Source organism: Kitasatospora sp. GAS1066B (assembly GCF_041262605.1).
Lineage (GTDB): Bacteria > Actinomycetota > Actinomycetes > Streptomycetales > Streptomycetaceae > Kitasatospora.
The window spans coordinates 1-109,745 of sequence record NZ_JBGCCO010000012.1 but is presented as its reverse complement, the minus strand read 5'-3'; the positions used below and the strand labels follow the sequence as shown (position 1 = coordinate 109,745).

General features: G+C 72.4%; 105 protein-coding genes and 3 pseudogenes (1 of these 108 running past the window's edge). 34 read left to right on the top strand and 74 right to left on the bottom strand.

Annotated elements, in window-relative coordinates; genetic code table 11:
- The 9 genes from ABH937_RS15830 to ABH937_RS15790 form a co-directional block, all read right to left on the bottom strand.
- Positions 1–1,010, bottom strand: the 5' portion of a protein-coding gene (locus tag ABH937_RS15830) for an AAA family ATPase (protein WP_370218523.1). Its footprint begins 4 nt before the window's first position; the window shows 1,010 of its 1,014 coding nt (coding positions 1–1,010); it begins with the start codon at positions 1,008–1,010; its stop codon lies beyond the left edge, outside the window.
- An 82-nt stretch (positions 1,011–1,092) separates the two neighbouring features.
- Positions 1,093–1,662, bottom strand: coding sequence for a hypothetical protein (locus ABH937_RS15825; RefSeq protein WP_370218522.1), 570 nt, complete (start codon positions 1,660–1,662; stop codon positions 1,093–1,095).
- A complete protein-coding gene (locus tag ABH937_RS15820; protein ID WP_370218520.1) occupies positions 1,662–2,681 on the bottom strand; it encodes a DUF4129 domain-containing protein in 1,020 nt (339 codons plus the stop codon). The genes ABH937_RS15825 and ABH937_RS15820 overlap by 1 nt, the downstream gene beginning before the upstream one ends.
- Positions 2,678–2,881 (bottom strand): hypothetical protein, encoded by a 204-nt coding sequence (locus ABH937_RS15815; protein ID WP_280689998.1) that lies wholly within the window; start codon positions 2,879–2,881, stop codon positions 2,678–2,680. The genes ABH937_RS15820 and ABH937_RS15815 overlap by 4 nt, the downstream gene beginning before the upstream one ends.
- A 187-nt stretch (positions 2,882–3,068) precedes the next feature.
- Complete coding sequence (locus tag ABH937_RS15810; protein ID WP_370218519.1) at positions 3,069–5,621, bottom strand: ABC transporter permease; 2,553 nt, start codon at positions 5,619–5,621, stop codon at positions 3,069–3,071.
- A 57-nt stretch (positions 5,622–5,678) separates the two neighbouring features.
- Positions 5,679–6,440: an ABC transporter ATP-binding protein gene (locus ABH937_RS15805; protein WP_280689996.1), complete on the bottom strand. Its 762-nt coding sequence runs from the start codon at positions 6,438–6,440 to the stop codon at positions 5,679–5,681.
- Positions 6,441–6,695: 255 nt separating this feature from the next.
- Positions 6,696–7,430 (bottom strand): succinate dehydrogenase/fumarate reductase iron-sulfur subunit, encoded by a 735-nt coding sequence (locus tag ABH937_RS15800; protein ID WP_280689995.1) that lies wholly within the window; start codon positions 7,428–7,430, stop codon positions 6,696–6,698.
- Complete coding sequence (locus tag ABH937_RS15795; protein WP_280689994.1) at positions 7,427–9,442, bottom strand: fumarate reductase/succinate dehydrogenase flavoprotein subunit; 2,016 nt, start codon at positions 9,440–9,442, stop codon at positions 7,427–7,429. The genes ABH937_RS15800 and ABH937_RS15795 overlap by 4 nt, the downstream gene beginning before the upstream one ends.
- Positions 9,439–10,176, bottom strand: coding sequence for a succinate dehydrogenase cytochrome b subunit (locus ABH937_RS15790; protein ID WP_280689993.1), 738 nt, complete (start codon positions 10,174–10,176; stop codon positions 9,439–9,441). Before ABH937_RS15790 ends, ABH937_RS15795 begins: the two co-directional genes overlap by 4 nt.
- An 84-nt stretch (positions 10,177–10,260) precedes the next feature.
- Between ABH937_RS15790 and ABH937_RS15785 the strand changes: the two genes are divergently transcribed.
- Together ABH937_RS15785 and ABH937_RS15780 are read left to right on the top strand one after the other, a co-directional pair.
- The gene (locus tag ABH937_RS15785; RefSeq protein WP_280689992.1) at positions 10,261–11,196 is read left to right on the top strand and encodes a LysR family transcriptional regulator; all 936 of its coding nucleotides are present in this window, start codon (positions 10,261–10,263) and stop codon (positions 11,194–11,196) included.
- 248 nt (positions 11,197–11,444) lie between these two features.
- A complete protein-coding gene (locus ABH937_RS15780; protein ID WP_370218517.1) occupies positions 11,445–13,256 on the top strand; it encodes a hypothetical protein in 1,812 nt (603 codons plus the stop codon).
- A gap of 84 nt (positions 13,257–13,340) precedes the next feature.
- Here the strand turns inward: ABH937_RS15780 and ABH937_RS15775 are convergent, their stop codons facing one another.
- On the bottom strand, positions 13,341–13,733 hold the full coding sequence (locus ABH937_RS15775) for an SCO5389 family protein (RefSeq protein WP_280689990.1): 393 nt from the start codon (positions 13,731–13,733) through the stop codon (positions 13,341–13,343).
- Positions 13,734–13,948: 215 nt separating this feature from the next.
- Complete coding sequence (locus ABH937_RS15770) at positions 13,949–16,000, bottom strand: transglycosylase domain-containing protein (protein ID WP_280689989.1); 2,052 nt, start codon at positions 15,998–16,000, stop codon at positions 13,949–13,951.
- A 129-nt stretch (positions 16,001–16,129) separates the two neighbouring features.
- Between ABH937_RS15770 and ABH937_RS15765 the strand changes: the two genes are divergently transcribed.
- Positions 16,130–16,780 (top strand): DedA family protein, encoded by a 651-nt coding sequence (locus tag ABH937_RS15765; protein ID WP_280689988.1) that lies wholly within the window; start codon positions 16,130–16,132, stop codon positions 16,778–16,780.
- A gap of 58 nt (positions 16,781–16,838) precedes the next feature.
- Here the strand turns inward: ABH937_RS15765 and ABH937_RS15760 are convergent, their stop codons facing one another.
- Positions 16,839–17,024 (bottom strand): hypothetical protein, encoded by a 186-nt coding sequence (locus tag ABH937_RS15760; RefSeq protein WP_280689987.1) that lies wholly within the window; start codon positions 17,022–17,024, stop codon positions 16,839–16,841.
- 195 nt (positions 17,025–17,219) lie between these two features.
- Between ABH937_RS15760 and ABH937_RS15755 the strand changes: the two genes are divergently transcribed.
- A complete protein-coding gene (locus tag ABH937_RS15755) occupies positions 17,220–17,570 on the top strand; it encodes a hypothetical protein (RefSeq protein ID WP_280689986.1) in 351 nt (116 codons plus the stop codon).
- Between the two features lie 15 nt (positions 17,571–17,585).
- On the opposite strand, the gene ABH937_RS15750 is transcribed toward ABH937_RS15755, so the two are convergent.
- Positions 17,586–19,682: a prolyl oligopeptidase family serine peptidase gene (locus tag ABH937_RS15750; protein WP_370218514.1), complete on the bottom strand. Its 2,097-nt coding sequence runs from the start codon at positions 19,680–19,682 to the stop codon at positions 17,586–17,588.
- Between the two features lie 71 nt (positions 19,683–19,753).
- Positions 19,754–20,200, bottom strand: coding sequence for a MarR family winged helix-turn-helix transcriptional regulator (locus ABH937_RS15745; protein ID WP_280689984.1), 447 nt, complete (start codon positions 20,198–20,200; stop codon positions 19,754–19,756).
- A 206-nt stretch (positions 20,201–20,406) separates the two neighbouring features.
- Here ABH937_RS15745 and ABH937_RS15740 point away from each other — a divergent pair, with 206 nt between their 5' ends.
- A complete protein-coding gene (locus tag ABH937_RS15740; protein WP_280689983.1) occupies positions 20,407–20,766 on the top strand; it encodes a hypothetical protein in 360 nt (119 codons plus the stop codon).
- Positions 20,767–20,836: 70 nt separating this feature from the next.
- Here the strand turns inward: ABH937_RS15740 and ABH937_RS15735 are convergent, their stop codons facing one another.
- From ABH937_RS15735 to ABH937_RS15720, 4 genes are all read right to left on the bottom strand, one after another.
- Positions 20,837–22,438 (bottom strand): peptidoglycan-binding protein, encoded by a 1,602-nt coding sequence (locus tag ABH937_RS15735; protein ID WP_370218512.1) that lies wholly within the window; start codon positions 22,436–22,438, stop codon positions 20,837–20,839.
- Between the two features lie 218 nt (positions 22,439–22,656).
- A complete protein-coding gene (locus ABH937_RS15730) occupies positions 22,657–24,252 on the bottom strand; it encodes a sigma-70 family RNA polymerase sigma factor (RefSeq protein WP_370218511.1) in 1,596 nt (531 codons plus the stop codon).
- Positions 24,253–24,404: 152 nt separating this feature from the next.
- Positions 24,405–25,757, bottom strand: coding sequence for a sensor histidine kinase (locus ABH937_RS15725; protein ID WP_370218509.1), 1,353 nt, complete (start codon positions 25,755–25,757; stop codon positions 24,405–24,407).
- A gap of 103 nt (positions 25,758–25,860) precedes the next feature.
- Positions 25,861–26,538, bottom strand: coding sequence for a response regulator transcription factor (locus ABH937_RS15720; protein WP_280689975.1), 678 nt, complete (start codon positions 26,536–26,538; stop codon positions 25,861–25,863).
- Positions 26,539–27,031: 493 nt separating this feature from the next.
- Here ABH937_RS15720 and ABH937_RS15715 point away from each other — a divergent pair, with 493 nt between their 5' ends.
- Both ABH937_RS15715 and ABH937_RS15710 read left to right on the top strand, forming a co-directional pair.
- Positions 27,032–28,141, top strand: coding sequence for a glycosyltransferase (locus tag ABH937_RS15715; RefSeq protein WP_280689974.1), 1,110 nt, complete (start codon positions 27,032–27,034; stop codon positions 28,139–28,141).
- Positions 28,138–28,896, top strand: coding sequence for a polysaccharide deacetylase family protein (locus tag ABH937_RS15710; protein WP_280689972.1), 759 nt, complete (start codon positions 28,138–28,140; stop codon positions 28,894–28,896). Before ABH937_RS15715 ends, ABH937_RS15710 begins: the two co-directional genes overlap by 4 nt.
- A gap of 77 nt (positions 28,897–28,973) precedes the next feature.
- On the opposite strand, the gene ABH937_RS15705 is transcribed toward ABH937_RS15710, so the two are convergent.
- The 6 genes from ABH937_RS15705 to ABH937_RS15680 all read right to left on the bottom strand — a co-directional run bounded on the left by ABH937_RS15705 (position 28,974) and on the right by ABH937_RS15680 (position 34,636).
- Positions 28,974–30,086, bottom strand: a complete 1,113-nt coding sequence (locus tag ABH937_RS15705) for a cytochrome P450 (RefSeq protein ID WP_280689971.1) — start codon at positions 30,084–30,086, stop codon at positions 28,974–28,976.
- Positions 30,083–31,621: a cytochrome P450 gene (locus ABH937_RS15700; RefSeq protein ID WP_370218507.1), complete on the bottom strand. Its 1,539-nt coding sequence runs from the start codon at positions 31,619–31,621 to the stop codon at positions 30,083–30,085. The genes ABH937_RS15705 and ABH937_RS15700 overlap by 4 nt, the downstream gene beginning before the upstream one ends.
- The gene (locus tag ABH937_RS15695; protein ID WP_280689969.1) at positions 31,618–32,244 is read right to left on the bottom strand and encodes an ATP/GTP-binding protein; all 627 of its coding nucleotides are present in this window, start codon (positions 32,242–32,244) and stop codon (positions 31,618–31,620) included. The genes ABH937_RS15700 and ABH937_RS15695 overlap by 4 nt, the downstream gene beginning before the upstream one ends.
- Complete coding sequence (locus ABH937_RS15690) at positions 32,222–32,575, bottom strand: DUF742 domain-containing protein (RefSeq protein WP_280689968.1); 354 nt, start codon at positions 32,573–32,575, stop codon at positions 32,222–32,224. Before ABH937_RS15690 ends, ABH937_RS15695 begins: the two co-directional genes overlap by 23 nt.
- Entirely contained in the window at positions 32,572–32,985 is a 414-nt protein-coding gene (locus ABH937_RS15685) for a roadblock/LC7 domain-containing protein (RefSeq protein ID WP_280689966.1), read from the bottom strand. The genes ABH937_RS15690 and ABH937_RS15685 overlap by 4 nt, the downstream gene beginning before the upstream one ends.
- A 73-nt stretch (positions 32,986–33,058) precedes the next feature.
- Positions 33,059–34,636, bottom strand: coding sequence for an ATP-binding protein (locus ABH937_RS15680; RefSeq protein WP_370218504.1), 1,578 nt, complete (start codon positions 34,634–34,636; stop codon positions 33,059–33,061).
- Positions 34,637–34,920: 284 nt separating this feature from the next.
- Here ABH937_RS15680 and ABH937_RS15675 point away from each other — a divergent pair, with 284 nt between their 5' ends.
- A complete protein-coding gene (locus tag ABH937_RS15675; protein ID WP_280689963.1) occupies positions 34,921–36,756 on the top strand; it encodes an NAD-binding protein in 1,836 nt (611 codons plus the stop codon).
- 60 nt (positions 36,757–36,816) lie between these two features.
- Here the strand turns inward: ABH937_RS15675 and ABH937_RS15670 are convergent, their stop codons facing one another.
- The 7 genes from ABH937_RS15670 to egtA form a co-directional block, all read right to left on the bottom strand.
- Entirely contained in the window at positions 36,817–37,722 is a 906-nt protein-coding gene (locus ABH937_RS15670) for a diiron oxygenase (RefSeq protein WP_280689962.1), read from the bottom strand.
- 65 nt (positions 37,723–37,787) lie between these two features.
- Positions 37,788–38,393, bottom strand: coding sequence for a TetR/AcrR family transcriptional regulator (locus ABH937_RS15665; RefSeq protein ID WP_370218502.1), 606 nt, complete (start codon positions 38,391–38,393; stop codon positions 37,788–37,790).
- Positions 38,394–38,566: 173 nt separating this feature from the next.
- The gene (locus ABH937_RS15660) at positions 38,567–40,441 is read right to left on the bottom strand and encodes an alkaline phosphatase family protein (protein WP_370218501.1); all 1,875 of its coding nucleotides are present in this window, start codon (positions 40,439–40,441) and stop codon (positions 38,567–38,569) included.
- Positions 40,442–40,602: 161 nt separating this feature from the next.
- A complete protein-coding gene (egtD, locus tag ABH937_RS15655; RefSeq protein ID WP_370218500.1) occupies positions 40,603–41,577 on the bottom strand; it encodes an L-histidine N(alpha)-methyltransferase in 975 nt (324 codons plus the stop codon).
- On the bottom strand, positions 41,574–42,347 hold the full coding sequence (gene egtC / locus ABH937_RS15650; RefSeq protein WP_280689958.1) for an ergothioneine biosynthesis protein EgtC: 774 nt from the start codon (positions 42,345–42,347) through the stop codon (positions 41,574–41,576). Before egtC ends, egtD begins: the two co-directional genes overlap by 4 nt.
- Positions 42,347–43,669: an ergothioneine biosynthesis protein EgtB gene (gene egtB / locus ABH937_RS15645; RefSeq protein WP_280690197.1), complete on the bottom strand. Its 1,323-nt coding sequence runs from the start codon at positions 43,667–43,669 to the stop codon at positions 42,347–42,349. The genes egtC and egtB overlap by 1 nt, the downstream gene beginning before the upstream one ends.
- 86 nt (positions 43,670–43,755) lie before the next feature.
- Positions 43,756–45,147, bottom strand: a complete 1,392-nt coding sequence (egtA, locus tag ABH937_RS15640) for an ergothioneine biosynthesis glutamate--cysteine ligase EgtA (RefSeq protein ID WP_370218498.1) — start codon at positions 45,145–45,147, stop codon at positions 43,756–43,758.
- A 287-nt stretch (positions 45,148–45,434) separates the two neighbouring features.
- On the opposite strand from egtA, the gene ABH937_RS15635 reads away from it, so the two are divergent.
- The 3 genes from ABH937_RS15635 to ABH937_RS15625 all read left to right on the top strand — a co-directional run bounded on the left by ABH937_RS15635 (position 45,435) and on the right by ABH937_RS15625 (position 48,958).
- The gene (locus tag ABH937_RS15635) at positions 45,435–46,115 is read left to right on the top strand and encodes a TetR/AcrR family transcriptional regulator (protein WP_280689957.1); all 681 of its coding nucleotides are present in this window, start codon (positions 45,435–45,437) and stop codon (positions 46,113–46,115) included.
- 154 nt (positions 46,116–46,269) lie between these two features.
- Positions 46,270–47,775: an MFS transporter gene (locus ABH937_RS15630; protein WP_280689955.1), complete on the top strand. Its 1,506-nt coding sequence runs from the start codon at positions 46,270–46,272 to the stop codon at positions 47,773–47,775.
- Between the two features lie 139 nt (positions 47,776–47,914).
- Positions 47,915–48,958 carry a S66 peptidase family protein gene (locus tag ABH937_RS15625; RefSeq protein WP_370218495.1) on the top strand — a complete coding sequence of 348 codons (1,044 nt, stop codon included), beginning with the start codon at positions 47,915–47,917 and terminating at the stop codon, positions 48,956–48,958.
- Positions 48,959–49,023: 65 nt separating this feature from the next.
- Here the strand turns inward: ABH937_RS15625 and ABH937_RS15620 are convergent, their stop codons facing one another.
- Together ABH937_RS15620 and ABH937_RS15615 are read right to left on the bottom strand one after the other, a co-directional pair.
- A complete protein-coding gene (locus ABH937_RS15620; RefSeq protein ID WP_370218494.1) occupies positions 49,024–50,310 on the bottom strand; it encodes an MFS transporter in 1,287 nt (428 codons plus the stop codon).
- Positions 50,307–51,548 (bottom strand): aminotransferase class V-fold PLP-dependent enzyme, encoded by a 1,242-nt coding sequence (locus ABH937_RS15615; RefSeq protein ID WP_280689951.1) that lies wholly within the window; start codon positions 51,546–51,548, stop codon positions 50,307–50,309. The genes ABH937_RS15620 and ABH937_RS15615 overlap by 4 nt, the downstream gene beginning before the upstream one ends.
- Between ABH937_RS15615 and ABH937_RS15610 the strand changes: the two genes are divergently transcribed.
- Positions 51,547–52,962 carry a PLP-dependent aminotransferase family protein gene (locus ABH937_RS15610; protein ID WP_370218493.1) on the top strand — a complete coding sequence of 472 codons (1,416 nt, stop codon included), beginning with the start codon at positions 51,547–51,549 and terminating at the stop codon, positions 52,960–52,962. The genes ABH937_RS15615 and ABH937_RS15610 overlap by 2 nt on opposite strands.
- Positions 52,963–52,995: 33 nt before the next feature.
- On the opposite strand, the gene ABH937_RS15605 is transcribed toward ABH937_RS15610, so the two are convergent.
- Genes ABH937_RS15605 through ABH937_RS15595 form a run of 3 tightly spaced genes read right to left on the bottom strand, consistent with a single transcriptional unit; the run spans position 52,996 to position 54,661 of the window.
- Positions 52,996–53,445 (bottom strand): GNAT family N-acetyltransferase, encoded by a 450-nt coding sequence (locus ABH937_RS15605; RefSeq protein WP_280689949.1) that lies wholly within the window; start codon positions 53,443–53,445, stop codon positions 52,996–52,998.
- 29 nt (positions 53,446–53,474) lie between these two features.
- Entirely contained in the window at positions 53,475–54,074 is a 600-nt protein-coding gene (locus tag ABH937_RS15600) for an O-methyltransferase (protein ID WP_280689948.1), read from the bottom strand.
- 14 nt (positions 54,075–54,088) lie between these two features.
- Entirely contained in the window at positions 54,089–54,661 is a 573-nt protein-coding gene (locus ABH937_RS15595) for an RBBP9/YdeN family alpha/beta hydrolase (protein WP_370218490.1), read from the bottom strand.
- 192 nt (positions 54,662–54,853) lie between these two features.
- On the opposite strand from ABH937_RS15595, the gene ABH937_RS15590 reads away from it, so the two are divergent.
- Positions 54,854–56,803 carry a phosphocholine-specific phospholipase C gene (locus tag ABH937_RS15590; protein ID WP_370218489.1) on the top strand — a complete coding sequence of 650 codons (1,950 nt, stop codon included), beginning with the start codon at positions 54,854–54,856 and terminating at the stop codon, positions 56,801–56,803.
- A 127-nt stretch (positions 56,804–56,930) separates the two neighbouring features.
- On the opposite strand, the gene ABH937_RS15585 is transcribed toward ABH937_RS15590, so the two are convergent.
- Positions 56,931–57,281, bottom strand: a complete 351-nt coding sequence (locus ABH937_RS15585) for a hypothetical protein (RefSeq protein WP_370218488.1) — start codon at positions 57,279–57,281, stop codon at positions 56,931–56,933.
- Positions 57,282–57,350: 69 nt separating this feature from the next.
- Positions 57,351–58,214 carry an NAD(P)H-binding protein gene (locus ABH937_RS15580; RefSeq protein WP_280690195.1) on the bottom strand — a complete coding sequence of 288 codons (864 nt, stop codon included), beginning with the start codon at positions 58,212–58,214 and terminating at the stop codon, positions 57,351–57,353.
- Between the two features lie 94 nt (positions 58,215–58,308).
- Here ABH937_RS15580 and ABH937_RS15575 point away from each other — a divergent pair, with 94 nt between their 5' ends.
- Positions 58,309–59,025 carry a TetR/AcrR family transcriptional regulator gene (locus ABH937_RS15575; RefSeq protein WP_370218487.1) on the top strand — a complete coding sequence of 239 codons (717 nt, stop codon included), beginning with the start codon at positions 58,309–58,311 and terminating at the stop codon, positions 59,023–59,025.
- A gap of 104 nt (positions 59,026–59,129) precedes the next feature.
- On the opposite strand, the gene ABH937_RS15570 is transcribed toward ABH937_RS15575, so the two are convergent.
- Positions 59,130–60,110, bottom strand: coding sequence for a CehA/McbA family metallohydrolase (locus ABH937_RS15570; RefSeq protein WP_370218486.1), 981 nt, complete (start codon positions 60,108–60,110; stop codon positions 59,130–59,132).
- A gap of 112 nt (positions 60,111–60,222) precedes the next feature.
- Between ABH937_RS15570 and ABH937_RS15565 the strand changes: the two genes are divergently transcribed.
- A complete protein-coding gene (locus tag ABH937_RS15565) occupies positions 60,223–60,573 on the top strand; it encodes a PadR family transcriptional regulator (protein ID WP_280689941.1) in 351 nt (116 codons plus the stop codon).
- Positions 60,570–61,571 (top strand): hypothetical protein, encoded by a 1,002-nt coding sequence (locus ABH937_RS15560; RefSeq protein ID WP_370218485.1) that lies wholly within the window; start codon positions 60,570–60,572, stop codon positions 61,569–61,571. Before ABH937_RS15565 ends, ABH937_RS15560 begins: the two co-directional genes overlap by 4 nt.
- Before the next feature lie 226 nt (positions 61,572–61,797).
- On the opposite strand, the gene ABH937_RS15555 is transcribed toward ABH937_RS15560, so the two are convergent.
- From ABH937_RS15555 to ABH937_RS15545, 3 genes are read right to left on the bottom strand one after another with little or no spacing between them, the layout of a single operon-like run.
- Complete coding sequence (locus ABH937_RS15555) at positions 61,798–62,007, bottom strand: DUF397 domain-containing protein (protein ID WP_280689938.1); 210 nt, start codon at positions 62,005–62,007, stop codon at positions 61,798–61,800.
- A gap of 22 nt (positions 62,008–62,029) precedes the next feature.
- Positions 62,030–62,236, bottom strand: a complete 207-nt coding sequence (locus tag ABH937_RS15550) for a DUF397 domain-containing protein (RefSeq protein WP_280689937.1) — start codon at positions 62,234–62,236, stop codon at positions 62,030–62,032.
- Positions 62,229–63,092, bottom strand: coding sequence for a helix-turn-helix transcriptional regulator (locus ABH937_RS15545; RefSeq protein ID WP_280689936.1), 864 nt, complete (start codon positions 63,090–63,092; stop codon positions 62,229–62,231). The genes ABH937_RS15550 and ABH937_RS15545 overlap by 8 nt, the downstream gene beginning before the upstream one ends.
- Positions 63,093–63,169: 77 nt before the next feature.
- On the opposite strand from ABH937_RS15545, the gene ABH937_RS15540 reads away from it, so the two are divergent.
- The 3 genes from ABH937_RS15540 to ABH937_RS15530 are packed head-to-tail and all read left to right on the top strand — an operon-like array spanning position 63,170 to position 63,863.
- A complete protein-coding gene (locus tag ABH937_RS15540; RefSeq protein WP_280689935.1) occupies positions 63,170–63,421 on the top strand; it encodes a hypothetical protein in 252 nt (83 codons plus the stop codon).
- Positions 63,418–63,663 (top strand): hypothetical protein, encoded by a 246-nt coding sequence (locus ABH937_RS15535; protein ID WP_280689934.1) that lies wholly within the window; start codon positions 63,418–63,420, stop codon positions 63,661–63,663. The genes ABH937_RS15540 and ABH937_RS15535 overlap by 4 nt, the downstream gene beginning before the upstream one ends.
- The gene (locus ABH937_RS15530) at positions 63,660–63,863 is read left to right on the top strand and encodes a hypothetical protein (RefSeq protein WP_280689933.1); all 204 of its coding nucleotides are present in this window, start codon (positions 63,660–63,662) and stop codon (positions 63,861–63,863) included. Before ABH937_RS15535 ends, ABH937_RS15530 begins: the two co-directional genes overlap by 4 nt.
- On the opposite strand, the gene ABH937_RS15525 is transcribed toward ABH937_RS15530, so the two are convergent.
- From ABH937_RS15525 to ABH937_RS15505, 5 genes are all read right to left on the bottom strand, one after another.
- Positions 63,835–64,542, bottom strand: coding sequence for a class I SAM-dependent methyltransferase (locus ABH937_RS15525; RefSeq protein WP_370218482.1), 708 nt, complete (start codon positions 64,540–64,542; stop codon positions 63,835–63,837). The genes ABH937_RS15530 and ABH937_RS15525 overlap by 29 nt on opposite strands.
- A 193-nt stretch (positions 64,543–64,735) precedes the next feature.
- Entirely contained in the window at positions 64,736–65,164 is a 429-nt protein-coding gene (locus ABH937_RS15520) for a hypothetical protein (protein WP_280689930.1), read from the bottom strand.
- A gap of 86 nt (positions 65,165–65,250) precedes the next feature.
- Complete coding sequence (locus ABH937_RS15515; RefSeq protein WP_280689929.1) at positions 65,251–66,120, bottom strand: NAD(P)-dependent oxidoreductase; 870 nt, start codon at positions 66,118–66,120, stop codon at positions 65,251–65,253.
- A 142-nt stretch (positions 66,121–66,262) separates the two neighbouring features.
- Positions 66,263–68,488: a hypothetical protein gene (locus ABH937_RS15510; protein ID WP_370218481.1), complete on the bottom strand. Its 2,226-nt coding sequence runs from the start codon at positions 68,486–68,488 to the stop codon at positions 66,263–66,265.
- Positions 68,489–69,010: 522 nt separating this feature from the next.
- On the bottom strand, positions 69,011–69,628 hold the full coding sequence (locus tag ABH937_RS15505; protein ID WP_370218480.1) for a TetR/AcrR family transcriptional regulator: 618 nt from the start codon (positions 69,626–69,628) through the stop codon (positions 69,011–69,013).
- A 71-nt stretch (positions 69,629–69,699) separates the two neighbouring features.
- On the opposite strand from ABH937_RS15505, the gene ABH937_RS15500 reads away from it, so the two are divergent.
- Positions 69,700–70,347: an NAD(P)-dependent oxidoreductase gene (locus ABH937_RS15500; RefSeq protein WP_370218479.1), complete on the top strand. Its 648-nt coding sequence runs from the start codon at positions 69,700–69,702 to the stop codon at positions 70,345–70,347.
- A gap of 20 nt (positions 70,348–70,367) precedes the next feature.
- On the opposite strand, the gene ABH937_RS15495 is transcribed toward ABH937_RS15500, so the two are convergent.
- Positions 70,368–70,922, bottom strand: coding sequence for a chloramphenicol phosphotransferase CPT family protein (locus ABH937_RS15495; protein WP_280689925.1), 555 nt, complete (start codon positions 70,920–70,922; stop codon positions 70,368–70,370).
- Positions 70,923–71,017: 95 nt separating this feature from the next.
- On the opposite strand from ABH937_RS15495, the gene ABH937_RS15490 reads away from it, so the two are divergent.
- Positions 71,018–71,533 carry a DinB family protein gene (locus ABH937_RS15490; protein ID WP_370218478.1) on the top strand — a complete coding sequence of 172 codons (516 nt, stop codon included), beginning with the start codon at positions 71,018–71,020 and terminating at the stop codon, positions 71,531–71,533.
- Between the two features lie 37 nt (positions 71,534–71,570).
- On the opposite strand, the gene ABH937_RS15485 is transcribed toward ABH937_RS15490, so the two are convergent.
- Positions 71,571–72,239 carry an MSMEG_1061 family FMN-dependent PPOX-type flavoprotein gene (locus ABH937_RS15485; RefSeq protein ID WP_370218477.1) on the bottom strand — a complete coding sequence of 223 codons (669 nt, stop codon included), beginning with the start codon at positions 72,237–72,239 and terminating at the stop codon, positions 71,571–71,573.
- Positions 72,240–72,287: 48 nt separating this feature from the next.
- On the opposite strand from ABH937_RS15485, the gene ABH937_RS15480 reads away from it, so the two are divergent.
- On the top strand, positions 72,288–73,694 hold the full coding sequence (locus ABH937_RS15480) for an FAD-binding oxidoreductase (protein WP_370218475.1): 1,407 nt from the start codon (positions 72,288–72,290) through the stop codon (positions 73,692–73,694).
- 178 nt (positions 73,695–73,872) lie between these two features.
- On the opposite strand, the gene ABH937_RS15475 is transcribed toward ABH937_RS15480, so the two are convergent.
- Positions 73,873–75,618, bottom strand: coding sequence for a carbohydrate binding domain-containing protein (locus ABH937_RS15475; protein WP_370218473.1), 1,746 nt, complete (start codon positions 75,616–75,618; stop codon positions 73,873–73,875).
- A gap of 716 nt (positions 75,619–76,334) precedes the next feature.
- Here ABH937_RS15475 and ABH937_RS15470 point away from each other — a divergent pair.
- Positions 76,335–77,144 (top strand): transglycosylase SLT domain-containing protein, encoded by an 810-nt coding sequence (locus ABH937_RS15470; RefSeq protein WP_370218472.1) that lies wholly within the window; start codon positions 76,335–76,337, stop codon positions 77,142–77,144.
- A gap of 117 nt (positions 77,145–77,261) precedes the next feature.
- Here the strand turns inward: ABH937_RS15470 and ABH937_RS15465 are convergent, their stop codons facing one another.
- From ABH937_RS15465 to ABH937_RS15420, 10 genes are all read right to left on the bottom strand, one after another.
- Positions 77,262–78,176, bottom strand: coding sequence for an ABC transporter substrate-binding protein (locus tag ABH937_RS15465; protein WP_280689918.1), 915 nt, complete (start codon positions 78,174–78,176; stop codon positions 77,262–77,264).
- A 46-nt stretch (positions 78,177–78,222) separates the two neighbouring features.
- Positions 78,223–78,888, bottom strand: coding sequence for an ABC transporter permease (locus ABH937_RS15460; RefSeq protein ID WP_280689917.1), 666 nt, complete (start codon positions 78,886–78,888; stop codon positions 78,223–78,225).
- Entirely contained in the window at positions 78,885–79,553 is a 669-nt protein-coding gene (locus ABH937_RS15455) for an ABC transporter permease (protein ID WP_280689915.1), read from the bottom strand. The genes ABH937_RS15460 and ABH937_RS15455 overlap by 4 nt, the downstream gene beginning before the upstream one ends.
- Complete coding sequence (locus tag ABH937_RS15450) at positions 79,543–80,766, bottom strand: ABC transporter ATP-binding protein (protein WP_370218470.1); 1,224 nt, start codon at positions 80,764–80,766, stop codon at positions 79,543–79,545. Before ABH937_RS15450 ends, ABH937_RS15455 begins: the two co-directional genes overlap by 11 nt.
- A gap of 221 nt (positions 80,767–80,987) precedes the next feature.
- A complete protein-coding gene (locus ABH937_RS15445) occupies positions 80,988–81,386 on the bottom strand; it encodes a rhodanese-like domain-containing protein (RefSeq protein WP_370218469.1) in 399 nt (132 codons plus the stop codon).
- Entirely contained in the window at positions 81,380–81,898 is a 519-nt protein-coding gene (locus ABH937_RS15440) for a cysteine dioxygenase family protein (protein WP_280689912.1), read from the bottom strand. The genes ABH937_RS15445 and ABH937_RS15440 overlap by 7 nt, the downstream gene beginning before the upstream one ends.
- A 526-nt stretch (positions 81,899–82,424) precedes the next feature.
- Positions 82,425–82,670 carry a hypothetical protein gene (locus ABH937_RS15435; protein WP_280689911.1) on the bottom strand — a complete coding sequence of 82 codons (246 nt, stop codon included), beginning with the start codon at positions 82,668–82,670 and terminating at the stop codon, positions 82,425–82,427.
- Positions 82,667–83,080, bottom strand: a complete 414-nt coding sequence (locus ABH937_RS15430) for a hypothetical protein (RefSeq protein ID WP_280689910.1) — start codon at positions 83,078–83,080, stop codon at positions 82,667–82,669. The genes ABH937_RS15435 and ABH937_RS15430 overlap by 4 nt, the downstream gene beginning before the upstream one ends.
- Positions 83,081–83,206: 126 nt before the next feature.
- Positions 83,207–84,670 (bottom strand): HAMP domain-containing sensor histidine kinase, encoded by a 1,464-nt coding sequence (locus ABH937_RS15425; protein ID WP_280689909.1) that lies wholly within the window; start codon positions 84,668–84,670, stop codon positions 83,207–83,209.
- On the bottom strand, positions 84,667–85,404 hold the full coding sequence (locus ABH937_RS15420; RefSeq protein WP_370218467.1) for a response regulator transcription factor: 738 nt from the start codon (positions 85,402–85,404) through the stop codon (positions 84,667–84,669). The genes ABH937_RS15425 and ABH937_RS15420 overlap by 4 nt, the downstream gene beginning before the upstream one ends.
- 241 nt (positions 85,405–85,645) lie before the next feature.
- On the opposite strand from ABH937_RS15420, the gene ABH937_RS15415 reads away from it, so the two are divergent.
- A complete protein-coding gene (locus ABH937_RS15415; RefSeq protein WP_280689907.1) occupies positions 85,646–85,912 on the top strand; it encodes a GlsB/YeaQ/YmgE family stress response membrane protein in 267 nt (88 codons plus the stop codon).
- 125 nt (positions 85,913–86,037) lie between these two features.
- Here the strand turns inward: ABH937_RS15415 and ABH937_RS15410 are convergent, their stop codons facing one another.
- The 5 genes from ABH937_RS15410 to ABH937_RS15390 form a co-directional block, all read right to left on the bottom strand.
- Entirely contained in the window at positions 86,038–86,547 is a 510-nt protein-coding gene (locus ABH937_RS15410; protein WP_280689906.1) for a hypothetical protein, read from the bottom strand.
- Positions 86,544–86,927: a type II toxin-antitoxin system RelE/ParE family toxin gene (locus ABH937_RS15405; RefSeq protein WP_280689904.1), complete on the bottom strand. Its 384-nt coding sequence runs from the start codon at positions 86,925–86,927 to the stop codon at positions 86,544–86,546. The genes ABH937_RS15410 and ABH937_RS15405 overlap by 4 nt, the downstream gene beginning before the upstream one ends.
- Positions 86,928–87,104: 177 nt before the next feature.
- Positions 87,105–89,117 (bottom strand): putative Ig domain-containing protein, encoded by a 2,013-nt coding sequence (locus ABH937_RS15400; protein ID WP_370218465.1) that lies wholly within the window; start codon positions 89,115–89,117, stop codon positions 87,105–87,107.
- A 695-nt stretch (positions 89,118–89,812) separates the two neighbouring features.
- Positions 89,813–90,442: a TetR family transcriptional regulator gene (locus ABH937_RS15395; protein WP_280689902.1), complete on the bottom strand. Its 630-nt coding sequence runs from the start codon at positions 90,440–90,442 to the stop codon at positions 89,813–89,815.
- Positions 90,443–90,573: 131 nt separating this feature from the next.
- Entirely contained in the window at positions 90,574–91,605 is a 1,032-nt protein-coding gene (locus ABH937_RS15390; RefSeq protein WP_370218464.1) for an aldo/keto reductase, read from the bottom strand.
- A 290-nt stretch (positions 91,606–91,895) separates the two neighbouring features.
- Here ABH937_RS15390 and ABH937_RS15385 point away from each other — a divergent pair, with 290 nt between their 5' ends.
- From ABH937_RS15385 to paaE, 7 genes are all read left to right on the top strand, one after another.
- Positions 91,896–94,415, top strand: a complete 2,520-nt coding sequence (locus ABH937_RS15385; protein ID WP_370218463.1) for an RICIN domain-containing protein — start codon at positions 91,896–91,898, stop codon at positions 94,413–94,415.
- A 1,025-nt stretch (positions 94,416–95,440) separates the two neighbouring features.
- Positions 95,441–96,790: a M20 family metallopeptidase gene (locus ABH937_RS15380; RefSeq protein WP_280691643.1), complete on the top strand. Its 1,350-nt coding sequence runs from the start codon at positions 95,441–95,443 to the stop codon at positions 96,788–96,790.
- A gap of 232 nt (positions 96,791–97,022) precedes the next feature.
- Positions 97,023–97,994: a 1,2-phenylacetyl-CoA epoxidase subunit PaaA gene (gene paaA, locus ABH937_RS15375; RefSeq protein WP_280691642.1), complete on the top strand. Its 972-nt coding sequence runs from the start codon at positions 97,023–97,025 to the stop codon at positions 97,992–97,994.
- Complete coding sequence (gene paaB / locus ABH937_RS15370; protein WP_370218462.1) at positions 97,987–98,274, top strand: 1,2-phenylacetyl-CoA epoxidase subunit PaaB; 288 nt, start codon at positions 97,987–97,989, stop codon at positions 98,272–98,274. The genes paaA and paaB overlap by 8 nt, the downstream gene beginning before the upstream one ends.
- A gap of 13 nt (positions 98,275–98,287) precedes the next feature.
- Complete coding sequence (paaC, locus tag ABH937_RS15365) at positions 98,288–99,169, top strand: 1,2-phenylacetyl-CoA epoxidase subunit PaaC (protein WP_280691640.1); 882 nt, start codon at positions 98,288–98,290, stop codon at positions 99,167–99,169.
- Entirely contained in the window at positions 99,163–99,657 is a 495-nt protein-coding gene (paaD, locus tag ABH937_RS15360; RefSeq protein WP_280691639.1) for a 1,2-phenylacetyl-CoA epoxidase subunit PaaD, read from the top strand. Before paaC ends, paaD begins: the two co-directional genes overlap by 7 nt.
- Positions 99,657–100,724 carry a 1,2-phenylacetyl-CoA epoxidase subunit PaaE gene (gene paaE, locus ABH937_RS15355; RefSeq protein WP_370218461.1) on the top strand — a complete coding sequence of 356 codons (1,068 nt, stop codon included), beginning with the start codon at positions 99,657–99,659 and terminating at the stop codon, positions 100,722–100,724. Before paaD ends, paaE begins: the two co-directional genes overlap by 1 nt.
- A 53-nt stretch (positions 100,725–100,777) precedes the next feature.
- On the opposite strand, the gene ABH937_RS15350 is transcribed toward paaE, so the two are convergent.
- Both ABH937_RS15350 and ABH937_RS15345 read right to left on the bottom strand, forming a co-directional pair.
- Complete coding sequence (locus tag ABH937_RS15350) at positions 100,778–101,848, bottom strand: FAD-dependent oxidoreductase (RefSeq protein WP_370218460.1); 1,071 nt, start codon at positions 101,846–101,848, stop codon at positions 100,778–100,780.
- 37 nt (positions 101,849–101,885) lie between these two features.
- Entirely contained in the window at positions 101,886–102,257 is a 372-nt protein-coding gene (locus ABH937_RS15345; RefSeq protein WP_370218459.1) for a YbjQ family protein, read from the bottom strand.
- 101 nt (positions 102,258–102,358) lie between these two features.
- On the opposite strand from ABH937_RS15345, the gene ABH937_RS15340 reads away from it, so the two are divergent.
- Positions 102,359–103,279 (top strand): hypothetical protein, encoded by a 921-nt coding sequence (locus tag ABH937_RS15340; RefSeq protein WP_370218458.1) that lies wholly within the window; start codon positions 102,359–102,361, stop codon positions 103,277–103,279.
- Positions 103,280–103,317: 38 nt separating this feature from the next.
- Entirely contained in the window at positions 103,318–104,067 is a 750-nt protein-coding gene (locus ABH937_RS15335; protein WP_370218456.1) for a peptidyl-tRNA hydrolase, read from the top strand.
- Positions 104,068–104,786: 719 nt separating this feature from the next.
- Here ABH937_RS15335 and ABH937_RS15330 read toward each other — a convergent pair.
- From ABH937_RS15330 to ABH937_RS15315, 4 genes and pseudogenes are all read right to left on the bottom strand, one after another.
- Positions 104,787–105,425, bottom strand: coding sequence for a hypothetical protein (locus ABH937_RS15330; RefSeq protein ID WP_280691633.1), 639 nt, complete (start codon positions 105,423–105,425; stop codon positions 104,787–104,789).
- A gap of 12 nt (positions 105,426–105,437) precedes the next feature.
- Complete coding sequence (locus ABH937_RS15325) at positions 105,438–105,566, bottom strand: hypothetical protein (protein WP_280691632.1); 129 nt, start codon at positions 105,564–105,566, stop codon at positions 105,438–105,440.
- Between the two features lie 76 nt (positions 105,567–105,642).
- Positions 105,643–106,140: pseudogene (locus ABH937_RS15320) on the bottom strand (trypsin-like serine protease); the annotation flags it as partial.
- A 102-nt stretch (positions 106,141–106,242) separates the two neighbouring features.
- Positions 106,243–106,422, bottom strand: a complete 180-nt coding sequence (locus tag ABH937_RS15315; RefSeq protein ID WP_280691631.1) for a hypothetical protein — start codon at positions 106,420–106,422, stop codon at positions 106,243–106,245.
- A gap of 87 nt (positions 106,423–106,509) precedes the next feature.
- Here ABH937_RS15315 and ABH937_RS15310 point away from each other — a divergent pair, with 87 nt between their 5' ends.
- Positions 106,510–106,896, top strand: coding sequence for a nuclear transport factor 2 family protein (locus ABH937_RS15310; RefSeq protein WP_280691630.1), 387 nt, complete (start codon positions 106,510–106,512; stop codon positions 106,894–106,896).
- 108 nt (positions 106,897–107,004) lie between these two features.
- On the opposite strand, the pseudogene ABH937_RS15305 reads toward ABH937_RS15310, so the two are convergent.
- From ABH937_RS15305 to ABH937_RS15295, 3 genes and pseudogenes are all read right to left on the bottom strand, one after another.
- Positions 107,005–107,677: pseudogene (locus tag ABH937_RS15305) on the bottom strand (integrase core domain-containing protein); the annotation flags it as partial.
- Positions 107,678–108,003: 326 nt separating this feature from the next.
- The gene (locus tag ABH937_RS15300) at positions 108,004–108,771 is read right to left on the bottom strand and encodes a cyclopropane-fatty-acyl-phospholipid synthase family protein (protein WP_370218454.1); all 768 of its coding nucleotides are present in this window, start codon (positions 108,769–108,771) and stop codon (positions 108,004–108,006) included.
- A 572-nt stretch (positions 108,772–109,343) separates the two neighbouring features.
- Positions 109,344–109,605 (bottom strand): annotated as a pseudogene (locus ABH937_RS15295) (transposase family protein); the annotation flags it as partial.
- Positions 109,606–109,745 lie beyond the last annotated feature (140 nt).

Below are 109,745 nucleotides of genomic sequence, written 5' to 3'. Positions count from 1 at the left end.
GAGCGAGCGACCGCGGCGTCCGCGAGGCTGTCGGCGGGCTTGTCCGGCACCGTCTGCGGGGTCGGCACCTGCGCCACCAGCGCGGCCAGCACGTCGTCCGAGTCGACCTGGCGTACCCACAACTCCGGCTTCAGGGTCACCCGGTGGGCCAGCGCGGGCACCGCCACCGACTTGACGTCCTCCGGGGTCAGGAAGTCGCGGCCGTCCAACACGGCGCGGGCTCGGGCCAGTTGGACCAGTGCGAGGCCGCCGCGCGGCGAAGCGCCGACCTGGATCTGCGGGTGCGAGCGGGTCGCGCCGACCAGCGCGACGATGTACTCCACCAGGTCGTCGGAGACCTCCACCCGCTCCAGGGCGGCCCGCATCGCGAGCACCTGCGCCGGGTTGCTCAACGGGCGCAGCACCGCTTCGGGCTCGGCCCGGTCGACCCGGGCGCGCAGCATCCGGGCCTCCAACTCGGCCGCCAGGTAGCCCATCCGCACGCGCAGCAGGAAGCGGTCCAGCTGTGCCTCGGGCAGCGCGTAGGTGCCCTCGTACTCGATCGGGTTCGCCGTGGCGATCACCACGAACGGGTCGGGCAGCCGGTGCGTGGTGCCGTCGATCGAGACCTGCGACTCGGCCATCGCCTCGAGCAGCGCCGCCTGGGTCTTGGGCGGGGTGCGGTTGATCTCGTCGGCCAGCAGCAGGTGGGTGAAGAGCGGGCCGGGCCGGAACACCATCTCACCGCTGCGCTGGTCGTAGAAGGGGGCGCCGGAGACGTCCGAGGGCAGCAGGTCGGGGGTGAACTGGATGCGGCGGAACTCCAGGCCCAGGGTGGTGGCGAAGGAGCGGGCCAGCAGCGTCTTGCCGAGGCCGGGCAGGTCCTCGATCAGGATGTGGCCGCCGGCCAGCACGCCGAGCATCACCAGCTCCAGCGCCTCGGGCTTGCCGACCACGGCGCGCTCGATCTCCGCCAGCACCTCGCGGGCGAGCTGGCCGGCCTGCTGGGGCGTCAGGGTCTCGGTCGTCACAGGGGTCCTCACAGGGATGGGTTGGGATCACGATGGTGGGTGAGGGGAAGTGGTGGGCCCGGTCGGCTCCGTGGCGCGGGGGTCAGAGCGCTTCGAGCCGGTCGATCAGCATGCTCAACTCCGCAGGTGACAGGACGTCTTCGGCCCTCGGATGCCCGGGGTCGATGAACTCCCAGGCCTCGGGGCCGACCAGGGCGGCGGCCCGTTCGGGCTCGGCGAGGAGCGAGACGCTGTGCCGCTCGGCGAGTTTGGCGGCGTACAGCCGGCGCAGGCGTCCGCGCAGCGGGTGCGGGAAGTCCTTCACGTCCAGCCCGTTGCGCACGGTCCAGCGCCAGTCGGTCAGGTTGGGGTCCTGGGTGCCCATCAGCCGCAGCCGGCGCCGGTACGTGCTGTCCTCGCTGCCGGCGCCCGCCACGTAGCGGGCGGTCAGCAGCGCGGCGCCGCCGAGCAGGACGGCGACCGCACCCAGCCCGGGGAGGCCGCCCACCAGGCCCGCCAGCAGCAGGGCGATCGGCACCAGTTGGCCGAGCACGACGAGGGTGTGCCGGGTCGAGCCGAGCTTGGTTCCGGCCGCCTTGCCGCCGATGGCCTCACCGGTGGCGCCGGCAGTGGTCCGGGCAGCGGTCCGGGCGATGGCGCGCTCGTCGGCCATCAGGGGCTCACCTCCGTCGACACGTCCTGGCGCTGGGCAGTGTCCTGGGGTTGGGCTCGCGCCGCCTGCTCGCCGAGCTGTTCGGCGATCGCGTCCAGTGCGGCGCGGGCTCGGCTCAGGTGGGTCTGGTCCATCGGGTGCCGGGAGAACCGGGCCTCGTGGAAGAGCGCGGTCAGGGCGCCGGCGTCCGTGCCGCGCAGGGTGCCCGAGGTGACCGCGCGGTCCAGCAGGTCGGTGGGGCTGTCGGCGATCAGCCGTTCGATGCCGGAGTCGGTCAGCGAGTCCTCCATCGCGGCGTAGCAGGCGATCACGGCGGCGCGCGGGTCCTCGCCCTGCAGCAGGGCCCGGCGGGCCGAGGCGACGGCGTCGGCCAACTCCCGCTCGTCGGTGCGCGTCCGCCGAACGCGGTGGCCGGCCGGCGGCTTCGGCAGCCGGCGCAGCCGGCGCCAGACCAGCACGGCGCAGGTCAGCACGGCGAGTACCGCGAGGATCGTGATGCCCAGGGCCAGGGCGCCCAGCAGGCCGTGCCCGCCGGCCCGGGTAGGAGGCGGCGGCTGGAAGGTGGGCAGCGGTCGTGGCGACCGCGAGTCCTCCAGGGCCGGCAGCGGCGGCAGCGGGAGATGCTTGGCGGTGGGGTAGAGGAACAGCAGCACCAGCGGCAGTCCGATCGCCGCCAGCGGGATCAGCCGCATGGCCGCCTCGCGCAGGCGGTAGGCGCGTGGTGGCAGGTCGACGAGGTGGCGAACCTGGGTCCGGTAGTACCGCAGGGTCCGTTCCAGCAGTACCAGCCAGCCGAGTGCCAGCAGGAGTACCAGTCCGAACTCGTCGTTGAGCGGTGCGCCACCGCCGGTGAGCAGGCCACCGGCCGGGCGCAGCTCCAGGGCCGCGAAGGCCAGGCCCGCCACCGCTCCGACGGCCAGTACCCGGCGCAGGGTGGCGGTGTGCGCGGCTTCGTCCGAACCGGGCCGCACCGGTCGCCCGGTGCGCTCGCCAGGGCCGGGCGCGTCCGGTGCCGTCATGGTGTCGTTCCCCGGGGGTCGGTCCAACGGCTGAACAGGCTGGCGCCCGGCCGCAGTTCCAGCGCGGCGAAGGCGAGTCCGGCCGCCGCACCGGCGGCCGGGGCCCGGCGCGCATTCGCCGGGCCTGACGCCGCGTCGGCGCCGGGCCGCTCGGACCACCAGGCCAGGTCGGGTCGGCCTGGACCGCTCCGTACTCTCATCGTGTCGCTCCCCCCGCACGGGTCCGCCCGCATTCCGGTGACGGCCCGATCGGTGTGCAGCTTGGCACAGTAGGCGAACCATTGTCAGCACCGGGTCGGCACCAGGTGCCCCGGAGCATCGGATGCCCCGGGGCACCTGTTTTCCAGCCGCTCCGGTGGCGCCCCCCCCGCGCCCGGCGGTGGCCCGTCAGCCGGTCCGGATGGCCTCCAGCACGTCCAGCCGGGCCGCCCGGCGGGCCGGCCAGACGGCCGCGAGCAGACCGACCAGCGCCGCCGCCGCGATGAAGCCGAGCACCGGTAGCGGCGGCACCACCGTGCCGAGGTGCTTGAAGCTGCCCGCGATGGTGCCGTTGCCGGCCCACGCCGTGAGGATCCCGAGCCCCACCCCGAGCACCCCGCCGAGCAGTGCGATCAGCAGCGACTCCAGCCGCACCATCCGCCGCACCCCGCGCCGGTCCAGGCCGACGGCGCGCAACATGCCGATCTCCCGGCGGCGTTCGAAGACCGACATGGCCATGGTGTTGACCACGCCCAGCACCGCGATCACCACGGACATCCCGAGCAGCCCGTACATGATGTTCAGGGCCGCGCTGAGCATCTGCCGGTGCTCCTTCTTCAGATCGGCCTGGTCCTTGACCGCGATCAGCGGGTTGCCGCCGGTGGCGTTCTGCAAGGCCTGCTTCAGCGCCGGGTCGGCCCCGTGCACGCCCTTGACCAGCACCTTGTCCGGACCCTGGCCGGCGCTGTGCGGGGCGATCAACTGGTCGGGGGCCAGCAGCCCGTCCACCACGGTGTTGTCGGCCACGATCCCGCCGATGGTCAGCCGCCCGGCGCTGCCGTCCGGGTAGACCACCGTCAGCACGTCACCCACCGCCGTGCCGTTGGCCTTCACATAGCCCTGGTCGACGAGCAGTTGACCGTGCGTCAGGGCGTCCGGCGATCCCGCCGTCGTCCGCAACGCGGCCAACTCGCCGATGCTGTTCGGGTCGACGCCGGTGATCCAGCGGGTGTCGTCGCCGACCTCGACCGGCACCTGGCGTACCACGCTGCTCGCGCTCACCCCGGAAGTCGCCGCGATCTGCGGGCCGACCTGGTCCGAGAGCTGCGCGAAGTTCTGCATGGCGACGGTGTAGTCGGCTTTCAGGTCGGTGCCGTCCGCCTGGTCGACGGCCCGGTTGACCGAGGCGCCGACCACGGTCAGCGCGGTGATCAGGGTGACCCCGATGGTCAGCGCGGAGGCGGTGGCGGCGGTGCGGCGCGGGTTGCGCAGCGCGTTCTCCCGGGCCAGCTTGGCGGGGCTGCCGTAGATCCGCTGCAGCGCGGGGGCGAGCAGCGCGATCAGCGGGCGGGAGAGCAGCGGGGTGAGGACGAAGACGCCGATCAGCAGCGCGCCCGCACCCAGCCCGACGGTGTTGGTGCTCCGGTTGCTCGCACCCAGCACCAGAAGTGCGGCGCCGGCCGCGCCGATCACCGCACCGATGGTGTTGCGGACCAGCAGGCTCTTCGGTGTCGCCGGTTGGTCGCCGTTGCTCATCGCGGCCACCGGGGCGATCCGCCCGGCCCGCCGGGCCGGCAGCCAGGCGGCCAGCAGGGTGACCAGCACGCCCACCGCGAGTGCGGTCAGCACGGTGCTGGCACTGACGATCAGCGGGCCGTCGGGCAGGTTGGCCTGCCCAGGGCCGTTCAGCACCCAGCGCAGCCCGGCGGCGATGCCGGTGCCGGCCAGCAGTCCGGCCGCCGAGGCCAGCAGGCCGACCAGCAGCGCCTCGATCAGCACCGAGCGGCCGACCTGCCGACGGCTGGCGCCGATCGCCCGCAACAGGGCCAGTTCCTTGGTGCGTTGGGCGACCAGCATGCTGAAGGTGTTGGCGATGATGAAGACGCCGACGAAGAGCGAGATTCCGGCGAAGACCAGCAGCGAGGCGCTCAACCCCTTGGTGGCCGCGCTGATCTGCCGATCCTGTTCGGCGGCCAGCTCCTGACCGGTCTGAGCGGTGAAGTCGCCGTTGCCCGGCAGGAGTCGGCGGACCTGGCCGAGCAGCGCCGAGGCGTCGGTGCCGGGCTTGGCGTGCACGTCGATCTCGTTGAACTGACTGGGCGTCAGATAGAGCCGCTGCGCGGTCGCGGTGTCGAAGGCGGCCAGCGAGCCGCCCGCCGTCACCCGCGGGTCGTCGACGTGCAGCAGGCCGGTCAGCTTCAGCTGCATCACCGGGCCGTTGACGGCCACCCGGACGGTGTCGCCGACCTGGTAGCCGCCCTTCCGTGCGGTCTCGGTGTCCAGCGCCAACTCGCCTGCGCTGGTGGGCCCGTGGCCCCCCGCGAGCGGATAGCGGGCGTCCTGGCCGTCGGCGCCCGGCACGTAGTTGGTGCCGGTGGTGGAGAAGCCGTCGCCGATCAACGCGCCCTTGCGGTCCGCGATCCCGGCGAAGCCGCTGACCACGCCACGGGCCTCGGCGGTACCGGGCAGGGCCGCGATCGCCTGCCTGGTCTGCTCGGTCAGGTGGCCCGCGTCGCTCCTGCGGGCGCCGCGGCTGTAGCCGTTGCTGACCGCGCCGTCGTCGCTGACCGAGACCGTGACGCCGGTGAAGCTCTTGGCGTTCTGCGATTTCAGGGCGCTGCCGAGGGTGTCGGTGAAGACCAGGGTGCCGGCCACGAAGGCGGTGCCGAGCAGCACGGCGAGGGTGGTCATGAGCAGGCGGGCCTTGTGGGCCAGGACGTTGCGCAGGGCGGTGCGGTACATGGAGCTTCCCTCGGTGTTCTCGGCTTCCTGCGGGACAGGCCGGACAGGCCCCAGCGGTCAGCGGCTGCGGGTGGCGCCGTCGAAGCGGCGCATCCGGTCCAGCACGGTGCCGGGGGTCGGTAGCGACAGCTCGTCCACGATCCGGCCGTCGGCCAGGAAGATCACCCGGTCCGCGTAGCTCGCCGCCACCGGGTCGTGGGTCACCATCACCACGGTCTGGCCGAGTTCGCGCACCGAGTTCTGCAGGAACCCGAGGATCTCCGCGCCGGCCCGGGAGTCGAGGTTGCCGGTCGGTTCGTCGGCGAAGACGATCGCCGGCCGTCCGGCCAGTGCGCGGGCGCAGGCCACCCGCTGCTGCTGGCCGCCGGAGAGCTGGGCCGGGCGGTGCGAGAGCCGGTCGGACAGGCCCACCGTCGCCACCACCCGCTCCAGCCAGGCCTGGTCGATCCGGCGCCCGGCGATGTCCATCGGCAGGGTGATGTTCTCCAGCGCGGTGAGCATCGGCAGCAGGTTGAACGCCTGGAAGACGAAGCCGAGCCGGTCACGCCGCAAGCGGGTCAGCTGCCGGTCGGAGAGGCCCACCAGCTCGGTGTCGCCGAGCCGGGCCGAACCGGAGCTGGCGTAGTCCAGGCCTGCCATGCAGTGCATCAGGGTCGACTTGCCCGAGCCGGAGGGACCCATGATCGCCGTGAACTCGCCGGGCCGGAAGGTCACGCTGACCCGGTCCAGCGCCACCACCCTGGTCTCGCCGGAGCCGTAGACCTTGCTCAGCTCTCTGGCTTCGGCGGCGGCTCTGGCGGGGGCGAGGGTGAGGGTCATGGCGGTGCTCTCCGGGGGACGGTGCGGGGCGGCCGGGGCTCGGTCGGCTCCGCTCCATCCTGGTGGCCACAAGTGCGCCATCCGTCGCTCCGGCGAACGGTTGTCCGATCTCCGGCCGGAGGGGCGGCGGGGAGGGTTCTCCTCCTCAGGGATGACCCGCCCCTGAAATGCCGCCCCGGCCGCAACCGATCGGCCCGCCCGACCGTCGGTACTGCACTGTCCGCAGCTCACGGGCGGTCCGTCACCGCCCGCCCGTCACCGCCCGCCCCGCAGGAACTCCCGGTTCAGCGTGCCGATCGCGTTCAGCCCGATCCCCTTGGGGCAGGCGCTGGCGCACTCGCCGGTGTTGGTGCAGCCGCCGAAGCCCTCGGCGTCCATCGCGCCCACCATCGCCCGCACCCGGCCGCGCCGCTCCGGGGCGCCTTGCGGCAGCACGTTGAGATGCACCACCTTGGCGGCGGTGAAGAGCATCGCCGAGCCGTTCGGGCAGGCCGCCACGCAGGCGCCGCAGCCGATGCACTCGGCGTGCTCGAAGGCCAGGTCGGCGGCCTCCTTGGGGACCGGGGTGGCGTGCGCATCGGGAGCGCTGCCGGTGGGCGCGGTGATGTAGCCGCCCGAGCCGATGATCCGGTCGAACGCCGAGCGGTCCACCACCAGGTCCTTGACGACCGGGAAGGCCGCCGAGCGCCACGGCTCGACGTCGATCACCTCGCCGTCCTGGAAGTGCCGCATGTGCAACTGGCAGGTGGTGGTCCGCTCGGGGCCGTGTGCCTGGCCGTTGATCACCATGCCGCAGGCGCCGCAGATGCCCTCTCGGCAGTCGTGGTCGAAGGCCACCGGGACCTCGCCGCGCAGGATCAGTTCCTCGTTGAGCGTGTCCAGCATCTCCAGGAAGGACATCTCCGGGCTGATGCCGCTGACCTGATAGGTCGTCAGTTCGCCTGGCGCGTCAGGGCCGCTCTGCCGCCAGATCCGCAGGGTGAGGTTCATGCGTAACTCCGCTGGGTGGGGTGGACCTCGGTGAAGGTCAGCTCTTCGCGGTGCAGGACGGGAGCGCCGCCGGTGAACTCCCAGGCGGCGACGTAGCCGAACTCCTCGTCCTTGCGGGCGGCTTCGCCGCCCGGGGTCTGGCTCTCGGTGCGGAAGTGACCGCCGCAGGACTCGGTGCGGTGCAGCGCGTCCAGGCACATCAGCTCGGCCAGCTCGAAGTAGTCGACCAGGCGATTGGCCTTCTCCAAGGTCTGGTTGAGCTCCTCGCCGCCGCCCGGGACGGCCAGCCGCCGCCAGAACTCCTCGCGCAGCTCGGGGATCCGGGCCAGCGCCCGACGCAGGCCCGCCTCGTCCCTGGCCATCCCGCACTCGTCCCAGAGCAGTTCGCCCAGCTCGCGGTGGAACGACTCGGGCGTCCGGTCGCCGTCCACGGCCAGCAGCCGCTTCAGCCGGTCCGACACCTCGGCCAGCACGGTGGTGAGTTCGGGGTGGTCGCCGGGCACCGGCGCGCTCGGCACCTGGGCCAGATAGTCGGCCAGGGTGGCCGGCAGCACGAAGTAGCCGTCCGCCAGGCCCTGCATCAGCGCGCTGGCGCCGAGCCGATTGGCGCCGTGGTCGGAGAAGTTGGCCTCGCCGATCGCGAACAGGCCCGGCACGGTGGTCTGCAGGTCGTAGTCGACCCAGAGCCCGCCCATCGTGTAGTGGATCGCCGGGTAGATCCGCATCGGCACCTGGTAGGGGTCCTCGGCGGTGATCCGCTGGTACATCTCGAACAGGTTGCCGTACTTGGCCTCGACGGCCGCCCGCCCCAGCCGGGCGATCGCGTCGGCGAAGTCCAGGTAGACCCCCTGTCCGCCGGGACCGACCCCGCGTCCCTCGTCGCAGACGTTCTTGGCGGCCCGGGAGGCGATGTCGCGCGGCACCAGGTTCCCGAAGGCGGGGTAGATCCGCTCCAGGTAGTAGTCCCGCTCGTGCTCGGGGATCAGCTCCGGCGAGCGGGTGTCGCCAGCCGTCCTCGGCACCCAGATCCGTCCGTCGTTGCGCAGCGACTCGCTCATCAGGGTCAGCTTGGACTGGTGGTCGCCCGAGCGCGGGATGCAGGTCGGGTGGATCTGGGTGAAGCACGGGTTGGCGAAGTAGGCGCCGCGCCGGTGCGCGCGCCAGATCGCGGTGGCGTTGGAGTTCTTGGCGTTGGTGGACAGATGGAAGACGTTGCCGTAGCCGCCGGTGGCCAGCACCACCGCGTCCGCCAGGTAAGCGCTGACCTCGCCGGTCACCAGGTCGCGGGCCACGATGCCGCGGGCCCGCCCGTCGACCACCAGCAGGTCGAGCATCTCGGTGCGGGCGTGCATCTCCACGCTCCCGGCCGCGATCTGCCGCGACAGCGACTGGTAGGCGCCGAGCAGCAACTGCTGTCCGGTCTGGCCGCGGGCGTAGAAGGTGCGGGAGACCTGGACGCCGCCGAACGAGCGGGTGTCCAGCAGCCCGCCGTACTCCCGGGCGAACGGCACGCCCTGGGCCACGCACTGGTCGATGATCTCCACCGAGACCTGCGCCAACCGGTGCACGTTGGACTCCCTGGCTCGGAAGTCGCCGCCCTTGACGGTGTCGTAGAAGAGCCGGCGGATCGAGTCGCCGTCGTTGCGGTAGTTCTTGGCGGCGTTGATGCCGCCCTGAGCGGCGATCGAGTGAGCCCGCCTGGGGGAGTCCTGGAAGCAGAACTGGACCACGTGGTAGCCCTGCTCGGCCAGCGTGGCGCCGGCCGCGCCGCCCGCCAGGCCGGTGCCCACCACGATCACGGTCTTCTGGCGCCGGTTGGCCGGGTTGACCAGCTTCGCCTCGAACCGGCGCCGGTCCCAGCGCTCGGCGATCGGCCCGGCGGGCGCCTTGGCGTCGGCGATCGGCTCGCCCACGGTGTAGTCGGCGCAGGCGGCGGTCGGGTTGTCGGCAGCCGGGTTGTCGGCGGTCGAGCTGTCGGTGGTCGAGCTGTCGGTGGTCGGGTTGGAGGTCATCGCACGATTCCCGTCATCACGGCGATCGGAACGGAGAGGAAGCCGGCCGTCAGCACCAGTGCCAGCAGGTTCGCGGTGAGCTTCAGCGCCCGGTCCCGGCCCGGGCTGTTGGCCCCCAGCGTCTGCGCGGCGCTCCAGAACCCGTGCCGCACGTGCAGCCCGAGCGCGAGCATCGCCACGCAGTAGATCCCGCCGTCGTACCAGGTGCGGAAGGCGCCCACGATGTTCTGGTAGGGGTGCCCCGGGTCGGCCACCGGGTTCACGGTCAGCGTGGTCAGGTCGAGGATGTGCCAGACGATGAAGAGCGCCAGGATCACCCCGCCCCAGCGCATGGTCCGGGTCGCGTAGCTCTGCCGGGCCCGGGTGCGCCGGGCCCCGCTGTGCTGATAGCCGGTCGGCCGGGCGGCCAGGTCGCGGCGGCTCAGCTGGTAGGCGGCCACGCCGTGCACCACGACGGCGGCCACCAGCGCGACCCGGGCGATCCAGAGGAACCACGCGTGGCCGAGGAAGGGCTGGCCGATGGTGCGCAGCCAGGCCGCGTAACCGTTGAGCTCGCTCGCGCCGAAGAAGATCTTCAGATTGCCGATCATGTGAAGGACCAGATAGCCCAGCATCACCAGACCGCTGACCGCCATCGCGGCCTTCTTGCCGACGGTCGAACCCCACAGGATCGCCAGGGTGGACCGGGCCCGCGCTGCTTCACGGCGCGGCCGTGCTCCCGTTGTCACTGCCATGTTCAGCACGGTAGGGAGCCGACCGGTGATCCGTCCAAGACAGCTTCCGGCTCGTGACGATAGTGAACGCCTATGCTGGCCGGTATGCAGCTCCAGCAGCTCCGCTACTTCGTCGCCGTCGCCGAACTGCGGAACTTCACCCGCGCCGCCGAGCAGACGCATGTCGCGCAGCCCTCGCTCTCCCAGCAGATCCGCTCGCTGGAGCGGGAGTTGGGAGCCGAACTGTTCCACCGTGCCCGCGGCCGGATCGCCCTCACCGACGCGGGCGCCGCGCTGTTGCCGCTGGCCCGCCGGATCCTGGCGGACGCCGAGAGCGCCCGGCTCGCGGTGCAAGAGACGGTGCAGCTGCGCCGCGGCCGGGTCCGGCTCGGTGCCCCGCCGAGCCTCTGCACCAGCCTGGTCCCCGACGTGCTGCGGGCGTACCGGGTCCGGTACCCGGAGGTCGAACTGATGGTCCGCGAGGACGGCTCGCGCGACCTGGTCCGTACCTTGGCGGCCGGTGAACTCGACCTCGCGCTGATCATCACACCGCAGGCCGGACCGGCGCCCGGCCTCGCGGTCACCGAACTGCTCTACGAGGACCTGGTGCTCGTCTCGGCGACCGCCCCCAGGCGTCGCCAGGCCCGGATCGAGGACCTGCGCGGGCAGCCCCTGGTGATGTTCCGTGAGGGCTATGACCTGCGCGAAGCCACCCTGGCGGCCTGCCGGGCGGCCGGGTTCGAGCCCGAATTCTCGGTGGAGGGCGGCGAGATGGACGCCGTGCTCGGTTTCGTCCGGGCAGGCCTGGGGCCCGCGGTGCTGCCGGGCATGGTGGCCGCCCGCAGCGGACTGGCCGTCACCCCGTTCGCGGCCCCGGGGATCGGCCGGGTGATCGCCCTCGCCCGCGGCGCCGAACTGCCGCTCAGCCGCGCCGCCGCCGCGCTGCACCAGGTGCTCCTCGACCACCTCGCCCAGGCCGGAACGGCGGGCGCGCTGCCGCCGGGCACCCGGCTGCTGACACCCAGGTCGGACCACATCTGACGGAGTGTCAGCTGATCACACCGGGGGGGCGGGGCGCGCCACAGGCGCGCTCGGTGGGCCGGGTGCGTGCAAGCCTCGAACGGCCACCCGTATCCTGGCCTACCAGCACGGACGTCGGTGCGCGGGAGCTGTTCCACCCGCCCCGGCCGCCGTTCGTACGTTCCACCCGCCGCAGCTCTTCCCCCTCAACCTTCCCCGACAGCCTGCCCCGCACTCGAACCGGACGGTTCTCAATGACAGTACTTCCCGTGCAGAACGCCGATGTACCGCCGCAGGACCGCTCGGCCGGTCCTGCCGACGACCGGACACCGGAGCGCACCTCGGACCTCGCGCCGGACCTCCGTGACGGCCTGCTCCGTTACGCCGACCTGGGCGGTTTCACGCTGGCCGCCGACACCCATGCCTGGTACGCCGCCGCCGACACCGTGACCGGGCCCGAAGAGGCCCGGGCCGCGTCCACCGTCCTCGCCGAGGTGCGCGGTTGCGACCTGAGCGTGCTGCGCGAGGCCGCCGCGCTGCTGGCCGGCGAGGCCGCGCTGCGCGCGCCGGCCACGCTCGCCGAGGTCCTGACCCTGCTGGCGCTGCTCCGCCGGGTCCGGGAGACCGCCACGACGCTGCGCTCCGGCGCCTACGAGGCGGACCTGGACGCGCTCGCGGCGGCCACCGCCAACGGCAGCTGGCGCAAGGAGCGGGGCCTGCGGATCTCCTGGGGCCGACGCCGCAAGCTGCGCGCCGAGGCCAAGCGCCTGGCCGTCGCGGACCGCCCGCGTCGCGACGCGCTGCACCTGGCGCTGGTCGCGGCCGCCGCCGAGCACAGCGAGTGGCAAGCGCTTTCCGCTGCGCCGGGCACCACCGCCCGCCCGGTCGACGCCGAGCTGCTGGAGAGCACCGGGCTGGCCGCCGACACCCTGGTCGGCGCCCTGCGCGGCCTCGGACGGCTGCTGGCGGACCGTGAGCTGACCGAGCTTTCGTTCGCCGAGCTGGGCGACCTGGTGGACGCCCTGGCCGCCGACGAGGGCACCCTCTTCCGCCTCCCGGAGCTGCGCACCCTGCGCACCGCGCTGGAGGACGGTGGCCTGACCGAACTGCTCGCCGAGCTGACGGAGGACCGCGCGGACCGCGCGGCGGCCCTGGCGGCGTACCTCCGTTCGGAGGGCGAGGACGTGGCCGAGGCTACGGCCGAGGACGAGGGCGAGGACGAGGGGACGGTGGAGGCTGCGGCGCTGGTCGCGGACGTCGCCGAGCCCGAGGTCGAGTCCGAGCCGGAGATCGAGTTGCCGGCGCAGTCCGTGGCAGAGCCGGTGGCCGAGGTGGCCGAGGTCGAGGTCGTCGAGGCGGTACTGCCCGCGCAGTCCGTGGCGGAGCCCGAGATCGAGTCGGTGACCGCTGAGCCCGAGGCTGAGGTCGTGGTCGAGCCCGAGGTCGAGCCCGAAGCCGTGGTCGAGCCGGACGCTGACGCTGACTCCGAGGTGGAGCCCGAGATTGAGGCCTCTCAGCCGGTCGAGGCCATTGTCGAGCCCGAGCCGCTGGTTGAGGCCGAGACCGAGGCAGATGTCGAGTCGGCGGCCGACGTTGTCGCCGAGCCGGCCGTCGAGCGAGAGGTCGCGCCGGAGCCCGAGCCCGAGCTGGTCGTCGAGTCCGAGCCTGAGGCTGTGACGCTGCCCGAGCCCGAGCTTGAGGCCGAGCCCGCCGTCGAGGCCCCTGCCCCGGTGGAGGAGCTCCCCGCCCCTGCCGACGAGCCCCTCGCCACGGAGGAGCCCGCCGCCGTCGAGCCGGCCGTTGAGGAGCCCGCTGCCGAGGAGCCCGCCGCCGAGGAGGTCGACCCCGCCGCCAAGCGCTCGCGGCGCCCGAAGCGGCCCGAGCTCACCCCCGGCCGCCCGATCACCGCCTACTCCGCCGACGAACTCCTGGCGCTGGTCCGCTGGATCGACAGCGACTACGTCGAGCGCACCGACGACGAGCTGCTCCGCGCCGCCATGAAGGAGCTGGGCTTCGCCCGCCTCGGCCCCCGGATCAAGGAGGCCTTGGCCACTGCCGTCACCGCCGCCCGCGCGGCATAAGCAGGCACGCGACACAATGGGGCCCGGCCCGAGCGAGTCACCCTTCGCTCGGGCCGGGCCCCGGTCATGCGGCCGCTCGCCGGTTCAGCAACTGCGCAGCTCGGGCGTCTGGTTGAGCAGCTGCGCGCGCATCGAGACGAACGACTGGTACGCCGCCCCCTGCTCCGCCCCGACCGGGAAGACCGCCACCCGGTGGCAGTTCATGAACGCCAGCCGCACCCCGAAGTGCCGCTCCAGGCTGCCTCGGATCGAGTCGCTCGCCATCGCGCGCAGCAGCTGCCCACGCTCGGCGTCCGACGGCGGCTCCTCGTGGTTGTCCGCGAACGGCGCCCCGCCGGAGGCCAGTTCACCGGTGAGTCGCTCGACCATCTGGTAAGCGAAGGGCAGCGAGTCGCGGACGGTGGCGACGAAGTCGGCTTCGGCCACCTCCCCGGCCTCGGCCTGGGCGAGCAGCTCGGGGGAAACGGTGAGGGACATGCGGAGGCTCCGACCATCAGCGCAGTAGAAATGAAATCCATTTCCACTTACCGCCACTGATCGTGGCCCAGACCTGACGCCCTGTCAACCGACACCCCGACCTCGACACCCCGACGCCCCGGCGGCCCGTACCCTGACCCCCGCCCCACGCAAAAGCCGCCCCGGACCCCGACGCGAGGTCGGTGCCCGGAGCGGCCGCGATGCCCGGAAAGCGCTTACTGCAGCGGCACCGAAGGCAGCGAGCTCGGCGGCGTCCCCTGCAGGGCCCCGCTCATCGCACCGTTCCAGATCGGCCCGGCCAGCGTGCCGCCGAAGGCCTGCGCGACGTACTGCCCGCCGATCCGCTGCCCGTCCAGCGAGGTCGTGCCGTTGTCGTCACTGACCACGGTGGCTCCGGACAGCTCGGGCGTGTAGCCGACGAACCAGACCTGGTTGCCGTTGTTGGTGGTACCGGTCTTGCCCGCGTTGTCGCGGTCGGTCAGGCCGGCCGGCGCGCCGGTGCCGTCCTGCACCACGCCCTTCAGCATGGTGCTCACGGTGTCCGCCGTGTTGGCCGACATCACCTGGCTGCACTGGCTCTGCGGCACGTCCACCGACTTGCCGTCGGCGTTGGTCACGCTGGTGATCGCGGTCGGCGCGCAGTAGGTGCCGTGCGCGGCGAAGGTGGCGTACACGCTGGCCATCTCCAGCGGGGTCAGGTCGTTGCTGCCCAGCGCCATCGAGGGCACCACCTGGAGCTTCTCGCCGCCCGCCTGCTGGGTGATGCCCATCTTGTTGGCCATCTGCGCGACGTTGCACAGCCCGGCGTCCGCCTCCAGCGAGGCGAAGTAGGTGTTCACCGACTGCGCCATGGCCGGCCCCATGGTGAACGGGCCGACCAGCGAGGTGCTGTCGTTGTGCACGGTGCTGCTGGGGTTGGACTTGAACTTGCCGCCGTTGCAGTCGGTCATGGCCGGCCACGGCATGCTGTACGGCGAGGGGTAGGACTGCGAGGGCACGATGCCGTTCTCCAGCGCCGCGGCCGCCACGATCGGCTTGAAGGTCGAGCCGGTCGGGAAGCCCAGGCCGCCGCCCATCGCCTTGCCGACGTTCAGGTTGATCTGGGTCTGGTTGGCGCTGACGCCGTACGGCCGGCTCTGGCCCATCGCGATGATCTTGCCGGTGCCGGGCTGCACCTCGGTCATCGCGGTCGCCGCCTTGTCGGTGGCGTAGACGTGACTGGTCACCGAGGACTGCAGGGCGGCCTGCGCCTTGGGGTCGAGCGTGGTGTGGATCTGCAGCCCGCCGCGCTGCCACAGCGCCTGCCGGGCCGCCGAACTCGAGCCGAAGGCCGGGTCGGCGAGCACCTGGTTCTTCACGTAGTCGCAGAAGAAGCCCTCGCCCTGCTGCGCCGTGATGCACCCCTGCTGCGGCTTGCTGACGTTCAGCGTGATCGGCGTGTTGATCGCGTCGTCGGCCTGCGCCTGGGTGATCGTCCCGTACTGCGCCATCTTCTTCAGCACGGTGTCCCGCCGCTCCTTGGCGGTCTTCGGGTTGACGATCGGGTCGTACCCGGTGGGCGACTGCACCATGCCGGCCAGCAGCGCGGCCTGCGGCAGCGTGAGGTCCTTGGCGTGCACGCTGAAGTACCGCTGGGAGGCGGCCTCGATCCCGTACGCCTGTTCACCGAAGAAGGTGATGTTCAGGTAGTTGGTCAGGATCTGGTCCTTGCTCAGGGTCTGCTCGACCTTGATCGCGTACTTCATCTCCTTGATCTTGCGACCCACGTTCTGCGCCTGGGCCGCCTGCACCGCCGCCGGGTCGTCCCCCGCCTCCTCGACGAAGACGTTCTTCACGTACTGCTGGGTGAGCGTCGAGGCCCCCTGGGTGCCCGAGCCCGAGGCGTTGTTGTTCAGCGCCCGCAGCACGCCCTTCACGTCGATCGCGCCGTGCTGGTAGAAGCGGTTGTCCTCGATGTCCACCAGGGCCGACTTCATCAGCGGGGATATCTGGTCGCTCGGCACCACCGTGCGGTCGCGGTCGTAGACGGTGGCGATCACGCCGCCGTTCGCGTCGTAGATCGTGGAGGCCTGCGACAGCGGGGGAGCGGTGAAGTCGTCGGGCAGACTGTTGAAGTCGCCGACGGCGCTCTTCGCGCCCAGTCCGACCCCGCCTATCGCAGGCAGTGCCAGCCCCGCGGTGAGTGCGCCGGCCACCACGCTGACGCCCAGGAACGTGGCGGTGAGCTTGGTTTTGTGGACGAACGAGCCCTTGTGCGACGAAGACATGCATCGAAGCCTATGCACGAAAGATGAGTAAATCGGACCAATCGGCGCGCGGTAGATGTCACAAGCCTGCGACAATATGCCCCAAATGATCACCAAGGGGTTGGATCATGAGAGCGGAGGTATCGCCCCATGATCGCCACCACGCCACCGCACACCCCGGTACTGCCGGGCCCACTGGCCGCGCTCGCCCCGTTCCTCTCGCACTACGGCTACCTGGCCGTCGGCCTGCTGGTGCTGCTGGACAACGCCGCCATCCCGGTCCCCGGGCAGACCGTGCTGATCCTCGCCGCCGTCTACGCCGGGGCCGGCCAGCTGAACCTCGCGGCGGTGATCGTGGTCGCGGTGGTCGCCGCGGTGGCCGGCGGCTGCGTGGGCTACCTGCTGGGCCACTACGGCGGGCAGGCTCTGGTGCACCGCTACGGGCGCTACGTCGGGCTGACCGGCGCCCGGCTGCACAAGGCCGAGGACTTCTTCGAGCGCAACGGCGGCAAGGTGGTCCTGGTGGCCCGCTTCATCGACGGGCTGCGCCAGACCTTCGGCATCATCGCCGGCACCACCGGGATGCCCTGGCGCCGGTTCCTGCTCTGGAACACGCTGGGCGCACTGCTCTGGGTCGGCGTCTGGAGTACGGCGGGCTACCTGGCCGGCAGCAACATCGACCAGGTCTACCGGACGGCGCTGCGCTACCAGCTCTACCTGCTGCTGGCCGTCGCCGCGCTGCTGCTCGCCCTCGGCGCCCGGCACGCGCTGCGCTGGTACGAACGCCGACGCCGCCGCTGAGGGGTACGGCCTCAGCGGCGGCGGCGTGGCGTGGCGCAGGTCGCGCGGTCCGTTCGCGTCAGGGGAGCACTCGCTCAACGGCGGCGGCGCCCTCCCGCTCCAGCTTCAGGCGCGCCTTCTCGATCAGTTCCGGGGTCGGGTCCTGGCCGGTGGCCATCACCAGGTCGACCGGGTCGATGGGGTGCTCGGCACCGGTGTGCAGCAGGCGGTCGGGCGTGGGCGACTCGTCGATGGGCTCGGACATGGGAGGCCTCCGTGGTTCGGGGCGTTGTCGGCCGGATGGCCCTGCTCTCCCGAGTGTGGAGCCGAACCGGTGGCGCGCGCACCTCCGACGCGCCCGAACTTCCGTTCGGCACGGCCGGACTTCCGCCTTCGCCGGTTCGCCCCCTTGGCCGCGTTGAGCACGCCCCGGCACCCGGGGCGTGCGTAACCTGCGGTCATGACCAGCCACGATGTGACGTCCCGGGTCGGGGCGCGTTCCCGGGAGCAGGTTGAGAGCGCGCTCGCGCGCCTGGAGTACATCGGCGACACCCCGTTCGAGCCCTCGCACGCCCGCGAAGGCGCACTGGACGGCTACCGCTGGGCGCTCGGCCAGAGCCGGCTCGCGCCGATCACCGCCAGCGTCGCCAGCGGACCCGAGGGCCCCTGCCCGGCCCAGCTCGGTGCCGAGCAGCAGGCCGCCCAGGTCCGCGAGCTGGACGTGCGGTTGGCGGACGAGGTGCGCGACCACGCCCGCGGCGTGCACGACGCCATCGCCTGGATCTCCGGGCGCAGCGACGTGCAGCCGTAGCGACGGGGGCCTGCGTTACCGCAGCCCCAAGTGGCGCCGGAGGAAATCCAGTTGGTGGCCGAGCAGCTGCGGGAAGAGCGGGGACCCCGCGCCCGCGTGCGTGACACCGCTCAGCGGAAGCACCTCGTGCGGGCGGCCGGCGGCCAGCAAGGCGGTGGACAGGCGCAGCGTGTTGGCGGCGAAGACGTTGTCGTCGGCCAGCCCGTGGATCAGCAGCAGGGGGCGGGTCAGCTTCGGGGCTTCGAGAACCGGTGAGCAGGCGTCGTACCAGTCCGGGTGTTCCTCGGGCATCCCCAGGTAGCGCTCGCGCCAGTGGCTGTCGTAGAGCCGCTGGTCGCTGACCGCCGCGCCGGCCACCGCCGCGTGGAAGACGTCCGGGCGGCGCAGCACCGCCAGCGCGGCCAGCCCGCCGCTGAACGACCAGCCGCGGATCGCGACCCGGCCCAGGTCCAGTTCCGGGTGCCGCTCCGCGACCTCGTGCAGCGCGGTGATCTGGTCGTCCAGCACTGGCTGGAAGATGTCGCCGTAGATCTCCCGCTCCCAGGCGGGGCCACGCCCCTGGACCCCGGCGCCGTCGGTGACCAGCACCGCGAATCCCTGCTCGGCGAACCACTGCGAGACCAGCGCCTGCGAGGACTGCTGGACGAGCACCTTCTGGATCGCCGGGCCGGCGTACGGGTCGAGCAGCACCGGCAGCGGCGCGTCCCCGGGCCGGTGCCAGGACGGCAGGAGGAGCACCGTCCGCAGCTGCCGCGGCCCCACCGCCGCGAACTCGGCGCGTAGCGCCAGCACCGGTGTCTCGACGTACGAGGCGACCGCCAGGGTGGCCCGCCCCGTCCGCCGCACGATGGTCCGCGAGCCGGCGTGTGCGAGCGTGCGGGCGGTGTGCACCAGGGTGCCGGCGCGCAGCACGCCGCGGTGGACGCCGGGCTCCTCGCTCAGCCGCCGGGCGCCGTATTCCGGGTGGTAGGACCAGAGGTGGATCTCGGTGGGTTCCTCGGAGGCGGTGAAGAGCACGGTCTCGCCGTCCGTGCCGAGCACCTCGCGCAGCTGGACGCCGGGGTCGGTGACCGGCTTGCCGGCCACCGTCAGCCGGCGGGTGTCGCTCTCGTCGACGGACCCGAGCAGCGCGCCGCCGGCCGTCCGGGCGGGCAGCCCGGGCAGCAGGTGGACCCAGGGGGAGTCGCGCTGCTCGTCCAGCAGGGTGGTCGTACCGTCGGCCGGGTCGATCGTCAGCAGTCGGAGGCTGCGCTGGTCGCGGCTCTGCACGCTCACGAACGGGCCGTGCGCGTCCCAGCCGGCGGCGGGGACGTACTCGTGGGCCTGCCGGTCCCAGCGCACCTCGTGCCGGGTGCCGTCCAGCTCGGTGAGCCAGAGGGTGACGTCGGCGTTGGTGCTGCCGGCCGCCGGGTAGCGCATGGTGCGCGGCGGCTTGCCGGGGTCGGCCGGATCGGCGATGTGCCAGCGCAGCACGCTGGAGTTGTCCACCCGGGCGACCAGTAGCCGCTCGCCGTCCGGTGCCCACCAGTAGCCGCGGTGGCGATGCATCGACTCGCCGGCGACGTGCTCGGGCGCGCCGAAGGTCACCTCGGAGCCGTCCGGGCCGTCGGGGGCGGCCAGCGCGCGGTCGCCGGTGCCGTCGGCCGCTATCACGCGCAGGGTGCCGCCGCTCAGGTAGGCGATCCGGCGGCCCGTCGGGTCGGGTCGCGGGTCGACCACCGGGCCCTCGGCGGGCAGCCGGCGGGCGGTGCCGCTGCCGGTGTCCACCGTCCACAGGTTGCCGGAGAGGGCGAAGACGGCCAGTCGGCCGGCCCGGTCGGTGGTGAAGCCGACGATCCCGCCGCGCGGTTCCCGGCTGCGCTCGCGCCGGGTCCGCTCCTCCTCGGAGAGCTGCTCGGCGCTGCCGCCCAGGAGCTCGGCCGGGTCGACCAGCAGGCGCTCCCGCTCGCTGTCGAGGTCGAGTGCCCAGAGGCAGCCGATCGGATCGTCACCGGCGCGGCTGCGCAGGAAGAGGACCGAGGCGCCGTCGGGGGCCACGGAGAAGTGCTCGGCGGCGCCGGAGGTGAAGCCGCGGGTCCGGGTCAGCTGGTGGGGCAGCGAGATGGTCGACATGCTGAGACTCTGTCACCTCGCCGGCGGGCGACGGGTGACGGGGGCTTGGCGGGGTTCGCGGCGGCCGGTGGTCAGTGCGGCAGGCCCAGGCTCGCGGCGAGGGTCCCGAGGACGGCGTTCAGTGCCTGCCGGGTCGGCTCGTCCAGCTCGGCGGTCAGCTCGGCGTCCAGCTCCTGGGCGGCCGTGGTGCACCGTCCCAGCAGCTCGTGGCCCTGCTCGGTCAGCACCAGCTGCTGGCGGCGCCGGTCGCCCGGGTCGCGCAGGCGCCGCACGGCGCCCAGCACCTCCAGCCGGTCGGCCATCGCGACCACCAGGCTCGGCGCCACCCCCAGGAGCCGGGCCACCTCCAGCTGCGAGGCGGGGCCGCCGTCCTGGAGCAGGTGCAGCAGCCCGACGTCCTTGAGCTTCAGGCCGAACGTCTCGATCCGCTCGGTGAAGCGGTTGGTGGTGAGGGTGCCGATGGTGCCGAGCCGGAAGGAGACCGTTGCGGTGAGGGAGACGGGCTGAGCGGCGTTCATGCAGGGAACGGTAGCATGTCAAAACCGTTCCGCTTGAGAACAATAGGGTGATTGGGACGGACGAGTGACGGCCAATCTGGTCGTCCGGGGTGCGGCGGCCGTCTGTCAGGGCCAGGCTGTGCACATGGACGGAGTCGAGCGGCCACACAGGGTGACCGATGCCGATCCGCCCAGAACCCTGGAGATCTCACCCTGGAGCTGAGCCGATGACCTCGGACCTGACATCCCACCAGCTCACCGCCGCCCGGCCGCCGATCCCGATCGACTACCACCCGATCGACGGCCCCGCCCAGCAACTGCTGGTCAGCGGTGAGCAGCTGCATGCCAACGCCTGCCTGTACTGCGGCACGGACCAGCAGCAGCTGCACACCGCCGGACACGCCTACACCCACAGCGGCGGCCTCGCCTGGGTGGTGGTGGCCTGCGCCGCCCACCTGGCCCTCGGCCGGGCCGAAGTGCAGGCGGCGAACGCGGCGCAGGCCGCCGGCGCCGCGCAGGCCGCTCCGGCGGTGCACCTCGGCGGTGCGCAGCCGCCGGGGCCGGATGAGGCGGTGCGGGTGAGCTGACGGTCCGTCGAGGTCCTGCCCTGAGGTTGGGGCAGGACCCGTTCTGTGTCCGCTCACCGATCTCCGCGGCTCAGGGCTTCTTGGCAGCCGCGGCCTGGCGCTCGTGCAGCTGCTCGTCGTAGAGGCTGGTCGGGCCGACCGGGGTGCCGGCGGACTCCAGCTCGCCGTCGGTGCCCTTCAGGGCGGAACCGGTGCAGCCGATCGCCCAGTTGTGCGCGGTTGGCGGGTTCTGGACCTCGAAGCCCGTGGTCCTGCAGTTCCAGGCGGTGCTGTTGGCGTCCGACCAGCCGTGGCCGGTGCCCCGGGTGCCGTTGTCGACCATCAGCAGGCTGCCCTGGATGTTGACATCGTCGTAGAGCGTGCCGCTGCCCCAGCGCTCGTGGCCGCCCGCGTCGTAGCTGACGTCGGTGGTGGTGGCGGTGCAGTGGGAGAAGACGTTGGGGCCGGCCTGGCGGCCCTCGGTGACGAAGGCGTGGATCTTGGCGGCGGTCAGGGTGCAGTCCTGGATCAGGTTCTGCTGGCCCTCCAGCAGGTAGCCGAAGGAGCGGGCGGAGGTGCCCAGGTAGGTGACCATGTCCAGCGCCGAGGTGTGCACCTCGGAGATCCGGCGGCTCTGCTCGCTGGGCAGCGCGACGCCGTAGTCGCCGTAGTGGTGCGTCGTCACATTGCTGACCCAGCTGTCCTCGACGGCGTTGAAGACGGCGAAGCCCGAGTTGTAGAAGTCCTTCTGGTAGTTCGGGTCGGCTGCCATCGCCTGGCCGTCGGAGCTGAGGTTCTCGATGCCGACGTGGTTGATCCGCGGGAAGCTGTAGTGGTAGACGCTTGCCTGGGTGTACTGCTTCTCCAGTGCGGTGGTCAGCGGGGCGTCGAAGGTGATCTCGTCGCCCTGGATCGCGGTGATCGTGCGCTCCGAGCGCAGGCTCCAGTTGGGGGACCAGGTGCCGTTCATCCCGATCGCGTCGATCCAGGCCTGGGTGGTCGGCCGCTCGATCACCACCTGGTCGCCGACCTTGAAGCCGGCGGTGCTCTGCATGGTGAGCGAAGTGGCGCCGACCGGGACGTAGGTGTCGGTGACCGGCTGGGGCGTGCCCAGCGTCTGGTAGCGGGAGTCGCCACCGATGGTCAACAGCGTTCGGGCGGACGCGTTCTGGGCGACCAGGCTGGTCTGGCCGGCGTCGGTGCCGGCGCCGCGCAGCACCACGCCCGAGGCGTTGATGGTCAGGCTGCCGGCGATCTGGTACTTCCCGGGCGCGAGTTGGACGGCGCCACGGAAGCCGTTCGGGTCCAGCGGGAGCGCTGCGGCCTTGTCGAGCGCGGCCTGGATGACGGCGGTGTCGTCGTTGCCGCTCGGGGGCGGGACGGTGACATTCGTCGGCACGGTGGGCAGCGGGACGCCGCCGCCGGCGTAACCGGCGGCGGAGTAGTCGGGAATTCGGTTGCCCTGGGCGTCCTGGCCGTACGTCAGGTGGCCGGGCGTGTAGCTGATCCACTTGCCGGTCGGGCCCGGGGCGCCGGGCGCGGGGGAGCCGGTGGCACCGGGCTGGGCCGGGTGCGAGGTGACCCCCGCCAGCGCGGAGCTCTGGGCCACGGCGTAGGCGGAACCGGCCGTCAAGGTCACTGCCGCGGCGAGCGCCAGACGTCGTCGGCGCGAACGCTTCCGGGCGTGGGTCATCGAGTCTCTCCTTGCACGGTCGACCGGCGGCTGGGGAAGGCGGCCGCCGGCGACCATGCTGGAGTCTGACGATCAGTCGGGTAAAGCTGAGAGGGCCGCGTTCATCGGATCTCCTCGCAATCCAACCGGGCCTGTGACGTTGTTTGGCGGATGTTTCACCGGTAAACCTCCGACCTCTTGCCTACTGACCGATCAGTTGCCAGCGCTGGCAGCGTCGTTCAGGCCGGCGCGCCGAAATCCTGGGTCCACCAGGGGCCGCCGGTGCCGAGGTGGATCCCGACGCCCATCTCCTTGAAGCCGCAGTTGAGGATGTTCGCCCGGTGGCCCGGGCTGTTCATCCAACTGTCCATCACCGACGCCGGATCGGCCTGGCCCTGGGCGATGTTCTCGCCCCAGCTGCTCCACTGGTAGCCGGCCGCGTCGATCCGCTGCTGAGGGCCGGCGCCGTCGGGGTTGGTGTGGTCGAAGAACTGACGGGCAGCCATGTCGTCGGACTGGCCCTGGGCGGCCGTCTGGAGCTTGCTGTTGGCCGTCAGCGGGCCGCAACCGTGTTGCGCGCGCTGGGCGTTGACCAGGTCGAGCACCTGCTGGGCGTAACCGGCCACGCTGGGGCCGGTGTTGCCACGCGGCGCGGCGCCGCTGGGGGCGGGCGGCGGCGCGGGCGAGGCGGTGGCGGTGGGGGACGGCGAGGGGGACGCCGTCGGGGAGGGGGCGACGGACGGCGCGGTGCTTGACGCCCCCTCCACCGCCGCCGTGCCCTGGGCGACCAGGGAGGCGGGCCGGGCGCTGGTGGTCGACGCCGCGACCGGCCGCGCGGCGCTGTGGGAGCTGGGGCCCAGCCCGCTCCAGACCAGGCCGGTCGCCGTCACGGTGGCGAGGGTGCCGAGCGCCAGCACGGCGAGCGCCTTGGGCCCGCGCGGGCGTGGTGCCCGGCGCCGGCCACCGGCCGGGCGGCGGCGGGAGCCGTGGCCCGGCCGGTGCCGGTGGGAAGCGCCTGCCGCGTGGCTCGACCCGGCGGTGCTCGCGGTGGCCTGGGTGGACAGGTGGCGGGGGAGCGGCAGCAGGGCCAGTCCGGCCAGCAGCCCCTCGGCCGGGACCAGGTCGCTGGCCCGGCCCTGGCAGGTGGCGCAGTCCGCGGCGTGCCGGACGATCCGCTTGCGCCACAGGGTGCCGGGGGTGCCGTCCCAGTCGGCGGTGAGCGCGTCCAGCTGCGGGCAGGCCGGGCGGGTGGCCAGCGTCCGGACCACCACCCGGGCGGTGTCCAGCCGCTCCTTGACCCGCTGCACGCGGACCGCGGTGTGCTGCGGGCTCAGCTCCAGGGCGGCCGCGAGCTCGGCGCGGCTCAGCTCACCCGCCGCCTCCTGCCACCAGAGCGCGAGCAGCTCGCGGTCGGCCGGGTCCAGCCAGCGGGTGGCCTCGGCGACCTCGCGCCGCTGGCCGGACAGGCCGAGCCGGGTGATGGTCAGCCCCACGAAGTCGGCGGCCGGGTCCGCCAGCTCGCGCGCCTCGTCCAGCCCGCCGCCGTCCTGCGCGTTGCGGGTGCTCTGCTGGGCGCGGTGGCGGTGGCGCACCTGGTTCAGCGCGATCGCCACCAGCCAGGAGCGGAAAGCGCTTGCCTCGCGCAGCTCGGGCAGGCCGTCCACCGCGCGGAGCATGGTCTCCTGGACCACGTCGTCGGTGTCCGGGTGCCCGTTCAGGGCGCGTCCCACGATGTTGTAGACGAGGGGCAGGTGTCCGGCGATCAGGTCCTGGCAGGCGCGCTCGTCCCCGGCCCGCGCCCGGCCCACCACGTTCTCGTCCGCAGCCGTGTCCACCCGTGCCCACCCTCTCCGTCAACCGACCTGTCCACTCTGGGAGACCCGCCCGGGGCCGGCCGATAACGGAAAACTCCCCGTGGATGAAGTTGGTCGCCGCAAGGATCCTAGGGCCTGTCGTCTGGGGGTGGGTGACGGAGCGGTGGCCCGGCTCAGTTGCCCGGCGCGGCTGCCGCCAGGGGCAGCCGGACCACCAGGCGCGCACCGCGTGGGGCGGGCTCGGCGGTGAGGGTGCCGTGGTGGTGCTCGGCCAGGTCGCGGGCGATGGCCAGGCCCAGGCCGGTGCCGCCGTGGTCGCGGCTGCGTGCGTCATCGAGCCGGGTGAACCGCTCGAAGACCCGCTCGCGGTCCGGCTCGGGGATGCCAGGACCGTCGTCGGTCACCTCCAGCACCGCCTGCCGCGCGGTCGGCTCGGTCCGCAGCACCACGCCGACCCGCTGTTCGGCGAAGCGCTGGGCGTTGTCCAGCAGGTTGGTCACCACCCGGGTCAGCCAGAGTCCACTGCCGGCCACCTCGATCCCGGGCGCGAGCTCCGTGTGGATCGGCAGCCGGTCCCCGCGCCGCTTGCGCACCGCGTCGTCGACCAGGTCGCTGAGGTCCAGCCGACCGTTGGGGCGGGGCTCGGCCGCGTCGATCCGGGCCAGCAGCAGCAGGTCGGCGGCCAGCTGCTGGAGCCGCTCGGTGTCCTCCAGCGCGCCCAGCAGCAGCTCGGGTCGCAGCTCCGGGTCCGGCACCGCGAGCGCCACCTCCAGCTGGGTGCGCAGCACCGCGATCGGGCTGCGCAGCTCGTGCGAGGCGTCCGCGATGAACTGGCGCTGGCGCTGACCGGAGGACTCCAGCCGGTCCAGGGTGGCGTTCATGGTCAGCGCGAGCCGGGCGATCTCGTCGTGGGTCTGCGGCACCGGGACCCGGCGGTGCAGGTCGCGGTCGCTGATCTCGGCCACCTCGGTCCGGATCGCCTCCACCGGGCGCAGCGCCCGCCCGGTCACCCACCAGGTGACCCCGGCGACGGTGAGCAGCAGCAGTGGCATGCCGACGGCCAGGGCCGCCGAGGTGGTCGAGTCGGCGGCGTCGGCGTCCCGCAGTGAGGTGCCGGCGTAGACGGTGACCAGGCCGTCGTTGGTCTCGGTGGTGACCTGCACCACCCGCTGCCGGTACTCCTGCCCCAGCGCGCCGACGTCCAGCGTGCTGAGGACGGTGCCGGGCGCGGTGGGGCGGTCGGCGGACACCGGCGGCCGTCCGGTCAGGTTCTGACTGGACGTCAGGACGATGCCCTGCTCGTTCACCACCTGGAGGAAGTCGGCCCCGTGGGTGGGCGGCAGCAGCGGGTCGAGCCGTCCGGCCTCGGCGAGTCGGGCCACCGCGGTGGCCTGCGCCTCGGCGTCGCTCTCCGCGTTGTGCAGCAGGTTGGCGTCGAGCAGGCCGAGCAGCGAGAGCGAGGCGATGGCCAGCGCGATCGCGACCACCGCGCTGGCCCCGATGGTGGCCCGGGCCCGCACGGTCATCGGCCGCAGCCGGCCCAGACCGCGCCGCCGTGGCCCGGGTGCTGCCGTCCCAGGTGTGGCCGCCGGTGCCGCAGTGCCGGGTGCCGACGCGCCCGCGGCGGCCTCAGCCACCGTCGGCCGCCAGCCGGTAGCCGGCTCCTCGGACGGTCTCCAGCGCCGCACGCCCGAACGGCGCGTCGATCTTCCGCCGCACCGCGCTGATGTGCACCTCCACCACGTTCGGATCGCCCTCGAAGGCGCTGTCCCAGATCTGCTCCAGGATCTCCCTCTTGGGTACCACCTCGCCCACCCGCCGGGCCAGGCACTCCAGCACCGCGAACTCGCGCGCGGTCAGCTTGATCGGCACCCCGCCCCTGGCGCAGCTGTGCCGGGCCGGGTCGAGGATCAGGTCGCCGAACTCCAGGGTCTGCGGCCGGCGCCGCCCGGTGCGCCGGGCCAGTGCGCGCAGCCGGGCCACCAGCACCACGTAGGAGAACGGCTTGGAGAGGAAGTCGTCGGCGCCGGTGTCCAGTGCCTCGGCCTCGTCGTACTCGCCGTCCTTGGCCGTGAGCATCAGGATCCCGGCCTCGTTGCCGGCCGCCCGCAGCCGCGCGCAGACCCGGTAGCCGTTGACCCCGGGCAGCATGATGTCGAGCACGATCACGTCGTAGTCGTGCTCGCCCGCCAGCCACAGTCCTTGCGGCCCGTCGTGGGCCACGTCGACGGTCATGCCCTCGGCCTGCAGCCCGCGCTGCAGCGCCGCGGCCAGCCGCCGCTCGTCCTCCACCACCAGTACACGCATGCCACCAGGATCCCAGGCGACCGAGGCGGTTTGCTGAAGACGGCTTCAGCTTCCTTCAGCTCCGCTTCAGGTGGCGGCCACCATGCTGTGGCGCGGCAGTTCGACGGGGCGGGTGGGCAGTGACGGTCAGCAGCAGTTCTGACTACGGACACCTGGTGTCCGGCCTCCGGTCAATCGGACTCCCGCTGGGCGGCCTAGCGTCCGTGCCTGACCGGCGAGCCGCCGGCTCGGGCCGACGAGCTGGACCGGCTCCGACAGGGATCTCGGAGCCGGTCCGTCAGGTTTTCCCGGACCCAGGTCCGGCACGGGGCGACGGGGGTACCCACCGCAACGGCGCCGGGCGGTCGGTTCCCGGGCGGTCACGCGTACGCGCGACGGCCGAGGGTCGACCGGGCCGTACGCCCGGTGGTCCCAGCACATCCGTGAGACGCAGTGAAGTCGCGGGTGCGGCTTCCGCCGTCGGCGGTTGCGGCGCCCGCCTGGAAGGAGCCTGATGCGGTCGACTCAGCCGCGCCGGATCACCGTCGTGTCCGCGAGCGTGGGGGCGGGCCATGACGGTGCCGCCCGCGAACTGGTCCGCCGCCTGGAGGCGGCCGGCTTCGACGCCGATTGCCACGACTTCCTCGACCTGCTGCCGCCGGGCTGCGGTCGGCTGCTGCGCGGCAGCTACGCGCTGGAGCTGAAGGTCGCGCCGTGGGCCTGGGGCTGGATGCTGCACGGGCTGGAGAACCACCAGGGCTCCAAGTCGCTGGTCGGCACCCTGTTCGCGAAGGCCGCCGCGCGCCGGACCAGGAAGCTGGTCGGCCCCGACGTCGGCGCGGTGGTCTCCACCTACCCGCTGGCCAGCCAGGCGCTCGGGCGGCTGCGGCAGCGCGGTGAGCTGCAGGTGCCGGTGGCCACCTTCCTCACCGACATGTCGGTGCACCCGCTCTGGGTGGCCGAGGGCGTCGACCTGCACCTCGCGCTGCACCCGGTGGCCGCCGACCAGGCGCAGGGCCACGGCGCCCGGCTGGTGGAGATCTGCGCCCCGCTGGTCGGCCCGGCCTTCCGCCCGGTCCGCTCCACCGCCGAGCGGCAGCGCGAGCGGGTCCGCTTCGGGCTGCCGCTCGACGAGCCGATAGCGCTCATCACCGCGGGCTCCTGGGGAGTCGGCGAGGTCGAGCAGACGGCCAGGGAGATCGCCGCCTCGGGAGTGGCCGTCCCGGTCACCGTCTGCGGCCACAACCAGGCGCTGCGCGACAAGCTGGTGGCGAGCGGGACCGGGGTGGCGCTCGGCTGGGTGGACGACATGCCGGCCCTGCTGCGGGCCTGCGACGTGGTGGTGCAGAACGCCGGCGGGCTCACCTCGCTGGAGGCGATGGCCAGTGGCGTTCCGGTGGTCAGCTACCGTTGCCTGCCGGGCCACGGGGTGACCAACGCGGCCGCACTGGACGAGGCCGGGCTGGCCGTGTGGATCCGTGACGAGCAGCGGCTCGGCAAGACCCTGATCGACGCGCTGGCCGGCGTCTCGGTGCCGCGCCGCCGCCCCGCCCCGGGGGCCGACGACCTGGTGGCCGCCCTGGCGGGAGGGCTGCCCGCACCGATCCTGGAGGTGGCCTCGTGAAGCCCGATCGTTCCCCGGCGACCCGTGCTGCGGCGACCCGTTCCCTGGCGACCCGTGCGCTGGCAGTGACCGCCGGCGCCCTCGCGGTGGGTCACAGCCTGCCCGCGCTCACCTCGCTCGGCCCGCTGCGTCCGCTGCTCGCCCCGAGACTGAGCGGCCCGGGCGACGCCGGGCACGTCGCGCTGACCTTCGACGACGGCCCCGACCCCGCCTCCACCCCGCTCTTCCTGGAGGAGCTGGCGAAGACCGGGACCAAGGCGACCTTCTTCCTGCTCGGCCGGATGCTGCAGCGGGCCCCCGAACTCGGCCGCGAACTGGTCGACGCCGGACACGAGGTGGCCGTGCACGGCTGGGCGCACCGCCCGCTGCTGGTCCGCTCGCCCCGGGCGACCCGGGACGACGTGGCCCGGGCCCGCGACCTGATCGCCTCGGTCACCGGCGAGGAGCCGCGCTGGTACCGCCCGCCGTACGGGGTGCTGAGCGCCTCCGCGCTCTACGCGGCCCGCGAGAACGGGCTGCGCCCGGTGCTCTGGACGCACTGGGGCCAGGACTGGACGGCGCGGGCCACACCCGACTCGGTGCTGCGCACCCTCACCAGGGCCCCGCTGGCCGGTGGCACCGTGCTGCTGCACGACTCGGACTGCACCTCGGCGCCGCAGGCCTGGCGGTCCACGCTCGGTGCGCTGCCCCGGCTGCTGGACATGTGCGCGGAGCAGGGGCTCAAGGTCGGGCCGCTGCGCGAGCACGGTTTCTGACAGGGGAACCTGACAGGAAAGGGGAGTTGACGGACAGTCGGCTGACCATCCGTCAACTCCCCTCAGGCAATGAGAGGTCAGCTCGCGGACGGGCGCAGCACCACCGGCAGGTTCCGGTGCCCGTTCGAGATGAAGGACTCCATCGGCTTCAACTCGGCCTCGGCCAGGGCCAGGTCGGGGAACCGCTCGAAGAGCGCCGGCAGCGCGACCATCGCCTCCAGCCGGGCCAGCGGCGCACCCAGGCAGAAGTGCGCGCCGTGCCCGAAGGCGAGGTGCGACTTGTCGGCCCGGGTCAGGTCGAAGACGTCCGCGTCCGCGCCGTGCACCGCCTCGTCGCGCCCGGCGGCGGCGTAGGCCGCCAGGATCGCCTCGCCCTTGCGGATCAGCACGTCGCCGACCTGGATGTCCTCGATCGCGTACCGCAGCGGCAGGTTGGCCACCGGCGACTGCACCCGCAGCGTCTCCTCGATCACGTCGCCCCAGGAGGCCTGACCGGAGCGGACCAGGGCCAGCTGCTCGGGGTGGGTGAGCAGCAGGTGGATGGCGTTGTCCAGCAGGTTGACCGTGGTCTCGTGCCCGGCGCTGATCACCAGCAGCAGGGTGTCGAGCAGTTCCTGCTCGGTGAGCGTGCTGCCGTCCCCGCCGTCCTCCTCGTCGCGGGCCGAGATCAGCGCGCTGGTCAGGTCGTCACCGGGCTCCTTGCGCTTGAGCGCGACCAGCTCGCCGAGGATCCGGTAGACCTGCTCCACGTTGGCCTGCGCGGCCGCGGGCGTGATGGTGGTGTCGAAGAAGCCGTCCACGCAGGTGCGCAGGCCCGGGTGCAGCTGCTCGGGCACCCCGAACAGCTCACAGATCACCTGGATCGGCAGCGGGTAGGCGTATTCCTCGCGCAGGTCGGCGGCGGTGCCGGCCGGGGTGGCCGCCAGCTGCGCCAGCAGGTCCTCGGTGATCCGCTCGACCCGCGGCCGCAGCGCCTCGGTGCGGCGGTTGGTGAAGGCGCCGGCCACCAGGCGGCGCAGCCGGCGGTGCTCGGGACCGTAGGCGGTGAACATGTTGTCCACCGCCACCCAGATCATCAGCGGCCAGTCGGCGGGCACCTCACCGTTGACGAAGGCGGACCAGTGCTGCCGGGCGCTCTTGGAGACCCGGGGATCGGCCAGCAGCTGCTTGACCAGCTGCTGGCTGCTCACCGACCACGCAACCACGCCACCAGGGAGCTCCACCTGGGCCACCGGCCCGTCCTGGTGGATCCGCCGGGCCTCGGCGTGGATGTCGCTACCGGAAGGGTCGATCCGGAAGGGGCAGCGGTCGGACTCCATGGAGTGCCTCCTGAGGCAGGGTCGGATGCGAGGGCCGTCGAGTCGGCCGCGGCGACCACCGGATGGGGCCCGGCGGTGGCTGCTGCGGTGGCTTCGGCGGTACTGGTGCTGCCGGTGGTGCTGGTCGGACCGTTGGTCGTGGCGTTGGTGGCGAGCGGGGTGGCGAGCGCGGTGCTGACGGTGGCCGGCGGGAAGCGGACCGGCAGGGCGGCCAGCGCCCGGTGGAACGGCCCCGGGCGCCAGACCAACTCATCGGGCTTGACGGCGAGTTCGAGATCCGGCAACCGGTCGAGCAGCCGCTCCACGGCGACCGAGGCGATCAGCCGGGCCGGGCCCTGGGCCGGGCAGGCGTGCGGGCCGGCGCTCCAGGCCAGGTGCGCCCGGTTGCCGGTGCGGCTCACTCCGGCCAGCGCCGGGTCGGTGTTGGCGGCGGCGAAGCTCACCACCACCGGCTCGCCCTCGGGCAGCCGGACGCCCGCCAGGTCCACGTCCCGAATCGGGAAGTGCACCGCGTAGTTGGCCATCGGCGGGTCGGTCCAGAGCACCTCGTCCAGCGCGTCCTCGATCGGCAGGCTGCCGCCCGCCAGGTCGCCGCCGAACCGGTCGTCGGAGAGCAGCAGCCGCAGCGTGTTGCTGATCAGGTTGAGCTGCGGCTCGGTGCCCGCGCCCATCAGCAGCACCAGGTGGTGCAGCATCTCCTCGTCGTTCAGCGCGGCCGGATGGGCCATCAGCCAACTGGTCACGTCGGCGCCCGGACTGGCCCGCTTGAGCGCCACCAGTTCCAGCAGGGTGGCGGTCAGCTCGGCGTTGGCCCGCTCGGCGTCGACGCCGTCGAAGATGCCGGACATCCCGGCCACCAGGCGGTCGCCGAAGTGCGCGGGGGAGCCGAAGAGTTCGTTGAAGACCAGCAGCGGCAGCGCCCTGGCGTACTCGCCCACCAAGTCGGCCTCGCCGCGTGCGGCGAAGTGGTCGATCAGCCGGTCGGCACCGCGCTCGATGTAGCCGCGCAGCGCGTTCGGGTCCACCCGGTCCAGCGAGTCGGTCACCGCGCCGCGCAGCCGGTCGTGCGCGTCGCCGTCGCTGAACAGGCAGTTGGGGCGGTAGGCCATCATCGGCACGGTCGGGTTGTCCGGGCTCACCCGGCCGTCCGCCAGGCCCTTCCAGCGCCGCGAGTCCTTGGAGAAGGTCTCCGGGCTGCGCAGCACCTCGAGGGCCGCCTGGTAGGAGAGCGCCAGGGTCGCGGTGGCGCCCGGGTAGAGCTCGACCGGGGCGAGCGGGCCGTAGGTGGCCCGCAGCCGGGCGTAGACGTCGGCCGGGTCGGTGGCGAACTCCTGGCTGTACAGCGGGAATCCGGCGTGCTGCGGCTGATGCGCCGGGCAGCCGGGGGGCGGTGTCTGGGAGGTCACGCGGGCTCCTGGTCGGTGCGGCTGAGCAGGTACTGGACGAGCGAGATCAGCGCCCGGGTGGCCGAGGCCGGGTCGCGGGCGTCGCAGAGCATCAGCGGGGTGCTGGGCAGCAGGTCGAGCGCCTCGCGCAGTTCCGCCTCGGCGAACTCCGGTGCGCCGTCGAACCGGTTGACCGCCACGGCGTACGGCAGGCCGTGCTCCTCCAGCAGGTCCATCACCGGGAAGGAGTGCTCGAGCCGGCGGGTGTCGGCGAGCACCAGGGCGCCCAGCGCACCGAGCGTCATGTCCCGCCAGAGCGGGGTGAACCGCTGCTGGCCGGGCGCGCCGAACAGGTACAGCACCAGGGACTGACTGAGCGTCAGGCGGCCGAAGTCCATCGCGACCGTGGTGGTGGTCTTCTCCGGCACCCCGGTCAGGTCGTCCACCAGCGCGCCGGCCTCGGTCATCGGCTCCTCGGTGCGCAGCGGCTCGATCTCCGAGAGGGTGCCGACGAAGGTGGTCTTGCCGACCGCGAAGTGGCCGGTGATCAGCAGCTTCACGGCGGTCTGGACACCCTCGCCCAGGTAGCTGACGGCCGGCGCCTCGGGCAGGGTCAGGGTCTCAGAGCCGGGCGCGAAGACCATCGAGTACCTCCTGGAGCAGTTGGGACTCGGGCAGTTGGGCGCGCGGCACGGCGGCCCGGGTGAGCAGGTGGCCGCTGTCGACCAGGTCGCCGAGCAGCACCTTGACCACGCTGACCGGCAGCCGCAGGTGGGCTGCCACCTCGGCGAGCGAGAGCGAGCCGTGCGCGCACAGCTCGACCATCCGGCGCTGCTCGGGGGTGAGACCGGTATTGGGCCGGCCCGATGCGGCGGTGACCAGGGTGACCAGGTCGAAGGTGTTGCGGGTGGGCTCGGAGCGCCCGTTGGTCACCACGTAGGGCCGGACCAGCCCCCGATCGCGCCGCCCGCTCACCGGGCCACCCCCGCGCCCTCGCGGGGCGGTGCGGTCAGCTCCTTGCCGAGCCGGTCCACCAGCTTCTGCATCCGGTAGCTCACCGCCTCCATGTCCACGTTCTCGCCGGCGGAGACCGCGAGATAGGCGCCGGGTCCGGCGGCGACCAGGAAGACGTAGCCGCCGGCGAACTCGATCAGCGTCTGCCGCCAGGGAGTCGGCTCGGCGCCGACGAAGCCGGCGGTGCTGCGGCTGATCGACTGGACGCCGGAGAGCGCGGCGGCCTGCCGGTCGGCCTCGTCCCTGGTGATGCCCGCCGAGTGGGCGCGCAGCAGGCCGTCGGCGGAGAGCAGGATGGCGTGCCGGGCCTCGGGAACCAGCAGGACGTCGTCGAGCATCCAACCGAGGTCGTTGGTCGGGTGGCTGTTCATCGAATGCTCCTAGCGAGGGTACGGGCGGCGGTCGGGGGGCAGGGCCGGCCGCAGGGGCTGCCGTGGGGGCCGGTCAGCCGGCGAACGGGACGTCAGGTGACGAACCGTCAGACACCGGGCCGTCGGGTGCTGGCCGGCCGGGCGGCGGGTAGCCGGGCGCCGGGTGGTTGAGGGCCGGATGGCTCAGCGCCGTCCGGTCGGGGCCCGTCCGGTCGGGGCCCGGCTGGTCGGGCCGGGCCGCGTGGCGCCCGTACCCGGTGGGCGGCGTGTCGGGCTCGGCCTCGCGCCCGGCCCGGGTGCCACGGGCGAAGGCGCCGAGGCGGCGGGCGGTGGCCTCGGCGTCCCGGGTCCACTCCGCCGGCGTCTCGGCGGTGCCGTCGGCTGGGCCGGCCGTGGCCGGCGTGGTGGTGGCGAACGGGTCGGTGGTCAGGGCCGCCTCGGCCAACTGCTCGGCGCCCAGCGGCTCGCGGCGGCGCCGCTTGGGCAGACCGCCGGCGGTGCGCGGGGCAGCCGGCGGCGGGTAGCCGGCCGCGGGCGGGTAGGGGGCGGTCGGCGCGCTCGGTTCCGGCGTCGCGGTGGGAGCGGGCGACGCGGGTGACGCGGCCGGTGTGGCGCCCCGGCGCGGCAGTGGTGCGGCGGCGCGCGGTGCGGCTGCCGGCTCGGGCGCCAGCTGGGTGAGCAGCGCGGTGGGCAGGAAGAGCACCGCGCGCACCCCGCCGTACGGCGAGCGGGTGTCCACCGAGACGCTGAATCCGTACCGCGCCGCCAGCACGCCGATCACCGCGAAGCCGAACTGCGGCGGGTCGCCGAGCCGGGTGACGTCCACCGACCGCTGCCCGGTGAGCAGTTGCCCGGCGAGCTGGGCCTCGCGCGGGTCCATCCCGACCCCGGCGTCGTCGATCACGATGCAGGCGCCGTTGTGCGCGGGCTGCAGGTTGACCTCGACCGTGGTGTTGGGCTGCGAGTGCCGGGCCGCGTTGTCCAGCAGTTCGGCCACCGCGAGCACCACGGGTTCGACCGCCCGGCTGACCACCGCGAGGTCGATCTGGGTGCGCACCTCGACCCGCTTGTAGTCGCGGACCCGGGACTTGGCCCCGCGCACCACGTCGCTCAGCGAGGAGGCGGAGCGCTGACGTCCGGGCCACGAGCCGCAGAGCACCGCGATCGCCTGCGCGCGCCGGCCGAACTGGGAGTTGGCGTGGTCGATCTCCAACAGGTCGTGCAGCACCGCCGGTTGGTCGTGCCGCTCCTGCATCTCGGAGATCGCCACCTGCTGCTCGTTGGCCAGCCCCTGCAGCGCCCGCATCGCGCCCTTGAGCGCGGCCTTGGCGTTCTGGTCGGCCCGCGCCTCGGCCCGTGCCACGGCGCTGCGGAACTGCTCGATCACCGCTTCCAGGTTGCGCTCGTACTCGCTGCCCGCCAGCAGCGGGTCGCCGGCGGCCGGGTGCGCGACGGCGGCCTGTGCGAGGGCGGGCAACTGCACGGTGGCCAGCCGCCGCGCCTCCTCGTCCCTGGCCCGGATGGCCGCTCGTAGGCCGACCAGCGTCCTGGACCGGTTCCGGGCGACCCACCACTGCCGGACCAGCAGAGCCAGGGCCACCAGCAGCCCGGCAGCCAGGCACCAGGTCACCGCCTGCGGTATGTGTGACATCAATTTCCTTGCACGGGCGGACGGTTCGTAGCTGCCGAGGGGATGGCGTACGTCATGCCCGGGGAGCGGCAGGCGCGGATTATCTAACCAGATTGACGACAGAATGTCAGAAGAGGATCTCAGTAAGTGATCTGATGGACAGTAAACTGTCGGACAGTGGCTGAAACTGATCGCGTCGGCTGACGGGCCTCGGCTCGTGCGACGGCGGCGGCCGACCCGTTGAACCTGCTGAAGTTCTTCCCGATGATCCCTACGCGGACCATCTCGGCACTACCATCCGGGCTATGACACAGGTAGCTCGGGGGGTGATTCCGGTCGCCGGGGACCCCACCGTCCCGGTCCGGGACCACTACATCATCTGCGGAGCCAACGCCCTGGCCCACCGCTTGATCCTGGAACTGGTGAAGCACTACGAGGTCCCGGTGGTGGCGATCGTCCCCGACCGGATGCGCGACCACGCGCCGCGGATCGAGCGGCTCGACGGCGTCGCCGCGGTCCTGGAGTACAGCAGCGTCACCGAGGAGGCGCTGCTGGCGGCCGGCGCCGGCGCCGCGCGCGGCATCGCCCTGGTGGACGGTGACGATCAGGCCAACATCCACACCGCGCTCAGCGTTCAGGGCCTCAATCCGGAGATCCGGATCGTGCTGCGGATGTTCAACCAGCGACTCGGCGACCAGATCCAGGTCCTGCTGAAGAACTGCGCCGCGCTCTCCGGCTCGGCCACCGCCGCGCCGGCCTTCGCCAACGGCGCGCTGGCCCGCCCCAACTCGGTGCAGGTCGGCGATCGCTTCCTCTACGTCGCCTACGACGCCGACCTGCACGCCGGTCACCTGTGCGTGGCCGCCGACCGGATCGACCGCCAGGACCTCACCAGGCTGCGGCTGCTGCCGGACACCGGGCCCGCCTCCAAGGACTTCATCCGGCTGGCCCAGGCCTTCGGCGAGGGCGGTCCGATCGAGATCGGGCCACCCGTGCCGCACACCGGCTCGGTGGAGGCCGGCGACGGCGTGGCTGTGCTGCAGACCCTGCCCACCGAGCCCCGGCTGCGGGTGCCGCTGCGCTTCCGGCTGCTCTACCGCTTCCTGGACACGCTGCGGTTCTTCACCGGCGTGCGGATCCGGCTGGTGCTCTTCACCGCCTTCGCGGCGATCATCTCCGCCGCGCTGATCATCTGGTACTTCAACCGGAGCTTCGGCTGGACCCTCTACCTCACCCTGCTCGACATGGCCGGCTCCGCGCAGCCGGACCAGATGTCCGACCCGACCGCCGGCACCGGGGGCCCCTGGCAGCGGGTGGCCCAGGTGATCATCACCTTCAGCGGCATCGCGCTGGTGCCGGTGCTCACCGCGATCATGGTCGACGTGCTCGCCTCCGGCCGGCGCGGGCAGCCGCGCAGCCCCAGTGCGGGCCTGCGCGGCCACGTGATCGTGGTCGGGCTGGGCAACGTCGGCACCCGGGTGGCCACCTTGATGCACGAACTCGGCGTGCCGGTGACCGGTCTGGAACGCGATCCGGGGGCCCGCGGGATCGCCGCGATGCGCGCGCTCGGCATCCCGGTGGTGATCGGTGACGGTCCGATGGCCGACCAGCTGCGGATCGCCCGGGCCCGGCACGCCCGCGCGGTGGTCGCCGTCACCAGTGACGACGCGGCCAACCTGGAGGCCGCGCTGGAGGCCCGGGCGCAGCGCGAGAGCGTGCGGGTGGTGGTCCGGCTCTTCGACGACGACTTCGCCCAGCACGTCTACTCGACCCTGGAGAACGTCGCCTCCCGCTCGGTCTCCTACCTGGCCGCGCCCGCCTTCGCCGCCGCGCTGATGGGCCGTGAGGTGCTCGGCACCCTCTCGGTCTTCCGGAACGTGCTGCTGATCGCCGAGTTGACGGCGGAGGAGGGCGGGGCACTGGTCGGGATGAACCGCAACGATCTGGAGGGGATCGGCGGCCTGCGGGTGCTCGCGGTGCGGCTGGCCCGGTCGCCCGACACCTACCAGTGGGGGTTCGCCGACCGCAGCCGGGGCCTGCGGCCCGGCGACCGGGTGGTGGTGGTCGCCACCCGGGGCGGCCTGGCCCGGCTCAACAACGCCGCACCGGAGCCGCTGGTGGCGGAGCCGGCCGGGAACTGATCGTCCGTCGTCGGCCGGCCGGTCGCGGTAGTCGTGCCTGTCACGGTCGTCGTCGGCCCGTCACGGCAGCAGCGAGGCCCGGCGCCACATCGCCTCGCTGCGCCGGTCGATGATGCCGAGCTCGGTGAAGAAGGAGACCGCCTTGCGTGCCCAGTCCATCTTGGCCTGCCGCCAGTACGGGTTGGCCGCGGCGATGGCCTTGGCCTGCTGGGGGTCGAGACCGGCCAGCGTGTAGATGCGGGGATGGACGCACTCGATCACCGCCTCGTAGGTCAGCACCGCGAGCAGCCGGCGGAACACGGCGCGCCTGGCCGGGCTCATCCGCGCCCAGCGTCGCTCCAACTCGGGCTTGGCGTAGCCGATGTGCCGAGCCTCCTCGATCACGTGGATCTTCGCCACCGAGCGGGCGAGCGGCTGCAGGCTCTCGTCCCGGATCATCTCGCGCTGCATCGCGTCGGTGAACTCCTCGACGAATATGGCGCCCGCGAAGGTCAGCGTGGTGTCGTTGAGCAGCAGGTGCAGCTTGCCGCGCCGGTGCGCCCGGGTGCTCGGGCGGGCGGAGGGGTAGCCGGTCTTGGTGATGTAGCGGGCGAACATGGTGGAGTGGCGGCACTCGTCGGCCACCTCGGTCAGCGCGTACTGCGCGTGCTGGGTGGTCAGGTCGCTGTCGTAGACGTGCCGGACCAGGCCGTTCATCAGGATCAGCTCGAACCAGATGCCCGCCGAGGTGACGCTGGCCAGCTGGTGGGTGCTCAACTGCGCCTGCTGGCGGGGTGTCAGCTGGTGCCAGAGCTGGGTGCCGTAGAGCGAGACCCGGTGCGGTGGCAGCGCGAACTGGTCGGGGTCGATCGGGGCGTCCCAGTCGATCTCGGTGAGCGGGTCGTGGGAGTGCTTGGCGGAGACGCGCAGCAGGCGTTCGGCGTTCTGCTCGCGGACGTCCGGTGCGGTGGGGGCGAGGTCGCGCATGGAGCGGCTCCGGTTCATGCGGTGGGGTGGGGAGGGTGGGCGTGCTCCGCGCGTGCTCCCGGGTGTCAGGTGGGGGTGCCGCCCAGGGCGCGCAGCGAGAAGGAGATCAGGGCGGGGATCAGGTCGTCGGGTGCCCGGCCGCCGTCCGCGAGCGGCCCGACCAGTGCCTCGCCGACCCCGCCGACCAGTAGCGCGGCGGTCAACTCGGCGTCCTGCGCGGGCAGTCGGCCGGCCGCCACGCCCTCGGCGATCCGGGCCGCGATCACGTCGCGAAAGGCCCGGCGGAATACCAGGCGCTCGGCCTCCACCTCCGGGTCCACCGGCTCGGCCAGCAGCGCGTAGGCCAGGCGCGGGGCGCCCAGTGCGCGGCCCGCGAAGGTGCCGATCACCGAGGCGACCTGGGCGTGCAGGTCGCCCGCGAAGGCGGCCGCCTCGCGCACCGCCGCCACCTCCCGGCCGACCACGGTGCGGAACAGCTCGGCCACCAGCTCGGCCTTGCTCGGGAAGGAGCGGTACACCGTCCCGGTGGCGATCTGGGCCCGCTCGGCCACGGCGGCCACCGAGCAGGCGGCGTAACCGCGTTCGGCGAGCAGCTCGGTCGCGGCGGCCAGCACCGTCTCGCGCTGGGCGTCGAGCCGGGCTTGCACGGCGGGTGTCTTCCGGTAGGCCACGGCAAGAAGTGAAGCAGCGATTCAGTTCTTCGGCAAGACCCCTGGCAGGACCGCGAGCAGTGCCCCTGCGGGGGCTCTGGAACGCGGAACCGGGGCCGTGGCTGGTGGCCACGACCCCGGTCGGGACGGCTACTCGGGCAGCGGCGTCGCTCGACGCCAGGCCCCGGCGGAGGTCAGGAGACGTTCAGTGCGGTGTCGTCGATCACGAAGCTGGTCTGTGCGGAGGAGGAGTTCTCCACGCCGGTGAACTTCAGGGCGACGCTTTTGCCCGCGTAGGAGGAGAGGTTGAGGTTGATCTGGGTGTAGCCGTTGTTGGCGTTGAGGTTGCTGTAGGTGGCCAGGGTGGTGCCGTTGGCGGTGACGGTGAGCTTGTCGGCTGCGGTGGTGCCGGTCTTGTTGGTGTCGATGTGCAGCCAGAAGCTGAAGTTCGCGGAGCAGCCGGTTGGGATGGTGACGGTCTGCGCCAGGGTGTCGGTGTGGGAGGAGCCGTAGCCGTCCAGCCAGGCGTCGTAGTTGCCGGAGTGGGCGGGTTCGCTGACCGTGTCGCTGTTGATGACGCCGGAGGTCGCGGTCCACGGGGCGGCGCTGCCGGTCTCGAAGTCGGCGTTGCCGAGCAGCTGGGCCGGGGTGCAGCCGCTGGAGCTGGGGCTGACGGTCCAGCTGAAGGTGGCACTGCCGGTGGCGCCGGTGGTGTCGGTGGCCGTGGCGGTCACCGAGGAGGTGCCGGCGGTGGTAGGGGTGCCGGAGACCAGACCGCTGGAGTTGATGGTGAGGCCGGCGGGCAGGCCGGTGGCGGTGTAGGTGAGGGTCTGGCCGGTGGCGCTGTCGGTGCCGGTGAGCTGGAGGTCGGCGGCGGTGCCGACGGTGCCGTTCTGGGTGCCCGGGTTGTTGAGGGTGACGGTGTTGCCGGCGGCCGGTGCGACGGTCCAGTTGAAGGTGGCACTGCCAGAGGGCCCGGTGGAGTCGGTGGCCGTGACGGTCACCGAGGAGGTGCCGGCGGTGGTCGGGGTGCCCGAGATCAGGCCGCTGGCGGCGTTGACGCTCAGGCCGGCCGGCAGGCCGGTGGCGGTCCAGTTGAGCGTGCCGGTGGCGGTGTCGGTCGCGCTGAGCTGGAGGTTGGCGGCGGTGCCGACGGTGCCGTTCTGGTCGCCGGGTGCGGTCACCGTGACGCTGCCGGTGCTGCCGCTGCCGGCCCAGGCGTCGGTGATCGGGGTGGCCTGGGCGGCGGCGCCGGCGTACGGCAGGCCGTACATGTCCTCGATCGTGCGCAGCACGCTGAAGTGGTTGATCTGCTCGTTGTAGGTGCCGGGCTTGACCTGCTGGCCGTTGAAGAAGGTGGCGATCTGGTTGAGGCTGGAGCTGCTGTCGTCCTCGTCGAAGGTGGTGATCAGCAGGCTGTTGTGGGTCTTCGCCCACTGGACGTAGCTGTCCAGGTTGTTCTTCAGCCAGGTGTCACCGGTGGAGATCGAGCAGTCGTGGATGTCGTCGCAGAGGTTGGGGATCACCCAGGAGACCGTGGGCAGCTTCGTGTAGTCGGTCGGGAAGGCCGAGAACGGTTGGCTGTCGGTGGCCGGCACGTTGCTGAAGTTGGTCCACGGCACGTGCTTGCGGGCGTACTCGCCCGAGGTGCAGGCCGTGGAGCCGACCGACGGCAGGCCCTCCGAGTAGCCGGTGAAGGTCAGGCCCTTGGCGATCAGCTGGGCGCCTTCGTTGTCGCTGCTGAAGGTGTGCGGGCAGGAGTCGTCCGACACGCCCTGGTCGGAGCCCGAGAAGAGGTCCAGGTAGTTGGGCTGACTGGGGTGCGAGATCGCGAACGAGTTGGTGAAGTTCGCCCCGGTGTTGGCGAGTTGGTTGAAGTAGGGGGCACTGGAGTTGCCGACGATGGAGCTCTGTGAGGTGTTCTCGAAGAGCACGACGACGACGTGGTCCGGACGTGGTACCGAGGCGGCGGCGAGGGCCGGTTGCGCGGCGGTGGTGACGCTCGCGGTGAGACCGCAGAGCAGGCTCAGGGCGGCGGTGAGGCCGGCAGCCAGACGGGGAAGGCGCACGAAGTCTCCTCGGGGAGGCGGGTGTTGAGTGCCCATCATTCGCACTTGACGGTGTCCCTACAAGGGTCGTGCAGCGAACACCGTGCGAACTCCCGCTCCCCGAGGAGTGCTTCGGCCGACCCCGGTGCCACACCGGCTCGGCCGACCTCGGCGGTGAGCCCCTACATCGGCTCGGCCAGCGACAGCCCGAACCGCCCTTCGGGGTCGGTCCACCAGTGCCGCAGCGCGAAGGAGGCGGCGGCCAGCTCCGAAGACACCCTGTCACGGCGGAACTTCGCCGAGATCTCGGTGCGCAGCTGCTCGCCCTCGGCGAACTCCACCGTCATCCCCAGCGCCGGGATCGCCACCTGCTGCGCGAAGCGTGAGCGCAGCCGCATCTCGATCCACTCCTGCTCCGCGTCCCAGAGCGCCACATGCTCGAAGGCGGCCGGGTCGAAGCTCGCGTCCAGCTCGCGGTCCAGCACGTTGAGCACGTTCTTGTTGAACTCGGCGGTCACGCCGGCCGCGTCGTCGTACGCCGCCACCAGCACGGCCGGGTCCTTGACCAGGTCGGTGCCGAGCAGCAGCGCGTCGCCGGGTGCCAGTTCGGCGCGAAGCGCGGCCAGGAAGCGGGACCGCTCAGCCGGCAGCAGGTTGCCCAGCGTGCCGCCCAGGAAGGCGACCAGTCTCGGCGCGCCCACCGCACGCGGCAGGGCCAGGCTCGCGGTGAAGTCGGAGACCACCCCGTGGATCGCCAACTCCGGGTAGTCGGCGGCCAGGGCCGCGCCGGCCTCGCGCAGCGCGCTCTCCGAGACGTCCACCGGCACGTAGGTGTCCAGGGTGCCGAGGTCGCGCAGCGCGTCCAGCAGCAGTCGGGTCTTCTCCGAGGAGCCGGAGCCCAGCTCGACCAGCGTGCGGGCCTTGGTGGCCTGCGCGATCTCGGTCGCCCGCTCGGTGAGGATGGCCCGCTCGGCACGGGTCGGGTAGTACTCGGGCAGTTTGGTGATGTCCTCGAACAGCTCGCTGCCCCGCTTGTCGTAGAACCACTTCGGCGGCAGCCACTTGGCCGGCGCGGTCAGCCCGTGCCGCACGTCCGCGCGCAGCGCCTGGGCGAAGTGGTCGGTGGGGAGCAGGCGGGTGAGCTCGAAGGCGGTCATCGGATCCGGTCCTCTCGGGAAGCGGCGGTGGCATCCAGCGGGCGGATGGTCACCGCGTCGGGGGTGGCCAGCAGGACGGAGCGGTCGGGCACCGGGGTCCAGCCCGGGCCGTCGTCGCCGGGTTCGGAGGCGACCAGCACGCTGCGGCCGCGCTCCAGGCGGTGGAACAGGGTGTCGCCCCAGGTGGTCGCCGCGATCGAACGACCGTCAGTGACCAGCAGGTTGAGCCGGGAGTCGGTATGGCTCGCGATCTCGCCGACGGTGGCCGCCAGCGCGTCGCCCACCGCCTGCCCGGCCCGCAGGCGCCGCCGCAGCAGTGCCCAGACCAGCACGGAGTCGCAGTGCGCCTCCAGCCCCAGCAGCTCGGCTGGTTCGAGCAGCGCGGCGAGTTCGCCGGCCGCCGCCGGCCAGCCGCCGATCACGCCGTTGTGGCTGAACAGCCAGCCGTCCCCGGTGTACGGGGCGGCCGCCGCCTCGCTCGCCGTGGTCCCCGCGGTGGCGGAGCGGACGGCCGCCAGCAGGGCCCCGGTGCGGATCACCCGGGCCAGATCGGTCAGGTTCTCGTCGGCCCAGATCGGCACCGCCCGCCGGTAGCGGGCCGGCAGCGGATCGCCCTCGGCGTACCAGCCGAGCCCGAAACCGTCGGCGTTGACCGTCCCGTGCCGCTGCAGCCGCGGTGACCAGGACTGCCGGTAGAGCCCGTAGGCCGGCTCGACCAGCAGCTCGGCCGGGCTCACCGGCTCGCCCAGGTAGGCGAGATGACGGCACATCAGCTACCGTCCAGCAGGTCGCGGGCAGTTCGGAAGCCGGCGAAGATCTGCCGCCGGATCGGGTAGTCCCAGTTGCGGAAGGTGCCCCGGCAGGCCACCGGCGCGACCGCGAAGCTACCGCCCCGCAGCACCTTGTACTCGGCCGGCTCGCCCGGCGGCGCGAAGAAGACCTCCGAGTACTCCCGGTAGGGCCAGGCCTTGAACCCCGGGTAGGGGGTGAAGTCGCTGGCCGTCCACTCCCACACGTCACCGATCAACTGCCGCACGCCGTACGGCGAGGCGCCCTCGGGGTAGCTGCCGACCGGGGCCGGCTGGAGGTGCCGCTGGCCCAGGTTGGCGTGCTGCGGCCCCGGTGCCTGGTCGCCCCAGGGGAAGCGGCGGGAGCGGCCGCTGACCGGGTCGTGGCGCGCGGCCTTCTCCCACTCGGCCTCGGTCGGCAGCCGCCGGCCGGCCCAGCGGGCGTAGGCGTCCGCCTCGTACCAAGTGACGTGCAGCACCGGCTCGTCGGCCGGGACGGGTTCTAGCTGCCCGAACCGGCGGCGCAGCCACTGGCCGTCGGTGCGGCTCCAGAACAGCGGCGCGGTCAGCCCGGCGGCCATCCGGTGCGTCCAGCCCGCCGGACTCCACCAGCGTGGCTCCTGGTAGCCGCCGTCCTCGATGAACCGCTGGTAGGCGGCGTTGCTGACCGGGGTGGTGTCGATCGCGAACCCCGGCAGCTCGACCTGGTGGGCGGGGCGCTCGTTGTCCAGTGCCCACGGCTCGGTGTCCGTGCCCATGGTGAACGGCCCGGCGGGGATGACGACTTCGGCGGGCAGCCGGCCTGCCGGTGCCGGACCGGGCGCCGGGGCGGTGAGCACGGCGGCGCCGGTGCGCAGCTGATGGGTGATCAGCATGGTCTCGTCGTGCTGCTGTTCGTGCTGGGCGATCAGCCCGAAGGCGAAACCGGCGGCCAGCAGCGGCCGGCCGGACAGCTGCACGCCGTCCAGCAGGTCGAGCACCCGGCCGCGCACCTCGTGGGCGTAGCCGCGGGCCTCGGCGGGCGGCAGCAGCGGCAGCGTGGGGCGTTCGGCGCGCGGGTGCTCGAAGGCGTCGTAGAGCGGGTCGATCTCGGGGTGCATCGGGTCGCGGCCGCCGACGTTGCGCAGCAGCCAGAGTTCCTCCTGGTTGCCGATGTGCGCCAGGTCCCAGACCAGCGGGGACATCAGACGCGAGTGCTGGGCGGTCAGTTCGTCGTCGGCCACCGAGTCGGTCAGCAGTCGGGTGCGCTCCCGGGCGGCCAGCAGCTCGGCGGCGATCGTCTCGCGCAACCGCTCCTCGCTCAGATCGGCGAGGCCGGTCGGTTCGGCGAGGCCGGTCGGTCCGGTGGGGCTCGGTTCGGCGAGGTGGTGCGCGGTGGTGGGGTCGGGGTTCAGCACGGTGCGTCCTCCTCGGGCGAGGGCTGGCGGAGCGCGGCCGGCGCCTCCAGCAGGTCGTCGGCCGGACATCGGCCCCTGGTGGTGTAGCGCTCGGCGAACTCGCCGACAGCCGACCGCAGTTGTCCGGCGGCGGGCTGGCCGGCCCGCTCCTGGTCGGCCAGCACCTGATCGGCCGCCGCGAAGCAGTCGAGCGCGGCCCGGCGCAACACCGGGTCGTCCATGCCCCGGGTCGCGGCCCTGGTCCAGGCCGGACCCCGCGGCCCCGGCTCGGCGGTGGCCGCCGCGAGCGGCTCCACGGCGGCGAGCGCGGCGTCGGCGGCCCGCGGGTCGGCGAACAGCGCGGCGGCCAGCGCCGCCGGGACCATCCAGCCGTCGCCCGGCTGTGCGTCGATCATCCGCAGCTCCAGGTAGCCGCGCGGGCGTACCGGGGGGAAGAGCGTGGTCATGTGGTAGTCGAGGTCCGCCAGGGTCGGCCGCTCGGCCTCGGGCCGGTCCAGCCAGTCGCGGAAGGTCAGCCCGTGGGGCGCGGTCCAGGAACGGCCGTCCGGCCGGCGCACGCAGAGCACCGCGGCGTCCAGCACGTAGCGGGCCCAGGCCGCGCGCGGATCGCCGTCCGCGCCATCGCCGTTCAGGACGCCGGGCGCCAGCGTGCGACTGGGGTCCATCCGCGACCAGACGGCCTGCCGGGTGGACCGGTAGCCGGTCGGCCGCCCGTCCAGCAGCGGGGAGTTGGCGAAGGCGGCGACCAGCACCGGGCCGAGCCGGTGGGCCAGCTCCCAGCGGGCCCGGAAGCCGTGTCCGGTACCGGGAGCGCTCTCGTCGTCGGTGCCCGCGTCCAGGCAGACCTGGGTGGACGCGGTGGCGCACATCATGATCTTGCCCCAGGGGCCGGCGCGCCCGAAGAACTCTTCCATCGCCAGGTAGCGAGGCTGGCGCAGGGTCACCTGACGCTTCCTCGGATGGGGTTCGGTGCCGTAGCCGGCGAGGGTCAGGCCCTGGGCGGCGAAGGCGGCCCGCAGGATGCCGAGGTCCAGGCTGGTGATCTCGATGCAGCCGGCCAGATCATCGGCGGCGGGGGAGCTGAGCTCGACCTGGCCGCCGGGCTCGCGGGTGAGCCGGGAGCCGTGCGGGAGAAACGGGTGATCGGGGGGTAGCCGCAGAGCGTCGAGGGCGGCGGTCACCCGATCGGGAGCGGGTAGGGCGTGGGGACGACCGGGGTCGTGGACGAGCCATTCCAGCTCGACTCCGACTTGTCCGGGTGGTCCGATCTTGAAACACGTGCTGGCCACGTACGCCTCGGCGGACGACTGGGTCAGCGGGGTCACCGTCGGCGGTGCCTCTGGCTCGGTGTCGAGCGGGGAGCTCGACGGCCGTGCGACGTTCACTGCGTTCACCGTCCTCGTGCTGCGGATCAGGGCTTGTGCGGATCAGGGCTGACGGGGGTCAGCGCAACCAGACCTTCTTGCCCAGTCTGCGGCGGCCTATCCGGCGTTGCCCGGCCGTTTCGCCGCACCATCTCGATTCCCCGAGGTCAGCGCGGGCAACCGGGTGAGGTGAGGTGGCTCACACCTGACGCAACGGGCGCCTGGGCCGGAATATGTGGGGAGCTTCTCCCCGTTTGCAGGTACAGTTGAGCGAAGTGGGGACGGATTCCCCGGAAAGGAGTGCCGCGATGGGAACCAAGCAGGCGGGGACATGCACCTCCGCGATCGCTGCGGGCATCCGTGCGGCGGCACCCCGGCTCCGGAAGGACGCCACCCTCAACCGGGAACGGATCCTGGACGCCGCCAGGGAGCTCTTCGCCGACGCGGGCGACGACGTGCCGCTGGACGAGATCGCCAAGCGGGCCGGGGTCGGCAACGCGACGCTGTACCGCAACTTCCCCGACCGCACCGCGCTGGTCCACCAGGTCGCGCTGCGGGCGATGGAGGGCGGGGTGGAGCGGGCCCGGGAGGCGCTGGCCGCCCCGGGCGACCCGTTCGAGGCGATCTGCCGCTTCGCGCACGAGGCCGCCGACGAGCAGATCGGGGCGCTCTGCTCGCTGCTCTCCGACCACCTGGTGCTGCACGACGACGAGCAGCTCTTCGCCACCCGGGCGGAGATGGAGCGGCTGGTCGAGGAGCTGATGGCGCGGGCCCGGCTGGCCGGCTCGCTGCGCCCCGACGTGGGCCCGGGCGACCTGCTGGTCGCGCTGGCTCGGCTGACCCGCCCGCTGCCCGGCAGTGCCAACTGCCCGGACCACGACATGTTCGTCCGCCGTCACCTGCAGCTCTTCCTGGACGGGCTGCGCGCACCGGCGGCCTCCGTGCTGCCCGGACGCGCGGCCACCCTGGAGGACCTGCGCCGCTCGTGACCCGCTGACCCGCTCATGACCTGCTGACCCGCTCATGACCCCCACGTCGAACCGCTGATCCCGTTGCCGGCACCGCCCGGCCCTCGACTTCTCCTTTGACGCGGCACCGCCGCGCCGACCCGTAAGCAATTCCTGCCGTTAGGTGAGTACCTCCATGTCTCAAACCGTCCCGCAGGCCGACCCCAGGCGCTGGAAGGCACTGGGCTTCATCGGTCTGGCCCAGCTGATGGTCGTGCTGGACGCGACCATCGTGAACATCGCCCTGCCGTCCGCCCAGCGTGCGCTGCACTTCACCGACGCCAACCGCACCTGGGTGATCACCGCCTACGCGCTGGCCTTCGGCGGGCTGCTGCTCTTCGGTGGCCGTATCGCGGACCTCTGGGGACGTCGGCGCACCTTCATCACCGGCCTGATCGGCTTCGCCGCCGCGTCGGCGATCGGTGGCGCCTCGCAGAGCATCGGGATGCTGATCGGCGCCCGCGCTCTGCAGGGTCTGTTCGGCGCGCTGCTCGCGCCGGCCGCGCTCTCGCTGCTGACCGTCATGTTCACCGAGGCGAAGGAGCGGGCCAAGGCCTTCGGCATCTACGGTGCGATCGCCGGTGGTGGTGGCGCGCTCGGTCTGATCCTGGGCGGCGCGCTCACCCAGTACCTGAACTGGCGCTGGACCTTCTTCATCAACGTCCCGTTCGCGGTGATCGCGGTGGCCGGCGCGATCCTGGTGATCCGGGAGCCGGAGGGTACCCGCAACCGCAACAAGCTGGACATCCCCGGCGTGCTGCTGGTCTCCACCGGCCTGGTCTCGCTGGTCTACGGCTTCACCAAGGCGTCCGAGGACGGCTGGAGCTCGCACACCACGATCGGCCTGTTCATCGCCGCCGCGGTGCTGCTGGCAGCCTTCGTGGTGGTCGAGAACATGGTCAAGTCCCCGCTGCTGCCGATGCGGGTGGTGCTCGACCGCAACCGCGGTGGCGCCTACCTCTCGCTGGGCCTGGCCGTGATCGGCATGTTCGGCCTGTTCCTCTTCCTCACCTACTACCTGCAGAACATCCTCGGCTACTCCCCGGTGATGACCGGCGTCGCCTTCCTGCCGATGGTGGCGGGCATGATCACCGGCTCCACCCAGATCGGCGCCCGTCTGATGAACCGGGTCCCGGCCCGGATGCTGATGGGCCCCGGCTTCGTGGTTGCCTCGGTGGGCATGCTGATCCTCACCCAGATCAAGGTCGACTCCTCGTACCTGCTGCTGCTGCCCGGCCTGGTCCTGATGGGTCTCGGCATGGGTACCGCGTTCATGCCGGCGATGAGCCTGGCCACCTTCCGGGTCCGCCCGCAGGACGCCGGTGTCGCCTCCGCGATGGTGAACACCTCGCAGCAGGTCGGTGGTGCGATCGGCACCGCGCTGCTGAGCACGGTGGCGACCAGCGCGACCGCGGCCTACGCCAAGACCCACGTCCTGCCCACGTCGCCGAAGCAGCTGCAGATGCTGGAGACGGCCCAGGCCGCGGTGCACGGCTTCTCCACCGCGATCTGGTGGTCCTTCGGGCTCCTGCTGCTGGCCGCGGCGATCGCCACGGCGCTGCTGAACGGCGGCGGCAAGGCCAACCACATCGCCGCCTCCGGTGACGGCGAGGTCGCCGACATCCCGGTGATGGCGCACTGAGCACCGGTGCAGGAGTGCTGACGGAGCGTCACCCGTAGTCGGTCGGTGGGCCGGATCTCCCCAAGGGGGTCCGGCCCACCGGCGTGTGCGGCTGTAAAGCGCTGGCCGGGCCATGGTTGGTGTTCATAGGATCAGCGCCATGACAGATCCCGTGCACCCGCCCAAGCCCCGCCCCGGCGACCGCGTCGCCGTCATCTCACCGTCCTTCGCCGGGCCCGCGGTCTTCCCGCACCCGTACGAACTCGGGGCGCGGCGGCTGCGCGAGGACTTCGGTCTCGACCTGGTCGAGTACCCGACCACCCGCAAGCTCGACGCCACCCCGCAGGAGCGGGCGGCCGACGTGAACGCGGCCTTCGCCGACCCGAGTATCAAGGCGGTGCTGGCCACCATCGGCGGCGAGGACCAGATCACCGTGCTGCCGCACCTGGACCGGGAGCTGATCCGGGCCAACCCGAAGCCGTTCTTCGGCTACAGCGACAACACCGCGCTGCTGCTCTTCCTGCGCAACCTGGGCATGGTCTCCTACCACGGCAGCTCGGTGATGGTGCACGCCGGCCGCGGCGGGGCGATGCACCCGGCCAGCGCGGAGTCGCTGCGCGCGGCGCTCTTCACGTCGGGGCCGTACGAGCTGCGGCCCAGCGAGACGGTCGGCGACCAGCCGTGGCACTGGACCCAGCCCGAACTGCTGGAGCTCGAACCGGTGATGGAGGCCGCTGAGGGCTGGATCTGGCACAACGCCGACCAGGTGGTCGACGGGCTGGGCTGGGGTGGCAACCTGGAGATCCTCTCCTGGCTGGCGATGGCCGACCGGGAGATCCGCCCGGTCGAGGAGTACGCCGGGCAGGTGCTCTACCTGGAGACCTCCGAGGAGATGCCGAGCGCCACGGAGATCTACCGGATCCTGCGCAACCTGGGCGAGCGCGGCCTGCTGCGCCGGTTCCCCGCGCTGCTGATGGCCCGCGCGAAGGCCTGGAGCTTCGCCAAGCCGCTGGAGCCGGCCGCGAAGGCCGAGTACCGCAAGGGCCAGCGCGAGGCGGTGCTGCGGGCGCTGAAGGAGTACGCGCCGCAGACGATGGCGGTCTTCGACGTCGACTTCGGGCACACCGACCCGCAGCTGATCCTGCCCTGCGGCGGGCGGATCCGGGTGGACGGTCCGACGCGGCGGATCACCGTCTGGTACTGACGGAGCGTCAGTTTCCGTACCCGGGGCGGGGAGCGCGCGGCGCTGCCCCGCCCCGGGATGCTCGCTCACCGCGGCGTCGGCAGCTCCCGCAGCCGGCTGACCGGCGAGACCAGCAGGCCCAGTACCACGGCGGCCGAGCCGGCGGCGGCGACCACCAGCGCCTCCCGAGCCCCGAGCCAGCCGGTCGCCAGCCCGGCGAAGAGGCCGCCGAGCGATCCGCCGCCGAACAGCAGGGTGCGGAACACCGCCGTCATCCGGCCCATCATCGCCTGCGGCGTGTTGGTCTGGCGCAGGCTCACGATGATCACTCCGGCCACGCCCAGCCCCAGGTAGGTGACGAAGAAGGAGAGCACGAACATCGCGATCCGCACCGGCCGTGGCCCGTCGGCCAGCACGATCAGGCTCGGTCCGAGCAGCAGCGCCGACTGCGCCACCAGGTAGACCCGGCCGAGCGGGAACCGTCTGATCACCCGTCCGGAGAGCAGCGCGCCGAGCAGGCCGCCCACCGAGGCGGTCGCGAAGATGCCGCCCAGGGTGGCCGCGGACAGGTGCAGGTCGTGGGTGCCGTAGAGCAGGAACATGGTCCAGACGGTGATCATCGAGAAGTTGCAGCAGAAGCCGACCAGCGCGAGCGCCCGCAGGATGCGGTCGCCCAGCACCCAGCGCAGGCCGTCGCGCAGTTCGGTCGGCGCGTGCCGCCGGGTCGCCGTGGCGGGGTCCGGCTCCGGGGTGCGGATCAGCAGCAGTGAGAGCACCGAGACCGCGTAGGAGGCGGCGTCGACCACCAGTGCCACCGGTGCGGTGAGCGCGGAGACCAGCAGGCCGGCGAGCCCGGGGCCGGCCACGTCGGCGGCCGAGGAGCTGACCCCCATCCGGGCGGAGGCCGCCACGTACTGCTGCGGGTCCCGCACCAGGATCGGCACGTAGGACATCCAGTTGACGTCGAAGACCACGGAGGCGATGCCCACCGCGCAGGCGATCACCAGCAGGGAGGTGAAGTCGAGCGCGTGCGCCCAGGAGAGCACCGGGACGAGGCCGAGCAGCACCAGCCGGATCAGGTTGGCTGCGAGCATCAGGGGGCGCCGGCGGACCCGGTCGCTCCAGACGCCGATCAGCAGGGCCAGCCCCAGGTACGGCACCAACTGCAGGAAGCGCAGCAGCCCGACCTGCTGGTCGGTGGCGTGGAAGGCGTCGATGGCGGTCAACGGCAGGGCGAGCGAGGTCACTTGAGTGCCGAAGAGCGAGACCGTCTCGCCGAGCCAGAAGCGCAGGAAGTCGCCGTTGCGCCACAGGCTCGCGGCGGCCGAGCCCGGGGTGCCGACCGGTGCGGCCACGGTGGCGGCGGGGCTCATCGCCGGGCTCCAGGAGTGCTCAACTCGCTTATCATCGCGGCGACTTCGTCCACCTCGTCCTCGGTGTTGTAGTAGTGCGGCGACAGGCGCAGGCACCAGTCGACGTCCTTCTCCTCGAAGTCGTAGCGGGCGAACTCCCGGAAGCTCAGCGCCGAGTTGACGCGCAGCGTGTCCAGCGCCTGCTTGAACGGCTGTGGCCGCCAGCCCTCGACGGCGAAGGTGACCAGTGCTGCCGGGGCCGGCCCGCCGTCCAGCACCCGGACACCGGGCAGTGCGGCGAGTCGCTCGCGCAGCCGCCCGGCCAGCGCCGGGGTGCGGCGGGCGATCGCGGCCTGGCCCACCCACAGGGCGTAGCGCGCGGCGGCCGCGCAGCCGAGCAGGGTGGCGTAGGGGAACTCCCACTCCTCGAAGCGGGCGGCCGACTCCACCGGGCGGTACTCCTCGGGAGCCGTCCAGCGGGCGCCGTACATGTCGATGAAGAGCGGTTCGAAGCCGGCCTCCAGCACCCGCTCCGAGACGTACAGGAAGCCCGAACCGCGTGGCCCGCGTAGGAACTTGCGGCAGGTCGCGGTCAGCAGGTCGCAGCCGATCGCAGTGACGTCGAGCTCGAACTGGCCCACCGACTGGCAGGCGTCGACCAGGTAGAGCAGGTCGAGTTCGCGGCAGTGCCGGCCGATCTCGGCGATCGGCTGCACCAGCCCCGAGTTGGTCGGCACGTGGGTCACCGCGACCAGCCGGGGACGTCGGGTGCGCATCAGGGCGGCCATCGCGGCCACGTCCACGCCGGTGCCGTCCGGGCGGTCCGGCGCGTGCACCAGCTCGACACCGAACCGCTTGCGCAGCGCCAGGAAGGCGATCTGGTTGGAGATGAAGTCGTTGCGGGTGGTCAGGATGACGTCGCCGGGGTGGAAGTCGATCGCCGAGAGTGCCTTCGAGTAGGCGTGGGTGGCGCTGCCGGCGAAGGCGATCTGCTCCGGGCGGGCGCCGATCAACTCGCCGATCGAGCTGTAGAACTCGCGGACCTGCTCGGCTCGGACGGCCGCCGCCTCGTAGCCGCCGATCTCGGCCTCCAGCTGGAGGTGGTCCACCATCGCCCGGAGCACCGGGCCGGGCGCCAGCCCGCAGCCCGCGTTGTTGAAGTGGATCACCCTTGCGCAGCCCGGGGTGTCGGCCCGCAGGGCGGCCAGGTCGAGGAGCGGTTCACGGCTGCCGACAGTAGCGCTATTCTGTTTCTCCATGAACGAGAGTAGCAGTGTCGACTCGCTGCTGACCATCCTGCGGACCGAGGCGGCCCGCCTGACGCCCGGTGACCAGCTGCCCAGCAGCCGGGAGTTGGTCAATCGACACGGCGTCAGTCCGGTCACCGTGTCGCGCGCGATCGCGCTGCTCGCGGCCGAGGGCGCGGTGTTCACCCGGCCCGGGAGCGGGACCTACGTGGCCGTCCGCCCGAGCCGGGCGAGTGAGCCGGCGGACACCTCCTGGCAGGCGGTCGCGCTCGGTGGCCGATCGATCGAGCCCGCCGTGGCCGACGCCTCGTCGGCGCCGCCGGCCGGGACGATCATGCTGAGCGGCGGCTACCCGCATGAGTCGCTCCAGCCGACCAAGGCACTGGGCGCGGCGCTGGCCCGCGCCGCCCGACGCCCCGACGCCTGGCGCCGGGCCCCCGCCGCCGGCCTGGCCCCGTTGCGCGCGATCTTCGCCGGGCTGCCTGGCGGCTCGGTGACCCCCGAGGACGTGCTGATCACCGGCGGCGGCCAAGGCGCGCTCTCCCTGCTGTTCCGCGCGATCGTGCCGCCAGGCAGCCCGGTCCTGGTCGAATCGCCCAGCTACCCCGGCGCCCTGGCCGCCGCCCGGGCGGCCGGCCTGCGCCCGGTACCGGTGCCGATGGACCAGCACGGCCTGCGCCTCGAACTGCTGGCCGACGCCTTCGCGATGACCGGCGCGCGGCTGCTCTACTGCCAGCCCAGCTGCCACAATCCCACCGGCACCGTGCTCGCCGCCGAGCGGCGGCAGCAGGTGGTGGACGTGGCCCGGGCGGCCGGCGCCTTCCTGATCGAGGACGACTACGCGCGCCACCTCGGCCACGGCCGCCCGCTGCCGCGTCCACTGGTCGCCGACGACCGGGACGGCACGGTGGTGTACCTGACCTCGCTGACCAAGCCCGCCTCGCCCAGCCTGCGGATCGGCGCCGTGATCGCGCGCGGCCCGGTGCTGCGGCGCCTGCTCGGCATGCGGCGGGTGGACGACTTCTTCATCGCCCGGCCGCTCCAGGAGGCCGCCGTCGAACTGCTCAGCACCCCCGCCTGGGACCGCCACCTGCGGACCCTCGCCACCGACCTGCGGGAGCGCTGCGCCGCGCTGGCCACCGGCGTCGCCCGCGAGTTGCCCGACTGGAGCCTCGAGGTGCTGCCGGTCGGCGGCCTGCACCTCTGGCTGCGCCTGCCGCCGGACCTGCCCGAAGCCGCCCTGGCCGACACCGCGCGCCGCCACGGCGTGGCCACCGATCCGGGTGCCCCGTTCTTCCCCGCGGAGTCCTCCGCCGCCCACCTCCGCCTCGGCTTCGCCGCCGCCGCCGACCAGTCCGAGCTGGCCGAGGCCACCCGCCGCCTGGCCGGGGCGGCCGCCGAACTGCGGGAGCGGCGGGGGGAGTAGGGCCGGGTTTGTCTCCTGGCGCCGTCGACCGGGCTACTGGCTGCCCAGCACCATCAACCCCTCCGGCGTCGTCACCGGCTCGAACCCCACCTTGGCATACACCTCGTGGGCGTCGGCGGTGTTCAGCATGACCCGGCGCAGGCCCCAGGGGGCGAGGTGGTCGCGGACGGCGGTGGCGAGGGCGGTGCCCAGGCCCAGGCCGCGCGCCTCGCGGGCGATGTACACGTCGCAGAGCCAGGCGAAGGTGACGCGGTCGGTGATCACCCGGGCGTAGCCGAGCTGGCTGCCGGTGGCCGTGCGGTAGACCCCGAAGTTGAGCGAGCCGGCCACGGCCCGGTCCTGCTGCTCGCGGGACCGGCCGAGCGCCCAGTAGGAGTCCTCGGAGAGCCAGCGGTGGATCAGGTCCGGGTCCAGCCGTGCCGGGTCGATGGAGATCTGGTAGCCGTCAGGCAGGCCGACGGGTATCACGGAGTCGGAGTGCATGCCTTCATCCAAGCAAGCCTGATCCGCCGTCAGCCGCGCAGGGTCCCGATCACGCTGCTGAGGTCCGGGGCGAGCCGCACCTCGGTGGCGCGCAGGGCGGGGTGCTCCAGCCACTGCAGGCGGGCGGTGTCCGGCCGGCTGTCGTGCAGCGGCGGCCAACCGCTGCTCGGGGTGAAGTCGTCGACCACCACGGTGCCGCCCGGGGCCAGCAGCCGCGCCGGGTCGGCGGCCGCCCCGTCGCCCTTGCCCTGGCCGCCGCCGTCCAGGATCAGCAGGTCGAACGGTCCGAGCCGGTGCAGTTCGCTCCAGTCGCCGCAGACCACCTCGATCTGCGGCTGGTCGGCGAAGACCTCGGCCGCGACGGCGGCGCGGGCCGGGTCCCGTTCGACGCTGATCAGCCGGACCCCGGCCGCCGCCCCCGAGGCGAGCCAGGCCAGGCCCACCCCGCAGCCGGTGCCGCTCTCGCCGATCAGGGTGGGCGCACCCTGGGCCAGCGCGCGGATCAGCTGGCCCTGTTCGGGGCGGCAGGAGTTGCCGAAGCCGTGCGCGTCGGCGGCCGCGAGGGCGCGGCGGACCAGCGGTGGCAGGTCGGTGGCGGCGAGGTGGGCGGCGGTGCCGTGCAGTGACATGGGATTCCCGTGGGTCAGCGTGTGATGGGCTGAAGCTCCGTCAGCAGAGCTCGCCCCTCGGGCCAGTCGCCCAGCCCGGAGTCGGCGTTGAGGTGGCCGCGCGGCCCGGTCTCCACCAGCCGGGAGCCCCAGCCGCCGGCGAAGAGCCGGGCACGCTCCGGCGTGCAGTACGGGTCGTCCGAGCTCGCCACCAGGATGCTCGGGAAGGGCAGCGGCAGCAGCGGGATCGGGCTGAAGGTGGCCAGCGCCGGGATCCGCGCGTTGTCGATGTCGGCCGGCGCGACCAGCAGCGCCCCGAGCACCGTCGCGGGCGCCTGGTCTGCCTGTTCCGCCTTGGCCGCCTGGTCCGCCCAGTGCGCGACCGTCACGCACCCCAGACTGTGCGCCGCCAGCAGGACCGGGCCCGGCTGCGCCCGTACCGCCCGGTCCAGGGCGGCGACCCAGTCGGCGCACCGCGGTTCGTCCCAGTCGGCCTGCTCGACCCGCACCATCCGCGGGTCGAGCCGCTCCCAGCGGCTCTGCCAGTGCTCGGCGCCGGAGCCCTGCCAGCCGGGCAGGACGAGGACGGTGGGAAAGTCGGCGGTCATGGCGGGAGCCTAGCGTTCTGACGCTGGATCAGGTGCCGGACGGTCACCATCCGGACCCGTGTCGGTGGCGGACATGTACAGACACCTCAACGGCAGTCCCGGGGTCTTCCGTCGTTCACTCGTCCCTGGAATCATCCCTACCCGCAAGTAACGACCCCTCAGCTGTCCGGCCCCGGACCCCCAGGAGGACCCGTGTCCCCGCTCTCCCGCCGTACACTGCTCGGCTCGGCCGCCGCCTCCGGCGCCGCGCTCGGCCTCGGCGCGCTGCCCGGCTCGCTCCAGCAGGCACTTGCCGCCCCCTCGATCCCCGGCACGCTCGACGACGTCGAGCACGTCGTGGTGCTGATGCAGGAGAACCGTTCCTTCGACCACTACTTCGGCACCCTGAACGGCGTGCGCGGCTACGGCGACACCTCCAGGGTGCGGTTCCCCGGCGGTTCGGACGTGCTGCAGCAGAAGATGTTCGGCAGCTGGGGCAGCACGCTGCTGCCCTGGCACCTGGACACCTCGACCAGCGACGCCCAGCGGATCTTCGACCTGGACCACTCCTGGGGCGGCACCCACAACGCCTGGGCCAACGGCCAGTGGAACGACTGGATCCCGGCCAAGACCTGGTACACCATGGGGTACTACCGACGCCAGGACATCCCGTTCCAGTACGCGCTCGCCGACAACTTCACCGTCTGCGACCAGTACTTCTGCTCGGCCATGACCTCCACCGACCCGAACCGGCTCTACCTCTGGTCGGGCATGATCGACCCGAACGGCATCGGCGGCGGCCCGGCCACCGACAACAGCAAGTCCGGCTTCACCTGGACCACCTACCCCGAGCGCCTGCAGGCCGCGGGCATCTCCTGGAAGGTCTACCAGCAGCAGGACAACTTCGACGACAACGCGCTGGCCTGGTTCAAGTCCTTCCAGACCGCGCCGACCAGCTCCCCGCTCTACGTCAACGGCATGGCCCGGGCCGGCGCGGACGACTTCGCCAACGACGTGGCGGCCGGCCGGCTCCCGGCGGTCAGCTGGGTGGTCGCCCCGACCGCGCAGTCCGAGCACCCGAACTACCCGCCGGCCCAGGGCGCCGACTTCACCGCCTCGGTGGTGCTGGAGGCGCTGGCCGCCAACCCGGAGGTCTGGGCGAAGACTGTCGTCCTCCTCAACTACGACGAGAACGACGGCTTCTTCGACCACGTGGTGCCGCCGGTGGCGCCCGACGGCACGCCGGACGAGTTCATCGGCGGAGCGCCGATCGGCCTCGGCCCGCGGGTGCCGATGATCGTGATCTCGCCGTGGAGCCGGGGCGGCAAGGTCAACTCCGAGGTCTTCGACCACACGTCGGTGCTGCGCTTCCTGGAGAACTGGACCGGCGTGAAGGAGACCAACATCTCCGCCTGGCGCCGCACCGTCTGCGGCGACCTGATGTCCGCCTTCGACTTCACCACCAGCGACCGCAGCTTCCCGGGCCTGCCGGACACCAAGCAGCTGCTCGCCGACCTGGCCCAGCAGGACAAGCTGCTGCTGCCGCCGATCTTCCCCCCGATCGTCCAGCAGCAGCCGCAGATCGAGTCGGGCGACCGGCCCGCGCTGCCGACCGGCTACCGCTTCGGCTCCTCCTCGCGCACCGACACCGGCACCGGACAGCTCTGGATCACCCTGGACAACCTGGGCACGCTGGGCGCGGGCATCTCGATGTACACGGTGAACTTCCGTCAGTTCGGCGCCTGGCGCTACACCCTGCCGGCGGGCGGCACGGTCAGCGACTTCTTCAGCGCACTCGGCGTCAGCGGCGGCCCCTACGACATCGATGCGCACGGCCCCGACGGCTTCCTGCGCGGCTACAAGGGCGACGTGCGGACCTGGACCAACAGCGGGAAGGGTCACCCGGAGGTCGCCTCGGTGGAGGCGCCGGACGGCGTGCGGATCACGCTGAGCAACGCGGGCAGCCAGCCGGTGGTCTTCACCATCGGCGCCAACACCGCTTTCGGGGCGAGCGGTTCGGCCCCCGTGGCGGTGACGGTGGCCCCCGGTGCGACGGCTCAGAAGGTACTCGCACCGACCGCCGCCGGACGCTACGACTACGCGGTGACGGCGGACACCGGCGACGGCTTCGAGCGGCGCTTCGCGGGGCGACTGCAGCCGTGAGACGGTAGCGCGCGCACCGGTGACGCCCGGATGGTCGAGGGCGCTGCCGGTGCACGTGCGCTACCGAGTGGCCCCGGGCCCGTGGCGTAGCTGCGCGACGCGCTGGGCAGCTACTCCCAGCTCCAGCTCACCCGTTCACCGCCGCGTACGCGCTGCGGTAGACCTCGGCGACCTCGACGGCGTGCGTGCGGCACTCCTCGATGCTCTCGGCGTGATTGGCCAGGTAGTTGGCCCGGTGGTAGACCTTCGCGGTCTGCGAGTGCCGTTCGATCTCCACGACGGTGGCCCAGTGGGCGACGAAGGCACGGATCGGGTTGACGCTGCCCTCTTTGATGGCCTCCGCCATGGCCCGGGTCTGCCCGTCGACCAGCTCCGGCAGGCGGTCCGCGGCGACAACGGCGATTGCGGCCTTGAGCGCGGCAGGGTTCTTCTCGGGCCGGGGGAAGAGCTCGACGCCGTCGTCCACGGGCAGACTCACTGGGCGCTCCTTTCGTCTCGTGTCAGGCTATTCGCCGCCTGCACCGGTTGTGCCAGGAAGCCGGGCGTTTCACCCGGCCGGTATGAGCCCCGCCTTCAGGACCTCGCGCAGGGGCGTCGTCGGGCGGCCGAGGAGGTGGGCGAGTGCCGGGTCGACGTGGGCGAACTCGCCTTGCCGGCTTGCGGCGAACAGGCCCAGGGTCAGCTCCACCCGTGCTTCGGGCAGGCCCTGGGCGAGCAGTGATGCCCGGTACTGCTCGTCCGGTACGACGACCCGTCGGATCGTTCGTCCGGTCAGCTCGGCGGCGAGCTCCGCGGCCCCGGCCAGGTCGAGGGCCGCGCCGGCGGTCAGGGCCGGTGTCGGGCCGTCGAAGCTCTCCTCGGCCAGGGTGATCGCGGCGGCCTCGGCCAGGTCGGCGTGGGCGGTCCAGGAGACCGGCCCGTCCTGGGGTGCGGTCAGTTCGCCCGTCTTCAGGGCCTCGGTGAGCAGCCACAGCGTGGTGGACGCGTAGAAGCCGTTGCGCAGCGAGGTGAAGGCCATGCCGGACTCGCGCAGCAGCGCTTCGGTGGCCGCGTGGTCGACCATGGGCGGGAACGGCGAGGACGGGTTCACGCCCATGTGGCTGGTGTAGAGGATGCGGTGGGCGCCGGCCGCCTCGGCCGCCTCGATCGCGGTCCGGTGCTGGGTGATCGCCGCCCCGCCGGTGGTGGCGGCGGACACGATCAGGACCTGCGAGGCCCCCTCGAAAGCATGGGCCAGGCTCGCGGGGTCGGTGAAGTCGCCCCGGCGCACACGGACGCCCTGCACCGCCAACTCCCGCGCCTGCTCAGGGTCGCGGACGCTCACGGCGATCTGCTCGGCGGGGACGCGGCCGAGCAACTGCTCGACGATTCCCCGGCCGAGCGTGCCGTTGGCCCCGGTGATGACGATCATGACGACCTCCAGTTGGTCCGCACTCACTGCTAATGCCTATGACGCTAGCAGCGCTACCGTAAAGGTGCAAACCGCTTCGTGTTATCGTTGATATATGACTGAAGGCGACCTGCCGGCTGCCGGGCACGGCCCCCGGGAACGGATCCTCGCCGCCACGGCCGAACTGCTGGCCACCGGCGGCCGGGAGGCCGTGTCGACGCGCACGGTGGGCGCCGCTGCCGCCGTGCAGGCCCCGACCATCTACCGGCTCTTCGGCGACATGCGGGGCCTGCTCGACGCGGTCGCGGCCGAAGGCTTCGAGGCCTACCTGGCCAGGAAGGCCGACCGGGAACCGATCGCGGACCCGGTGGAAGACCTGCGCGCGGGCTGGGACCTGCACATCGACTTCGGCCTGGCCAACCCGGCCCTGTACCTGATCATGTCGGAGCAGGGACGGCCCGGGACCGCCGCGCCGCCGGCGGCCCTCGCCGGCCTCGAGATCCTCACCGCGCGCATCCACCGGATCGCCGAGGCCGGCCGGCTGCGCGTCAGCGAGGAGCGGGCCGCCAACCTCGTCCAGGCCGCCGGCCGCGGCACGACCCTGATGCTGATCGACATGCCGGCGGACCGTCGCGACCCGGAACTGTCGGTCATGGCCCGCGAAGCGGTCATCGCCGCCGTCACCACCGACGCTCCGGCCCCCGCGGCACCCGGACCGGTCACCGCCGCGGTCGCCCTGCGCGCCGTCCTGCCGCAGACCACCGCGCTGACCGACCTGGAGCGGGCTCTCCTGCGCGAGTGGCTCGACCGCATCGCCAACCCCGCGCGGTAGCGCGGCTCCAGGAACGACGCGCCGACCTCCACCCGGGCCTGCTCGAACTGGTCTGCAGCCCCATCTGCCCACGCCGCCTGTGCACCTCGTGTTGAAGCGATCGGTCAGGTCAGGACGATCGGGTTGGTGAGTGCGGCGACGTGTCCGTCGGGATGGCGGACCTCGATGCGGACGAATGTCGAGTCCTCCGCCGTCGTGTGCCACTGCACCGCACCTGCTCCGTCACCGGGAAGCGGCACGCGGTGGACCTTCCCTCTGTCGGTGTGGAAGCTGACGACCGCCGCCGGCACGCCGAGTACTGCTGCCTGCACTTCGACCCGCCCACCATGAGTTGCGAGCTGTTCGCCCACCCCGGCGACGCGGCCACCAACGCTGGCGGTGAACGACACGTCCACCTGCGCCGACTCGGCGATCCAGCTGCGGCCTGAGCGGATCCCGGCGAGGATCGCCTGAGTGCTCAACTCCTCGGCGAAGACCACGGTGTGCGGGATCCCGATCTGACCCTCCAGGTGTGTGTCGCTGTTGCCCATCGCCGGCCGCCACGAGCCCGTCCGGACATCGGCTGCGAGGCTCCGTCCCCACTCGGCCAGGGCGGCCTCGTTGTCGGCATTCCAGGGCCGGTCCGAAGTCCACAGCCCGTTCCACACCTCCACCACGTCCAGGCCTCGGAAAGGGAACATGAAGTCGCCCGACGGATAGGGCGCGTGGGGATGCGCGGCCACGCACAGGCCTCCCACCTGATGGACCTGATCCAGGCACCGATCGATCAGTCCGTTCCTGACCTCGTGGTTCCAGTCGACGACCTGACCGGGGGTGGTGCCGAGCGCGAGCCAGTGCCCGGTCCTCGTGGTCACTTCCTCTCCCAGCATGATCAAGAAGTCATCGGCAGCCAGCCGGGCCCATGTATCGGGTGCCGCGGCAGAGTTGTGCTCTGTCGTCGCGATGAAGTCGAGCCCGGCGTCCCGCGCCCGCAGTGCCAACTCTTCGGGAGTGAGTTCGCCGTCCGAGTGGACGGAGTGGACATGGCAGTCCCCGCGGTACCAGCTTGCTCCGCGTCCCAGCGCCCGTATCGGCGGGAAGCTCAAACTCGACAAGGGGGTTCTCCTCCCTCAAAGGCCTGTCGAGCGAACGTCCGGGCAGGGCAACCGGTTCCGTGGGGGTTGTGCATGGGCCGATGATCTACCTATGCTTCGGATCATGACGCAGCGCGCACTGCAGGAACCGACCCTGCTCATGCTCACGGTCCTGGCCGATCAGCCGCGACACGGATACGCGATCGTCCAGGAAGTCCTGACCATCTCTCAGGGGCGGGTACGGCTACGCACCGGCACCCTGTACAGCGCCCTGGAACGCCTCGTCCTGGAAGACCTCATCGAGGTGCACAGCGAGGAGACCGTGGCGGGCAGGCTCCGCCGCAGCTACTGCCTGACCGGGCAAGGGCGGGTGGTGCTCGCCACCGAGGCCGAGCGCCTGCGCTCCACCGCCGCGGAAGCCGAACGTCGCCTTGCCAGCCCCTTCACGTCCCGTTGGAAGGAATCCTTCGCGTGAACCCACAGCACCCCGCCGCTTCCCCGGACCAGCCGGGCGAAGCGGCAACCGGCCGCACCGAACCGGTGCCGCCGGCCCCCAGCCGTCTGCTGCGCCTCTACCCCGCCGCGTACCGGCAGCAGCACGGCGAGGAGATCGCGGCCCTCCACTGGGAGGCCCGGGAAGCGGCCGCCGGGCCGGTGGCCCGCGCACGGGAGAGCCTCGACCTGTTCGGCCACGCGGCCCGGGTCCGGCTGGGGATCTCGTCCGCCACCGTGGCGGGCAAGGCACTTGGCGCCGCCGCACCGTACGTGCTCGTCGGCGCCGCCGCATCGGCGGTGATCAGCCTCGTCCCGAGCATCCACACCCCCGAGTCCGAGCTGCTGGGGCCCCTCGGCATCGTGCTCAATGCGCTGCTGGCGCTCGCTCTGCTCGGTGCCGTCGCCGGACGCTGGGCCTGGGCAAGGCCGTTGGCCCTGCTCAGCAGCACGGCGCTGCTCCTGGCGTCGGCGGTTGCCCTGGGGCGGCACGTCGCGCCCGCGCGGATCCGGGTGGGCGATCAGCTGCTTCTGATCGACACCCATCAGCACGTCGCGCCCGCGCGGATCCCGTTCCTCGCGCTGGTCGTCGTGCTGCTGCTGTGCGCACCGCTCGACCTGCAGCCGCTCTCGCCCCGCAACCGGTGGGCCATGCTGGGCACCGCAGCCGCGATCGTGCTGCCACCGGTGGCCTGGAGCCTGGGAGTTCCGGGACTCGTCCCGTCCGATCGCTCGCCGTGGCCCGTCATCGTGATGGCCGTGGTGATCATCGCCTCCCTCGCCCGCTCCCGGTCGAACCCCGCCCTCGTCGCCGGCGCATTCCTGGCCACGCTGCCCTGGTTCTGCAACGTCCTCGCCTACCACCCGACTCCGCTGCTCCAGATCGAGATCGGTGCCTACGCGGGCCTGATGCTGGTGGCCTACGGCTGGCACCTGACGGGACGCACCGGACGGTCCGGGGCTGAGCTCCCCAGCTCGTAGCGGTTGGTTGCCAGCCCCTGCTGTCCGACGTCCGGGCTCACGCGGTCGCGGCCCCAGCCGCGCTGCCCGCCAGCGAGCTGATGCCGCATCAGGCATGGTTCGCCGTTGTATGAGCGGCGGCCCGGTTCACAGCGCTTCGCCCCGCCGATCCAGCGATCGACGGGGCAGAGCAGGTTCCGGATCAGGCAACAGCATCCGCCGAGCGGCGCGGGCCGCCCCTGCGGGGTCAGACGATGGTGCCGAACTCGCCGGTGGCGGTGCTGTGGGCGAAGGCTTGCCAGGCGTGGGCGGTGAAGATGAGGGCGGGGCCGTTGGGGTCTTTGGAGTCGCGGACGGGGACCATGTCGGGGTAGCCGTCGGCCACTTCGACGCAGCCGCCTTGTCCGTTGCTGTAGGTGCTCTTGCGCCAGGGGGCGCTGGCCAGGTCAACCTGCATGGTGTTCCAGCTCCTTCTGTAGTCAGATGGCGCCGAACTCGCCGGTGGCGGTGCTGTGGGCGAAGGCTTGCCAGGCGTGGGCGGTGAAGATGAGGGCGGGGCCGCTGGGGTCCTTTGAGTCGCGAACGGGGACTATGTCGGGGAAGCCGTCGGCGACTTCCACACAGCCGCCGCTCCCATTGCTATGGGTGCTCTTGCGCCAGTGAGCGTTGCTCAGGTCATCATGCATGGCTTTCAAGTTCCTTCCGTGCCTTACGGATCGCTGCCAGGGACGCAGCTCGCGAGAGCGCTTCAACCTGGAGCCGATCGTAGTCCTTGGCCCAGGTCGTCACTGTTTCGGCGTCCCGCTCCAGATAGCCGCGCTTCATGGTCTCGGTGTACCCAAGCAATGTGCGGGTGGGCATCGTAAGCAGCACGACCGCGTGGGCGAACGGGTGGTCTTCAGCCAAGCTGTACGGAGCAACCTGAAGGATCACGTTTGGCCGTTGGGCCAGCTCTTCCAGGTGCTTGAGCTGCCGCGTCATGGCTGCTCGACCGCCGATCGGACGACGCAAGCATCCTTCGTCCAGGACCGCGTGAATGATCGGCGCCGGGCTCCGCTCCAGGCAACGTTGGCGAATTCGAAGGACCTTCACGCGCTCGTCGGCTTGGGCCTGGGTGGCGCTGCCACGCCGAACATTCCCGGACTCCCAGGCCTGTGCGTACTCCAGCGTCTGCAGCAGGCCAGGAATCACTCGAAACTCGACCACCCGAATAGTCGTCGCCTCGGCTTCCTTGCCCGTGTACTCCGGGAACCCTTCGATCAGCGCACTGTGTTCAAGTTGCCGCCACATCAGCTCAAGCGTGCCGCCGGTCTTCAGAGCCGCATCTGCTTTGCAGATGAACTTGAAGCTTGGTGGTCGCTTGGCGCGTTCGACACTCGAGATGTACGCCCCCGAGTACTTGATCAGTGCTCCCAATCCAACCTGTGTCAGCCCCCGCGCCTCGCGTGATCGGCGAAGCTGCACACCCAGGGCTGCCAGCGGAGATGACGATGGATCAAGTGTACGACGGTTCAAGGTCAACTCCAATTGAACCTGTGTCAAGTGGCGAATTGAACTGCTTCCCATAGTAGCCCCGGATGCCGATGCTTGTAGCGGAACGACTACAGAACGGAGTCGGCATGACGACCCGCAGAACGCCCCCACCGGTGCTCTACACCCCTCAAGTCGGGGAGCTGGTCCGCGACCTGAAGCACGGTCTCAACGGCATCTACATGGGCCCCGGCTACGGCAAGCACCCCACCGTCCACCTGCGCCCCGAGCGCGGCGGCTGCGAGTGGGAGACCCCGGCCAGTGAGATCCAACCGCTCACCACGGAACCGGCGTTGCAGCCAGCCCGCACCCCCGCCCGCGTCACCGGGGAGCCCCGGTGACGCCCCAGCAGGCTGTCACCGCTCCCGTCCCCCTGCCGCCCCGGCGGCAGTGGCGGTTCGGGTGGTGCGTCTGCTGTGACCGGCAGACGCTGGTGGCGCCCGGACCTCAAATCGCCACGGACAGCGGCCTGATGGCGCTGCCGTTCTGCGTGGACGGCTTCGAGCGGGCCGGGCGGTACGTCCATCGCGTGCGCGTCAAGGTGCGGGCGCGCTCCGAGATCCGAAGGAACGACGAACGATGAGCAACCCCACCCCCCGAAGCCCGTTCGACCGCAGGGCCGCACTGACCGAGCTCCGCGCCCTCGGGCGGCAGCTCGACCAGCAGGTGGCGAACCGCAGTGGCACCACGCCGGACGAGCTGGATGCGACGCTCGACGCCACGCTCGACGCGATGCGCGCCGTTCACGCCCGGATCATCGCCGACCAGGACCACCCGGCCTGACCGGGGAGGCCGGGTGGCCAGGCCTGCGGGCGTAGGCGAACAGGTGCTGCTCCACGCCCATGGCGGGGAAGTCGGGTTGAAAGAAGCTCAGTTGGTCATGCAGGATCTCAAGTCCGATGTCCCGCAGGCGTTCCAGGTAGACCTTGGCGGGACAGCTGGTGGCGGTGACGTGGTGGCCCAACCACTCGACCGGCAGGTTCTCCGCGTCGAACGGGACGGTGGCGAAGATGAAGTGGCCGCCGGGGACCAGCCAGTCGGCGATCCGCTCCAGCGTGCGGTCGAGGTCGCTGCGGGGCATCTGCAGAAGCGGGAAGAACGCACAGACCGCATCCCAACTCCCGCTCGCATACGCCACGGTGCGCACGTCGCCCGGCTCGAAGCGGGCGCCGGGCACCTGGGAGCGGGCGAGGTCGACCATGGTCGTGGAGACGTCGATGCCGGTCACCCGGTGGCCGGCGCGGGCGAGCAGGTCGGCGGTGGGGCGGCCGGTGCCCGAGCCGATGTCCAGCACGCGCGCCCGGGCCGGCAGGCGGGCGGCGAGCCAGTCGATCGCGGCGAGTTGCTCGGGCAGGTGGCCGTAGGCCTGTTCATAGGTCAGGCCGAGGGTGTCGAACAGCTGGGCGGCTCGCTCGGCCGAATCCGGGCATGCCGATGGGGCGAGCGTTGCGTCAGGGGTCATCGCGAGCGGTCCACTTCCATGGTCATCGACACGTCGCGCAGGACACTACACTGCGCGACCAGATTCTCACGTAACGTGAATATCGATGTGGTGATCCATGCTCACGCGTCGGCCTGCCGACGGACCGGGACGGCCCGTGGCGCCACCCCGGCGGCGCCAAGGGCCGGCCGGAGCGTCTGACGGATCTGACGGATCAGCAGCCCGGGCCGGAGTGCAGGCCGGAGTTCCAGTTGACGATCTGGTGGTTGTTGGGGTCGAACTCGGTGACCTGCTCCCGGACGCACACGCCGACTCCGTTGACCGTCACCGGGCCGGCGTAGGTGGTGTAGGGCTGGCCGTCGTAGCCACCGTGGACGCCGGCCGAGGTCGTGATCGAGATCTCGGTGAGCGTCCTGGTGCCCGCGTACTCCGACTTGACGAAGACGGCGCAGTTGGTGGTGCCGTCCCAGTAGCCGTAGTCCCAGCCGGCGGTGCCGCCGTTGACGTCGGTCACCATGCCGGACCACACGAGGTTGCCCGCGCAGCCGTAGGAGCCGGCGTGGGCGGCCGGGGCCGCCGCGACGCCGCCCAGCATCGCGAGGCCGGTGACGGAGAGGGTGGATATCAGCTTGCGTGCGCGCATGGTCGGCTGCCGATCTGCGAAGGAATGTAACCGACCGTCAGTTGATCACAGCCGGTCGGCGCCGCCCTGACCGGGGTTGGGGCGCGTCACGCCAGCCCCGCGCGCCGCCGGGCCGTCTCGCCCAGCGCCGCCAGGTCCCGCTCGCCGTCGCCGTGCGCGACGCTCTCCAGCAGGGCGTCGCGCAGCACGCTCGCGATCGGTAGTGGGACGTGCGCCGCGGCGCCCGCGTTCAGCGCGAGGCCGACGTCCTTGAGGCCGAGGGAGAGGCGGAACGCCGGGTCGTAGCGGCGGGCGGCGATCATGGCGCCGTAGCCGGTGTAGACCGGGCCGGGGAAGACGGTGCCGGTGAGCACCTCCAGCAGATCGGTGGCGGCCAGCCCGTTGGCCTCGGCCAGCGCGGTCGCCTCGGAGAGCGCCTCGACCGCCGAGACCAGCAGGAAGTTGGCGCTGATCTTCGCCACGTTGGCCAGCTCGGGGCGCTCGCCCAGCCGGTAGGTCTGCCGGCCCATCGCCGTGAAGAGCGGTGCCACCCGGTCGAGCAGCGCCGCCTCGCCGGCCGCCAGGATGTTGAGGTTGCCGGCCGCCGCCACGTCGGTGCGGCCCAGTACCGGGGCTGCCACATAACCGATCCCGTGCCGCTGGTGCAGCTCGGCCGCCCGGCGGGCCAACTCCGGTGACACGGTCGCCATGTTGACGTGCACCGTGATGGTGGCCGAGGCCAGTAGCGCCTCGTCGAGCAGCAGCGATTCCACTGCCGCGTCGTCGGCGAGCATCGAGACCAGCACCTCGCCGGCCAGCGCCGCAGCCGGTGTGGCCGCCGCCTCGGCGCCCTGCGCGACCAGCGCCGCCACCGGCTCGGGGGAGCGGTTCCAGGCCCGCACCTGGTGGCCCGCCTTGACGAGCTGTGCGGCCATCTCGCGCCCCATGGCGCCCAGGCCGATGAATCCGACGTTCATGAGGTCACTCCTCGTGTTCAGTGCTGACGGTCGGTCATATCGTAGCCGTCGGCTCTGCGTCGGCTCTGCGTCGGCCGCACCGGACGCCTGAACGCCCTGCCGGGAGAACCGGCAGGGCGTTCAGGGGGGAGCTGATGGACCGTCAGCCTCGGTCCGCCCGGATCCTGGTGGTGTCGCCCGGGCCGAAGGGCAGCGGGACGCGCACGGTGGCCGGCGCCTTGGGGCCGGCCACCGTCACCGGGGCGGCCGCCGCCGTCCGCACGGCCTGGCCGGCCGGCGGCTGCGCCGGGGCGGCGGGCAACTGCACGGTGACGGCGCTCTGCCCGGCGGCCGGGGCGAGCCAGCCGGAGAGCTCGCCGGCGTAGGCCGCGCCGGCCGTCGTGCTCGCGGTGCCGGTCGGCTGGACCTGGACGGTGCCGCTCGGCGCGGTCACCGGGACCTGCACCCCGGCCGGGGCCGTGACGGTCACGGTGCCGCTGCTCTGGTAGGCCGTCACGGTGCCGGCCGCGAGCGCGGCGTTCCAGGCCGCCTGGTGCTGCTCCTGGGTCGCGATGTCCTTCAGCCGCAGGTTGACCACCGGCGTGTTGGTGTTGAAGAAGCCCTGGTAGCTGCTGAGGATCTGGTTGAGCACCGGGTAGGCGATCCGGTCCTCGGCGAAGTTGCCCTGGTAGAGCACCTCGGGGGTGGGGTCGTTGCCCAGGACCCGCGCCAGCGCGATCCGGGCCTCGGTCGGCACGATGCTGCTCGCGAAGCCGGTGGTGGTGTCCAGCGGCGCCGCCAGGCAGGTCGAGGTGGTCGAGGTGCTGCAGGCGCCGCTGCCGCCCTGGGCGGTGGAGGTGTAGAGCCAGTTGTACTCGTCGGTCTCCTCGGCCGCGGTCGCGGCGTTGTGGAAGACGTCGCTCGGGTGTCCGGGCACCGTGGTCGCCGAGCCGACCTGGCGCGAGGCGGACTCCGCCGAGCCGTTGGAGGCCAGCGCGGTCACCCCGAGCGCGGTCAGCGCGGGAGCCAGCGAGGGGTTGTCGGCTGTCTGCTGCGGAGCCAGCGCCAGGCCCGAGTTCTGCGCGGTGACCAGCTCGCTCGGGTCGACCGGCAGGCCCTTGGCCTGGGCCCAGGTGAGGTTGGACTGGACGGCCGAGGTGATCGCCGCCTGGCTGGTCCACTGGATCGCGCCGGTGCCGTCGGTGGCGCAGGTCCACGGCACCACCGTGGTGTTCTGCACGCAGCCGAGGAACGGGTGGCCGTAGGTGGCGTTCGCGAAGCGGAAGGACGCGGCGTTGGCGGCCAGTTCAGCCGCGGTCGGGTCGGTGCCGGGCGCGGTCGGGGTGGTCGCGGCGGCGGCCGCGGCGTCGCTGCCCGCGCCGTCGACGGCCAGGTCCAGGGTGATGCCGTTGGCTGCCTCCCAGGCCTTGGCGGCGTCCACGTCGGCCGCGGTCAACCGGATCGGCACGCTGTCGGGGCTGCCCGCCGCCACCTTGCAACCGGCGTCGCCAGCCGTGCACTTGAGGGTGGTGCTCCACCGGCTGTCGGTGTTCAGCACGTTCTGGACCTGGACCGCGAGGTAGTCCCGGTCGAAGCCGAGGTGGACGCCCTGGGTCATCCAGTCCACCACGCCACGGGCCAGCAGCCGCCACTGCTGCTGGTACTGGTTGTAGGCGAAGGTGATGACCAACTCGTCGATGCCGTCGTGGTGGTAGTCGCCGAGCAGGCTGCCGCGCGCGGTGCTGTTCGGGATCGGCACGTCCACCAGCGGGGTGAAACTGGCCCCGGCCGCCTGAGTGGCCAGCGGGGTGGAGAGGAAGCCGTAGCTCTCCACCACGCTCGGGTTGAGCTGCTCGAACGGCACCGGGCCCTTGAGGTAGTCGAAGGCGCCGGCCGCGCCCGCGGCGGTGGTGGCGGCGGCCATCCCGTCCAGCGAGCCGAGGTAGCCGGGGTTCTGCGGCCAGTTGAGGCCGACCGACGGCTGCGAGTAGGTGTCGGCGTCCACCTGCCGGACGTTGTAGGCCTGTTCGTAGGAGAGCAGCGCGGCCGACTCGGCGGTGCCGGCGCCCAGCGCGCCGGCGCTGGAGAGCACCACGGCCTGGTACTGGGCCTCGGTGGAGCCGTCCGGCAGGGTCGCGGTGAGGAAGGCCGCGTTGATGGTGGGCCGGTTGGCGTTGCCGACCAGGAGGTCGGTGAACGGGACGCCCTCGCTGGTCAGTTCCGCGGTGATCGAGGCGACCGAGGGGCCGCCGTCGTCGATCACCAGGACCCGCAGGTCGGTGCGGTAGGCGGGCGTCGTGCCGGCCGCGTGGGCGGCGACGGGTGCCGCGCCCAGTGCCAGCAGCGAGCCGGCGGCCAGCGCGGCGGCCCATCGTTTGCTGAAGCCCATTGGTTCCTCCACGTCGAGGGGCACCCCGCAGCCGCGGAGTACCTCGGACAGAAGCGCGCCGCGGGCACGGGTCGGCCCGTGCGCGGATGTTCTGGTGGATCCCCCGTCGGGTGGCCCCCGCCTGGCCGCGATTTCCCCCCGCGTCCCGGCAAACCCCCCGGTCGTACCCGCGACGTGGCCACCGGGGCCCTGGGTCGCGGCGTCGACCGGAGGGAACGCTAACGCAGGGTCAGGCGCGTGGACCAGAGGGTGAGTTCGGTGCCGGTGCGACCCACCTGTCCGATTCCGCGCCAGCCGTAGCGGGTCGCCCGGCACGCCGCCGCCGGTCCGGCGTCCGGGCAGGCGGCGGTCTGCCTAGGCCACGGGCATGTGCGGGTCGAGGTGCGTGCCGTCGGGCGAGCACCGTGCGCGCTCCCGTGGTGGCGGCGGGTAATGGCGCAAACTCGCCGCCCGGCGCCCGGCGTTGCGGTCGCGGGCCGGACGACTCAGCGGCGGGCCGGGCCGGTGCGCCGCCAGGCCGGCTCAGCGCAGCGCGGCCCAGGTGGTCCCGGCCACGGCGGGCGCGAACTCCTCGATCGGGCGCACCATCGACTCGCCCGAGAAGTGCAGGAAGAACGCCCGCTGGAAGCAGGCGCCGAGCAGCAGCGCAGCCGCCGCGTAGGGGTCGGCGTCGGGCCGCAGCCGCCCCTGCGCCAGCTCCCGCTCCAGGTAGCCGGTGAGCGCGTCGAGCACCAGGTGCGGCCCGCGCCCGATCTCGTGCAGCCCGTCCCGGTGGCGGCTGAGCAGCGGCGGGTCGGCGAAGAGCGAGGCGGCGACCGGCATGGCCTCGGCGTAGAAGAGCGCGGCGTGCCGGGCGATCGCCGTCAGATGCTCCTCGACGGTGCGCGAGCCGGGGTCGGCGGCCAGCTCGGCCATCAGCGGGGCAGCGTTCGGCGAGCGCTCGACCAGCACGCAGACGAAGAGCTCTTCCTTGTTGGCGAAGTGCTTGTAGAGCGCGCCCTCCGAGCAGCCGGCTTCGCGGGCGATGGCCTTGGTGGTGGCGGCGGCCAGCCCGACGGTCCGCATCAGTCGCTCGGCGGCGTCCAGCAGGCGCTGCCGGGTGGGCGGGTTCGGCCGGTCGCTTGACTTGGAGGTGAGCATTCACTCACTCTAGCGGAAGAGGGGTGAGTGAATACTCACCCACCAGATCCGACGAGAATCGGGAGACGGTCATGAAGCTCACCGTTTTCGGCGCGACCGGCGGTGTGGGCCGCGAGGTGGTCCGGCAGGCGCTCGGCGCGGGGCACGAGGTCACGGCCGTGGTGCGCGACCCCGCCCGGCTGCCGGTGCCGGATCGGCCGGGGCTCACCGTCGCGACCGTGGCCGACCTGACCGACCCGGCGGCGCTGACCCCGGTGCTGGCGGGCCGGTCCGCCGTGGTCTCCGCGCTTGGGCCGCGCAGCCGCAAGCAGGCCAAGGCGGCGCCGGTGGCCGGCCCGGCGCTGCGGGCCATCGTCGAGGTGATGGACCGGCTGGAGGTGCGGCGGCTCGCCGTGGTCAGCGCCGCGCCGCTCGGCCCGACCCCGCCGGGCGAGGGCCTGTTGCTGCGGGCCGGGTACTCGGTGCTGCGCACCGTGCTCAGCGACGTGTACGCGGACCTGGCGGTGATGGAGCGGGTGCTCGCCGAGAGCGGCACCGAGTGGACGGTGATCCGGCCGCCCCGGCTGCTCGACCGGCCGCACACCGGCAGCTACCGGCAGGTCGTCGAGGGCAACGTCCCGAACGGCCGGAGCATCGGCCGCGCGGACGTCGCCGACGCGCTGCTGACCTGCCTGGACGATCCGGCGACCGTCCGGCACGCGGTCGGGGTCTCGTCCTGACGCGGTGGGAAGTGGTGCGGTCAGACGGCCGCCGCGGCCGCCCGCAGCTGTTCGAACGCGGTCGGTGTCGGCCGCGCGGGCAGGAACTTCTTGATCTGCTCGGCGCACTCCAGCGGCGAGGCCAGGCTGGTGTCGACCTCGATGTCGTAGACGCCGTGGGCGTGCACCTGGGCGAACTGCCGGGCGGCCATTCCCGGTCGGCGGTCGCCACGGGCCAGCTCGCGCCGTTCCAGCTCCGGCAGCGGGCAGTGCACGCCGACCAGCACGACGTCCTTGGGCGGGAACAGCGCCAGGCAGTCGTCGAGCCGCCACCGCTCGCTGAACAGGTGATCCACCACGACGTTGTTGCCGCCGGCCGCCATCCCGGCGACCGCCCGGTGGAAGCCCGACCAGGTCCGCAGCAGATCGGCGCGCAGCTCGGCCTCGTCGGCGTACTCGCGCTTGGCCCGCATCGCGTGGAAGCGGTCGACCGGCAGGTGGAAGTACGTCTCGTCGAGGATCGGCAGCAACTCCTGCGCGATGCTCGACTTGCCGGAGCTGGAGGTGCCGTTCAAGAAGATGATCATTCCGCTCATGGCCTTCACTGTAGGCGGACGGTGCGCGTGGCGGTCGCGCCGGGTTGTCAGTGGGGCGTGCGATGGTGAGAGGAGCCGCTTCGCAGGAGGTTCCGATGCCCCGCTTCGTTCCGCCCGTCGCCGATGAGAGCACCGCCCTGCTCGCCTTCCTCGCCCAGCAGCGGTCCGCCTTGCGGTATTCGGTGCTGGGACTGACGGAGGATCAGGTCTGGTCGGTGCCCACCGTCAGTGAGCTGTCGCTCGGCGGCCTGCTCAAACACACCACGGTCACCGAGCGCCGCTGGGTGGTCGCGGCCCTGGCCGGCCGCCCGCTGCCGGGGCTGTGGCCGATCGAGGACTCCGGAGCCGACCTGCGCCGCGCCGAGGGGGAGACCGTCGGCGTCCTGCTGACGGCCTATCAGCAGGCCGCCGAGGAGACCGAGAAGATCATCATCGATCTGCCCGACCTGGGCGTCGGCTGCGCCAACGAGCAGGCGGCGCACTGGTCGGCCCGCTGGGTGCTGCTCCACCTGATCGAGGAGACCGCCCGCCACGCCGGCCATGCGGACGTGATCCGCCAGTCCATCGACGGTGCCCACGCCGCCGATCTGCTGGCGCGGGCCGAGGGGTGAGGGCGCCGCTGGGAGCTCCTCACGTGGATGACCCGTATCACTCGTAGCGGTAGAGCAGCGCCTCACGCTCGTTCTGCTCGATCTTCTCCAGGGTCAGGCCGTCGAGCTTGGCGGAGAGGTGGGCGAGCGTCACCTCGGCGGAGCTGGGGATGGTGTCCTTGGGCAGCCACTGCTCGGGCTTCCACATGACGCCGCGCATCAGCGACTTGGGGCAGTGCCCGTAGACCTCCTCGACCTGCAGCACGATCGCGCTGCGCGGCGGCTTGCCGACGGCGGTCAGCTGGGCGAGCAGCTGCGGGTCGGTCGAGACGCAGGCCCGGCCGTTCACCCGCAGCGTGTCGTTGCGGCCCGGGATCAGGAAGAGCAGCCCGGCCCGCCCGGTGGCCACGATGTTCTGCAGCGAGTCCAGCCGCTTGTTGCCGGTGGCGTCCGGTATCGCCAGCGTGTGCTCGTCCAGCACCGCGACGAAGCCGGCCGGGCCGCCGCGCGGGCTCACATCGCAGTTGCCCGCCGCGTCCGCGCTCGCCACCAGCACGAAGGAGGAGCAGCCGATCAGCCGCCGCGACACCTCGTGGATCCGGTCCACCTGCTTGTGCACGGCGGCCGCGCCCGGCATCTCGTAGACCTCGCGCAACTCGGCGAGATCGCGGACGGCGTCGGCGCTCAGCAGCTCGAACAGGCCGGTGGACGGCGAAGTGGTGGTCATGCGCGCAATCCAATCAGAGGTCCGGCGGTTGGGGATACCGTGGTTTCCATGACCCGACCCGCAACACCGCAGGCCGGCGGCCTGCCCGTGGCGCTCGCCGAGCTGCGCCGGGCGCTCGGCCCCGGCGGGGTGCTCGCGCCGGACGATGCCGCCGCCGGCTTCGTGCGCGACGAGCGCGGAGTGCTGCCGGCGCACCCGGCCGCCGTCCTGCGTCCGCGCAGCACGGCGGAGGTGGCCACGGCGGTCACGCTCTGCGCCCGGTACGGGGTGCCGGTGGTCCCGTTCGCCGGCGGCACCGGGCTGGTCGGCGGGGCCCTGCCGCTCGGCACTGGCAGCCAACTGGTGCTGAGCGTGCGCGAGTTGAATCGGATCCGCAGCGTCGAGGCGGCCGACTTCGCGCTCACCGCCGAGGCCGGCTGCGTGGTCGCCGACGTGCAGCGGGCAGCGGACCGGGCCGGGCTGCTCTTCCCGCTGCGGCTTGCCTCCGAGGGCAGCTGCCGGATCGGCGGCGTGGTCGCCACCAACGCCGGCGGCAGCAACGTGCTGCGCTACGGCATGACCCGCGACCTGGTACTCGGCCTGGAGGCGGTGCTTCCGGACGGCCAGGTGTGGCACGGGCTGCGCACGCTGCGCAAGGACAACACCGGCTACGACCTCAAGCAGCTGCTGATCGGCTCCGAGGGCACGCTCGGCATCGTCACCGCCGCCACCCTGCGGCTCTTCCCCAAGCCCCGGCACCACGCGGTCGCGCTGCTCGCGCTGCCCGGACTCGAGGCGCTCACCCCCCTGCTGGCGCTGGCCCGGGAGCTGCTGGAGGACCGCCTCACCGCTCTGGAACTGTTCGGTCGCACCGGTCTTGACCTGGTGCTCCAGCACCTCACCGGCGCCAGGGACCCGTTCGACCGTCCGCACCCCTGGTACGTCCTGGTCGAGGCCACCGCGACCCGGGACGGGGCCGCGCTGGCCGCGCTCCTCGAAGGCTTCCTGACCGAGGTGACCGAGCGCGGCCTGGCGGCGGACGCGGTCCCGGCCCTCGACCAGGCCCAGGCCCGCGCGTTCTGGGCGCTGCGCGAGGCGCTTCCGGAGGCCGAGAAGCGTGCGGGCGGCGCGGTCAAGCATGACGTGAGCGTGCCGCTGGGCAGCGTCGCGGCCTTCGTCGAGGCGGCCCGGGCGGCGGTCGCGGTGGCCTGCCCGGGCGCACCGGTGAACGTCTTCGGACACGTCGGGGACGGTAACGTCCACTTCAACGTGCTTTCCCAGAAGGACAGTTCGGCCGTGATCTATCGGCTGGTCGGCGAGTTCAGCGGCAGCGTCAGCGCCGAGCACGGGATCGGCGTGCTCAAGCGGGAGGCGCTGGCCGCCACCCGCTCGCCGCTGGAACTCACCCTGCTGCGCACGCTGAAGGCGGCGCTGGACCCGCAGGGGATCATGAACCCGGGCAAGCTGCTCGGCTGAGCGCGTTGAAGTGACGCGGCGTCAGTTCAATGCCGACCAGGGTTCGGCGGTGCGGCAGCGCTGATCATCGCTGATCACCGCTGGTGTCGCACCGCCGATCATCGCGCATCACCGCGGTGGCCGGATCCCTGGGCCCCGGCGGCCCGGGATCCGGCCACCACCGCTGGTCGGCTGCCCGCTAGTTGATCGCGAAGTCGTCCGCGTAGACGTTGCCCTGCGCGTACCAGCTGTGCACGTACACGGAGGCCTTGCCGGTCGAGTCGGTGGTGAACGGCACGCTCAGCTGGGTCCAGCCGCTGCCGGAGACCCAGGTGGAGTTGCCGCCGGCCAGGCCGATGTACGCGTAGTTGCCCTGGACCCAACCGCTCAGCGTGTAGGAGTGGTTGGGTAGCAGGGTGACGCTCTGGTCGCACTCGCCGGTCTGGCTGGAGGTCGGCGCGACCTGGAGCGCGTGGCTGCCGGAGTGGACCGGCGAGCCGACCACCGCGCCGCCGGGCTGGCAGGTCCACGGGCCCAGGCTGCCGGTCTCGAAGCCGCCGTTGACCAGGCCGCTGCCACCGCCGCCGGAGCCGGTGACGGTGAGCGTGTAGCTCGCGGTGTGGCTGCCGGAGGCGGCGGTGCCGGTGATGGTGAGCGGGTAGCTGCCCGGGGTCGCCGCGGTGGTGGTGCTGATGTTGAGCGTCGAACCGGCGCCGGCGGTGACGCTGTTCGGGCTGAGCGAGGCGGTGACGCCCGCCGGGGCGCCGGAGACCGAGAGTGCCACGCTCTGCGCGCTGCCCGAGGTGACCGCCGTGCCGATCGTCGCGCTGGTCGAGGCGCCGGGCTGCACCGAGCCGCTCGCGGGGGAGGCGCTCAGCGAGAAGTCGTTGGACGGCACGCCGCTGCCGGAGGTGAACGGCTCCAGCGCGTGGCTGAAGTCCCAGGTGTTCTGGGCGATGCCGGAGCAGGTGTCCGAGCCCCCCGTCCCGACGCAACCGCCGTTGTCCCGCTCCAGGGCCCAGAACGCCAGGGTGTTGACGCCCTTGGCGGTGGCCCAACTCGCCACGTTGGCGGCGTCCGCGACGGTGGTGGTCTCGGCCGCGCCGTAGTCGTCGATGCCGGGCATCAGGGTGATGCCGATCGAACCCCAGAGCTGAGCGGGCGTCTTGCTCGGGTAGAGGCTCGCCAACTGGTTGTACAGGCCGCTGGCGGCGTTCTCCGCGTCGGTGCCCATCTCGTGGCTGGCGCCGTCGTAGTAGTCGAAGGTCATGATGTTGACCACGTCGACCCGGGCGCCGTTGCTGACCGCGTTCTTCAGCACGTTCAGGCCGGTGCTGGCCAGGCCGCTGGTGGTGGTCGGCAGCGTGTAGGAGAACTGGACGTTGTGCCCGTTCGTCGCCGCCCAGCTTTCGACCAGCTTGATCGCCTTGTTGCGGCGGTCGATCCCGGCGGTGTTGGTCAGCGAGTTGTCCTCGGTGTCGAGGTCGATCCGGTTGACGTTGTAGGTGGTGATCACGTTCTCGTACTGCGCCGCGATCTGGTTGACGTCGGTGCAGCTGTCGGCGATCTCGGTGCCGCCGTGGTCGGCGGCGTAGCCGCCGAAGGACGGGACGACGTCGCCGCCGTTCGCCTGCAGCGAGCTGATCTGGCTGCCGTAGGTCGAGCTGGAGATCGGGGTGCTCGTGGCGCCGTTCCAGTCGGCCGTGCAGGAGCCCGCGGAGGGGGCCTGGAGGAACGCCATCGACAGGTACTTGTTGCCCGACTGCGAGGCCAACGCGGCCGGGTCGTCGCTGCTGTAGGCCTCGAAGTACGGGGCGAAGACGTGCGCGGGCAGCGGCGCGGTCGCCGCGTGGGCGGCGGTGGTGGCGCCGACCAGCAGGCCGGCCGAGGCCGCCAGGGTGGCGGCGGCGGTCAGCGCGGCCTGGACGGATCTGTGAAGTCGCATCAGTGCTCCAGCAGACGTGAACGGGTGGGGGAGGTGGGGGTTCGGGGGTGCGGGTTTGCGCATGACAACGAGCGGCGCGCGAGCGTCGTGTCGTCGGGAGATCGCTAGGGGGCGGTGGGTGAAGGAGGGCAGGGCAGGGCACGTCACTGCCGGCCGGTGGTCACCCCCACAGTGCATCCCGGTCGGAGATGGACAGACCTCATGGTTGGACTAGACCAGTTGTCTGTCAAGAGTCCTAACAATCACGCGACTTCGGGGGCGCGCTCGGGGGCGGGGAAGTCCGTCATGATCTGTAGGCCCGACTGGGCCGAATCGGGCTGGTAAACGCCTTCCTTCGGTGGTCGCCCAGGTACTCGCAGTCGCGAAGCTGGTGACAACGACCACAGGCGGATCGGGAGTACGGTCCACCGTCGTAGCCGCCGCACCCCGAAAAATGAGGCCGAAACGGTCAGAACGCACCCCTGTCAACGATCGACCGTCGTACTGGCGCTGCTTGCTGCCCCATCCTGAACCGGGTTAAACCTGGACGAGTCGCCAAGCGCGCCACCCGCACCGGGCTCCGGCCCGGTGCCGCTCTTTGCGGTGAAGCGCTTTCCGTACGGCACCGACCGATATCGGGGTGCCCACGGTCACCACTGCCTTCGACAGCCAGCGGCCTGCTGCCGCGCTGTCGCCGTGCGCCTGGAGACCGGCCAATCAAGCGAGGTAGACCAAGCATGCGCAGTGCCCTGATGACCACCGTTCGTCGACGATCCTCCGTGGTTCTGGCCTCGGCCGGCCTGGCCACCGCCGTCGTCGCCTCCGCCGTGGCCTTCGCACTGCCGTCCGACGCCGCTACCGTCGCCGCCCCGGTCGCGGTCGGCCACGCCGCCGGCGAGACCGCTGGTGCGCACGGTGACGATCTGCGGATCACCGCGACCAGCACGCCGCACGCGGCCACCCCGATCGCGGCCGCCTCCTACCTGCAGCCGGCCGCCCCGCAGAACACCGGCCACCTGGCGACCTTCGCGCCGTACGGCACGCCGGCGCAGCCGCAGCAGGCCACCCCGGCCGCCGACGCCCAGCCGAAGCCGGCCGAGCAGGCTCAGCAGGCCCCGCAGCAGCAGGCGCCCGCCCCGGCCGAGCAGCCGCAGCCGCAGGCCCCGGCTCCCGCGCCGGCCCCCCAGCCGCAGCCCGCGCCGGCCCCCGCTCCGGCCCCCGCGCCGCAGCCGGCCGTCACCGTGGCCACCGACACCAGCCCGAGCGGCCTGCGCGCGCTGGCCCAGAGCATGGTGCCGGCCAGCCAGTGGGCGTCCTTCTCCAGCATCGTCAGCCACGAGAGCAGCTGGAACTACACGGCCACCAACCCGTCCTCCGGCTCCTACGGCCTGGGCCAGGCGCTGCCCGCGAGCAAGATGGCCTCGGCCGGCTCGGACTGGCGCACCAACCCGGTGACCCAGATCAAGTGGACGCTGAACTACATGAACGACCGCTACGGCAGCCCGAACGCCGCCTGGTCGTGGTGGCAGGCCCACCACTGGTACTAAGCCGAAGAGTCGCTGGTACTGAGTCGCTGAACGCCGCGGGGCCGGCACGGAGAGATCCGTGCCGGCCCCGCGGCGTGCTGTGCGACCAAGGCCGCGACCTCAGCCGCGGCTGAGGACTCAGCCGAGCCCGTTGGCCTTGACCCAGTCCTTGGCCACCGCCTGCGGGTCGTCCTTGTCGATCGACACCTTCTTCATCAGCGCCACCAGCCCGGCGGTGTCCAGCTTCGCCGACACCGCGTTGAGCGCCGCGGCGGCCGTGGCGTTCACCCCCGCCTTGTAGACCAGCGGCGTCACGTTCTGCGCGCCGAACACGTTCTTCGGGTCGGCCAGCGACACCAGCCCCAGCTGCAGCAACTTCGGGTCGGTGGTGAAGACGTCGCCGACCTGCACGGTGCCGTCCTTGATCGCGTTCGCGGTGGTGTCCGCGGTCGGCTTCCAGTCCTTGAAGGTCAGCCCGTAGGCGTCCTTGAACTGCTGCTCACGGCGCGACTTGAACTCCGGCATCCCGCCGACGGTGAAGCTCGCGGCCTGCGGGCCCAGGTCGGCGATGGTCTTCAGGTTGTCCTTCGTGGCGGTGTCCTGAGTGACCGTCAGCGAGTCCTTGTCCTCGGCTGCGGCGGAGTCCAGGATCCCGAGGCTGCTGGGGAGTTCCTTGGTCAGCGCCGTGTTGACGTCGGACTCGGTGGCCGCCGTCGACTTGCTGTCCAGGTAGGCGAGCAGTGCGCCGTTGTACTCCGGCAGCACGGTCAGGTTGCCGTCCTTGATCTGCCCGTAGAGCAGCTCGCGACTGCCGATGTTGAACTTCTCGGTCACCTTGACGCCCTTGGCCTGCAGCGCCTGCGAGTAGATCGAGGCGAGCAGCACGTTCTCGGGGTAGTTCGCCGAACCGACCACCACCGTCGAGCCGTTGTCGGCGGCCTTCGAACTCCCGCTCAGCGGATCGCTCGACGAGGAACCGGAGCAGGCGCTGGCGGCCAGCGCGACGGTGGCGAGCAGGGCGGCGGAGCTGACGGCGCGCGAACGCGAAGACATGGGAAGGGTCCCTTCGGAGTGAATGAGTAAGGGTGAAAGACGAGGCTCAGCGCCGGCGCAGGCCGGCGGGCAGCGCGAAACGGTTCAGCGCCGCGAAGAGCAACTGGGTGGCGACCGCGAGCAGCACCACGAGCAGTGCGCCGCCGAGGGTCTGCGGGAAGTCCTTGGTGGCCAGCCCGTCGACCACGTAGCGGCCGAGACCGCCCAGGCCCACGTAGGCGGCGACCGTGGCGGTGGCGATCACCTGGACGGCGGCGGTGCGCAGGCCCGCCAGCAGTGCGGGCAGCGCCCACGGCACGCAGACCTGCCAGAGCACCTGAGGATGGGTCAGGCCGATGCCGCGGGCGGCGTCGCGCAGATCGGGGTCGGTGCCGCGCACCCCCTCGCAGGCCGCGACCAGCAGCACCGGCGCCGCCAGCGCCACCAGCGGCACCAGCACGGCGGTGTCGCCGACCCCGGCCAGCAGCACCGCGAGGGTGACCAGGCCCAGGGTGGGCAGCGCCCGGGCGGCGCCGGTCAGCGCCGTCACCAGCGCGGCCGCCCGTCCGGTGTAGCCGAGCAGCAGGCCCAGCGGCACCGCGAGCACGATCGCCAGGCCCAGCGCCTCGCCGGTGAGGATCAGGTGCTCGCCGACCCGGTGCACGATCGAGTCCGGGCCGTGCAGCCGGTCGGGGTCGGTGAAGAACGTCGACAGCCAGCTGAACCAGTTCATCGTCCCACCACCGTCTCCCGGACCGCCCACGGCGCCAGCAGCCGGCGGGCCAGCAGCAGCACCGCGTCGGTGACCAGCGCGAGCAGCGCCACCAGCACGATGCCCGCCACGATCGGGGTCGGGAAGGTGCGTTGGAACCCGTCGATGAAGAGGTAGCCCAGGCCGCCGCGCCCGACCAGCGCGCCCACGCTGGCCAGCGAGATGCTGGAGACCGCCGCCACCCGCAGGCCGGCCACCAGGTACGGCACGGCGGACGGCAGTTCGACCGCCGCCAGCCGTCGCCAGGGCCCGTAGCCGAGCGCGGTGGCCGCCTGTCGCACCGGCTCGGGCACCGCGCGCAGCCCGTCCACCGTGGTGGGCAGCAGCACGGCGAGCGCGTAGCAGGCCAGCGGGATCATCACGGTCGCCTGGGTGGCCAGCCCGGTGTACGGGATCAGCACGACGAAGACGGCCAGCGAGGGCAGCGCGTAGACCACGTTGAAGACGGCGGCGAGCGGCTGGTAGAGCCGCGGGAAGCGGGTGCAGAGCAGGCCGAGCGGCAGGGCCAGGGCCAGCCCGATCAGCACCGGGACCAGGGAGATCACCGCGTGGTCCCGGAGCAGGCCCCAGAGGTAACCGAGGTGGTCGCCGATCCAGCGCCAGCGGACCAGGGGTTCACCGTCCATGGCCGGCTCCACTGCCGCTGGGAGCGGGGTCGGGGGCCGGGTCCGAGTCCGGGTCTGGGGCCGAGCCCGGGTCCTGGCCGGGGTCCTGGCCGGGGTCTGGGACGCGGTCGGCGGGTATGCCGGCGGGTTCGCCGGCGGCTTCCGCCACCTCCCAGGCCGCCTCGTCGGTCAGCGCGGCCGCCTGCGGGCCGGCCGCGTCCAGCGCGTCGAGCACTGCCGCGCGTGGCGCCAGCCCGAGCACCCGGCCGTCCCCGTCCACGGCCACGGCCGCCCGCGCGGGGGAGAGGACAGCGCTGTCCAGCGCCGTGCGCAGGGTGTCCACCCCCGGCTGGAAGACGGCCACTTGCCGGACCGTTTCGCTGGCTGCCGCGCGCTGCCAGCCGCTGGGGCGGCCGTGCTCGTCCACGGTCAGCGTCCAGCCCTCGAACGGCTCGGCGTGCGGCACCAGGGGGATCCCCGCCGCCGGGCGCAGCGCCAGGCCGCGCAGACCCCGGTCGCGGCCGAGGAAAGCGCTGACCTGCTCGTCGGCGGGCGCGTTCAGCAGGGTGGCGGGGTCGGCGACCTGGCCGATCCGGCCGTGCTCGCGCAGCACCACGATCTGGTCGCCGAGCCGCACCGCTTCCTCGATGTCGTGGGTGACGAAGAGCACCGTCTTGTTCAGCTCGCTCTGCAGCCGCAACAGCTCCTCCTGGAGCCCCGCCCGCACCACCGGGTCGACCGCGCTGAACGGCTCGTCCATCAGCAGCAGCGGCGGATCGGCGGCCAGCGCCCGGGCCACCCCCACCCGCTGCTGCTGACCGCCGGAGAGCTGGTACGGATAGCGCTTCCCCGTCTCCGGCGCCAGCCCCACCAACTCCAGCATCTCCATCGCCCGGGTCCGGGCCCGCTTGCGGTCCCAGCCGAGCAGGTACGGCACGGTGGCGATGTTGTCGAGCACCTTGCGGTGCGGGAAGAGCCCGGCCTGCTGGATCACGTAGCCGATCCCCCGGCGGAGCTTGGCGGCCTCCAACTGCGCGACGTCGGTGCCGTCCAGCAGGACCCGGCCCGAGGTCGGCTCGACCATCCGGTTGACCATCCGCAGGATGGTCGTCTTGCCGCAGCCGGACGGTCCCACCAGCACGGTGGTCCGGCCGGCGGGCACGGTGAGATCGAGGCCCTCGACGGCGATGGTGCCGTCCGGGTGGCGCTTTCCGGCGCCGTCGAATCTGATCACTGGACAAGTTCCTAAGCTGGGTGCCGGAGCACCGTCGTCGGTACGGCGGGTGAAGCGTGGTCAGGGCTGACACCCGTCGCTGCCTGCCCCCGCCAGGACCAAGGGAAACCCTGAACGGTGATTGGTGACGGATCCGACACGCCGTGCGGACCTGGTGTGATGTCAGATTCCGGGTGAGATTCGGTCGACAATAGACCGATTGTGCGCAGTGCTTGTGCGCTTTACGTGTTCTGCGGCCCCGGGACGGTCGGCAGTCCGGCGGCGGCCCAGCCGACGAAACCGCCGTCCAGGTCGGTCGCGCGGTGCAGCCCCAGCTCACGCAGCGAGGCAGCGGCCAGGCTGGAGGCGTAGCCCTCCGAGCAGACCAGCACGACCGGCAGGTCGTACCCGGTGGCCTCGGCGATCCGGTGACTGCCGGTCGGGTCGAGCCGCCACTCCAGCACGTTGCGCTCGATCACCAGGGCACCCGGGATCTGCCCCTCGACGCCGCGCTGGGTCGCCGGCCGGATGTCGATCAGCAGGGCCGCCTCGGCCTGCTGGGCGTGGTACGCCTCGCGCGCGCCCGGGCGGTGCACGCCCGCGCGGGCGCGCGCCACCAAGTCCTCGACTGTGGTCACCACTGCTCCTTCCCCTCACGCGCGGTCAACCGCAGGCCACTGGCGCGCAGCTCGTACCGGGACATCTCGTCCAGCGGCGGCGAGTACGCGTGGATGGTAACCGCGGGCCCGCCGGTCGTGTTCCGCACATCGTGCAGGAACTCGGGCCCGAACGCCCGAGCCGCGCCGGTGGGCAGCCGCCGGGTGCGCAACTCGCCGTCCGCGCCGCCGATCGACAACTCCTCCAACTCCCCGAGCGCCACGGTGAAGGCGCCGCGCGAGCCGCCGTGGTCGTGGAAGCCGGTGGACTGACCCGGCAGCCAGCTGATCAGCCAGACCTCGTGGTCCTCGGTCAGGCTCAGCCGCTCGTACCAGCGCTCGCCGACCGAGAGGCGGACCTTGTGGATCCACTCCTGCGGCCGCTCGGCCAGCTCGGTGACCAGGGCGCGCAGGGCGGCGGGGGTGAGCGGGGGGATCTCGGTACTCGCAGTGGTACTCACATCGGTACTCGCGGTGGTACTCGCGTCGGTACTCATGGGGAGTCCTCACGGAAGCTCGGGGTGCGCTGACGCACGCCGGTCCTGGACGAAGAACGGACGGGCCGGCGGAGCGCGCGTGAACGGCAACGGGGGAAACGGGGGTGAAGACGGCCGCGCACCCTGGCAGGTGGTCACAGGGTCGGCTGCGGCGAAGCGGGAGAGCGCAGGCTCAACCGGTCAACAGGCACACATGTCGCTCGCCTGGCGTCGCAGATCGACGTGCAGGCGGCAGACGAGAGCGGTGCCGTGGTCCATGGTCGAGATAGTGGTTGATCGGTTGCGGCGCCGTCAAGCCGCCGTCCGGCGGGTCTCGCCAATCGGGCCTGGCGGGTCAGGCCCGACGGCTCTCGTTTCGAGCGCGCCGCGAGTCGCGGTCGAGGTCGTATACGACCAGAAGGGGGACTCCCGTGGACCTTCTCCTGCTTCGGTCTGCGGCTTCGGTTTCCTGCAGCACCAATGCGTTCGGCGCCGGTGCCGACCCGAGGGTCCGTACCGGCGCCGAAGGCGTGGTGCCGAGGTGTCGTCAGTTGTTCTGTGCCGCATCCGAGTCGGCGTCGGCAGCGGCGCTGTCGGCCGCGTCGAGCTTCTGCTGCATGTCCTTCAGCTGCTGGTCGGCCGTGCCGGCCCCCGCGCCCGCCGAGCCGGTGGCGCTCGGCCCCGGCGCGGGCGGCTGCGTCGCGCCCGAGCCCGAGCCGCCGCACGCCGTCAGGGTGACGGCGGCCACCAGGGCCGCCGCCGTCAGGCCGGCCGCGCGCAGTGCCCTGCTCACTGGGACGGGGCGGACGAGGCGCCGAGGCCCTGCGAGGAGCACCAGCTCGCCACTGCGGTGAGGTCGTTCTGACGGGTGGTCAGGGTCGGGATCAGGCTCTTGCGGAAGGTGAGCCGGTCGTTGAGGTAGGTGTAGATCGCGGTCTGGCCGGCGGTCTTGGCGTTGCCCACCCGCTGCTCCAGGCGGGCCACCGAGCCGGCCTCGGTGTCCGGGCCGTTCAGGCGGGTCAGCGCCTTCTGGATCCGGGCCTCGGTCTTCGGCAGCCGCTTGCAGATGCTCTTGGCGCCGTCGCCCTTCGGGACCGGCAGCGGCGAGGGGCTCGCGGCCTGGGCGGGGGCGGCGGCCGCGAGCAGCGTGCCGCCGAGAGCGAGAGCGCCGAGGGTGGCGCCGGCCTTGCGGTAGGAGAGCATGACGGGGTCCTCCAGATCCTGGGGATGGCTGGTTCGCCGGACCGATGGGCGGTCCGGCTGAGCAGGACGGTAGAGCGGCTCTTTGTGGATTCCTTGTGAGTCCTCGCAAGCCGTGCCGCCGAGGGGTCAGGCGGTCGCGCCGATCCAGTCGGGGCGGGCGGGCAGCGGCAGCGTCGGCGCGTCGGCGGCGATCAGCGGCAGCCGGATCTCGAACCGGCAGCCGTGCCCGCTCGGCGGCGTCGACACGGTCACGGTGCCCCGGTGCAGGGCCACTTGCTGGGCCACCAGGGTCAGGCCGAGCCCGGAGCCGGGGCTGTCCGGACGCCGGTGGAACCGGTCGAACACGGCGGCCCGCTCCGCCGGCGGGATGCCCGGGCCCTGGTCGTCCACGGTCACTACCGCCGCGTCGCCGTCCGGCCGCAGGGTGACCGCGATCCGGGTCGGGCCGTCGGGCGCGTGCCCGTGCACGGCGGCGTTCAGCAGCAGGTTGTCGCAGACGATCCGCAGCCCGGCCTCCCAGCCGTACACGCGCAGGCCGCCGGTCCCCTCCAGCGCCTGGAGGTCGACCCGCAGGTCCAGTTCCGGCCGCCGGCGGCGCAGTTCGGCGACCGCCGCGGTGGCCGGCTCGGCCAGGTCGAGCGGTCCGAACGCCTCCTGCTCCACCAGGTCGCCGCGGGCGAGCGTGCGCAGCGCGGTGAGCAGGTCGAGCAGCCGGCGGTGGTCGGCGCGCAGGTCGGCGAGGATTTCGGCCCGCTCGGTGGACGGGAGGTCGGGGTGGGCGCTGAGCACGTCCAGGTTGGTCTGCAGCCCCATCAGCGGGGTGCGCAGCTCGTGCGAGGCGGCGGCCGAGAAGGAGCGCGCGGTCTCCAGGGCCTGGGTGGTCCGGGCGGCCTGACCGTCGTAGCGGGCCAGCGCGCTCTCCAGGGCGGCGGCCAGCTCGTCCACCTCGGCGATGCCGCTGCGCTGGTGGCCGAAGTCGGCGGCACCGGCGGTGGGATCCAGCGCGGCGGCGCGGCGGCCGAGCCGGCTGAGCGGCCTGGTGGCCCGGCGGGCCAGCCCGAAGGCGAGCAGCCCGGAGAGCGGTGCGGCCAGCAGGGCGACCAGGATGATCCGCCCGCGCACCGCGCTGACCTGCGGATTCGCCGCCGACGCCGGTACCGCGACCCAGAGCGTACCCGGGTTGGCACCGTTCACCTGGCGGGCCAGCACGCGCCAGGACTGCCCGCCGGAGCGCACGGTGAGCGGGCCGAGTGCGGCGCCGGTGGGCACCGGCAGCGCGGCGGGGCCGGGGAGTTGACCTTCGGCCAGCAGCTCCTGGCCGTTCGCGTCGTCGACCTGGAGGCCGACGTCCAGTGCGGCGGACAGCACCTTCTGGTGCTGGCTCTGCTCGACCTTGGGCCGGCCCTGCCGGTCGGCGGTGAGATACGCGCGGACGTACGGCAGCTCCAGCTCGGCGCGGTCGCGCAGCTTGGCGTCCTGCTCGTTGCGCAGGTCGTGGGTGACCAGGCCGAGCAGCAGCGCGCCGGTGCCCAGCACCAGCACCGGGAGGATGACCGCGGCCCAGATGGCGATCCGGGTGGCTAGTCTCATCGGGTGGCTCCGGCCTCGGGTCGGGTGGCTCCGGCCTCGGGTCCGGGGATCCGCAGCACGAACCCCACCCCGCGCACGGTGTGGATCAGGCGCGGCCGTCCGCCGTCCTCCAACTTGCGGCGCAGGTAGCTGATGAAGGTGTCGACGGCGTCGGTCCGCACGTCGAAGTCGTAGCCCCAGACCCGGTCCAGCAACTGGTCCCGGGTCAGCACCAGGCCGGCGTTGCGGGCCAGGTGCTCCAGCAACTCGAACTCCCGGCGGGTCAGCCGCAGCGGCTCGCCGTCCCGGCGCACCTCGCGGGTGCTGGGCGCGATCTCCAGCGGGCCGACCCGCAGCACGTCGTCGGTGACCGGCGGACGCCGGCGCAGCAGGGCGCGCAGCCGGAGCACCAGTTCCTCCAACGCGAACGGCTTGACCAGGTAGTCATCGGCCCCGGCCTGCAACCCGGCGACCCGATCGGCCAGTTCGTCGAGGGCGGAGAGCATCAGCACCGGGGTGTCGCTGCCCTGCTCCCGCAGGATCCGGCAGACCTCGGTGCCGGTCAGGTCCGGCATCGAGACGTCGAGCACCAGCACGTCCGGCGGTTCGGCCGCGATCAGCTCCAGCGCCGCCCGGCCGCCGCCGGCCGAGCGGACGGCGAATCCGCTCAGCCGCAGCCCGCGTTCCAGCGAGCGGCGGATCGTGTCGTCATCGTCCACCACCAGCACCCGGCCGCTGCTCTCACCGCTGGTCATCGGCGCTCCTCGTACTTCCTGCACGGCTCTTCCCGCATTGCTCTTCCGTGCTGCGCTTCCCGTGCTGCTCTTCCCGCACTGCTCGACGGGCCGCCCACGGTCGCACGCGTCGATGAGAGTTCGCTCAGGAAGCGCCCAGTCGACGCTCAGCCTGCTGCCGCGCAACCGGGCGGGCGGCGCCGAGCGTCTGGAGCGACAGACTGCCACGTAGCCAGGGCAGCGGAGCAGAGGGGCAGACAGCATGGGCGTCGTCGGTTGGATCGTGCTCGGCCTGCTGGCCGGGGCCATCGCCAAACTGCTGCTGCCCGGGCGCGACCCGGGCGGCATCATCGTCACCACCCTGATCGGCGTCGCGGGATCGTTCGTCGGCGGCTGGCTCTCCGCACGCTTCCTGCACCGGCCGGTCGCCACGCACTTCTTCGACCTCGCCACCTGGGGTTCGGCGATCGCGGGCTCGCTGGTGCTGCTGATCCTCTACCGGATCTTCTTCGGCAACTCGCGCCGCTGAGGGTTTCCCGGCGGGGGCCTGGGGCGGCTTGTCGGCCGGGGCGTACGCGTCTCATCGACATCGGCACAGCCGTGCCCGCACCCCCGGACAGTCTTCGTGGCGGAGCGGGACCGCTGATCCGATCGTCAGGCGACCGTCGTCCGCAGCCCGTCCAGCTCCGCTACGACCTGTACATCGACGTACCGGGAGTGATCATCGAGTCGGGCATCGTCCTCGGCGGACAGCAGGATCACGTTCGAGGCCGGCGAGTCCGCGAGCAGGCGCTGTAGCAGGCTCGCCCGGTCGGCGACGTCCACCCGGGGCCACCGGTTCGCCTCCACCACGTGCAAGCTGCCGTCCGCAGCGACCAGTACCAGGTCCAGTTCCCCACCGATAGCGCTCATGTACGCGGCCAGGTCCCGCACCGTGGCGAAGCCACCCTCTATGGCTGCGACCTCTTCCAGGGCTACGCCCATATGCCGGGCCACATCCTCGCGGGTGGCCCGCGCGCGCTCGCGGAGCTCTACCAGCCGCCGTCCACGGTTCTCAGCGACCAGGAGGTCAGCGCCCCGCTTGATCTCCTCCCGCTCGGCCGGGTCGTCGTAGAACTCGGCGAGGAAGTCGTCTTCGCCGGTGTAGTGGGTGAAGCCGCTCATCGCTTGTCCTCCTCCGTCATCGCCTTCAAGTGTCGCGCGTAGCGCTCCTCAGCCAGCGGAATCGCCTCCCGGTACCAGGACTGCCAGCGGTCTCGCTTGTCACCGGCCACCAGCAGTACCGCGCGGCGTTTCGGGTCGAATGCGAACAAGATCCGCGTCGACATCGTAGGCCGAAGCTCTTTCATATGCGGCAACGTGCCCTCCAGCCGGTCCACCAGCGGCCGGCCGAGGCCAGGGCCTTCCCGTCGCAGTGCTGTCACTGCCTCGCTGACCGCGCGCAGCAGCTTCGGGTCGTCGCGGCGCAGGTCGTGGAGCCAACTCTTCACCTCGTCGGCGATCAGCAGCTCGTACAGGCGTGACGACGGCTTCTCCGCACCCACAAGTGCCCTCCCTCATCGCGGTACGACCCTATCGCGATGCTCGGGCACGCACAGTATCCACGCGATGGCTCGATGTGCAGCCTGGTCGGACCACTCAGGTCGATCTTCTCGTTCGGACAGCCCGAAGGGCCGTGGCACACGGCCACGGCCCCCGGTATCAGACTGGCTGACGCAGCGTCAGCTGGCGTTCAGTGCGGTGTCGTCGATCACGAAGCTGGTCTGTGCGGAGGAGGAGTTCTCCACGCCGGTGAACTTCAGGGCGACGCTCTTGCCCGCGTAGGAGGAGAGGTTGAGGTTGATCTGGGTGTAGCCGTTGTTGGCGTTGAGGTTGCTGTAGGTGGCCAGGGTGGTGCCGTTGGCGGTGACGGTGAGCTTGTCGGCTGCGGTGGTGCCGGTCTTGTTGGTGTCGATGTGCAGCCAGAAGCTGAAGTTCGCGGAGCAGCCGGTCGGGATGGTGACGGTCTGCGCCAGGGTGTCGGTGTGGGAGGAGCCGTAGCCGTCCAGCCAGGCGTCGTAGTTGCCGGAGTGGGCGGGCTCGCTGACGGTGTCGCTGTTGATGACGCCGGAGGTCGCGGTCCACGGGGAGGCGCTGCCGGTCTCGAAGCCGGCGTTGCCGAGCAGCTGGCCGCCGCCGGTGCAGCCGCCGCCGGAGCCGCTGACGGTCCAGCCGAAGGTGGTGGAGCCGGTGGCGCCCGTGGTGTCCTTGGCGGTGACGGTCACGCTGTAGCTGCCGGCGGTGCTCGCGGTGCCGGAGATCAGACCCGAGGAGCTGATCGACAGGCCGGTCGGCAGGCCGCTGGCGGAGTAGGTCAGGCTCTGGCCGGAGGCGCTGTCACTCGCCTTGACCTGCAGGCTGACCGCGCCGCCGGCGGCGGTGGTCTGGCTGCCGGGGCTGGTCACCGTGACGGTGTTGCCGCCGGTGCTGCCGCCCGCGGTGAAGGCCGCCAGGCCGTTGGGGGTGCCCCAGCCGGTCGGGCCGTCGTAGCCGGTGCCCGCGGTGCAGAGGTAGGACGGCGAGCAACTGCCGTTGTTGCCGCTGGTCACGTCGTTCAGCGCCGAGGTGTGGGCGTACGGGTAGGACGCCGGGTAGTCGCTCGCACCCGGGGTGCCGGCGTCCGCGTAGACGCTGGCGATGATCGGCGAGGAGGCGCTGGTGCCGCCGTAGACGGCCCAGCCGGAGCCGCCGTAGGTCTGGTAGACCGCGACGCCGGTGGCCGGGTCGGCGACCGCGGAGACGTCGGAGACGGTGCGGTTGCTGCAGCCGGAGTCGGTCTGCCAGCTCGGCTTGGGGTCGTAGGCAGAGCAGCCGGAGCCGGTGCCCTCGGTGCTGCTGGTGTTCCAGACGCTCTCGCTCCAGCCGCGGGCGCTGGAGTCCTTGGTCAGCGCGGTGCCGCCGACCGAGGTCACGTACTGCGAGGAGGCCGGGTACTCGGCGCCGTAGCCGCCGTCACCGGCGGAGACGGTGATGGCCACCCCGGGGTGGTTGAAGTACTGGCTGTCCGAACTGGTGTCGGTGGAGTCCTCGGAGCCGCCGTAGCTGTTGGAGACGAACTTCGCGCCCTGCGAGACGGCCTGGTTGACCGCGGTGCCCAGGTCGCTCATGTTCGCCGAGGTCGCCTCGACCAGCAGGATGTGCGCGTTGGGCGCGGCGGCCGAGACCATGTCCAGGTCCAGCGAGATCTCGCCGGCCCAACCGGTGTCACCGGTGGGGTAGTTGGTGCTGCCGTCCTCGGCGATCTTCTTGAAGCAGCCGTTCGCCGTGGTGCAGGCCGGCAGGCCGTACTGGGAGCGGTAGGTGGCCAGGTCCGACTCGGCGTTGGGGTCGTCCTGCGCGTCGACGATCGCCACCGTCTGCCCGGCGCCGCCGTTGGCGGGCAGGTTGTACGCGCTCTGCAGGTCGCTGGGGCCGTAGCCGGACGGCGTGGCGTTCGGCGAGACGGCGTGCAGCGCGAAGGCGTGCGGCTGGGTCACGTTGGTGCGGGCCAGCGCGAGGCAGGCCATCTCGCCGGGGTGGGTCGGGGCGGCACAGACGTGCTTGACCGTGACCTGGTCGCCGGCGGGGCCCTGCGCGTCGGCCGCGTGGGCGGTCGGGGCGAGCAGGCCCAGGGCGGCGAGTGCGGTGGACGGCAGGACGGCGGTCAGCGCGCGCAGCTTGCGCGGGCGTGGGCCGGCCGAGGTATGGGTGCGCAAGGGAGAACCCTCCGTGGGGGTCGGGGCCGCGCCTGGCCGGCCTGGGGTACGGCCGGGGACCGGGACGGGCCCGTGCTGGTGGATCTCGGCACGTGCGGATGGCCCGACGGCTGGTGGCCGCGGGCCGACGCACCGCACGCGGGTGCATGCCGCATGCGGTGCGGGCAGTGGGGGTGGCACGGGTGGTGCGGGATGGCACGGGTGACACGGGTGACACCGGGCAGCGCGGATGGTGCGCAGAGCACGGGCGATGCGATGGCACGGGCGGTGCGGAGAGCACGGGCAGTGCGCGTGGCGCGGGCGGTGCACGTGCCACGGGCGGTGCGGATGCGCTGATCGGTACGGCGTGACCGGCCCGCCTGCCGGGGGCCGCGCACGCGGGTGGGGGAGCGAGCGCAGACTGCGAAGCCATCACTGGCAGGGGCATGACATCTGATGGGATGTCAAGTACCTGACAGCAGAAAGCCCCACACCCGACCGCGATGGCGCGGGTTGGTGTGGGGCTGACGCTAGTGCGCGGTCAGGATCGGCGGCAAGGCACGGGAGCGATCCTTTACACGGATGAAATCCTCAACTTGGCTGATCAGTGGCGGTGTTCGCGGAAAACCGGCCGCCCGTCGGATTGACGTACCGTCAGTTCTACGTCACTTCTCCACGCCACTTCTCTGCGTTACTTCTTCGCGTCACTTCTCGCGTCACTTCTTCGCGGGGCGCGGTTTCGCTTCGCCGTTGCCCCACTTGCCGCGCAGGCCCGCGTGCAGCAGGGACCAGAGTGCCTCGAAGTCGGCGCTCGAGCGGCGTTCGTCGGCCCACTCGGCGGCGTGCGCGGGGTCGTGGAAGTGTGCGGTGGCCTGGAACACCGCACGGGCCATGGTCTCGACCTGGACCGCGCTGAACTCGCCCTGCCAGATGCCGTCCTGGATGACGTGCGCGAGCTGTGCGGTGAGCGTGTCCAGGTGCGCGTCGACGGTGCCGCTGTTCTCGGTGACCAGGGTGAGGTAGGTGGCGAACAGCTCGGGGTCGTCCAGCGCCTTCTTGCGCTTGGCCGCGAAGAGCGTGGCCAGCCAGCGGTGCAGCCGCTCGCCGGCCGGGCCGGCCTCCAGGGTGATCGCTTGCAGGCTCTCGTGCTCCTGGTCCAGCCAGCGCTGGGTGACCGCCTCGCGCAGCGCGGCCTTGCTGGGGAAGTGCCGGTAGACGCTGCCGTGGCTGACGCCGAGGACGCGCGCGATGTCCACCACGGTGGCCTTGGCCGGGCCGAACCGCCGCAGCACGTCCTCGGCCGCGCTGAGGATCTGCTCGGGGGTGAGGGTGGTGTCGCTGGTCACGGAGCGCTACGTCCTATCTGGTGCGGCGGATGCGGCCGACGGCTGACGGCTGACGGCTGACGGCCTGGGCTGTCGGAAGGCCCGAGCGGTCTTCCCGGGGTGATGCCCGCCCCGGGAGACCGCCGATCGACTCAGTGCTCGCGGGGCGCGCTGTGCTCGCTCCGCTCGCTGTCGAGGTGGGCCATCTGTGCGGCAGCGTACCTCTCACCAGCGGCGGCATCGGCGGGGACGGCCGCCTCGATGGCCGCGAGGTCGGCGGCGTCCAGGTGCACGTCGACCGAGCCGAGCGCCTCGCTCAGCCGCTCCCGGCGACGGGCGCCGACCAGCGGCACGACGTCCTCGCCGCGCCCGGCGACCCAGGCGATCGCCACCTGGGCCACGCTGGCGCCCTTCGCCTCGGCGATCGCGCGCAGCGCCTCGACCAGGGCGAGGTTGTGGGCCAGGTTCTCCCCCTGGAAGCGGGGGCTGTGGCCGCGGAAGTCGGTGCCGGCCAGCTCGCGCTGCGGCGTCCAGTGGCCGCTGAGCAGGCCGCGGGAGAGTACGCCGTAGGCCGTCACGCCGATGCCCAGCTCGCGGGCGGTGGGCAGCACCTCGGCCTCCGGGCTGCGGGAGATCAGCGAGTACTCGATCTGCAGGTCGCTGATCGGGTGCACGGCGGCGGCCCGGCGCAGGGTCGCAGCGCCGACCTCGGAGAGGCCGATGTGGCGGACGTAGCCGGCCTTCACCAGGTCGGCGATGGCACCCACGGTCTCCTCGATCGGGACGTTCGGGTCGAGCCGGGCGGGGCGGTAGACGTCGACGTAGTCGGTGCGCAGGCGGCGCAGCGTGTAGGCGAGGGCGGTCTTGGTGGCGGCGGGGCTCGCGTCGTAGCCCAGCCAGGAGCCGTCCGGGCCGCGCTGGGCGCCGAACTTGACGCTGAGCTGGACGGACTCGCGGTCGCGGCCGCGCAGCGCGTCGTGGATCAGCAGCTCGTTGTGGCCCATGCCGTAGAAGTCGCCGGTGTCGATCAGGGTGACCCCGGCGTCCAGGGCGGCGTGGATGGTCGCGATGCTCTCGGCCTCGTCGGCCGGGCCGTACATGTCGGACATGCCCATCGCGCCGAGGCCGAGGGCGGAGGTGGTGGGGCCGGTGCGGCCGAGCTTGCGGGTGCCGATGACGGTCATCTGGGGCTCCGGGGGAGGGGGTGGGCGGGGTTGTGCGGGGCGGGGCGGGTGGCGGGTGCCCTGGGAGACAACTTTGGCATGACGGATGACAGATTTCAATAACTGTCATCGGTCAGCTGTCCGCTGACATCGGTCATCCGTCATCCGGACGCGCCCAACTGTCACCCCGCGCACGATCCTTGACGGTGCGTCATCCCGTCCCTACTGTGTGATTTTGCTCAGTTGCGTTCGTTTCACCGCACCCCCCGCGCATAATCCCCCACGGCGAACCACGGGAGTACTGCATCCAGATGCGAACCCACCCCCGAACCCACCCCCGCACCCGACCGCGCAGCCTCGCTCCGGCCACCCTGGCTGTCCTCGCGCTCTGCCTGTCCCTGCTCACCAGCCGCGCCCAGGCCGCGCCGGCCCCCGCCGCGCCGCCCCCCGCCGCCTCGGCGACCACCTCCCGCGCCGCCGCCCAAGCGGCGATCGCCCCCACCACCGTCACCGTCGACGGCACCTCGTCCGGCCGCACCTTCGACGGCGTCGGCGCGATCAGCGGCGGCGGCGGCAACTCGCGCCTGCTGCTCGACTACCCCGAGCCGCAGCGCGGCCAGATCCTCGACGACCTCTTCGCCCCCGGCCACGGCGCCGCGCTGCAGATCCTCAAGGTGGAGATCGGCGGCGACACCAACTCCACCGACGGCGCCGAGTCCTCCATCGAGCACACCCGGGGCAGCATCGACTGCGACAACGGCTACGAGTGGTGGCTGATGGAGCAGGCCAAGGCCCGCAACCCGGGGATCAAGCTCTACGCCCTCTCCTGGGGCGCCCCCGGCTGGATCGGCAACGGCAACTTCTGGTCCCAGGACACGATCGACTACCTGATGTCTTGGCTCGGCTGCGCCAGGCAGCACAACCTGACCATCGACTACCTCGGTGGCTGGAACGAGCGCGGCTACAACGCCGCCTGGTACGAGAACCTGCACGCCACCCTGGCCGCCACGGGCTTCGGCGCGACCAAGGTGGTCGGCGCCGACGACACCTGGGACATCGCCACCGCGATGCGGAGCGACCAGGCGCTGAACGACGCCGTCGACATCGTCGGCACCCACTACCCCTGCGGCTACATGTCGGCGATGACCAGCTGCAGCAGTACGCCCGACGCGCAGGCCACCGGCAAACAGCTCTGGGCCAGCGAGAACGGCTCCGAGGACGCCGACACCGGCGCCGCCCCGATCGCCCGCGCCCTCAACCGCGGCTACCTGGACGCCAAGCTGACCGCCTTCATCAACTGGCCGCTGGTCGCCGGTCTTTACTCCAACCTCGGCTTCAACACCATGGGCCTGGTCACGGCCGACCAGCCGTGGTCCGGCGCCTACGCCGTCGGCCGCAGCACCTGGGCCATCGCGCAGACCACCCAGTTCACCGCGCCCGGCTGGCAGTACCTGGACACCGGCTCCGGCTACCTGGCCGGTGACCGGGCCAACGGCAGCTACGTCAGCTACGCCGCACCCGACCGCAGCGCCTGGAGCAGCGTCTTCGAGACGATGGACGCCACCGGTCCGCAGACCGCGACCCTGCGCGTCACCGGCGGCCTGCCCGGCGGTGCGCTGCACGTCTGGTCCACCGACTTCTCCTCCAACTCCTCGACCGCGCACCTGGTCCCGGGCCCGGACCTGGCCCCGGCCGCCGACGGCAGCTACCGGCTGACCCTGCAGCCCGGCCGGATCTACACCGTGACCACCACCACCGGACAGGGCGCCGGCGCCGCCAGCTCCCCGCAGCGCAGCGTGCTCGCCCTGCCGTACCAGGACAGCCTGGCCGGCACCGGAACCGGACAGGAGGCCCGCTACTTCAGCAGCATGAACGGCGCCTTCGAGACCGAGCCGTGCGCCGGCGGCCGGGCCGGCAACTGCCTGCGCCAGCAGGCCCCGACCACCCCGATCCGGTGGACCGACGAGAGCGGTGACCAGCCCTACGCCACCATGGGCGACCTGAGCTGGACCAACTACACCGTCGGCGCCGACGCCCTGCTCGAGCAGTCCGGCACCGCCGAACTGCTCGGCCGGGTCGGCACCCAGGGCCGCAACAACAACGGCCTGAACGCCTACAACCTGCGGGTCGGCGACGACGGCCGCTGGACGATCCTGAAGGACGGCCAGAGCTGGACCTTCACCACCCTCGCCTCCGGCCAGGTCGCCGCGCTCGGCCTGAACACCTGGCACCACCTGGAGCTGTCGTTCCAGGACAGCACCATCACCGCCCGGCTCGACGGGGTCACGCTGGCCACCGTCACCGACAGCAGCTACGGCGCCGGCCAGATCGCGCTCGGCACCGGCGGCTACTACAACGCGCAGTTCAGCAATCTGTCCATCACCCCGGGCGACAGCACCTCGCTGGACGGCACCTACCAGCTGGTCAACGGCAACAGCGGCCAGCTGCTGGACGCCGCCAACCAGGGCACCGCCGACGGCACCCCGGTCATCCAGTGGCCGGGTGACGGCGGAAGCAACCAGCAGTGGCGGCTGACCGCCACCGGCGACGGCTACTACACCGTCACCGGCGTGGCCAGCGGCAAGGCCCTCGACGTGCCGAACACCAGCCCGGTGCCCGGCACCCAGCTCGACCTCTGGACGCCGAACGGCGGGACCAACCAGCAGTGGCTGGTGGTCCCGGCCGGCAACGGCCGCTACACCCTGGAGTCGCGCTCGGACGGGGAGCTGGTCGACATCAACGGGGCCTCGCTGGTGATGGGCGCCGAGGCGATCGAGTGGCCGGCGAACGGCGGCGCCAACCAGAGCTGGCAGCTGGCCAAGGTCGGCTGAGCGAGGCTGAAACAGCGCTGAGCAGGGCTGAACAGGGCTGAACAGGGGTGGGGGGGGGCGCCCCCCCCCGGGGGGGGGCCCCCCCCCCCCCCCCCCCCCCCCCCCCCCCCCCCCCCCCCCACCCCCCCCCCCCCCCCCACCCCCACCCCCCCCCCCCCCCCCCCCCCCCCACCCCCCCCCCCGCCCCCCCCCCCGCCCCCCCGCCCCCCCGCCCACCGCCCCCCCCCCCCCGCCCCCCCCCCGGCGCCCCCCCGCCGCCGGGGCGGGCGCCACGGGGGGGCGGCGCGGGGCTACCCCCGGGGCGCGCGGCCCCCCCGGGGGGGCCGGGGGGGGGGCCCCCCCCCCCCCCGGGGGCGCCCCACCACCCCTGACGCGCGAACCGCTCAGCAGCCGACCCGCCCATCACCCATCCGGCGTGGATCGGTGCGCCGTTGGCGATTCGCCATGCTGAAGCGTCGCGGCGGGTCCATCGTGGAGGAGTGGGCGCGATCCGGTGACCGCGTCCGCTCCGGCCGGTCCGGGTCCGTGCGCCGCGACGTGCCAACAGCCGCGCCCCGACATCCCCGCCAGCACCGCTGGCGAGCCCGCGCACGCCCCCGGTCCGGTCCGCGGCATGGGCCACCTCGCCGGAAACCGACGCGTTCTTCTAGGCTCACTTCGGCTTCCCCTGCCACGGTGTCACCCGCACCGCAACCCGGAGGCCGCTGCCCACGGGGGTCCCGGCCGCATCGGGACCGCCGGATCGAGCGAGGAGGACGTATGTCGAGCAGTCGTTCCATCGCACCACAGACCCTTCGGCCACCCGCCGTCGTACGGCTGGCGAGCCGGCGGCCGGCCGGTCGCCGGCGCACGTCGGACAGTCCACAGTCGTCGGACGGTCCACGGCCGTCGGGCCGCTGCCCGGCGGCCGCCCCGGTCTGCTGTCCGCCGGCCGCCGGTCGGGCCCGCGCCGTGATGGCCGGCCGAGGCGGCCGCCCGGTGACGCCGGGTGCGCTGAGTACGGGCCGCGGCCGCGGAGGTGTCCGATGAGTCCGCACACCACGACGCCCACCACGACGCCCACCACGACCTCGACGTCCCCAGCCACCGCCGCCACAGCCACCACTGCCGCCACGGCCACGGTGGCCACCTCCCGGTCGGCCGTCGCCGACCCGGCCGCCGACGACGAGACGCTCCCCACGCTCCCGGGCACCCTCACCGCCCGGGCCCGTACCCTCTCCGTCGCCGTCCGCCGCCGCTGCGCGGACCTGGCCCGGATCGAGTCGCCGAGCGGCGACGCCGAGCGGCTCAACGCGCTGGCCGAGGAGCTGTCGGCCGGCTACCGGGCCACCGGCGCCGAGGTGAGCCGGGAGAAGGGCGCGGCCGGCGACCACCTGCTGCTGCACTGGCGCGGCCAGCACGAGGACCTCCCGCACCTGCTCTTCGTCGGCCATCACGACACCGTCTGGCCCGCCGGCATCCTGGCGGACTGGCCGGTGACCGAGCACGACGGTGTGCTCAGCGGCCCTGGCGTGCTCGACATGAAGGGCGGACTGGCCCTCCTCGAAGGCGCCTTCGCCCTCCTCGCCGATCTCGGCCTGCGCCCGTACCACTCGGTACGGGTGGTGGTGACCTCGGACGAGGAGGTCGGCAGCCCGGACGGCCGCCGCGTGGTGGAGCGCCAGTTCCCCGGCGCCGCCGCCGTCCTGGGCCTGGAACCGCCGCACGAGGACGGCCGGCTGAAGACCGCGCGCCGAGGGGTCAGCCGGGTCAAGCTCACCGTCACCGGGCACGAGGCGCACGCGGGCAACCATCCCGAGGACGGCACCTCGGCGGTCGACGAGCTGGTGGACCAGCTCGTCGAGATCCGCGACCAGTTGGGCCACCAGCCGGGCACCGAGCTGAACACCGGCCGGATCCGTGGCGGCACCAGGGCGAACGTGATCGCCGGGCAGGCCGAGGCCGAACTGGGCCTGCGCTTCGCCACCCCCGAGGCGCAGCGCAGCACGCTGGACAGCCTGGCCCACCTGACCGCGCTGCGTCCGGGTGCGCTGATCACCACCGAGGTGCTCTCCAGCCGGCCGGCCTGGCCCGAACGCTCCGGCGGCAACGCGCTGCTGCATCACGTGCGCACGCTGGCCGCCGCGCTCGGACAGCAGGTCGACGGCGCCCCGGCCGGCGGGGCCGGGGACACCAACCTGGCGGGCGCCCGCGGGCTGCCCACGCTGGACGGCCTGGGCGCGGTCGGCGCCGGGCCGCACGCGCGCGACGAGCGCATCGAGCTGGACCAGCTGGCGCCGCGGATCGCGCTGCTGGCCGGGCTGCTCGCGGTGCCGATGCCCCGGCTGCGGCCGCGATCGGGTGCGGCACCCGAGGCGGTGCGGCCGCGCCCCTGAGCCGGCGGCCGGCCCGGCGCCGGTCCTGAGCCGGCGTGGTGCCGGCATCGTGGCGTAGCGCCGGCACCGTGCCGGCGTCCTGCCGAGGGCGGGCCCGCAGGTCGGGCCCGCCCTCGGCGTTCTCCCGGCCGTGCCCGCGCCGTTTCGGCCGGTCAGCGGAGGGGTCCTTGTCATTGGTAGGCCGATGGCTACACAATGGAACCGACCGAACGGTCAGTCGGGAGGAATCGTCATGGTGGCAGTGCAAGCGGCCGACACCGCCGAGCCCGGGGTGCCCGCCGGGCTGGCCGAGCGCTTCGAGGCGGTGGTCGCCGCCGAGCAGCGGATCGAGCCGCGCGACTGGATGCCGGACGCGTACCGGGCCACCCTGATCCGCCAGATCGCCCAGCACGCGCACTCCGAGATCATCGGCATGCAGCCCGAGGGCAACTGGCTGACCAGGGCGCCCTCGCTGCGGCGCAAGGCGATCCTGCTCGCCAAGGCCCAGGACGAGGCAGGCCACGGCCTCTACCTCTACGCGGCGGCCGAGACCCTCGGGGTGGACCGCGCGGAGCTGACCGAGAAGCTGATCAGCGGCCGGCAGAAGTACTCCTCGATCTTCAACTACCCGACGCTGAACTTCGCCGACGTCGGTGTGATCGGCTGGCTGGTGGACGGCGCGGCGATCTGCAACCAGGTCCCGCTCTGCCGGTGCAGCTACGGTCCGTACGCGCGGGCGATGGTGCGGATCTGCAAGGAGGAGTCCTTCCACCAGCGCCAGGGCTACGAGCTGCTGATGACCCTGATGCGCGGCACCGAGGGGCAGCGGCGGATGGTCCAGGACGCGGTGGACCGCTGGTGGTGGCCGTCCCTGATGATGTTCGGCCCGCCGGACGCCGAGTCGCCGAACACCGAGCAGTCGATGGCCTGGCGGATCAAGCGCCACACCAACGACGAGCTGCGACAGCGATTTGTCGATATGACGGTGCCGCAGGCCGAGCACCTCGGCATCACCCTGCCCGACCCCGAGCTGAGGTGGAACGAGCAGCGCGGCGGCTGGGACTTCGGCGAGCCCGACTGGTCCGAGCTGATGCGGGTGATCAAGGGCCAGGGCCCGTGCAACACCCAGCGGATCGACCGCCGCCGGGCCGCCCACGAGGAGGGCGCCTGGGTCCGCGAGGCGGCCGCGGCGTATGCGAAGAAGCGTGAGGAGTCCCATGTCTGACCACACCTGGCCGCTCTACGAGGTCTTCGTCCGGCCACGGCGCGGCCTGAACCACGTCCACGTGGGTTCGCTGCACGCCTCCGACGACCGGATGGCGCTGCTCGCCGCCCGCGACCTCTACACCCGCCGCAACGAGGGGGTCAGCCTCTGGGTGGTCCGCTCGGCGGCGATCACCGCCTCCACGCCCGACGAGCGCGACCCGTTCTTCGAGCCCAGCGGCGACAAGGTCTACCGCCACCCCACCTTCTACGACATCCCCGAGGATGTCCCGCACATCTGATCCGGGGGACCCGATGACCACCGATGACCACGTCTACCTGACGCTTGCCGAGGGCGACCACGAGGCCGAGGCCCGCTGGGCGTACGGCACCGGCTTCGCCGACCCGCTGCTCGGCGTCGACACCACGGTGCCGCCGGACGTCGACGGAGCCGACCTCTCGCTCTACTGCCAGCTGCTCGGCGACGACGCGCTGATCCTCGCCCAGCGGCTGATCGAGTGGTGCACCAAGGCGCCCGAGCTGGAGGAGGAGGTGGCGCTGGCCAACCTCGGCCTCGACCTGCTCGGCCAGGCGCGCCTGCTGCTCTCCCGGGCCGGGCAGGCGGACGGCACGGGGCGCACCGAGGACGACTTCGCGTACTGGCGGGCCGAGCACGAGTTCCGCAACGTGCGCCTGGTCGAGCTGGACAACGGCGACTTCGCGTTCTCCATCGCCCGGCTGCTGCTCTTCGCCACCGCCCGCCGCGCGCTCTACCAGCGGCTGGCCGCCGCCTCGCCCGACCCGGTGCTGGCCGCCGTCGCGGCCCGCGGGGTCAAGGAGCTGGCCTACCACCAGGAGTACGCGGCCGCCTGGACCGTGCGGCTGGGCGACGGCACCGCGTACTCGGCAGCGCGGATGCAGGCCGGCCTCGATGCCGTCTGGCCGCTGCTCGACGAGCTGTTCACCGCCCACGAGGCCGAACTGCGGCTCGGGCTCGACCCGGCCGAGCTGCGCGAGCCGGTGCTGGCCGAGCTGGCCGCCGTGCTCGCCGAGGCCGAACTGACGGTGCCCACCGCCGGGCCGCTGGCCCGGATCGGCGGCAAGGCCGGGCGCGAGGGCGTGCACACCGAGGCGCTCGGGCCGCTGCTGGCCGAGCTGCAGAGCGTGGCCCGCGAGCACCCGGGGGCGACATGGTGAGCACCCTGGCCGCCCGGCACGCCGCCGAGATCGCGGGCGCCGTGCCCGACCCCGAGCTGCCCATGCTCACGCTGGCGGACCTCGGCGTGCTGTCGGAGGTCGAGCAGGACGGCGCCGCGGTGACCGCCTGGCTCACCCCGACCTACTCCGGCTGCCCAGCCGTCGCCGAGATGGCCGCCGACGTGGAACTGCGGCTGCGCGCGGCCGGTTTCACCGAGGTCCGGGTGCGGCTGCGGCTCGACCCGCCGTGGAGCACCGACCTGATCACCCCCGCCGGCCGGGCCAAGCTCGCCGCCGCCGGGATCGCCCCGCCGGGCCCGTCGTCCCCGGGGCTGCTCCAGCTGGGGCGGACCAGGCTTGCCGTCGACTGCCCGCAGTGCGGCTCGGCCGACACCGAGGAGCTGTCCAGGTTCGGCTCCACCGCCTGCAAGGCGCTCTGGCGCTGCCGGGCCTGCCGAGAGCCGTTCGAACGCATGAAGGAGATCTGATGGCGACCCGCCGCGCGCAGTTCCACCCCCTGCGGATCGCCGCGCTGGACCGGCTCTGCGACGACGCGGTGGCCGTCACCTTCGAGGTGCCCTCCGGCCTCTCCGCCGACTTCGCCTTCCGGGCAGGACAGACCCTGACGCTCCGTCAACTCGCCGACGGCGCCGATGAGCGGCGCTCGTACTCGATCTGCTCCCCGGCCGGCGGCCCGCTGCGGATCGCCGTGCGCGAGGTGCCCGGCGGGCTCTTCTCCGAGCACCTGGTGCGCCGCGCGGCCGTCGGGGACACCGTCGAGGTGCTGCCGCCCAGCGGCGCCTTCACCGCCGACCTGAGCGTCCCGGCCCGTCACGTGCTGATCGCCGCCGGCTCCGGCATCACCCCGATGGTCTCGATCGCCGCCACCGTGCTGGCCGCCCACCCTTCGTCGACCGTCACGCTGCTCTACGGCAACCGGCGCAGCGACACCGTGATGTTCGCCGACGAGCTGGCCGACCTCAAGGACCGCTACCTGGACCGCTTCGAGCTGCTCCACGTCCTCTCCCGCGAGGCCAGGGACGCCGAACTGCTCAGCGGCCGCCTGGACACCGACCGGGTCAAGTCCCTGCTGGCCGCCCTGGTGGACGTCCCCGCCGTCGGCCACTGGTGGCTCTGCGGCCCGTTCGCCATGGTCGCCGAGACCCGCGAACTGCTGGGCTCACTGGGCGTCCCGCCACAGACCGTGCACCAGGAACTCTTCCACGCCGAGGACGAACCGATCACCGAGCGCGCGGACGACGAGCCGTCCGCCGAGGGCCGCAGCGAGGTCACCGTCGTCCTCGACGGCCGCCGCAGCACCCTGCGCCTGCCGCGCGACCGCAGCGTGCTGGACGGTGCCCAGCACTCCCGCCCCGACCTCCCCTTCGCCTGCAAGGGCGGCGTCTGCGGCACCTGCCGGGCGTTGGTCACCGAGGGCGAGGTGGAGATGCGCCGCAACTTCGCCCTGGAGGAGAAGGAGTTGGCGGCGGGCTATGTGCTGACCTGTCAGGCGCGGCCGGTGACGGACAAGGTGACGGTGGACTACGACGCCTGAGCACGTACCGGGTTGTCCGGGGGAGTCCTGGACGGCCGGGGTCGGGAGCAGCCCTATCCGGGCTGAAGAACGGGCGTGCCGATCAGCTTCACGAGCCCGTTGACCGCCGCCCGTCCCGCCCGGTTGGCGCCGATGGTGCTCGCTGACGGGCCGTAGCCGACCAGGTGGACGCGCGGGTCGGCGACCGCCTGCGTGCCGTCGAGGCGGATGCCGCCGCCCGGTTCGCGAAGGCCCAGCGGTGTCAGGTGGCTGACCTCGGGGCGGAAGCCGGTGGCCCAGATGATCGCGTCGACCGGGGTCTCCTCCGAGCCCCAGGCGATCCCGTGCTCGGTCAGGTGGTCGAACATCGGGTGCCGCTGAAGCACCCCCAACTCGCGCGCCCGCTGCAGTGCCACCGAGGGGCCCAGCCCCGTCACGCTGACCACGCTGCGCACCGGCAGTCCCTGGCGCACGCGCTCCTCGACCAGGGCGACCGCCGCGCGTCCTGCCTCCGGGCTGAACGGGCCGTCGCGGAAGGCCGGTTCGCGCCGGGTCACCCAGACCGTCTCGGCGACCTCGCCGAGTTCGGCGAGCAGCTGGATCGCCGAGGCGCCGCCGCCCACCACGGCCACCTTCTGCCCCGCGAACGAGGCAGGCTCCCGGTAGTCGGCGTAGTGCAGTTGGCGGCCGCCGAAGTGGCCGGGGTAGTGGGGGAGGAAGGGGCGGGTCCAGGTGCCGGTGGCGTTGATCAGGGCCCGGGCGGACCAGCTCCCGGCGGTGGATTCCACCAGCAAGCGGTCTCCCGTGCTGTGCACCGCGCCCACCCTGGCGGGGCGTACCACCGGCAGCGCGTGGCGGGCCTCGTACGCGGCGAAGTACCCCGGCACCACCTCCCGCGCGGGGGCACCCGGATCGGCCGGCGGCAGCTCGAAGTCCGGGAGGTCGTGGAAGCCGTGCACGGTGGCCATCCGCAGCGAGGGCGCGCGGTGCGCCCAGGCTCCGCCGGGTGCCTGGTCGGCGTCCAGCACCACGAAGCCGTCGAACGGGGCGAAGCCGCGTCGGCGCAGGTGGTAGGCGGCGGACAGGCCCGCCTGGCCCGCGCCGATCACGACCACGTCGACTTCGGTTGCGCCTTCAACAGTCACGTCCGTGAAACATCGCGGGCGTCACCGGATGTTCCCGTCAGCCGGTCGGGCTGATCACCACCGCCGTGCCGTACGCGCAGATCTCCGTCCCGAGGTCGGCCGCCTCGGTCACGTCGAAGCGCATCGCCAGCACGGCGTTGCCGCCGCGTGCCTTGGCCTGCTCGACCAGCCGCTCCATCGCCTGGTTGCGGCTCTCCACCAGCGTCTTGGTCAGCCCTCGCAGCTCGCCGCCGAGCATCGACTTGAACGAGGCGCCGATCTGCGTCCCCAGATGCCGACTTCGCACTGTGAGTCCGAACACCTCCCCGATCACCCTCTCCACCCGGTACCCCGGCACGTCGTTGGTGGTGACCACCAGCACATCGGCACCCGGCCCGGGCCCGCCACCGTACTCATCGAGATTGCTCATCCCCCCATCCTGCGGGCCCGGTCCCGCCACGTCCGGCAACCGCGCCCGAAAACCTCCACCGCACCGGTGAGTGCCGCAGCGAAAAGCCGTACCGTAGGCGCATGGGCGAGCGACGTGATCATCCGCAGGGGCCGGGCGCGACCGACAATCCGGGGGCGCTGGAGGTCGAGGCGACCGTGGTGCTCGGGATCCGGGTGACGGACTGGCCGGCACTGCGGGCCGCGGCCGTGGCGGCCGTCGAGGAGTTCGACTTCACCGGGATCGATCCCGCGAGTCAGCGGATGGAGCTGTTGCGCGAGGTCTCCGAGGACCCGCACGCCGCGCTCGGCGCGCTGCTGCATCCGGACCGGCTGATCGGCGCGGTGCCCGGGATCGAGGCGATCGGCGGGACCCTGGAGATCAGCGCCACCGAGGACTTCGCGCCGGACTTCGCCGAACTCTTCCCGCTGGACGGCGAGGACGGCGAGCCGGGCGACTGGACCCTCACCCCGCGCACCGCGTGCCTGCTGCACACCCAGCTGCTGGCCCTGGCGGACGCCGCCTACGACGATCTGGACGAGCACGGCGACGAGCCGGTGGCCGACGAGGACGACCAGGACTGGGCCATCTTCGCCCGCCTGCCACAGGCCAGTTGGGGCATGCACCGGTCCTGGCGCCGCGCCATGGCCCGGGCCTTCGACGACCTGGCCGAGGACCTCGGGCTCGGCGAGTGGCCGCTGCCGCGCTGCCCGGGCGAGGAGCTGGCGCTGCGCCTGGCGCTGGCCGACGCCCGCGCGTTGCTGGGCTCGCAACCCCAGGCGGTGGCCGACCTGATGGGCGACCTGCCCGCCGACCTGTACGACTACGACTGGGAAGGCTGCTCCGACGAACTGCTCGGGGTGTACGACCTGGCCGGAGCGGACTCGGACGAGGACAGTTCGGCGCGGCTGGACACGCTGCTCTCCGCCACCCACCCCGAGGGCTGGTTCCTCCCGTACGAGGAGGCGGAGGAGCGCGAGCCGGGCCGCGGCTACCGCAGGTAGCCGACGGGACGGCCGAGCAGCGCGGGTAGCCTGTCGGGGTGACCACCTCACCTTCCGAGCCCTTCGACCCCCCGAGCCCGGCCGCCGCCCCCGTGGACCGCGACGCCAGGCCGCAGTACGTGCTGCCGCTGGTGGTCCACCTGGAGAAGGCCGACCCGCCGGCCCGCACCGACGCGTTGGAGACCTCGGCCCGCGCGGTGCTCACCCTGCTCGCCGACCCCAGGGCGAGTGGCGACGGCGAGTGGGCGGAGCTGGTGCACGCCTGGGAGGACGCCCGGATCCGCAAGGTGGTCCGGCGGGCGCGCGGTGGCGAGTGGCGCAAGACGGGGGAGCTGCCCGGCATCACCGTCACCGGGGAGCACGCCGAGGTGCGGGTCTTCCCGCCGGTCCCGCTGGACGGTTGGCCCAAGGAGCTGGCCAAGCTTCAGGTCTCCGGCACCGAGCTGAGCGACCCGCAGGACGTGGTGCTCGCGGCCCCGGGCGAAGGCCTGCCGGTGCTCTGGCTCAACCCCGAGCTGGAGATGAGCGCCGGCAAGACCATGGCGCAGACCGGCCACGCGGCCCAGCTCGCCTGGTGGCGGCTGGACGAGGCGCAGCGCAAGGAGTGGGCGGAGAGCGGCTTCGCGCTGGCGGTGCGCACCGCGGAGCCAGCGCGCTGGAGCGAGTTGAGCGACGGACGGCTGCCGCTGGTGCACGACGCGGGCTTCACCGAGATCGCCCCCGGGCCAACCGTTGCAGTCGAAGGCGGCACGCGCTACTGCCCCACCCCGCGCCTACGGCGCCCGTGAACGCACCACGCTGAACCCAACACGGCAGCGTAGCGGGTGAGGAGCGCGCGTTCCCGGCAGCCGCATGCCTCCGGCCGGTCCTCTCTCACTGGGCATCGCTCCCGCCGCGAAGGGTGGTCGGGGCGAAGCAGGACGCCCCGGCCACGGCGGGCACCGGTTTCAGGTGCCGTTCCGGTCGCAGCAAATTGCTGCCGCCGGAGATTGGGGTTCAAGCAATCAAGCCTTCGCCATACCGCGCGGGTCCCCCGGCACGCGTCCCAGGCACCTGGGCCCGGCCACCGTTCCTGGCATGCTCTGGTCCCCTTCGCCTTTCGGTTCCAGGTAAGCCCTCGGACCCAGCAGACCTCCCTTCGAGTCTGTCCCGCCTGCGTCGGGGATGCGTCAGAGCGCTTTGTGGCGCACTGGTTGGCCTTGACCATCAGCAGGAAGTGGGCCTTCTTCTCCTCCACCAGGAAGCGCGCGTGGGCGCGCTGGGTGTGCGGGGCGTCTGCCGTGACGGTGACCCGGTCAGGTCGTAGGGTTCCAGCAGCGAGGCGAAACACGTGATTTCGCTGGTCTGGTCGGGAACCCGCAGCTGGGTGACGGTCCGGCCGTCGCCGGTCGCCGGTCGTCGTCCGCTCCGGCGACGAGCCCTCGTTCTTCGACCTCGCGCAGCAGTGGCCCCCGGCGGGCGAGTTCGAGTCGGGCAAGGTGGAGTAGCGGCGGGCATCCGCGCCCCGCTACTCCACCAGGTGCTCGTAACCCTCCACCAGTAGCTCCCCGTACTCGAACTTCGCGCCGAGCGCCACGTACCGGTCGTACTGGGCCCTGGTGATCCCGGGCCCGTAGGCCGTGAGTTCGAGCAGGAGCAGGCGGAAGGCGAGTTCGCACGACACCTGGGTCGCCACCAGGTTGAGCGCGGGCACGACGCCGGGCACGTAGTGCCAGTTCGCGCGCAGCGCCCCCGCCAGCATGCCGGTCGAGACCAGCATGATCTCGTCCAGCACCGCCCCGGTCAGGTGGGCGTAGGCGTCCCGTGGAACGCTCGCCCGGTAGGTCGGGTCCTCCTTCAGGAGCCGCTCCTGACAGAGCTCGACGATCTGCCGCAGCCAGTCACGGCCCTCCCAGCCCTCGGCCGCCAGGTCGTGACAGCGGTCGGTGGCAGCCGACCAGAGCGCCTCGATCGCCCAGGTCGGCACGGCCGAGTCGGCCAGCCGGAGCGCGTCGACCAGCAGGGCCTGCACCACTTCCGGGGGGTTGCCGACGGCGTAGGCCCTCAGCAGGTCGAGGTCGCTCCCCCCTCGTTCCCGCCAGCCCTGCTGGAAGGTCCTGATCAGGTTGCTGAGACCGAAGTCCAGCTCGCGGTATCGCTCCGTCATGGCTCCTCCTCGCTATTTGGCCAGGGGGAAGATCGAGGCGACGATCCACCCCTTCTTGTCGGTCGGGTCAAGCCTGCTCTGGACCCGGACCGTGGTGCCGGCGTCCACGATGCCGACGGTGTCGACTCCGTTGACGGGCACCTTCTTGTAGACCTTGCCCAGGGAGGTTATCGGCTGTCCGTCCGAGCCGACCAGATCGGGCGTCGCCCTGGCAGACGGTGACGTCCGCGGGGGTGCCGGGGGAGAGGGTGATGCTGGTCGGGTTCACGGCGCCGGTGGTGAAGACGGCGCTGTGCGAACTGCTGGGCAGCCACTCGGTCTTCGTGCGGCCGAAGCCGACGACCTGGAGGCTCTCGGCCGCGCTCGGCGCGGTACTGGACACCGCGATCGGGGCCCCGTCGGTGACGGGCTGGGCGAGCCGGGCCATCACGAGGTCGCGGTCGGTGCGGGGGTCGAGCTCGGCGATGGCCAGGGTGTGGCTGCCTATGGTGGCCGTGGTCGCGGTCTTGGGCGCGCCCGAGGGCACCGTGCTGAGGTCGGCGGGGTTGTCGGCGAAGCAGCTGGCCGCGGAGAGCAGCCACTGCGGGGCGACCAGGGTGGCGGTGCAGGAGCGCGAGCCGGGGTGGCGGGGCTGGCCGACGGTGATGGTGCCGACGGCCGGAACGGAGCTGGTGGGGGCGGTGGCGGCCGGGCCGCCGGTGGCGTTGAGCTCCAGCAGGGTGGTGGGCGCCGGTGGAGGTGCCTTCGCCGACCGGGGTCCAGGCGTTCTTGGCGATGTCGACGCTGGTGACGGTGCCCGCGGTGTTCAGGGTGGCCTTCAGGGCGTGGTCGTCGCCGTCCGGCTGTACAGCTGCACCAGGTTCCCACCTGACGCGCAGTCGGTGAGCAGGATGTGCCCGTCACCCGACTTGAGGGTGATGTTCTGGGAGGCCAGGATCTGCGCCGCCCCGGGGTAGCTGAAGTCCTCCACCGCCGAGGGCGGCGTGGCCGGAAACATTGCCGTCCTGGTCGGCAGCCTGCTGGCGACGGTGGGCGGGCCGCGAGCAGCGGCTCGCACCCGGGTGGCTCGGGTACTGTGCCTGGCATGGACACCGATCAGGCCAGTGCGTCGACCGAGGACCTGCGCTCCGCCGAACGCTGTCTGCAGGCCGCGCAACTTGCCGCCGACGTCACCGCACTTGACGCCCTGCTCGACGACCGCCTGGTCTTCACCGGACCGGACGGGCGCACGTACGCGAAGGACGACGACCTGGAGCTCCAGCGGAGCGGCCGACAGCGCCTCACCCGTGTCGACGAGGAGGACCTTGCCGTCCTGGTCGTGGGCCCGACCGGTGTCACCTGGTTCCTCGGCACGCTCGCCGGAACCTTCGAGGGACGGGAGTTCACCGCGCGCGTGCGCTACACGCGCACCTGGGTCCACACGCCCCGCGGCGGATGGCGCGTCATCGCGGCGCACGTCGGCCCCGCGTAGGGCAGGTCCGGCACGGGCCCGCGTCGCTGCGGCGGCGTCATGGCTGCCCAGCGGTGCGGTGGGGCGCCAGCGCGAGGTTGTAGGTGCCAAGAACCACGTCCGTGCTGGTCACGCTGCATGTTGGTATTCGTGCAGAATGCCGCCGAGGCGCTCGCGTCGGCGGACGTCGAGGTGGGTGAGCCCGGTCGGGTTCGGCGACGGGTTCGGGCAGTGGGTGTAGGGGCGCGGCGCTGGCGAGGCTGCGGTGGGGTCTGTGCGTGTTGTAGAACTGCTCGTACTCGCGTAGCGCGTGGAGTAGGTGGTTCTGGTTCCAGATGAGGGTGCGGTCGAGGAGCTCGGTTCGGCAGGACCGCACCCAGCGCTCCATGATCGCGTTCATCCGCGGCATTCGGATGCCGGTCTGGACGACCTCGATGCCCTCGGCCCGCAGGACGGCGTCGAAAGCGGCTGGGTAGCGGACGTCCCGGTCCCGGATCAGGAACTTCACCCTGGTGCCCGTGTCCTGAAGGTCCATGACCATGTTCCGAGCGAGCTGGGTCGTCCAGGCCGCGGTCGGGTGGGCGGTCGCGCCGAGGACCCGCACGCGCCGGGTGGCATGCTCGATCACCGCGAGGACGGTCACAGTCGCCCCGGTCAGTGTCCTGGTCTCGAAGAAGTCGGCGGCGAGGATGGCGTGGGCTTGGGAGCGGAGGAACGGCGCCCAGGTGGTGTGGTCGCGTTCGGGTGCGGGGTCGATGCCGTGCTCCTTGAGAATGTTCCACACGGTGGAGGCGGCGTCCTTGTCGCGGTCGCTCATCGGCAGGAGCCGTATCAAGATGAACACACTTGTCAAGGCCAGGTAGGGCAGTCGCAGCAACACCGGACCATCCTGGAACCGACCGGAACCAGCTGGCAAACACCGAGCGAGACCTCCGCTGTCACTCGACCGGCCGGCCTCGCGACAGTGTCCATACGTCAACTGACCAGCACGGACGTGGTTCTTGGCACCTACAGCGTCGAGTCCGCGTCGCGGGTGGGACCGGACCGGCGTGAGTACGTGCGGCACCTCGACAACCTCAACGATCGGTCGGTAGACCACCACGCTGGGAAGCCGAGGCTGCTCGCCCCTCAGCTCACGGGAACGAGGGTCAGGTAGGCCAGGCCCATGACGCCGCGATAGCCCCGGAGCCACATGGCGCGGTGGCGGTCGACACGGTTGCGGGTCTCCTTCGCCAGGGGGTGGTCGGGGTGGGCGGCAAGCCATTCCTCGACGTCGGACTGGTAGGCGGACTCGAAGTCGTCCCATTCGTCGAGGTTCGCGGTTTCGATCCAGGCGGGGCGAAAGCCCGCGGCGATGGCGAGGTCGACGAGATCGGGGAGGTCGTGGAACTCAGCGGGGGAGGCGTCGGGCCACATGGCCGACAAATCGCTTGGAGTGGGCGTGCGTTGCCAGAAGCTCTCGCCGAGAAGGACACGGCCGCCCGGGGTGACCAGGCGGCGAAGAGCGCGCAGGGCGGCAGTCGTGTGCTCAGGTGGCTGGGCGTCGCTGAGCGCGTGGCTGGCGCTGAAGCAGAGAACGAGGTCGGCGGGGCCATGGGCGGTGTCGACGGCGGACTCCTGGACGAAGCGGACGCGCTCGCCCAGCCCGCGGGCCTCAGCGTTGGCGCGCCCGCGGGCGAGGTCGTCCTCATTGAGATCGATGCCGACGCCGGTCGCACCGGGCGTCGCCTCGAGGAGGCGGAGCATGAACTCGCCCCAGCCGCAGCCGATGTCGAGCACGGTGACCGGGGTGGCTTGGGCGCTGAGCCGGCGGATCATCCTGGCGGCCCGGTCCTCGGAGAGCGGGCCGTGGAAGGTGAGCCGGGTCAGCCGCGGCGGGGCGGTGGTGTCATCCATGAGCCAGAACGGTAGGGCTGGCTCAGCTGTCGGCGACACCGGTTTTCCGTGCGGCGGTGCCAGGGCGGGCAGTCGACGGCTACCTCGCCAGCACTGGTCTGACCATGGGCAGCTGACCGACATCACGAATTCAACTTCAGTAGCGGCCGGGGTCGTCCGGGCCGGCTATGGCGGAGCGGGTCCGGGCTGATGACTTCCCTGCCAAGTCAACGTGTTGAGCCACGCAGGCCGGAGCGAGGTTGCTGAGGGGGCTCGTCCGGCTAGCCCCTCAGCAACCCCAAGATCAGTCGCTTTCCACGCGCTGATCAGTGGCGGAGAACGCACGGGGCCCCGAGCCGTGTGACAATAACGCACTCAAGGCTGTCTCGTAACTCGGCTGGCAGCATTGGGGCATGCGCCTGGCCGAGTGTTCTGACCTCAGTCGGCGAGCGCGAGGTTGTGCATGCGGGCGACGCGGCTGGCGGCCCAGTAGACGGCCGGGCCTCTACGCCGGCACGCGCGGAGGATCTTCCGACGGCGTGTTCGACCCGTGCCCGTACTCGGCGGTGGGAGCGGTTGGCGTCCTTCTGCCGATCGATGATCCGGTGGGCAGCTGTCGGTGAGACACCGAACGGCGGTGCCAGTTGGCGCATCGTCAGGTTCGTCCGGTAGTAGACCGCGACCAGCAGCACCCTGTCCTCCAGGGACAGCGCCCACGGCCGGCCCGGCCTGGATGGGTCCAGTGCCCGGCCGCCGCGGTACTTCACCGCCTGGACCCAAGCGCCTGAACTGGGCCGGGCGTAGCCCGGTGAGCACCTCGATGAGCTCACGACGCTCCGCCGACAGCACCTGCACACCCAGACCAGCGCCACGCAGCCTACGGAGTTACGAGACAGCCTTTAGCTTGATCTTTAACCTGTGCGGCGGGGGCGAGGGGTGTTGGACTTCTTCGTCTTCTTCGCTGCTGGCTTCGTCGTGCCTGTCTTGCGGGCTGT

Bases quoted from the DNA above. Each gene is read 5' to 3' on its own strand.
- ABH937_RS15605 (WP_280689949.1), bottom strand. From the start codon at position 53,445: ATGCACTCCGACTCCGTGATACCCGTCGGCCTGCCTGACGGCTACCAG.
- ABH937_RS15580 (WP_280690195.1), bottom strand. From the start codon at position 58,214: ATGATCGTCATCACCGGGGCCAACGGCACGCTCGGCCGGGGAATCGTC.
- ABH937_RS15440 (WP_280689912.1), bottom strand. From the start codon at position 81,898: ATGAGTACCGACGCGAGTACCACCGCGAGTACCGATGTGAGTACCACT.
- ABH937_RS15525 (WP_370218482.1), bottom strand. From the start codon at position 64,542: ATGACCCCTGACGCAACGCTCGCCCCATCGGCATGCCCGGATTCGGCC.
- ABH937_RS15720 (WP_280689975.1), bottom strand. From the start codon at position 26,538: ATGCGTGTACTGGTGGTGGAGGACGAGCGGCGGCTGGCCGCGGCGCTG.
- ABH937_RS15340 (WP_370218458.1), top strand. From the start codon at position 102,359: ATGGGCGAGCGACGTGATCATCCGCAGGGGCCGGGCGCGACCGACAAT.
- paaD (WP_280691639.1), top strand. From the start codon at position 99,163: ATGGTGAGCACCCTGGCCGCCCGGCACGCCGCCGAGATCGCGGGCGCC.
- ABH937_RS15555 (WP_280689938.1), bottom strand. From the start codon at position 62,007: ATGCAGGTTGACCTGGCCAGCGCCCCCTGGCGCAAGAGCACCTACAGC.
- ABH937_RS15820 (WP_370218520.1), bottom strand. From the start codon at position 2,681: ATGACGGCACCGGACGCGCCCGGCCCTGGCGAGCGCACCGGGCGACCG.
- ABH937_RS15550 (WP_280689937.1), bottom strand. From the start codon at position 62,236: ATGCATGATGACCTGAGCAACGCTCACTGGCGCAAGAGCACCCATAGC.
- ABH937_RS15490 (WP_370218478.1), top strand. From the start codon at position 71,018: ATGCCCCGCTTCGTTCCGCCCGTCGCCGATGAGAGCACCGCCCTGCTC.
- ABH937_RS15315 (WP_280691631.1), bottom strand. From the start codon at position 106,422: ATGTTTCCGGCCACGCCGCCCTCGGCGGTGGAGGACTTCAGCTACCCC.
- ABH937_RS15795 (WP_280689994.1), bottom strand. From the start codon at position 9,442: ATGACCTCCAACCCGACCACCGACAGCTCGACCACCGACAGCTCGACC.
- ABH937_RS15460 (WP_280689917.1), bottom strand. From the start codon at position 78,888: ATGAACTGGTTCAGCTGGCTGTCGACGTTCTTCACCGACCCCGACCGG.
- ABH937_RS15410 (WP_280689906.1), bottom strand. From the start codon at position 86,547: ATGAGCGGCTTCACCCACTACACCGGCGAAGACGACTTCCTCGCCGAG.
- ABH937_RS15485 (WP_370218477.1), bottom strand. From the start codon at position 72,239: ATGACCACCACTTCGCCGTCCACCGGCCTGTTCGAGCTGCTGAGCGCC.
- ABH937_RS15420 (WP_370218467.1), bottom strand. From the start codon at position 85,404: ATGACCAGCGGTGAGAGCAGCGGCCGGGTGCTGGTGGTGGACGATGAC.
- ABH937_RS15765 (WP_280689988.1), top strand. From the start codon at position 16,130: ATGATCGCCACCACGCCACCGCACACCCCGGTACTGCCGGGCCCACTG.
- ABH937_RS15630 (WP_280689955.1), top strand. From the start codon at position 46,270: ATGTCTCAAACCGTCCCGCAGGCCGACCCCAGGCGCTGGAAGGCACTG.
- ABH937_RS15625 (WP_370218495.1), top strand. From the start codon at position 47,915: ATGACAGATCCCGTGCACCCGCCCAAGCCCCGCCCCGGCGACCGCGTC.
- ABH937_RS15500 (WP_370218479.1), top strand. From the start codon at position 69,700: ATGAAGCTCACCGTTTTCGGCGCGACCGGCGGTGTGGGCCGCGAGGTG.
- ABH937_RS15505 (WP_370218480.1), bottom strand. From the start codon at position 69,628: ATGCTCACCTCCAAGTCAAGCGACCGGCCGAACCCGCCCACCCGGCAG.
- ABH937_RS15565 (WP_280689941.1), top strand. From the start codon at position 60,223: ATGACGCAGCGCGCACTGCAGGAACCGACCCTGCTCATGCTCACGGTC.
- ABH937_RS15740 (WP_280689983.1), top strand. From the start codon at position 20,407: ATGACCTCGGACCTGACATCCCACCAGCTCACCGCCGCCCGGCCGCCG.
- ABH937_RS15530 (WP_280689933.1), top strand. From the start codon at position 63,660: ATGAGCAACCCCACCCCCCGAAGCCCGTTCGACCGCAGGGCCGCACTG.
- ABH937_RS15825 (WP_370218522.1), bottom strand. From the start codon at position 1,662: ATGGCCGACGAGCGCGCCATCGCCCGGACCGCTGCCCGGACCACTGCC.
- ABH937_RS15675 (WP_280689963.1), top strand. From the start codon at position 34,921: ATGACACAGGTAGCTCGGGGGGTGATTCCGGTCGCCGGGGACCCCACC.
- ABH937_RS15775 (WP_280689990.1), bottom strand. From the start codon at position 13,733: ATGTCCCTCACCGTTTCCCCCGAGCTGCTCGCCCAGGCCGAGGCCGGG.
- ABH937_RS15610 (WP_370218493.1), top strand. From the start codon at position 51,547: ATGAACGAGAGTAGCAGTGTCGACTCGCTGCTGACCATCCTGCGGACC.
- ABH937_RS15470 (WP_370218472.1), top strand. From the start codon at position 76,335: ATGCGCAGTGCCCTGATGACCACCGTTCGTCGACGATCCTCCGTGGTT.
- ABH937_RS15785 (WP_280689992.1), top strand. From the start codon at position 10,261: ATGCAGCTCCAGCAGCTCCGCTACTTCGTCGCCGTCGCCGAACTGCGG.
- egtC (WP_280689958.1), bottom strand. From the start codon at position 42,347: ATGTGCCGTCATCTCGCCTACCTGGGCGAGCCGGTGAGCCCGGCCGAG.
- ABH937_RS15770 (WP_280689989.1), bottom strand. From the start codon at position 16,000: ATGTCTTCGTCGCACAAGGGCTCGTTCGTCCACAAAACCAAGCTCACC.
- ABH937_RS15455 (WP_280689915.1), bottom strand. From the start codon at position 79,553: ATGGACGGTGAACCCCTGGTCCGCTGGCGCTGGATCGGCGACCACCTC.
- ABH937_RS15800 (WP_280689995.1), bottom strand. From the start codon at position 7,430: ATGAACCTCACCCTGCGGATCTGGCGGCAGAGCGGCCCTGACGCGCCA.
- paaE (WP_370218461.1), top strand. From the start codon at position 99,657: ATGGCGACCCGCCGCGCGCAGTTCCACCCCCTGCGGATCGCCGCGCTG.
- ABH937_RS15715 (WP_280689974.1), top strand. From the start codon at position 27,032: ATGCGGTCGACTCAGCCGCGCCGGATCACCGTCGTGTCCGCGAGCGTG.
- paaA (WP_280691642.1), top strand. From the start codon at position 97,023: ATGGTGGCAGTGCAAGCGGCCGACACCGCCGAGCCCGGGGTGCCCGCC.
- ABH937_RS15430 (WP_280689910.1), bottom strand. From the start codon at position 83,080: ATGCTCTCCTACCGCAAGGCCGGCGCCACCCTCGGCGCTCTCGCTCTC.
- ABH937_RS15540 (WP_280689935.1), top strand. From the start codon at position 63,170: ATGACGACCCGCAGAACGCCCCCACCGGTGCTCTACACCCCTCAAGTC.
- ABH937_RS15685 (WP_280689966.1), bottom strand. From the start codon at position 32,985: ATGAACAGCCACCCGACCAACGACCTCGGTTGGATGCTCGACGACGTC.
- ABH937_RS15480 (WP_370218475.1), top strand. From the start codon at position 72,288: ATGACCCGACCCGCAACACCGCAGGCCGGCGGCCTGCCCGTGGCGCTC.
- ABH937_RS15510 (WP_370218481.1), bottom strand. From the start codon at position 68,488: ATGGGCTTCAGCAAACGATGGGCCGCCGCGCTGGCCGCCGGCTCGCTG.
- ABH937_RS15475 (WP_370218473.1), bottom strand. From the start codon at position 75,618: ATGCGACTTCACAGATCCGTCCAGGCCGCGCTGACCGCCGCCGCCACC.
- ABH937_RS15750 (WP_370218514.1), bottom strand. From the start codon at position 19,682: ATGTCGACCATCTCGCTGCCCCACCAGCTGACCCGGACCCGCGGCTTC.
- egtD (WP_370218500.1), bottom strand. From the start codon at position 41,577: ATGACCGCCTTCGAGCTCACCCGCCTGCTCCCCACCGACCACTTCGCC.
- paaC (WP_280691640.1), top strand. From the start codon at position 98,288: ATGACCACCGATGACCACGTCTACCTGACGCTTGCCGAGGGCGACCAC.
- ABH937_RS15595 (WP_370218490.1), bottom strand. From the start codon at position 54,661: ATGACCGCCGACTTTCCCACCGTCCTCGTCCTGCCCGGCTGGCAGGGC.
- ABH937_RS15805 (WP_280689996.1), bottom strand. From the start codon at position 6,440: ATGACCCTCACCCTCGCCCCCGCCAGAGCCGCCGCCGAAGCCAGAGAG.
- ABH937_RS15380 (WP_280691643.1), top strand. From the start codon at position 95,441: ATGAGTCCGCACACCACGACGCCCACCACGACGCCCACCACGACCTCG.
- ABH937_RS15600 (WP_280689948.1), bottom strand. From the start codon at position 54,074: ATGTCACTGCACGGCACCGCCGCCCACCTCGCCGCCACCGACCTGCCA.
- ABH937_RS15735 (WP_370218512.1), bottom strand. From the start codon at position 22,438: ATGACCCACGCCCGGAAGCGTTCGCGCCGACGACGTCTGGCGCTCGCC.
- ABH937_RS15465 (WP_280689918.1), bottom strand. From the start codon at position 78,176: ATGTCTTCGCGTTCGCGCGCCGTCAGCTCCGCCGCCCTGCTCGCCACC.
- paaB (WP_370218462.1), top strand. From the start codon at position 97,987: ATGTCTGACCACACCTGGCCGCTCTACGAGGTCTTCGTCCGGCCACGG.
- ABH937_RS15680 (WP_370218504.1), bottom strand. From the start codon at position 34,636: ATGTCACACATACCGCAGGCGGTGACCTGGTGCCTGGCTGCCGGGCTG.
- ABH937_RS15515 (WP_280689929.1), bottom strand. From the start codon at position 66,120: ATGAACGTCGGATTCATCGGCCTGGGCGCCATGGGGCGCGAGATGGCC.
- ABH937_RS15620 (WP_370218494.1), bottom strand. From the start codon at position 50,310: ATGAGCCCCGCCGCCACCGTGGCCGCACCGGTCGGCACCCCGGGCTCG.
- ABH937_RS15330 (WP_280691633.1), bottom strand. From the start codon at position 105,425: ATGACGGAGCGATACCGCGAGCTGGACTTCGGTCTCAGCAACCTGATC.
- ABH937_RS15695 (WP_280689969.1), bottom strand. From the start codon at position 32,244: ATGGTCTTCGCGCCCGGCTCTGAGACCCTGACCCTGCCCGAGGCGCCG.
- ABH937_RS15425 (WP_280689909.1), bottom strand. From the start codon at position 84,670: ATGAGACTAGCCACCCGGATCGCCATCTGGGCCGCGGTCATCCTCCCG.
- ABH937_RS15300 (WP_370218454.1), bottom strand. From the start codon at position 108,771: ATGGATGACACCACCGCCCCGCCGCGGCTGACCCGGCTCACCTTCCAC.
- ABH937_RS15415 (WP_280689907.1), top strand. From the start codon at position 85,646: ATGGGCGTCGTCGGTTGGATCGTGCTCGGCCTGCTGGCCGGGGCCATC.
- ABH937_RS15725 (WP_370218509.1), bottom strand. From the start codon at position 25,757: ATGACCGTGCGGGCCCGGGCCACCATCGGGGCCAGCGCGGTGGTCGCG.
- ABH937_RS15310 (WP_280691630.1), top strand. From the start codon at position 106,510: ATGGACACCGATCAGGCCAGTGCGTCGACCGAGGACCTGCGCTCCGCC.
- ABH937_RS15345 (WP_370218459.1), bottom strand. From the start codon at position 102,257: ATGAGCAATCTCGATGAGTACGGTGGCGGGCCCGGGCCGGGTGCCGAT.
- ABH937_RS15745 (WP_280689984.1), bottom strand. From the start codon at position 20,200: ATGAACGCCGCTCAGCCCGTCTCCCTCACCGCAACGGTCTCCTTCCGG.
- ABH937_RS15385 (WP_370218463.1), top strand. From the start codon at position 91,896: ATGCGAACCCACCCCCGAACCCACCCCCGCACCCGACCGCGCAGCCTC.
- ABH937_RS15760 (WP_280689987.1), bottom strand. From the start codon at position 17,024: ATGTCCGAGCCCATCGACGAGTCGCCCACGCCCGACCGCCTGCTGCAC.
- ABH937_RS15635 (WP_280689957.1), top strand. From the start codon at position 45,435: ATGGGAACCAAGCAGGCGGGGACATGCACCTCCGCGATCGCTGCGGGC.
- ABH937_RS15815 (WP_280689998.1), bottom strand. From the start codon at position 2,881: ATGAGAGTACGGAGCGGTCCAGGCCGACCCGACCTGGCCTGGTGGTCC.
- ABH937_RS15670 (WP_280689962.1), bottom strand. From the start codon at position 37,722: ATGCGCGACCTCGCCCCCACCGCACCGGACGTCCGCGAGCAGAACGCC.
- ABH937_RS15615 (WP_280689951.1), bottom strand. From the start codon at position 51,548: ATGGAGAAACAGAATAGCGCTACTGTCGGCAGCCGTGAACCGCTCCTC.
- ABH937_RS15810 (WP_370218519.1), bottom strand. From the start codon at position 5,621: ATGTACCGCACCGCCCTGCGCAACGTCCTGGCCCACAAGGCCCGCCTG.
- ABH937_RS15790 (WP_280689993.1), bottom strand. From the start codon at position 10,176: ATGGCAGTGACAACGGGAGCACGGCCGCGCCGTGAAGCAGCGCGGGCC.
- ABH937_RS15520 (WP_280689930.1), bottom strand. From the start codon at position 65,164: ATGCGCGCACGCAAGCTGATATCCACCCTCTCCGTCACCGGCCTCGCG.
- ABH937_RS15495 (WP_280689925.1), bottom strand. From the start codon at position 70,922: ATGAGCGGAATGATCATCTTCTTGAACGGCACCTCCAGCTCCGGCAAG.
- ABH937_RS15390 (WP_370218464.1), bottom strand. From the start codon at position 91,605: ATGACCGTCATCGGCACCCGCAAGCTCGGCCGCACCGGCCCCACCACC.
- ABH937_RS15575 (WP_370218487.1), top strand. From the start codon at position 58,309: ATGACTGAAGGCGACCTGCCGGCTGCCGGGCACGGCCCCCGGGAACGG.
- ABH937_RS15755 (WP_280689986.1), top strand. From the start codon at position 17,220: ATGACCAGCCACGATGTGACGTCCCGGGTCGGGGCGCGTTCCCGGGAG.